Here is a 112,748-nt window from a genome sequence, read left to right on the forward strand (position 1 = left end):
TATTTATAATTATTAAGAGGGGGGAAACATGAAAAAATTTCAAAGATACCAAAATATAATTAATATGTTGACTTCTTATAAGCAAGTAGAAGTTAAATCTCTTGCTATTAAATTTGAAGTGACAGAAGAAACCATAAGAAGAGATTTAGAATATTTAGAAACCCAAGGAGTTTTAACAAGAACTCATGGAGGAGCAATTATAAAAAATAATAATGATCTTCCTTATAGATATAGATCTACCAATAATTTAGATTTCAAAAAAATTATTGCCGAAAAAACAATTCCATTAATTAAAGATTTTAATACTTTAATGGTAGATTCAAGTTCCACTGCTTTAGAAGTAATAAGATTATTATCTAGTAAAAATCTCACTCCAGATATAATTACGAATTCAATTAATTTATTGTATGAATTTTCCGATACCAACATTAATTTTATTTCTACTGGAGGTACTTTAAGTAAACATTCAGGTACATTGGTAGGAGCGCAAGCTATAGAAGTTTTAAAAAATTATTTTACTAACGCTGTTTTATTAAGTTGTAATTCTATGACATTAGAAGGATTTAGCGTTGGAGGAGAAGAAGAAGGATTGACAAAGAAAAAAATGCTTCAACAAGGAAATATAGTACTTATGTTAGTGGATTCTTCTAAATTTTGTATTGATAAGCCTTCTTTTTTTAAGTTTGCAGATTTTAGTCAAATAGATTACTTAATTACCGATAAAAAAGACATTCCTAACAAATTTCTTAAAATCTTAAAAGATAATAATGTAGAAATTATTAATTAACATAATCCACAAATTCGACTAACTAAAATATATATTTACTAATACAAATTGATAATAAAAACCATGACATATTATCAAATATATGTCATGGTTACTATTTGAAATTAAAATAATTTTAATACATCCTGAATTAAGACTTCATTTCGATTAATGATATCTTCAATATTCCATGTGTCTTTATTTGTGTCTATTGATTTATTAAGCTCTAAATCTAATTTTAGTCCTACTTCCGTATCTTTATCTTTAAAGTCTATTTTTTCTTTAAATTTTCTGTTCCCTAATTCGCTATTATATGGAGTTAAAGTTAAATTACCTAATAAATGCACATATTCCTCTTGTACTTCATTAGCTTTTTCTCTATCATCTGGACTAATCATATCTTTCCATTCATCTAATAAATTAGGTCCTTGAGGTAATATATGTTCAATTGACCAAATCAAACTTCCATTATTTGTAAACTCGTCTAATGTATCTTTTCTAGCTTTATTAAAATAGTCACCAAGTTCTCGTTCCAATGAAATAAGAATAAATCTAGTTGTTTTTTTATTTTTATCATATATTCCATCTTTTAAACTTTGTCTAATCAAATCATCGTTTGGTTTTATCTTAGTTACATGATTTTCAATATGTTCAACTACTTGTTTTCCTCGTAATTGATTATTATAAATGTAATTTTTTAGATTTAATAAGTCGTTTCTTAAGTTTGACGCTTTCGGAACCAATGCTATATTACGGCGAACAAATAATTTAATTAAAATAGAAACTATTTTTTCTAAGTGAGTATTAGATAATTCGTAGGTTTCTTTATGTGTATAAAGATTTAATAACAAGGGATATGAAGTAGTTGCATCTAATTTAGCAAGACCTGACAAATTAAAACTATAATCAGTTTCATTGTTAGAAATTTCATTATAAATTTTAGCTCTATAAATTAACTTATCTATGTATTGAGCTCCTTGATTTTTAAATATTTTTTCATATTCTTTTACTATTCTGCCCTTCGTCAAACTTTGACTAGTCGAATAATTTTCTAAACCATCATAGTTATTTAAAATAAATTGTCTTAGTTTAGTTTCATTTACTTCATCTTCTTTTTCAAAAAGTGATTTCAGTTCATTCCACTTTTCAACTTCTCCTCCTCTAGAAATATAAATATTTTTTAATAAATCAAGCGGAGTTAAAGGCAACCCTTTTGAATTCAAACTTGCAAACACTTGATAAGCGTCACTTAAATCCGGAACTGATATTTGTAATAATTCAATATTAATTAATTTATTATAAAATTCTAATGTTTCATCCAAGTCATGCAATTTTCCAGTTAATTCGTTTCTAATAAAATCGTATCTTTTAAATAGTGTATATCTTTTCCAACCACCTGGTTGACCATCTTTCAATATCTTAACTAAATTTTCCCAAACTTTTTTATCATTATCTAACAAATGTAATCTAGGCTCTTTATCATTTAACAAAAATTTTTTAATAGTTGCTTTAGCATAAACATACTTTTCTTCAACATCATCTGTTTTTTCTACTAGCTTAAAATCTTGTAACCTTTCATGTAGAGCTAATAAAAATAGAGATAATGTTGTTAATCTTTGTTGCCCATCAATAATATTATTTTCCTCTTCAGTATTATTAATTAACAAGTTACCTACATAATAACCTTTTTCTTCAACTTTAATGTCATTGAACAACATATCAATTTGTTCTTCTTTCCAAGAGTAATTTCTTTGATAAACAGGAACTGAATAATCAACGTCACTATCAGGTTGCAACAGTTGATGAAGTGTTTGCGTTTTCGGAGTTATTTTCATTTTATCACCTCAACATTTTTATAATTTAATTAGATCATATTATTTATATTAAGTAAATTATGTATATTACATGATAAAATATAAATTAAATCCACATTAATTTTAAAAATTAATGTGGACCTACTATTAATCTTCATCATAATTTTTTTCGAGTTTGCGTAGTTCGTCACGTGTCTTCTTCTGCAAGCCTTCGCCGTAATCCATCATTTGGACAATGTCTTTAAATGCAGCATGCGGAATAGCCAATTCATCTAATTCTTCAGGTTTCACATGTAAATCAATGTCGTCTTCGTGTTCTTCTGCTAATTTGTGTACGAAGTCGGGCTCTGTTACGAATGGTGATGACATGCCTACCATATCTGCATTGTTCAACGCATCTAGTGCAGTGTCTGGAGAATTAATACCACCACTCGCAATTAACGGCACACGTCCATCTAAATATTCGTACACTACTTGGTTCACACGGCGTCCGTAATGCTCGCCTGGTGTACGTGTTTTATTTTGATAAATATTGCGTCCCCAACTCGCGATTGCCAAATATTGAATATTTGCGACTTCTAACACCCAGTCCAAATGTTGATTAAATTCATCAATAGTATAGCCTAAATCACTACCTCTGGTTTCTTCCGGTGTCGCTCTATATCCGAAAATGAAATCGTCCGGCGCTTCTTGATCAATCACATTCTGTACTGCTTCCATGACTTCTAAGCCAAAACGCGCTCTATTCTCTAGCGTATCCACGCCATATTCATCATGACGTTTATTAGAGAATGTAGAGAAGAATGTTTGAATTAATAAGCGTTGTGCCACAGAGATTTCGACACCATCAAATCCAGCTTTAATTGCACGTGATGTCGCCTCTGCATATTGTTGAATAACTTCATGAATTTTCTCAACCGACATTTCTAATACATTGTGTTTAATTGGCGAATGTAATGTCATAGGACTTGGTCCGTACACCTCGCCATAATTCATAATTGCTGTATTTGAGAATCTGCCGGCATGTGCGAGTTGAATAATCGCTTTATTGCCATCTTGTTTCATAGCTTGGGCCACTTTTTTCAAACCTGGGATACAATCATCGTCAGAAATATTAAAACCATATTCGAATAATTGACCATATGGTTCAATATATGCGGCGCCTGTCACTTGTAAAGGTGCTGAGCTGGCACGTCGCTTAGCATAGCGTATATCTTCCTCTGTAATATGCCCTTCTTTCGTCGAAGAATTCGTTGTCATTGGAGACAGCACGAAACGGTTAGCTAATTCTATGCCATTAGATAAAGTAATTGGTTGTAATAAGGGTTGATATTGTGTCATTATCGACATCCTCTTTCGTCCATGTTGTAGTATTTCCAAAGTAACACGCCACATCTCAATACTCAATCGACTTGTTTGTGAACACCTTCCATTCCCTTTTCGAAAATGAAAAACATTGCCTGGGAAATCCTTCTCGATAGCCAAGCAAAATTTAACAAAAACTATGTAAACACGTTAAAATAGGGGTGGGTATATAAATCAAGGGAATGGTACTTTACAGTTGGAGATGAGTGTCCGATGGAATTCAGTATTTTAGATTATGCCATGATAGATGAAGGCAAAGACGCAACACATGCGTTGCAAGATACAACAAGACTTGCGAAGCTCGCTGACGACTTAGGTTACAAACGTTTCTGGTTAACAGAACATCATGATGTGCCAGCCTTTGCGGGTAGTAGTCCTGAGTTACTGATGATGTATCTCTTAGGACAAACTGAACGGATTAAGTTAGGTTCTGGTGGCGTTATGTTGCCTCATTATAGTCCGTTTAAAGTGGCAGAGAATTTTAAGATGTTGGAGGCGTTGTATCCTAGTCGTGTTGACTTGGGTATTGGGAACAATCCTGGTACCGCGATAGTGAAACGCGCGATGGATGAGGATAAAACTGACTATCTTGATTACAGACAAAGTATTGAGGATATTCGCAGTTATTTAACGCAACCACCTGAGGAACAACGTGTTGGGAAAGTCATCGCGCAACCGCAGATTCCTCGCCATCCTGAAATGTGGCTCTTAAGTACGAGTCAACGCTCTGCCAAGTTTGCGGCTACTCAAGGTATGGGCTACACGCTGGGTACGTTTTTACTACCTAGCCAGGATAAAATAGATGCGACGAAAAACAGCGTTGCGACGTATCGCAGTCATTTTCAAAAAACAGAATTAAACATGGCGCCTAAGGTCATGTTAACGGCGTTTGTGATTGTGACGGATACGGAAGATGAGACACAGCAACTGTTGCATGCGCTTGATGTGTGGTTGTTAGGCAAACGTCAATTTGCGGAATTCGAGCGTTTCCCATCTATTGAAACTGCGCAGGACTATCAACTGAATGATCGTGACAAACGACTCATCGCACAACATCGCGCACGCATCTTAGCTGGCACGATAGAACACGTGAAACCACGCTTAGATGCGATGATTGAGACTTTCGAAGCAGATGAAGTCTTGGTCGTGCCATTATTACCAGGTATCGAACAACGATGCCGTACAATCGAATGCTTAGCACACGCGTATTTATAAATAGAGAAAGGATGTTATGAAATGGCTAAATTAGCTAATTATTTATATGTAGAAAAAGTAGGAAACCAATATATCTATAGAATGACACCTGAACTTCAAGACGATGTAGGTACAGTAGGTTATGTTGAATTTATGGGCGCTGACGACGTGAACGTTAACGATGAAATTGTCAGCATTGAAGCATCTAAAACAGTATTAGACGTGCAATCACCACTTGCAGGTAAAATCGTGGAACGTAATACAAGAGCCGAAGATGAACCTTCAATCTTAAATTCTGAAAAACCAGAAGAAAATTGGTTAGTTAAATTAGAAAATGTAGATGAAGAAGCATACAATGCATTACCAGATCCGGATGACGAATAAATGGTAAATACACAAGAAGAACGTCTGGCTTATTTAATCCGTGCGATGTGGAAAGAAGCGTATGGAAATAAGCCGTTAGACTACCCTGACACTGCCGAGGCACAATGGGAGCTTTATCGTGGATTAGCTAACGTGCGTCCACCGAAGCCTGTGTCTTCGGCATTTTTAGAAGTACAAAATGCATATTTATCTACATTGAATAACCAACAAGACATTACACACATTGAAGATTTAACACCTGTTTTAGGTGAGCAACTTTATTTATGGCAAGGTGACATTACAACGCTTGCTGTAGATGGTATTGTTAACGCAGCCAACAGTCGTTTCTTAGGCTGTATGCAAGCAAACCATAATTGTATCGATAACATTATTCATACCAAAGCAGGCGTCCAATTGCGCTTAGCTTGTGCAGACATCATTGAGCAACAAGGTCGCAAAGAAGGCGTAGGTAAAGCTAAAATCACATCAGGCTATAATTTGCCAGCTAAACATGTGATTCACACAGTAGGACCACAAATTCGTAAACTACCCGTCTCTCAAATGAATAAAGATTTACTTGCACGTTGTTATCGCAGTTGCTTAGAATTTGCCGACAAACATGGTCTACAACACTTAGCGTTTTGTTGTATTTCAACAGGTGTGTTCGGTTTCCCACAAGATGAAGCTAGTCGCATTGCGATTGATACAACGTTAGCCTATCTACAAGAAACAGGTTCACCGCTTAAAGTCATCTTCAATGTGTTCACAGATAAAGATTTAGCATTATATGAGGAGGCTTTCGCTGATGACAACAGAGACTAATACAGATGCTAAGTGGCAGGCGCTTAAACTGTCTCGCCATGAGAACACTGAGCAATATGAAGTGTTAGCTCAATCTATTGATGAAGCCGATGCCGTTGTTGTGGGGATAGGCGCTGGGATGTCTGCGTCAGATGGCTTCACATATATCGGTGAGCGTTTCACGAAGCATTTTCCGGACTTTATAGAAAAATATAACTTCTTCGATATGTTGCAAGCGAGTCTGCATCCGTTTGACAGTTGGCAAGAATATTGGGCGTTCGAAAGTCGCTTTGTGAAGCTCAACTACTTAGATCAACCCGTGGGCCCATCGTATGTTGCGCTAAAAGAGATGTTAGCCGACAAAGATTATCACATCATTACAACCAACGCGGATAACGCCTTTGCAGTGGCTGATTATAATATGGATAAAGTCTTTCATATTCAAGGCGAATACATCCTTTGGCAATGTAGCCAACATTGTCATGCGCAAACGTATCGCGATGACGATGCGATTCGTGAAATGGTGGCCAAACAAGAGGATATGAAGATTCCATATGAACTCATTCCACATTGTCCCAAATGCGATGCACCAATGGAAATCAACAAACGTAAAGCGCAAGTTGGCATGGTAGAAGACGCAGATTTCCATGCACAATTAGATCGTTATAATGCATTCTTAGACGCGCACAAAGATGGCAAAGTGTTATATCTAGAAATTGGCATTGGCTACACAACACCGCAGTTTGTTAAGCATCCGTTTCAACGCATGACACGCCATAATCCAGATGCGGTATTTATGACTTTAAATAAAAAAGCCTATCGCATTCCAAAAAACATTCAAAACAGAACAATTCATTTAACTGAAGATATCGCCTCATTAATCATTAACGCACAAAGAAATTTAACAACTTAGGAGACGAGAACGATGTATTTAATAGAACCTATTCGAAATGGCCAATATATTGACGATGGTGCCGTAAACTTAGCAATGCAAGTTTATGTGAACAACCACATCTTCCTAGATGAAGACATCTTATTACCGTATTACTGCCAACCGAAAGTAGAAATTGGTCGCTTTCAAAATACGGCAGTAGAAATTAACCAAGACTATGTAGATGACAATGATATTAAAGTTGTACGCCGTGATACAGGCGGTGGCGCAGTTTACGTTGACGATGGCGCCGTAAATGTATGTTGTATTTTAGAACAAGATACGTCTATTTATGGCGACTTCCAACGTTTCTATCGCCCTGCCATTCAAGCGCTTCACAATTTAGGTGCAACAGAAGTGATTCAAAGTGGTCGTAACGATTTAGCATTGAACGATAAAAAGATTTCTGGCGCAGCTATGACGATTCTTAACAACCGTATTTATGGTGGTTACTCTTTATTGCTTGATGTCGATTATGAACCTATGGTGAAAGTGTTGAAGCCTAACCGTAAGAAGATTGAATCGAAAGGCATTAAATCCGTACGCGCTCGCGTCGGTCAAATTCGCGATTCCTTAGACCCGAAATATAAAGATATTACGATTGAAGAATTTAAGGATTTAATTATCATGCAAATTATGGGCATTGATGACATTAAAGATGCCAAACGCTATGAATTAACCGACGAAGATTGGGCGGGCATCGATAAATTGCTTGCTGAAAAGTATGATAATTGGGAATGGAACTATGGTCGTTCTCCACGATATGAATATAACCGTAACGACCGCTTTAGTTGTGGCACGATTGATATTACATTATCTATCGAACATAACCGCATTGCCGCTTGTCGTATTTATGGCGATTTCTTTGGCCAAGGCGACATTCACGATGTCGAAGAACACTTGCTTGGCACACGCATGGTCAAAGCAGATTTAATCGAACGTTTAAATAACATTGATTTAAATTACTATTTCGGAAAAGTCACTGCCGAAGAACTTACCGACTTTATTTTAAGTTAAATATGGTAGATTTTTAGAGGGTTGGGCGTCTAACTTCAGACAACCCTCACACTAACCTTATATAGTACAAAGCCTATGACTACGCATATTAGCTTATGTTGTAGGCTTTTTTGTTGAGAAAAGAGCGATTATCAATTCCAAATTTAAAATGTAAAAAGAATTTGACATTATCATTAAAGATGTTAACCTAAAAGTGTAAAAAACTTTTGACATTTAGAGGTGGAATGTATGCTTTATATCTTATTGTTCATCAGTGTTCTAATCTTTGGAATAATCTGGACTGTCATTACAAATAAGTTTCTCCCTAATGAAACACTTGATACTAAAGGCAAAGATGTTACTGGTTATGATGAGCGCCAACGTACTATGTTTTTAGAAATTTTTGCTAAAACATTTGTAGGATTAGTCTATACCTTTTTCATAGCTATGATTCTAAAGATATTCGCATTGTATCAAGGACGTCATACAATTTATCCATTTAATGAATTTCCTGAATTGGGCTATATATTAATTGTAGCTTTACTGTTAATCGGTAATTACCTTATAGTTAAGAAGAAATACACGCCTTAGGACTGATTAATTTGAAAAATAAAATACGAGACTATCGAAAAAAAATCGGCATGTCTCAAGATACATTAAGTAAGAATGTAAATGTATCTCGTCAAACGATTAATGCCATTGAAAATAATAAATACGATCCAACTTTGCAACTCGCATTTAAATTAGCCAAACAATTTGATACCACCGTAGATGACTTATTTACTCCTTAAAATATAAACAAAGGGTAAAACAAGCACCCGTCCCTTCACTATCGCTAATAGTGAGGGGATTTTTAAGCTCCCTTAATTTTCCCGAATCGCAAAAAACTTGAGCTTAAATATGTAAATTACATACATTAAGCCCAAGCTCGTCTTATTTATTATAAATATATGGGGAGTTATATAAATAACCGTTATTAGTGTTATTTCTTAATTAGTGTACCAATTTTACCTTCTAAGGCATCGCCTAAATCTGCTAGAGATGTAATTAACACGCTACCTTCAGGGTTCTTTTCAATAAATTGTAATGCTGCTTCAACTTTAGGAAGCATACTACCTTTCGCAAATTGACCATCAGCAATATGTTTCTCCATATCAGCGACAGTGACTTCACCTAAACCTTCTTGATTATCTTTACCGTAGTTAATATAAACATAGTCTACAGCAGTTAAGATAATTAATTGATCTGATTTCAGGTGAGCGGCTAATAAGGCACTGGTTTTATCTTTATCGATAACAGCGTCTACACCTTTATAATTACCTTGTTCCTTAACAACGGGAATACCACCGCCACCAGCTGCAATCACAAGAGTTTGATGCTTAATTAAAGTTTCAATACTATCCAATTCAACGATATTAATAGGTTGTGGAGAAGGTACAACACGGCGATAACCACGTCCTGAATCTTCTACAAATTGATAACCTTTTTCTTGCATCGTTTTATCTGCTTCTTCTTTAGAATAGAATAAGCCAATCGGTTTCGTTGGATTTTTGAAGGCTGGATCGTCACCAGCTACTTCTACTTGCGTAACTAGAGTGACTACTTGTTTATCAATGCCTAATGAATGTAATTCATTTAATAAACTTTCTTGTAATTGATAACCAATGTAAGCTTGACTCATCGCACCACATTCAGGGAACGGGAATGGTGGGCCTTGCTCATGCTCAGCTGCATAGTTTAGACCTAAGTTAATACTACCTACTTGAGGTCCGTTACCATGGCTGATAACAACTTCATATCCTTTATTAATTAAACTTACTAAAGATTTTGCTGTTCCTTTTACTAATTCTAATTGCTCTTCAGGTGATTGTCCTAAGGCGTTACCACCTAAAGCCACGACGATTTTAGACATAGGTAGGTCCCCCTTCGATTATTCTCCTAAAGTTGCAACCATTACTGCTTTGATAGTGTGTGCTCTGTTTTCTGCTTCTTGGAAGACTACAGATTGTTCACTTTCAAACACTTCATTCGCAACTTCCATTTCAGTTAAACCATATTTTTCTTGAATTTCTTTACCGATTTTAGTTTCTGTATCATGGAATGAAGGTAAGCAATGTTCAAAGATTGCACGAGGGTTACCCGTTTTTTCCATCATTTCTTTAGTTACACGGTAAGGTTCTAATAATTTGATACGTTCTTCCCAAACTTCTTCAGGTTCACCCATTGATACCCATACGTCTGTGTAGATAACGTCAGAACCTTTTACGCCTTTATCAATATTGTCAGTCACTAAGATTTCGCCACCGTTTTTAGCTGCGATATCTTTGCAACGATTTAATAATTCGTCAGTTGGGTTGAGTTCTTTAGGACATACAAGGTGGAATCGCATACCCATGATTGCTGCCCCTTGCATTAATGCGTTTGCTACGTTGTTACGTCCATCACCCACGTATGTGAAATTAATTTCGTGATAAGGTTTTTTCAAGACTTCTTTTGCTGTTAAAAAGTCTGCAAGTACTTGAGTAGGATGATCTTCGTCTGTTAAGCCGTTCCATACAGGTACGCCTGAATATTTAGCGAGTTCTTCCACTGTGCGTTGTGAGAAGCCACGGTATTCGATACCATCGTACATGCCACCTAATACGCGAGCAGTATCTTTAGCAGATTCTTTTTTGCCCATTTGGCTTCCAGTTGGTCCAAGATATGTCACGTGTGCGCCTTGATCATAAGCTGCTGTTTCGAATGCACAACGTGTACGTGTAGAGTCTTTTTCAAAGATTAAAGCGATGTTTTTACCTTTAAGTTTTTGTTGTTCTATTCCCACGTATTTCGCGCGTTTTAAATCTTCAGATAAATTCAGTAAAAATTCTACTTCTTTTTGTGAAAAGTCTAATAGTGTTAAAAAACTTCTGTTTCTTAAGTTTTGCATCTTGTACAACTCCTTTGTGATTTCTTTCACATTTATTGTAAGCGATTACAAAATATAATACAACACATTCTCAAATATCTAAAAAAATATTTATGTACAATTGACAAAATATTTACAATTACACGATATTTGAAATTTATTATGTATTTTGGCGTTACAATAAAAATGATTACCTGTATTTCTATAATTTTATTATTACACAAAATGTGCAATAAATAAAAATAATAAGTAAACGTTTCCCAACAATTTTTAATGTGTTATTAGTACTTTATAAAAAGGAAAATGTCAGTGAATTCATTTAATATATTTGAGTTCTAAGATAGATAGTCACTCACTTAAGTTGAGTCGCTTGCCTAGGGGGCTGGGTTGTAAAGAAATTCTTAGATGAACATCCACTCGTTTTTGTTGCGACGCTTTCTTGCGGGAAAGGCTCAAGCCTGTAGTCTTGAGGCTCTTTCTTTTCCGCCAAGAGTCGCGCAACAACACTCGTAGTTCATCTCTAGAATTTCTTACTTAAGTGCTTTAGCACTTAGGTTCATTAAAAGTATTACTCCCTCATTATCCCCAGCTTGCTTTGTTTGTAGGCTTTCTATGCGAAAGTCTTTGTGCTGGGCCCCCGCGCTCAACTACGTTTCGTTATCTATCTTAGAGTTGTTTAAATGGGCACTTTAACTTTTATATTCATACTTACAATACAACGCCATTCTTTATTTCTCTTACAGTCACTTACATTATTATTTTAATATTTAATAATTTACCGTCCCTTTTTGTTAATTACTTCCTTATCAACTATCACAACTTTCGTTAAAGCTATTTTCTAATTTTCAAATAATATTTATATCTAACGTAAAGTTTTTCTTAATTTTTTTGTGATTTACTAGGTACAAATTTGTATATGTTAATATAAATTATACGTGCATTTACATTTAATTTATGCAAAAAATATATTAGAAAGTAGGTTATTATTTTGGAACAAGTTGATTCATTAAATGAGCAAAATAATCAAATAAATGACAAATCGGTTAGACCTAAAGGAAATCGATTTCTTAATGTATTGATTTTCTTCTTTTTTATGATTTTTATACAATTACCAGCTATTCTAGCTTTAAGTACATTAGGATTGGCAGTAACTAATAAAAGTTTAGGATTAATCATCGGTTTGGCTATAGGTTTTATAATTCTTTCAACATTGGTTATATGGGCAGTAAGAACATATTATCGTCGTCATACATATGAAAATATTCATCAACCTTTAAAAGGTAAAGATATTGGTATCAATATTTTATGGTTTATTGGTCTTCGAATTATGATCGTAATAATGAGTATCTTAATGGTGGCTATTTACGGTCAACATCAATCTAATAATGATAAAGCATTAATGAAAAATTTAGAACGTATTGATACCTTAACACCCTCAATTGTTATTGCTTTAATAATATTTTTTGTAGCAATAACTTTTGTAGCACCTTATGTGGAGGAACATACTTTCCGAGGTATTTTCAAAGAAACTATCTTTAACAAAGGTTCATTTATTCTTCCATTTATATTATCCTCAGTTATCTTCTCTGCTAATCATGCTGCGGGAAATCTCATTGCTTTCTTAATGTACATGTTAATGGGGATGGGTTTGTATCTAGTATATAAACGTAGAGGAAGTCTAAAAGATAGTATACTTGTACATATGTTAAATAACGCTTATGCAAGCGTAGTACTCATCAGCGCTCTAATTTCTATTATCATGAAATAATTCTCTATGATAATTATTCACAAAAAATAAATATTAAAATTATACTTTTTAGTAATAAAAAGGTTTCAATTATTAATGGATGGGTAAAATTCAAATAGATACATAATAGAGTATCTACTCGGGGTTATTATAGTTTAGTTTTTTGAAGTATTGAAATGCGTATACTCCTCTCATTTCAAACAAATTACTCCCTAAATTTTGAGTAAATTCTATATTGCTAAGCATCCCAGCAAATAGAATGTTACTTTCCTGACATTTTATTAACACCCAAACATTTGTATTTTCCAAACTACCTATAATGGTGATGAATGCACTTATAGTCCTCCCAATGCTATAAGTGTATTTTTTATTTTTCAATATAAAACTACCGACACTAAGACAACTATCTTAATATCGGTAGTTCATTAAATTATATTTAAATATTTCCTCATTTGAAGTACAATATCGAGAAATGTTTATATTTTTTTGCTCATTTTCTGAGACATCTTTTAGACAAACATTCACATTGAAGGTATCTAAGTTAAAACCGTTATTGTGAATTTGAATGAGGTATTTTTATTAAAACAATTATTGCTATTAAAAACATAACTATTGAAATAACAGAAGCGCTATTACCGTAATCTCCACCTGTTATTAATATATTGTTGGTCTTGGTAATGTATTGAATAACGCCATAGTTTTCATTATGGTTTGTGACATGAAGGAGATCTGCCATGTTCCAGCATATATGTAAGAACGCACTTGCCCAAATAGACTTATATTTATACGCCGTTAACCCGTATAAAATACCTGCAATTGTTCCACTGGTTAGCAATAATATTAGACTTACTCCAGACATCCACCCGTTAAACAAATGTACTGAAGCGAATAAGATTGATGTAATTAGGATAGCCACTGTGATGTTTGTTTTCTTTTCAATGTAGCCCATTAACAAACCTCGTACTGTTAATTCTTCAGCTATTGGTGCACAAATACCTCCCAAAACAACAATTTCAAATAACATTTCTAGATATTCATTAGTGTCCTTTGTTTGAGTCACTTCAAAATGCCCTGGCACAAAGCAAATAAATATCAAAAACATTATTATTGGTATAAGCAAACCAATGATGATATAGCTTTTGTTGAACTGAAATTTATTGATACGATAATTCGCTAAATTGTCTTTAAACAATTTATTTATAACTAATTTGACGAATACAAAGGTTAAAATTACATAAGTTATTGCATGTAAAACTGTTTCAAATGAATGTAAATTTATTAAGTGCCATAGAATGGCTATATTTTGAGCCACTACTGTAAGGATGAAAGTTAGAATAATAACACCAATGATTTTTATACTTTTATTTAATAAAGACATAAGCAACCTCCTAAGTTATCTTAGGAAACCTATATTTTAACTTGTGAATATTTGAGAAATTGTGCCACAAATAATAATGACAATTATGAGTACAAACCACCATTTTTGAGATAAGAAGTCCCAAAAATTTAAATGTTGAGACGTTGGATTTACTTCCTCTTTATGAAGCGTAGTTTCTTCTCCGGTTAATAATTCATCCGTTGAAATACCAAACTTCTCAGCCAATTGAATAATCATTTGGGCATTTGGTTCAATCGTTCCTTGTTCCCATTTAGAGATAGTTTGTCGTGTCGTATGTAATTCAGTAGCTAATTGATCTTGAGTTAGATTATTCTTCTTTCGATGCTTTTTAATCTGTTCAGCAAGTTTCATTATATAGGTCACCTCACTTCAAACTTAGCAAGTTTATATGTAAATTTCCGCATACAAAATGGCGCGTTGTATTGATATACGTTAACATTCTGTATCCAAAATTTAGCATATCATGTTATTCATGTATTTAGTGTTTTATTGCAAAATTAAATAGAAAATAGCTCACTAAATGAACTTAATCATCTAATGAGCTTTAAGATTTATATATTTAATTTTTTGACGCGACTCTAAAGTAGATTATTAATTTGTAACCATTCTCTTCCATTCTTTTTCTAAATCTTCATCTAATTTTTTCAAATTAGATAAGTCACTATAAATGTTTACTGTTTCTTTGAAAGCAGCGATACCAAATCTCGTCCAAGCTACTAAATTCATTCTAGATAACATGAATACTAAATTTTGTCCGCCACCCGATCTTATAAATGCATCGATACCATCTACAGCACATAAAGCTCCATGTCCTACTAAAAGTAGTCTATCAATTTCTCTGCTAGTATTAATTTTAAGTATCTCTTTTAAAGGACGTTGATGATAGAATACTTCTTTAATACACCAAAACACCCTAATAAACAACTCGTTAAGTACTACGGGGATAGCTAAAGTAACGCCAAATCTAAAATCATAACCATTTGTGTAGGCATGTTCTGCTATTTTAGCAAATGTTACTGGGATTCCATCTTTATCTTTAACTTTTAAAGTAATTAATTGGGTTAATTCATAAAATGGCATTGGAATACCTGCACCTATTTTATTTTCATGTCCTCTAGTACCACTAGAGCCTCCTATATCAGACATTAAATGGCCTAGCCAATTTAACACTCCACACAGAATTTTAGATAAAAAGTCGCTACCTCTTAGTTCTATTTTATTTTCTTTTTGTGGATTTTTTATTATTTTTATTTTCCCTTGCTCAACCACAGAAGTAGTATCTAAAAACTGATCTAGGATAGAAAAGAATAAACCTATTATGTCTGGTTGATGTGCTAAAGATTTTAAATGATGATTCTTAGGGTTCATATTTAAATCTTCACTTGAAACTCCTAAATCTTTTGCATACCTTGCATCGTAAGGCACTTTAAATCTTTCTTCAAGATAACCAATAGCTCCCGCTACAGAGTCATATTTTTTCCTTGTATTTTTCACCAGTAGATCATGCTTTTTATCATATTCATAAACAAAATCAGTAAACTTCATAATTATATTATCCACTTTTTTATGAACATGTTTGTTCAGTTTTGAATCTTCTAACGCAGCTAATTGTTCCTTATTATAACCTTTCATACTTCTCAACCTCTGTTTTTTAGCTTTTAAAGGTTCACCAATTAAAAATACGTCAATCAATCCACTAAGAATTCCTGACAGAGAAGCAAATAAATAATCATATTTATCTAGTTTAAGAGGTGCTAAGTTATATTGATCGCGTACTTTAGCAATGATTCTACTTTTCTCTTCTTCCGTTAATAATTCTTCAAACGGATCTTCATTTAAACTAATATTGTATTTTTGAGCATAATCATAATTATTTTCAAGAAACTCATCCCAATTACTTCCAAACTCAACGGCATCTATTTTATTATATACTTTGCTATTCTTATCAATTAAAATTTGATCTTCTTTTGTGATTTTTAATGCGTTATTAACATCCGCTTTACTAATTTGACTAAGTGCTTCTTTATCCAATGACTCTGCTTGCAAAAGTAATTCATCTAACATTCTTGAATTATTATCAGTGATATTGCTAAGATTACTTGTTTCTTTTTCTAATTCAGTTACTCGTTTTCCGACATTCTCTTGTTGATGCCTATTAATTTTCAAAACATTCGCATATTTCTTTAATTCTTCATCACTAAATCCTTTATTACTCATAAAAGGTCACCTAATTTCTTAAGTTAGATAAAAAGTTTTTAGCTGTACTTTTAACAGTTGCAGTAGCATTTTCAGTTAAATTAAAGAAACCTAAACCTTCTAACGCAAGTACTAATTCATCCGCTTCTTCTCTAGTAATATTAAATTTCAATTTTAGATTTAAATCTTCATCTACTTCATAACATTCCAATACTTTTTCTTTTAACAATTCTTTATCTTCAGTATTAGCTAATTCTTCTAGCTTATCCATTTTAATTACTTGTGGTACTTTTACTAAAATATTTTCAGATTCAAAATGATCTACGCGATTAATAACTTCTTTTGAACCTTGACTTACGCTATTTAAAATTTTAGCAAGTTTTTGTATTTTAACAGTATTTTCATGTCCTTTTCTAATTTCTTCCATTAATTTATCTGTTATGTTGTTTACGTCCTCAATTAATATTTGAAGACTCTTTTGATTATTTGTAATGATTTCTTGTAACATTAATTCTCTTTGTTTATTATTTCTTTCATCATTTAATCCTGTTAGCTTTTTCATACCTTGATATGATGTGATTCCTAATAAAGCCAACACCCCGACACCCGTAAACATGCTTGAAAAACCTAGTATGCCTCCCATACCGAGAGTAGCCAAGCCACTTGTCATACCAATAGCGCTTACTCCAGCAGTACCAGACATATAGAGAGCAGCCATAGGTACCCCTACTGCCGCGGCTTTTGAAGACAAATCTTTAACTGTTTTTGTAATATCAGTATCATTTAATCTTTGATCTAAAATAGCTCTATCTTGATGATAAGTAATAACAAATAAATCTATTTCTTCTTTTGATACTTCTAATTCTTCAGCTAATGAAAAAATAAATTTATCTTGAATTCCTTCTTCATTACTATTTTCTAACATATATATTGAAATTAAATCTTTCATTAAAGATTGAATAATTAATGTTTGATCTACTTCTTTACATTGCTCAATCAATTTTTCTACTAATTCCATTGTATCTTCTTGGTTTTCATTACCAGACATATAACTACGAAGTTCTAATCTTTTCTCTTTATCTAAGTCAATTCTAACAACAAATGAAATAATTTCCGCATATTCCTTTGCATCAATGATATCGTCATTAAAGTAAGCATAATTACATAAAATTTTTACATAGTTTAACTTAGCTTCCTCATCCAATTCTTGTAAAGGTACAACTTGATTAGTTTCTACAAATTCTTCCTCTTCATTTTCATCTAGAACACTATTAATTATTTTCGCAAAAGCTTCTGCATTAACGTAATCGCTTAATATTTCTGAAAAATGATAATCAGAGCCATCCTTAAAATTTATAATATTGTAATCTTTAACTTTATCACTTTTTTCTCTCGCATCAACTTGAACATTGCTAATATTAGATAAGTATATCTCTTTAGGAGCTTCTAGCATTTCTTTAATAACCATTTTTTCTCCTGTAAAATAAATCCCTTCCTTACCTTTACCAGTTAAAGAAGTATCAAGTATAGCTATAATATATTCCTTTGATAATAAACCTTTCGAAGCTTTTTCAGCGTTTTCCAATACTTTATTAGATATATCTGGAGATATATGAGTTTTACTCATACTTCTTGTATTTACTGCTAATCTACTTGCTGATTCCTTAATAATATCTATATATTCCATAAATTTCTCCCATTCCAATTAAATTATGTATTTTATAAAAATATAATTTAGTATTACACTTTGATTTTACTATATTTTATTTATTGATAAATACTAAATTTTTATTTTTTTGTATTTGACAGTGGAAAATTATTTCGTTCTTAATCTCTTAAAATTATGTATTTTTCGCAATGTAAATGTTTCTTGTGCTATATTTAACATAAAGTACTATTTTTGGGTGATGTTATGAGTTATCAAGGTGAATTGGCATTAGAGAATGATGTACTTAAGCAATTAGAGTCTCAAGGTTATGAGAGAGTAATTTTGAGAGACCATGATCAATTGGTTGAGAACTTCCGTCAAATTTTAAATGAACGTAATATGGAGAGGCTTAATCACAAGCCACTAACAGATACAGAGTTTGCACGTCTAATGACGGATATCAGTGATAAAAGTGTGTTTGAAAGTGCAATGCAGCTACGTGATAGTTACACTTTAGAACGTGATGATGAAACGAAGGTCTACCTCTATTTCTTAAATACTGAACACTGGTGTCAAAATAAGTTCCAAGTAACCAATCAAGTAACTGTGGATGATAAATATAAAGGGCGTTATGACGTTACAATTCTTATCAACGGCTTACCGCTTGTTCAAATTGAACTTAAACGTAGTGGTATTGCGATTACGCAAGCTTTTAATCAAATTGAACGTTATCGCAAACATAACTACAGAGGCTTATTCCGCTTCATTCAACTATTCGTTGTAAGTAATAAGAAAGAAACGCGTTATTATGCCAATAGTGATAAGAAAATCTACAAGAGTTTCATGTTCTATTGGAGCGATAAAGATAATCGCCGCATTAATAATTTAAAAGAGTTTATCCAAGATTTCTTAGACCGTTGTCGTATCGCGAAGATGATTAGTCGCTACATGATTACCAACGAAACAGATCAAATTTTAATGGCGTTACGTCCTTATCAAGTCTATGCCGTTGAAGCACTGATTAATCGTGCAACTGAAACAAATAACAACGGTTATGTCTGGCATACTACCGGAAGTGGTAAGACTCTCACTTCTTTCAAAACAAGCCAAATTTTATCTGCCGATCCATCCATCAAGAAAGTCATCTTCTTAGTAGACCGTAAAGACTTGGATAGCCAAACGCTTGCAGAATTTAATAAATTCCAAATGGATTCTGTCGATTTAACTGATAATACGTATAAACTCTTGAAACAACTCGATGATCCTTTCCAAAAACTCATCGTAACGACTATTCAAAAAATGTCGAACGCGGTTAAGTCTGGCGCTAAAGTTATGGATAAATATAAAGATGATAAAGTCGTCTTCATAATTGATGAGTGCCACCGTACGCAATTTGGAGAAATGCATCGTCTTATTAGACAACATTTCAACAATGCGCAATACTTTGGTTTTACAGGTACGCCTCGTTTCGAAGAGAACGCCAGCCAAGATGGTCGTGCCACTGCTGATATTTTTGAAAAATGTTTACACACTTACCTCATCAAAGATGCCATTCGTGATGGGAACGTACTCGGCTTCTCAGTGGAATATATCAGCACATTTGCGAATGAATTACATGAGATGGAAGACACTTACGTTGAGAATATTGATGAAAGTGAACTATGGATGGCTGACGACCGTCTAAAATTAGTAGCTGAACATATTGTTCAAAATCATCATAAAAAGACGCGAAATCAAATGTACACATCAATCTTTACTGTTCAAAGCATACCGATGGCAATTAAATATTATAAAATCTTCAAGCAACTTAAAGAAGAAGGCAAACATGACCTCAATATCTCAACTATTTTCACCTATCAAGCTAATGAAGATAGCAAAAACCAAACGAATGATATTCATACCAAAGAAGAACTTGAAAAAATCATGGCAGACTACAATGGCACATTTGATAAAAACTATTCATTAGATTCATTTGATGGTTTCTTTAATGACATTTCTAAACGTGTAAAACAAGGTAACCCTGCCGAACGTTTAGACATCTTAATTGTTGTAGACATGTTCTTAACAGGATTCGATAGTAAAAAGTTAAATACACTATATGTAGACCGTAACCTTCAATACCATGGTTTAATCCAAGCCTACTCACGTACAAATCGTGTTGAAGATGAAACTAAACCATACGGCAACATCGTATGTTACCGAAATCTTAAAGAAAATACAGACAAAGCCATCGAGCTCTTCTCACAAACTAATGATACTGACACAGTTTTAAGTCCATCATTTGATACATTATTAGAAAAATTCAAAACTGAATTAGAGTCATTATTTAAACTTGCACCTACGCCGGACAATGTAGACTTACTAGAACGAGAAGATGAAAAGTATCAATTTGTCATGATTTACCGCACTTTAGCAGGTTTAATGCAAAGACTCAAAACATTCGATGAATTTTATTTCACACCGGATGTTATGGGTATTGATGAACAAACCTATGAAGATTACAAAAGTAAATACCTTAACATTTATGACGAAGTAAAAACGACACGCGAGTCCGATAAAGTATCTGTATTAGAAGATGTAGACTTTAAAATTGAGGTCTTACGAAATGACCTCATTAATGTTCAATATATTTTAGATTTATTAAATAACATCGATTTAACAGACATAGCACAAACAGAACGTGTTCGTAACCAAATCAAACAGTTATTAGATAAAGCAGATGACGATAAACTGCGTCTTAAAGCTGAACTAATTAGAGATTTCTTAGATAAAGTGATTCCCCAATTAGATGAATCTACAGTTATTGAAGATGCTTATTTTGATTTCGAAGACCGTGTTAAAGAGAGAGAAATCCAAGAATTTGCAGAATCAAAAGATTACCCTGTTGATTTATTAAAATCAGTTATTAATGAATATGAATTTAGTGGTCAATTAGACAATACTGTTGTCGAACAAGGTATTACGGGTGGCCTACTCGTACGTACTCAAAAGATTGAAAATGTTAAATCATTCGTTCAAGAAACAACAGAAAAATATGGCGCAGCGAACTAGATAAGTTAGGCGGTTTACCGTTTAACTTATTTTAATTTGTGATTTAAAATAAGAAATAAAATATAATAAACAATATAAATCAATCACTTAAGGAGGAAAACCTTGTGTCTATAACAGAAAAACAACGTCAACAACAAGCAGAATTACAGAAAAAATTATGGTCTATTGCCAATGATTTGCGTGGTAACATGGATGCAAATGAATTTAAAAACTACATTTTAGGATTAATCTTCTATCGTTTCTTAAGTGAGAAAAACGAAGAAATTGCTACAAAATTATTAAATGAAGACAATATTTCATACGAAGAAGCTATGAACAACGATACATATAAACCGATTGTTGAAAAAGAATTAATTACTCGTATTGGCTTCGTAATAGAACCTCAATATTTATTTAGCAATTTAATCAATAAAATTGAAACGCAAACATTCCAAATTGAAGATTTGAGCAACGCCATTAAAAATGTTGAAAACTCTACACGTGGTCATGAAAGTGAAGATGACTTTATCCACCTCTTCGATGATATGGACTTAACTTCAAGCCGTTTAGGTAATACAAATGCAAAACGTACACAACTCATTTCAAAAGTAATGGTTCAAATTTCAACACTACCTTTCGTACATAGCGATCTTGAAATCGATATGCTTGGCGATGCATATGAATATTTAATCGGCCAGTTCGCTGCTAGCGCGGGTAAAAAAGCAGGCGAATTCTATACACCTCAACAAGTTTCTACTATCCTTGCGAAGATTGTTACTAATGGAAAAGAAGACTTAAGAAGCGTCTATGACCCAACATGTGGTTCTGGCTCACTACTATTACGCGTGGGTGATGAAGCTAGAGTTCGTAATTATTATGGACAAGAATACAATAGTACAACATATAACCTAGCTCGAATGAACATGTTACTCCATGACGTGAACTATAAACGCTTCCAAATCGTTAACGACGATACGTTAGAACAACCAGCCTTCATGGATGAACGTTTCGATGCTGTTGTGGCTAATCCACCATACAGTGCTAAATGGAGTGCTGATCCTTCATTCTTAGACGACGAACGTTTTAGCAATTATGGTAAACTTGCGCCCAAATCCAAAGCAGATTTTGCATTTATTCAACACATGATCTACCACTTAGATGATCAAGGAACTATGGCGGTAGTCTTACCTCATGGTGTATTATTCCGTGGCGCTGCGGAAGGCACAATCCGTAAATATTTAATCGAAGAAAAGAATTATTTAGATGCAGTTATTGGTTTACCAGCCAATCTATTCTTTGGCACAAGCATCCCTACTAGTATTCTAGTATTTAAGAAATGTCGTGAAGCCAATGACAATGTAGTATTTATTGATGCTTCTCAATCTTTTGAAAAAGGCAAAAACCAAAACCACCTTACCGACAAAGACGTCAACAAAATCGTTGAAACATATCGTAATAGAGAAAACATTGATAAATATAGCTATGTAGCAACACTGGATGAAATCAAAGAGAACGACTATAACTTAAACATACCAAGATACGTCGACACTTTTGAAGAAGAAGAACCGATTGATCTAGACCAAGTCCAACAACAACTCGCAGACATCGATAAAGAAATCGCCCAAGTAGAATCAGAAATCAATGAATACCTCAAAGAACTAGGAGTGTTAAAACATGACTGAACAACAAAATACTCCAGAACTAAGATTTCCAGAATTTAAAGATAAATGGAAAGATTATCAACTTAAAGATGTAATCAAAGTTAATTCTGGAAAAGATTACAAACATTTAACTACAGGTAAATATCCAGTTTATGGAACTGGAGGTTACATGCTCAGTGTTTCTAATTATTTATATGAAAATGATGCTATAGGAATTGGAAGAAAAGGCACTATCAATAAACCCTATTTATTAAAAGGACCATTTTGGACTGTAGACACCTTGTTTTACTGCACTCCCTTAAAAGAAAATAATTTATATTTCATATTAAACCTATTTAGAAAAATAAATTGGAAAAAATATGATGAATCTACTGGTGTTCCTAGCTTGAGTAAAATAACTATAAATAAAGTTAAGTGTAAAATACCGCCCACTTCAGAACAAATAAAAATCGGTAATTTTTTTAGCAAACTCGACCGCCAGATTGAGTTAGAAGAAGAGAAACTTGAGCTTCTTGAAGCACAGAAGAAAGGCTATATGCAAAAGTTATTTTCTCAAGAAATGCGATTCAAAGATAATAAAGAGAACAACTATCCTGATTGGAAAATAGTTAAAATTGGGGACATTTTAGAAGAAAGAAATGAACGTTCAGGCGAAGGGGACATGTTATCTGTAACTATCAATCATGGGATTATAAAATTCGATGAAATTGATAGAAAAGACAATTCCAGTAAAGATAAAAGTAACTATAGAAAAGTTTACAAAGATGATATAGCTTATAATTCTATGCGTATGTGGCAAGGAGCAAGCGGCAAATCAGAATATGATGGAATAGTAAGTCCTGCTTACACTGTAACTATACCTAATGAAAGTATAAATCCAGACTTTATAGCTTATTATTTTAAAACTCATAAAATGATTCATAAATTCAAAATTAATTCTCAAGGTTTAACTTCTGATACATGGAATTTAAAATATAGACAATTAAAAGATATTAAAATTAATTTATGTTCAAAAGATGAACAAAATAAAATAGCTAATTTATTGATTACATATGATAAATTAATTAATAAACAAAAACACAAACTTGAGATACTTAAAACTAATAAAAAAGGATTTTTACAGAAGATGTTTGTGTAATTCTGATAACGTCCTATTATGTTAACTAAAAAAGAGAATCTTATCTAACGCTAGATAGGATTCTCTTTTTTGATTGCCACTTGTTTTACATTCTCTATGTAAAAATCATTAACTCATAAGATTAAATAAAAAGTTTGATACGTAGGTTTCTAAAAATGCTGCAATGATGATTAATGGTAATGCGATCATTACATAAAATTTAATTACGTTGATTAAGTTATCTTTAATCGCGTAGTTTTCTTTTTTACTTTTCCTAAAAAGATTGGTAAAACGGCGTGTGATGGCTTTGTTTAACATATACAATGCACTTGTTAAAATACACAATCCCATTACTTCAAATGTGTAGTGCGGGATAAATGCTATACTTCCAATCAATCCTTTATGTGTATCCAAACTTAGAAGGAAACCCAACATAATTCCGGGCATAATAATAGTAACCACTAGATTCATCAAATACAGATATGGTATAGGTAGTAAGGCTAAGATAAACATTTGTAGTGGAACGCGGAAACCATTATTGACGATATACTTCCAAACTTTTTCGACTCCTTTCGTGTTGCCAATCTTTTCGCTCGCATTTCCCATATCTCTCAATTCGTTAAATGAAGGATGTACAAAGTAACAAAATATCGTAGTAATGATTAAGCAAATTGTAGCAACTATAAATATTTTTAACGCTCGTTTAATAATGTTCAAATCGATTGTTTTTAGCATAAGCGACCTCTCTTTCTCTTTTATACTAACAAACATAACATGAGCCTGGGACATAAATAATATGATGATGCTATTTTGCAAATTCGCAGTAGCTGACTGAACTGAAAAGGCGCTTAAATCAAGCTTTTCCAGTTCTAGTCATCCTTGCGGGCGGGGCCCCCAACAAAGAGAATTTCACTAAGAAATTCTACAAGCAAAGCAAGTTGGGAGAGGGACGACGAATTTAAAAAGAATTCTGTCCCACTCCCCCTTCAACTATTTCTAGTAAAGGAGTCAAAATATATTTATCAGTCTTATTTGAAGAATTTTTCCACTATTGTTTTAGAAGCGATGCCTTTTTCAAAGGTACAGAAGCGATTGTAAAAGGCTTGATATTTATCACTATATGCTTCTTGTACGTTAGCAATATTTTTTATTGCTTCGATTAAACCAGCATTTGTTTTAATTAATGGGCCTGGTGCTTCTTTTTCAAAATCGAAATAAAAACCTCTTAATTTATTTTTGTAAAAATCTAAATCATAAGTGAAGAATAATAATGGTTTCTTTGTATTTGCAAAATCAAACATGACTGAAGAATAGTCTGTGATGCATATATCTGTAATTAAATACAAATCGCTGATTTCTGGATATTTAGCGCCATCAATAACAAATTCTTTTAATGATTCACTTAAATTTAACGCGTTACTAATAATAATATGCGGACGTAAAATTAAAATATAGTCATCTCCAATACTTTCTTTCAATTTATGTAAATCAAGTTTTAGATTGATGATATGTTTTTTGGCTTTATTAATTTCGTCATCCCTAAAAGTAGGCGCGTATAAAATGATTTTTTTATTGCCTTCAATACCTAATTTTTGTTTGATTAATTTTTTCTTCTCAGTGATATCTTTGTTTTCTGTATTATAAAACACATCATTTCTTGGGTAACCCACCTCAAGAATTTCTTTGTGGTAATCAAATGCTGTTTTAAAACATTTGCTTGCGTACGGACTTGGAGAGATTAAATAATCCCAGTTTTTAATGGCGTGATTAACTCTATTTTTATAATTTTCATCTCGTCCTTGGAATGTATCAACATCGTTCAACATTTTCTTCAATGGTGTCCCATGCCATGTTTGTATATAAATCGTATCTTTATGTTTATTAATATAATGCGGGAAGTTTTGATTGTTTATCCAATATTTTGCTCTAGATAAGTAATAGAAATATTCAGGTGACAATCTCTTAACTGTTTTAACATTTGGATCGTTGAATGGATAAAGGGTATTAGTAGCCCAAACAATTTGATAATTTTTATTTTGTTTCTTCAATTCATCATATATCAATTTCGGATTATCACTCACTAATTTCCCTACATTACTTTCAAACACAATTAAATCTTTTTTAACAGGTAATGAGCGTGTTAATCCAGCGTTAAATGTTTCCATTACTTTAAAATATTTTTCATTTTTTCTAAAACGATTCAGTATATGTTGCGAAAGAATATCATACTTAATTTTACTTTTAACTTTACTAGTCTTTTTAAAGTGAGTAATTGCATCAAATATTCTCTCACAATTGTTTTGATCTTTATATGCAATAAAACGATTAATACGTTCCTTTAGTGATGTATCAATAACAAATTGTTTCTTCTGTAAATTATCTAGTTCTCTTTCTAATTTATCTTGAGAATTAACAATAATTCCCGGTAATTCTTTTTCTATATCAATATGAGAGCCTTCTTTTCCTAGAAATTCATTTCTATCAAATTGATAATAGATGACTGGTTTATTTAAAAAACTAAAATCAAAAGCAACACTTGAATAATCTGTAATCATTAATTTGCTTTCTTTTATCAATTTCTAGACATTTACCTCTCCTTGCTTAATACGCGTTACATAGCTGGGGACATCAAAATAATCAATAAAAGGCTGCATATTAGGGTGTAAACAAAAAACAATGTTGGTACTTTCGTTAGCGAGTTCTTTTAATTTCTGACTATGAAGTAAATTGTTCATTCTTTTTAAATATTCCGAAGTTTGTAACTGATCAATACTTGTTAACCAATCTCTCCATGTTGGAATAATTAAGATTTGATTTTTAACTTCTGAATTAGGATTAAACAATTCATCAAATCTAGCTAGCCCTGTAACAGCCACTTGTTTACTAAAGAAATTCAAATCTTTCACAACTATTTCTTTTTCTCTATTAGAACTAGTGATAAATAAATCTATGTTAAAATCTTTTAACTGGTTACCATTGATATTGCACAAATTTTTTACACCTAAAACTCCGTGTTGTAAAAATACTTTAATGGCTTTTACTTTACGTGTATAAATTTTACTAGTTGTAGGATAAATTAATTCAGGATGATGTGTAGTACAGATGTAATCTGCTTTAAGCATAATTTTAAAATGTTCTGCTGAATTATAGAATATTACATTACCGAGAGGCAAAACATTTTTAGCTTCTTTAGAATTTTTTTCGATAATATAGTAAACAGGTTTCTCTGGGTGATGTGTTCTCATATATTTAAAGAAGTGATAACCATTATCCTGTGCTTTATAAGATTTTTCACCAATTACCCACACTTTTTGCTTTTCTTTCTTTAAAAAGTTGGGACGCTTTGGTCTTTTTAACTCATCCACATATGTTAAATAACTATTTATATCGTAGGTATTAATTCTAAAAGATAAATTACGGCCTTTCATAGTGAAATAAGGAGTAAGTGAGACTATATTCCCGTTAAACTCAGTGATAATTTCTCCTTTTAACAGCTTTTCAGCTATTATTCTAGGATTTCCGATTTTTATTCTTATATTTTCCGATGATTCTTGTACTTTAATGTTTAAGTAAATATCTATAATATCCTCATTTTCATATTCAAACTTCATAAAGTCTATCAAATCTTGGTAGATATCTACCGAAAAATTATAAGTGTATGTATTGCTCGTTTCAGTAATTTTTTTAAAGTTTATATTTACGTATTTTTCTCTCGGAGTCAGTCTAGTTTTTATTAATAGTTGCACATTCTCTAATGTCGAATTTAGTAGTGCAAACTGACCTTCTATGGATGCTTCATTATTGTTTATTTTAAGCGTATCAATATGTCTTCTTGAAAAATATGTTTTATTTAAAGCAAGCTCATCCAATGCTAAATGTAAAAAGCCATTTCTAGTTATATACGGCTGTATTTTAATGTTCTCATTAGCATTAACTACTACTTCAGATAAGCCTACAACTTCAGTTTGGTTATTGATAACTTTTAAGTTACGTTGAGTTGTTAAAATTGGCGTTGATTCTTCTACTATTATATATATTTTTTTATTTTCATATCGTATAAACTTCTTAGCAACTTTAATTAAATCTATTTTAAAATGTAAATCTTCATTAGTGTTTTCTAAAGTGAGTGAATCAAATTCATTTTTTATGTATAGTTTTTCAATCTTATTATTAGGATTCTCAAAATAGATATGTAATATTGATCCATCTTGCTTAATAGTTTGCAAATAAACCCCTTCTTTCATCTAAAAATCCAGGCAACACAATACCATCCTTTATATAGATTTTTTAACTATTATAAAAATCATCTACTTCAAAGTTGATATATGCGTTACAATACAAATATAATATTTAATAGAATTAATAATATATACAGTATTTTTATTATATCATAATTTATATAATAATTTCGTTGACGTTATTAAACTAAGTCTAGTGTTTATCACAATCAAAAAGGGATTGATAAAATGAAAAAGTTATTTTTAATTTTTAACAGTGCCTTATGTTTAATGCTTTTCTTTAAAAATAGACAACTTAAGAAAGAGCACCACTTTTATTTAACAAACATTGAATCTGAAGAAGATAAATTAGAAGAAATGGGCTTGTGTAAAGATAAAGATGGGAATATTCATCCAAAAGAAGAGGCATTTGAATGAATCAATTAACCTCACTTATATGTAACTAAATTTTATGTTCTAAAGTGGATTTTTTACATAACATAAGTGGGTTAGCTAGCGCACTTTGTAGCGTTAGCTTTTTTGTTTTTTATAACTGTAGTAACCAAGAAGTACAATGATTTACATTTTGTATGTTATAAACTTCTAAAGATATAAAAAAGCTCCTTCAACTATTTCTAGCAAAGGAGTCAAAATATATTTATTCTGGTCTTGGGTTGCGTTTCATTTTCACATATTGAGAAATACTGTAAAGTGCAATACCGATCCAAATAAAGATAAATGTGATGAATTGATGGATGTCAAATTGTTCTTTAAAAACAAAGATACCTAACAAGAATATTAAGGTTGGGCTAACGTATTGAATAAATCCTGTTAATGATAATGGAATGCGTCGTGCACCTGCTGAGAATAAAATGAGTGGCACGGCTGTAACGGCACCTGAGAACATTAGCCAGAAAGTATCCATGTTTGTACCTACAGATGTTTGGCTTGTTTGCCATAAGTAGATAATATAAATTAATCCGGCTGGTGCTGTCACAATACACTCGATTGTAATACCGCTAATTGCTTCAACTTGAACTAATTTTTTCAATAAACCATAAATTCCAAATGAGAAGGCTAACATCAATGAAATAATTGGGAATTCGCCTACTCGGATGGTCATATATAGAACGCCAATCGCTGCGAAAAGAATCGCAAGAGATTCAAATTTATTAAAGCGTTCTTTTAAGAAAATAAATGCTAATAAAATACTTACTAACGGATTAATATAATAACCAAGACTTGCTTGTAATACATGTCCATTAGATACTGCCCATATAAACGTTCCCCAGTTAATTGTAATCACATAACCGGCAATGATAATTGCGACAAGTTGTATTGGTTTTGTGAAAAGATGTGTTAAATCATGTTTAAATGTTTGAGATTTTCTTAGGATAAAGACCATTAAAATCATGAAGACCATCGAAAGTACAATACGATAGGCTAAAATCTCGAATGCACTAATTCCACCTATTAAACGCCAATATATTGGGAGTATACCCCATAATAAATGTGCCCCTAGCGCAAAGAGTATTCCTTTTTTAAATTCAGCATTAGAATCCATCTTTTAACCTCCTAGCTGTATAACCCTGGAAATATGTATTAAGTAATATATCTATCGTATCAATAGTTGGGATACTTGAGTATATTTGTTGCTCAAAATTATAAAAATACTATCAAATCAGCATTTCTTTATTATATTTTAGACATCCCGACCTCTAACATCACACAACCCGAAGTCTTACCATGCATTTTAAAACTAACAAAAAGCAGTGACTTCGAGAGCCACTGCCATAGGATATCTCAGTATTATTGATAGATTTTATTACCTGATTTTCTAAACTCTTCGGCTTTCTCTTTCATACCTTCTAATTGTTCTTTATAAGAGTCACGAATGTCATGTGATAATTTCATTGAACAGAATTTAGGACCACACATACTACAGAAATGAGCAATTTTTGCAGCTTCGGATGGTAAGGTTTCATCATGAAATTCTCTCGCACGTTCTGGGTCTAGTGAAAGGTTAAATTGATCAATCCAACGGAACTCAAAGCGCGCTTTACTAATCGCGTCATCTCGAACAGTCGCGCCTGGTAATCCTTTCGCTAAGTCGGCTGCGTGTGCTGCGATTTTATACGTTACCACGCCATCACGCACATCGTCTTTATTTGGTAAACCAAGATGTTCTTTCGGTGTTACGTAACATAACATCGCTGTGCCATGACTCGCAATTTGAGCTGCGCCAATAGCTGACGTAATATGGTCATAAGCTGGTGCGATATCAGTTACTAAAGGTCCTAATGTATAGAATGGTGCTTCTTTACAATAGACATCTTCTAAATCTTGATTCTCTTTAATTTTATGCATTGGGATGTGTCCTGGTCCTTCTATCATAACTTGTACATCATGTTTCCAAGCAATTTCAGTTAACTCACCTAACGTTTTAAGTTCTGCAATTTGACTTTCATCGTTGGCATCATAAATAGAACCTGGACGTAAACCATCTCCTAATGATACTGCCACATCATATTTGTTTAAGATTTTACAAATATCTTCAAAATGTGTATATAAGAAGCTTTCTTCATGATGTGCGAGACACCATTGCGCAATAATTGAACCCCCGCGTGATACAATGCCTGTTAAACGATCGACAGTTAATGGAATATAATGTAACAACACACCGGCGTGAATTGTGAAGTAGTCGACGCCTTGTTCAGCTTGTTCGATAAGCGTATCTCGATAGACTTCCCAAGTTAAGTCTTCAGCTACCCCATTTACCTTTTCCAAAGCCTGATAAATCGGCACTGTCCCTACTGGCACTGGGGAATTACGAATCAAATATTCGCGAGTAGAATGGATATTCTTACCTGTTGATAAATCCATCATCGTATCTGCGCCCCAATGAATCGCCCATACCAATTTCTCGATTTCCGCTTCAATAGACGAAGACACGACGGAGTTACCAATGTTCGCATTAATCTTAACTTTGAAGTTCTTACCGATAATCATTGGCTCTGATTCAGGATGATTAATGTTATTCGGAATAATCGCACGACCTCGCGCAATTTCATCTCTCACGAATTCTGGATCTACTTGTTCACGAAGCGCAACGAACTTCATTTCTTTCGTGATAATGCCACGTTTCGCGTAATGCATTTGCGTTACGACTTTATCCTTCATCGCACGTTTCGGTTGATAATGAAAAGGGTGCGCCACATAGTTCTTGTGGCCATCTTTCTTAAAGCCATTATCAATCGATTGAATCTTGCGTCCTTCGTAACTTTCAATATCCTCACGTTCCACAATCCATGAACTTCTAAGCTTTGGAAGACCACGATTAATATTTATCTCATAGTTCTCATCATGGTACGGTCCTGCAGTGTCATACACAACAACAGGTTCATTCTTAAAAGAACGGTTCTCAAGTTGCGTATCCGACAGTTCGATGGCACGAAACGGCACTTTGATATCAGCGTCTTCTCCTTGTTTAAAAATACGTGTGCTTGCTGGAAAATTCTTTTTAAACTTAATTAATTCTTGTTTCATATACATAACCTTCCTAAGATGCCAGGTGTATCTCAGATGACTGATATAAAATTGCGCACAAAAAAACATTCAGCTGAACACTGAATGCATAAGAAAATAAGCGAAAGTATATTAAACAAATATATGTATCTTAACGTATTTAAGTAGAACACGGACGAACTATGTCACTTTAATACCTCTTAGTTTAAATGTACTCACTTGCTTCCCTACGCTAGTATTAACTAGATCAGGTAAAAAGGGTTGGAGCCTTAAACTCCTTTCAGCCACTTGAAGCACCCCTAGCAGATGATATTGTATTACTAGCATAATTATACCAAACGTGTCATATTACTACAAATCGAGATTTATTATGCATAGAAAAACAGTGACTACTAAGCCACTGTCAAAACCTAACTTATCCACCAAAGAATAAGTCAATAATATCTCTTGTATTATTCGCATCTTGTTTATAAAACTCAGTATAACCACAGTTCTTACAAGTAATTGTTTTAAAGTTGTTATGTTGCACATCTAAAAATTTAGACAAACCTGAACCCGTAGCCGATAATGTGCCTTCTTCCACTTCCGTATGTCCACATTTCACACAACCATTACCTTGTCTATTTTCCATAATATAACACTCCTTATAAAACTTCCTTTTATTTATAACCTATTAATCTATGTTTAATCTATTTATTGCTATTAACTCAAGTTCTTAAAGCATTCAATATTTCCTTAAAACCTATAAGTTCAAGTTATGAATTAATAATTAAAAGGTATGATTATTTATTAAAACTCAAGGTATAGATTAGTAAGGGGAGTTCATGAATATCATTTTGGAGGGATTCTTAATGGGAAAATTAGATGAAAAGGTTGCATTTATTACTGGCGCAGGTTCAGGTATGGGGAAAGCACAAGCCGTTCTTTATGCCTCAGAAGGTGCAAAAGTCATTCTAGCTGACATTAATGAAGAAACTGTTAACCAAACAGCCACTGAAATTAAAGATAATGGTGGAGAAGCATTCCCTGTAACGATTGATGTTGCTAATAAAGAAAGTGTAGATAATGCTGTTCAACAAGGTGTAGAGGTTTTTGGTACTATCGATGTATTAAGTAATACAGCAGGCATTTTAGATGATTACAAGCCAACATTAGATACTTCCGAAGATTTATGGGATAAAATTATAAATATCAATTTAAAAGGAACGTACTTAGTAACAAATGCTGTATTACCACATATGATTGAAAAAGGTAAAGGCACGGTGATTAATATTGCTTCAATTGGTGCTTTTGTAGCTGGGGGTGGCGGTGCTGCTTATACTGCAGCTAAGCACGGTATCGCAGGTTATACTAAACAATTATCATTCGATTATGGCCTTAAAGGAATTAAAGCAAATGCTATCGCTCCAGGAGCCGTAGATACTGGTATGACGCATGATATGTTTGAAGAAGGTTCAGCCGACGTAATGGAAAAAACAAATTCAGTACCTGCTGGTCGTTATGGTCAACCAGAAGAAATAGCTAACTTATCACTATTCTTAGCAAGTGATGATTCGGATTTCATTCATGGTTCAATTATTCCAATTGACGGCGGTTGGTTAGTAGATTAATTTTCATGAAAAATTGTTTAAACTAATCAAAGCGTTAAATCACGTTATAAGTCTCACTAAAGCCTTAGAAATCGTGATTTAACGCTTTTTTATTAGAATACCAGTACTATTTCATCACACAATTCGTAGAGAATACTTTAATATTTCTTTTCTTTTCGGTTGGTGTAATAAGTATGGGCGAAGAATGCGATATTCATAAGTATAAGTAATATATTTGATGCGATGAGTGATACGACAGCGAACTGGCTGTCTGAATGACTATGTGCTTTGAATAATTGTGCAATGATGTTTGGTAGGCAAACAATGAGTGCGATGAGTGAGAATATTTTTTGTTTAACGATAAAGCATGCAATCATCACTATTGCGAGTAGTACGATACCTAAAATAATACTTTGAGTTTGCGATAAGGTTGCGATTGTATAAATAGGATGATGTTTAGTGATATAGGTACTTAATATCATAAGTCCAAATATGACTGCACCGCCTATAAACGCAAATAAATAGACTTTCTTTTGCTCGCCGTATTTAATAAAGATTTTTTTCAAAAGAAATAGTGGAGCAATAATACTTATTGCAAATATGAAAATAACATTTAAAATATAACCTACTGTTAGTGTAAACTCTTTATTGAATAAGTCTGGAATAGTATAAATCGCAAACATAAAGAGTGCAAAGTAGGTAATATACTTAGGTAATCCTTTGGTAAAACTCATTTCTTTGGAAAAGTTGTCGGCATAATCTTTCACAGGCGTGTTTAATATGCCACTAACATCGTCGCCATTCTGCTCTGCTGTTTCAAAGTGATCTTGTAATTCATCGCCAATTGCATGCACTTCTTCTTCGTCTTTACCTCTAAACAATAATTCAGCTTTCAATTTAAACAAGTAGTCTTCTTGTTCCTTACTTAACATCTTCATCACTCCCGAATAAATTATTCATTCCTGCGTTGAGGTAGCTCCATTTTTCTTTAAAACGTTGTAATTCTTCTTGGCCACTTTCAGAAATAGTGTAATACTTACGTTTTGGTCCGCCGTTGTCTGATTTACGAGTAGTTGTATTCACATAGCCTTTTTTACTTAATCTCAGAAGCACTGGATAAATACTGCCATCACTTATTTCAGGAAATTGATTTTCTTTTAATTTCTCTAAAATTTCATAACCATACGTTTCGCCTTTTGCTATAAGTCCAAGTATTGCGCCATCTAAAAGCCCCTTCATCATTTGATTGGATACTGACATGTCATCACCTTTTTATTAACTATCTTATAATATAAGATAGTCTATTATAAAAAAGAAGTCAACTATCTTACGTTAAAAGATAGTGACTCTTTAATAGTTGCTAAATTAAAGTTTATTAATTTTACTTGATGTTTACTTTCATTTCTCAAAAAGTTGAAATGAATTTTATTTTTATCTTATAAAAAATATATACAAATGCGTTAATAGGATTACAATAGAAATGTATCACATAGAATTCCATATATGTGATGAATAAATATATGGAGGTGATGCCATGCTAGCAATGCTAGCCGTGTCCATTGTAGCTAGTATAATTAGTCATTTAGTGATTAAACTTTTAGATAGTTTAATCGCTAAGCTAATTAACAGGTTACATAAGTGACACAATAAAAACCCCCAGTACTTTTAGCCAAGGCTGGGGGCTTTTTCATGCTAGTAATGCTAGTTATGTATATATTATATTTTGTATTGTGTAATTTGTAAACTAAAAGTTATTATTAACCGTCTAGATATTAACAATTATTATAATAAAAACCCCCAGAAGCTTTAGCGAGCCTGGGGATTTTCATACTTTGTAGCTAGTGTAATTAGTCATTTAGTGGGAGCGGAACAGAAATTAAAAATAATTTCATTGTCCCGCCCCGGCAAGGAGGACTAGGTTTGAAAAAAGCTTAATTTAAGCGCATTTTCAAATCAGTCAGCTACTGCCATAATGATAAAGAAAGCTGAGACATTTTATTTTGTCTCATCTTCGCTAAGCTAATTAACAGATTACATAAGTGACACAACAAAAACTCTAGTTTCTTTAGCCATGTTAGGAATACTAGTTTAATATATTATATTTCTTTTTGTGTAATTTGTAAACTAAGTGCTAAATTACCAAAAAGTATGGATTTCCGATGTATTTTGCTAGGAGCTTGCAAAATAATAATCAATTATTTGTTATTTAAATATATATTGCTTTTCTAAAAGATGCGTTTGCACTTTCACCTAGTGCTTCTGATAGAGAAGGATGTGGTTGTATAATTTGAGAGATATCGTTTAATGTACCGCCCGAAGCTTTAACCCCTAAGATTTCACTAATTAAATCTGTGGCATGCGGGCCAACGATAAATCCACCTAATATTTTGCCGTCTTGTTTATTGGCAACAATTTTGATAAATCCTTGTGTTTCTCCTTTTAATATTGCTTTAGGGTTCTTTTGAAAATTAGCAGTAGTTACTTCAACGTCATAACCCGCCTCTTGCGCTTGTATTTCTGACAAACCTACTGAAGCTGATTCTAATCTTGTATAGATACATCTTGGTATATTTTCTTGATAGATGGGTTCTGGATTTTTATCGGCAATCTTTTCAGCAACATATTTACCATGTGCACTTGCTGTGTGGGCTAATTGATAGCCTGGTACTAAATCGCCAATCGCATAAACGTGTTTATAACTCGTTTCATAATGTTCATTGACTTGCAAAAATTTGCCGTCTTGTTCCAATTGAAGTGCTTTAGCGACATGTACATTGGGTTGTCGTCCTGTGGCAAAGAGTAATGTTTCATACGGTAGTTCTCTTGGACCATCTTTTCCATCTATTTCTAAAGTGCTTGCATTAATTTTTTTCGTTTCTGAATTGGTGATGATATTGACGCCTTGTTGTTTTAAATAGGATGTGAGATGTTCACGTATTTCTTTAATTTCGCTAGATAAAATGCTGTCGCCCTTTTCCAAAATAGTAACGTCGACACCTAAATCAGCCATTGCAGAAGCTATTTCCGAGGCAATAACGCCGCCACCAATAATCACAAGTTGTTTCGGCAATTCTTTCATATTGAAAAATGTGTCCGCAGTTTCATAGTGTGCTTGATCTACGCCTTCGATGGGTGGCACGAATGGCTTCGTTCCCGTGGCTAAGATAATATCTTTCGCCGTATAGATGGTGTCATTGACTTGGACTTTCAAATCTTCGAGTACTTCTGCTTCCCCTTTAATCAAATCAACTTTATGGTGCGATAATGCGTCTCGGACATCATCCGTCACTGTCTTTACGACTTGATCTTTACGTTGCACTAAGCCTGTTAAATCAATGTCTATATTATTTGTTTTAATCCCCCAACTGTTTGCAGAATGGATATCTCTTACTTTAGCGCCATATTCTAAAAATAGCTTGGCCGGTATGCATCCTACGTTGAGACAGACTCCTCCCACATGTTGCTTCTCAATAATAGCGACATGTTTACCTAATTGGGCTGCTCTAATTGCTGCTGCATATCCTCCAGGACCTGCACCAATAATAATTAAATCATATGATTTAGACATCACTTGCTACCCCTTTCACCTTTGTAGTTGTTATTTCATCCCTAAAAATTATTTACTTTGAACATAATTCCCCTGTTTTGGTGTAAGCGTTTTTACACCCTTTCAATTATATCTTAGAGTTATATTTTTATATTTTCAAATAAACGTAAGTGAACAATTATTACACTTTTAGATAAACTTAAAATTGCGTGCATTAGCGCTTATTTTCACTATATTTTCGACCTTTTCTTCTATTCTTGAAATATAAAAAAACTGCTCACAAAGTGTTCGTCTTTGTAAGCAGTTCTGTCCCAAGTTTCTCTTTTTTAATAACCAAGTTTATTTCAATACTCTATTCTTCAGTAAATTGTTCGATAGTTTCTTTTATAGCTTTGTCCCAGTATGCATAGTCATGAATGCCTGGGCTTTCTTTAAAGTTATATTGAATGCCTTTTTCATCAAGGTATTTAATAAATTCTAAGTTTTGAGGGTATAGTTCATCTTCTGTGCCACACATAATCAGTAGTTCAGGTAAATCTTGTTTGTTATTAACTGCTTGATCTACTAAATAATATGGGTCGAAGTCTGTGCCTTTGACGTCTTTATTTTCACCGAGAACGGACTCTGGTGAGAAATCATAGTATTCATAGTCTTTAAGCATTGTAATATCGAATGGTGCAGATAATATGGCTGCTTTAGAGAAACGTTGGCTTTGCGTTAAGGCATATTTAGTAGTCCCGTAGCCTCCCATGGAATGTCCAGCGATGAAGTTGTCCTTTCTAGCTTTAGATAACGGGAAGATTTGATGCACATAATCATACACTTCCATTACATAGTCATAGTAACTATGACCGTAAGCCATATTCGTATAAAAACTATGATCTGCATCTGGCATAATAATAGCAAGTTGATGTTCATTCGCATAGCGTTCAATGCTTGTATAACGCTTATACGAATGTGTATCACTTGATAAACCGTGTAACACTAACATTGATTTTAAAGGTTTTGCCGTTTCATCTTTTTTAAAAAAGCTTTCATCTTCGGGTAAGATAACGTTTAATGTTTGATGTTTACCAATTGTTGTTGATAAATAGTTCAATTCAATTAATGCCATGTGAGGATTCCTCCTAATCATTCATTACTATGTTGCTGGGTCTAACTTTTTCTCAAGTAAGCGTAATAGAATGTCGATTAATACAACAATTACGACGATAGGAAGCGCACCAGCAAGGATAAATAGTGTGCCATCTGTTGCGTTAGTACCACGAATAACGATGTCACCTAATGTTGGCGCACCGATAAATGAACCGACTGCTACGACACCAATAGCTACAACTAGTGCGATACGAATACCGCCAATGATAACTGATAGTGATAATGGTAATTCAATCATTCTTAAGACTTGGTTACGTGTCATACCCATACCTTTACCAGCATCTTTAATATTAGCGTCTACTCCTGTAATACCCGTATAAGTGTTTTTAATGATTGGTAATAAAGCATAAAGGAAGACGGTGAAGATAACGGTATTCATACCTAAACCGATACCAAGCATTAAGATTGCCAACATCGCAATGACAGGTACTGTTTGAATGATATTGGCAAGCGTAATAATGACACCTGATAATTTACCGAAACGCGCGATTAAGATGCCTAAAGGAATACCTATTAATGCGGCAAATAACACGCCATAAACTGACATGAGAAGATGATTAACGAATAATTCCCAAAGGTAGCCAAAGTTTGTTTGATAATAATTCACTAATTGTTGTAATAAATTACCTTCCATTATTTTTGACCACCTTTCTGTTTGTTATCTTCATCATCAAAATAGTTATGTTCCTTCAAGAAGTCTTCTGCAACTGTCGCAGGTTCTTGACCTTTACCATCTGCTAAATAGTTTAATTTTTGCATTTGTTCGGTTGAAATTTTACCTTCTAATTTCTTGATAATTGGTTTTAGTTCAGGTTTGTCTTTTAATAATTCATCTGAAGCTAATGGACTGGCATCATATGGTGGGAAGAATTTACGGTCATCTTTTAAGACTTTTAAGTCATATGCTGCGATACGTCCGTCTGTTGAATAACCTACTGCTACGTCTAATTGGCCAGAATTTAAAGCGTCATAAACTAAACCAATTTGCATAGGACGAACTGTACCGAAGTCGAAGCCGTATTCTTTCTTGAAACCTGGATAACCGTCACCTTTACGATTCATCCACGCACTATCCATGCCAATTCTTAAGTCTTTCGCATGTTTTTTCAAATCTGAAACTGTTTCTAAATTATATTTTTTCGCTGTTTCTTTCGTTACCATAAGCGCATACGTATTAGCAAAACCATATGAGTTAAAGAATGTTTGGTCATATTTATCTTTAAAACCTTTTTTCGTTGCTTTCATTGCTTTGTCAGGATCTTTAATTGGATCTTCACCCAAGGCACCCGTTAAATCTGTACCTGTATAACGTGTACCCGACATATTCGCTTCGCCACTTGTGAGGGCGTTGTGTTGAATGACACTTGAGCCTAGATTGTTAATAAGGGTAGGTTCAATTTTACCGTTCGTGTCATGTTCAATCAGTAATCTCAGCATGTGTGAGATGATTTGTGATTCACTTGTGCCTAAACTTGTAATTCTAACTTCGTCATCTGAATTACTGTTTTTCAAACCAGGTAAATTACATCCAGATAACACAGTTAGAGACAATATTAAAACTACGATATACTTTTTATAATTTTTCATAATGTCCTCCTTCATTTATTATCTGGAAACTTTAAGTCCTTTAGGGACTACCCATTTTTCAATAAGTGATAAGCCGAAATCTACAATTAGTGCGAGCGCTGTAACTAAAATCGTACCTATAATTATCATGGCAGGTTCATATAAACTTAAACCATTAAAGATAAAGTCACCAAGACCGCCTGCACCTACGTAACTTGCTAGTGTTGCCCAACTGATAACGTAAACAGATGATAAGCGAACACCGCCTAAAATCATCGGTAAGGCTAACGGTAACTCTACATCTTTCATAAGTTGGAAACCTGTCATTCCCATACTACGTCCTGCTTCTCTCACATTACCATCAATATTTTGAACGCCAATAACCGTATTATTTAAAATAGGTAATAATACATATAAGAATAAAGCTATAATCGCTGGTACCTTTCCGACACCAAATAATGGAATCATTAAAGCTAATACGGCTAGTGTGGGAATCGTTTGTAGTATGCCAGCAATCGTTAATGCAATTTTAGAAAGACGCTTTGTTTTTGATAATAGAATACCTAAAGGTACAGCGATAATAATCGCAATTAAGAGTGAAACGACAGAAATATAAAGATGTTCTAACGTTTTAGAAAATAATGCACCTGCGTTCTCAGTTAAAAATTGCATCATTGTTGTTCAGCTCCTAAAGATTCAGGTTCTATAATGCCATTTTCTGAAGTCGCCGTCGTTTCATCTTCTTCTCCCCAAATACTGTCATAAACAATATCTACTAAGTTTGCTCTGACAACTAAACCAACAAGTGTACGGTTGTCACTGTCTACGACTGGTACGTTTCTTACATTACGTTTCAGAATTGTACGTACAGAATCTTGTAATTTACTATCAATTCTTACGCTATAGATATCGCGTTGCATCGTATCGATTAATTCTTGCTGACGACGTAGACCTTGATTAATATCTTCAATATCTAGATAACCTAGCAAGTGATTTTCATCGTTTACTACGAAGATTGTATCTACTCTACGTTCACGCATAATTTTAACTGCGTCATTTAATGATTGATTAACATGAACTGTGACAGGTTGTACCATTGCATCTTCAACTGTACGGATATTCGGACGATCTTGTATAAGACGGTTTTGACCGATAAAATCACGTACGAAGTCATTAGCTGGATTTCTTAAAATATTGTCTGGTGAATCATATTGAACCACTTTACCATTCGTCATAATACAAATTTTATCTGCTAACTTAATCGCTTCATCCATATCATGAGTAACGAAGATAAATGTTTTACCTAATTGTTTCTGTAACTTCTTAACTAAATCTTGAAGTGTATCGCGTGTGATTGGGTCAAGTGCGCCAAACGGTTCATCCATTAAGATAATATCTTGTTCAGCGGCTAACGCACGTACAACGCCAATACGTTGTTGTTGACCGCCAGATAATTCAGAAGGATATCGATCTAAATACTCTTCTGGTAAATCCGCTAATTTAATTAACTCTTTCGCTTTCTCGTCTTTCTTAGATTGTGACCATTTTAATAGTTTAGGTACTAATACAATATTGTCTTTGACTGTCATATGTGGCATTAAGCCAATTTGTTGGATCACGTAACCAATGCTACGACGTAATTCAACTGGATTCATTTGACGAATATTTTTACCATCAATTGTAATTTCACCTTCTGTCGCTTCAATCATACGGTTAATCATACGTAGCGCTGTCGTTTTCCCACTACCACTTGTACCGATGAATGCGACAAAGTCTCCTGACTCAATATCGATATTCATATTGTCTACGGCTTTCTTTCCACCTGCATAGACTTTCGATAAGTTTTTAATACTTAACATTTGTCCATTCCTTTCTTTGAGATTAATAGTTATTCAAAAAATAAGGACTAAATGTGGATGTTATACAAAGCTAACTAAGTAACAACAAGGCACATAAAGTCCTTTAAATCTTTGCTTTCTTTTGTCAATAAATACTATGAGTAGTTTATAAGATTGCTAGTTTATGAGCGTCGTGTAATTCCGATTTGATGACCTAACTGCTTAGGCACATCAGATAATGAATAATCCTCAAAGTAACGTGTCACATTGTCAGCGATAGAAGTTGGGAACGGTGCTGGACGCTCAGACTGAGTATCCATTCCCATTAACATAACTTCATACGTTGCAGCTAATTGTTGATTAGAGTCATACATTTCCATAAATACGTGTAATCGTTTACTGTCATAATCATAAAGATAAACATTGACTGTTATCTCATCATGTTCTTTCATTTCTTTTAAAAATGTGACATGGTTCTCCAACGTGAATATTGTGTAATTTAGCGTTTTTATCGCATCTACATCTAAACCAATATATGCGAGCCAATCATCTGTGGCATCACTGAATACACGATTATATTCGGCATCATTCATATGTCCGTTGTAATCGACCCACTCAGTTTTTACTTCTGTATTATAAAAATATAATTGATTCATCTTATAACACCTGATTAGCTTTCTTCATACCGGCAGTTTCTTCTGGCCAATATTCTTCAGCTAATTTTTTAACTTTAATTAAAAATTCATTACGTTTTTGGTCGAGTTCTGACATAGTGTAACCTTGTGATGATGCCTCACTACCGCTTACTACCTTTTCATATAAATCATCTGTAAGCTCTGGTGCGACTAATTTAGTCCATGGTTTCTTCAATGCTGGACCAAATTGTTTTAACATGTGACGCATGCCGCCTTCACCACCAGCTAAGTGGAAGGTCATGAACGGACCATATTGTGCATAACGTAAGCCGGCAGCATGTGTAAATGCTTTGTCGACTTCTTCAGTAGTTGCAATACCATCATTGACGATATGCAATGCTTCACGCCAAAGTGCTTCCATAAGACGGTCAGCAATGTGTCCTTCAACTTCATGTCTCACATGTAAAACATCCATGCCAATATCTTCGTAGATTTTTTCAGCTTTAAGTGTCGTTTCTTCAGAAGTTTGTTCGCCGCCTACAATTTCAACTAACGGTAAAATGTAGACTGGGTGGAATGGATGCGCTACAACAAGGCGTTCTGGATGTGATAAATTCTGTTGTAGCTCTGTAGGCATAATGCCAGAAGTACTTGAGCCAATTGTGGCATCCGCTTTAGCGTAGAAATCAATTTCTTTTAATACTGCGTCTTTAATTTCTTCTACTTCTGGAACATTTTCTTGGATATGATCTGCTTCTTTAACCGCTTCTTCTAAGTTTGGCGTGAAAGTCAGATTATCAAGTGACGCATTCTCTGCTAAGCCCATTTCTTCGGCATATGGCCAATTTTGTTTAACTTGCGCTAACATTCTTTCATAAGCGCCTTCACTTGGATCTGTAGCGATGACTTCATGGCCGTGCGCTAACATTCTAGTTATCCAGCCACTACCAATGACGCCTGTTCCAACAACTGCGAACTTCATTATTGGCCTCCTTTTGGATTTCTTAAATTAAATTTTTCTCTTGCTTCTGCTGGTGTTAACGGTTCAATATCTAATTCAGCTAATATTTTTTTAGCTTCTTCTACAAGTGCTTCATTTGTTGCTTTAACACCTTTAGAAATATAAATATTGTCTTCTAAACCAACGCGAATATTACCGCCACGTTTTGCGACTTCTTTTACTGTTGGTAATTGCATTTTTCCGATACCAAATGCTGACCAATGTGCGTTCTCTGGAATACGTGATTTAAGATAATCAATTGTTTCAGGGTCGTTCTCTGCGCCCCAAGGAATACCTAAACAGAATTGGAACATTGGGTCGCCATCGATTAAGCCTTCTTCCACAAGTTGTTTCGCAAAGCTGACATGACCTGTATCGAAACATTCTAATTCTGGTTTAACGCCTGCGTCTTTAACCATTTGCGCTTGTTCTCTAAGCCATGCAGCTGGACTTATATAAATTGAATCTCCCATGTTTGCGCTGCCACAATCTAATGTGCACATTTCTGGAAGTGAATCCCTAACTGGACGATGGCGTTCTTCAGGAGTTTGAATCCAAGTACCTTCACCGCCTGTTTCTGGGTGTTCTTTACTTGGCATGAAGTCTCCTCCACCGCCTGATGTGATGTTAATGATAATATCTTCATCTGCTTCTCTTATTAATCTTACTGTTTCTGCATAAAGTTCTGGATCATGACTGACAGCCCCTGTCTTAGGGTCTCTCACATGAATATGAGCTACTGTTGCTCCTGCTTTCGCACATTTTATAGCTGAGTCAGCTATTTCTTGTGGTGTAACTGGTACATTTTCATTCTTTTCAATTGTATCTCCTGCGCCTGTAATCGCTGCTGTTAATACAACTTTTTGCATCGTTATCACCTCGGTTGATTTATTTATTACGTTAGTTACTATACCAACTGGTCGGTTTAGTTTCAACACCTATATATAAAAATAGAGCCAAGTAATGCGCTATACACTACTTGGCTCTAAGGCTATAGAATTTTTAACTTTTTTCTTTAATATATTCTTTTAAGCGGTTAAGTACTTCTTCGCGCATATCTTCATCAATGGCACTAATACCAAATATTTCTGATAACCACAAGCCATCCACAGCTAAGCGAATAATTGTGGCATCCGCTTTATCTAAGCCATCTTGTTCGATATGTTGTTGCCAACCTTGATAAGACTCTCTTAAGGGTACAAGTAAATTTCTATTAGAGCCTTGGGCAGCTAACATGCCAGATGTAATTGGGGCATTTTCTGTACGGTGTTCTCGTGTTGCTTCAATAAATGCGTTTAGCCATTGACCTTTCACCGCTTGATTTCCATTTATATGTTGATTGACATTACTTTTATATAATTCATTAGCGTAATTCACTAATTCTTGTATTAAACCATCTTTGGACTTGAAGTGGTACAATAACCCACCTTTACTAACGCCGGCTTTCTTAGCTACGGCATCTAACGTTAAATAATCTGCGCCTTGCTCATTTACAATAGACGCTGCACATTCTAATAAATATTGCTTTTTTGAAGTTCTTGCCAATTTTCCACCAACTTCCTAAATACGCTAAATTGCTTTCATGTAGTTATAGTTATCCAATCATTTTTATAATAAACCTTTTTAGGAAAATGTAGAACAACTATTTTTCATAAAATTATCTTTAAAATAGACATAAAGCGTCTAACCCCATTTTTTATAATGAAGTCGTATTCATAATATATATAAAGGGGTTTTTAATGATGAAAAAAGTAGGTATTTTAGCAACTAGTGCTTTAGCAGGAACATTATTATTCGCAGGAACAGGACATGCACAAGCAGCTAGTCAAATTTCTTCACATCAAGCTGAAGATGAAGTAGCAAGCTATATCCAAAACTCTGATAATTATCATAAAATGCCAGAATCTGGAGTTGTCTCTTACTCACAACAAGAAACTTTTTCTCCTGTAGAAAATTCGTATGCTATTGGTTTTGGCCAAGTAGGTGATAATGGCCCAACTTATTTATACGTAAACAAATCTACTGGAACAATTTACGATGGCTTTGGCAATGTTTTACAACAAGGCGCGTTAGGCCAAAATGATGCTAACTCTAATAACCAACAAAATGGTGAAAACACGCAAGTTTCACTACATGATAATCAAACAACTACAAATACTTCTCAACAAACAAATGCTAATACTACTTCTAATGCTCAATCATCACAAGATAACTCAACTACAACTTCTCAGACTTCTCAAGATATTAACCATTCAACTAGCCAAGCTACCTCAACTAAAGCTTTACCAGAAACTGGTGAAACTTCAAATAGCGGATTAGTAACAACTATCGCGGCTGTATTATTAGCAACAGGTTCATTCTTAGTATTCCGTAGAAAATCTACTACAAAATAATGATTATAGTAAAACCCCCAGACTCATTTAGAGTGCTGGGGGTCTACATTTTAATTATTGTTAGTCAATTGGTTCTAAATTCATGATTGCACCAAAATTTTGTTGAGCGTTAGTAAATGTAATAAATGCTACAAGTTCTACAATTTCTTGGTCTGTTAATCCTTCTTTAAGCACCTGAATAATATTATCCGGAATTTGATCGCCCATTTTAATAAATACTTCGGTAAAACCGATGCAGATAGAAGATTTTTCATCTTTAAGATTACCGGTAGGTTGACCTTTAGCTTTACAGTATTTGCACCCATTTTTTTGTGCTAACATTCTTCTTATTTCTTCTTTCAATTCTTTACTTAACGCACCCTCATTTTCTCATAAATCACTAAGTTGTGTCCATGAAGACATTAATTCAGACTGATGACCTAATAACTGTTGAAATGGAGTTTTTCCAATTTTTGATGGTTGAATAATTGTCATAATTTCTCCTCTATTTATACTAATGCTTCTTTAATTTTTCGTAGACCTTTTTTCATAATTTCTCGTGGGATGGCGATATTAATTCTGATATGACCTTCTGCATTATGAACAAATTGTTCTTCTCCTTCAATGATGACGCCTGCATGCTTGATAAAGTATTTAGCTATTGGTTCGTCGATTTCTTTTTGGTTGATGTAATAGCTTAAATCTACCCACGCTAGGTAGGTTGCTTCTGGTATTTTAAATTCTGCATGTGGGAGTTCATTTTCTAAGAATTCTGCTAAATATTTAAAATTGTCATCTAAATAATGATTCATTGCTTCCAACCAGTCTTCGCCCTTTTCATAAGCAGCTTGGGTTGCAACGATGCTTAATGGATTCTCGGAGCTAAAGTGGCGTAACTTCCATGTCTTCAATAATCTTCTATTAGGAATGATAATGTTTGAGAACATGAGTCCTGCGATGTTGAAGGCTTTACTTTGGGACATTGTGGTAATAATCTTATCGTAATTTGGCACAGCTTTAGCAAATGGAATATGCGTTTGGCCAGTGCGTTTAATATCACAATGAATCTCATCTGAAATTACCCACACATCGTTGTCTTGCATAATTTCTCCTAATTGTTTTAACTCATCTTCTGACCACACTCGGCCTGTTGGGTTATGAGGATTAGCGAAGATACACAATTTTATATTTTCTGTTTCTACTTTTTTGCGGACATCTTCAAAGTCGATTTCGTAATAACCGTTGTTGTTAATAAGTGGTGAATAAACGGGCGAAACATTATTTTTATCGCATGCCATTTTAAATGGACCATAACTTGGTGTAAGGATTAACGCTTTGTCATCCTCATCGCAAATATAACTTACTAATTCTATGATGCCGGCCACAATACCGTGAGAGAAGACGAGTTGTTCTTGAGGAAAAGTATAACCAAAACGTCGTTCAGTCCATGAAACGAAAGCTTCGTAATATTCTGAGCCAAAGATATTTGTGTAACCTAGAATTTTTTTATCAAGTCTATCACGTATAGCATCTAAGACTACCTCTGGTGTAGCGAAGTCCATATCAGCAACCCACATGCGAATTAATTCATCATTATCTGCTATATCTGAAACGTCAGCGTCTCCAAATAAATAACCTTTGTAACCTTCCACATTCATAGCATTGGTATAGCGACGCTCTATAACTTCATCAAAATTGTAAGTCAAAGTATCTCCTCCTGAAATTTGTTTTATTTAATTATCATTTTAATACTTATTATTTTTAAATTCATTTTTAAAAAACAAGAGTATTACAGCAATCTAATTGAAATAAAAAAGCTATTTCCTCAACTTGTGAGAAAATAGCTTTCTAGACTTTACTAAGCTAAGCCGTCGATAATATATGTGACGCCTAATATAGCGAACGTGAAGGCAATCATTAATGATACAAAAATCATGCCCATCATTGGGTTAAATAATAGGATAATTCCTAAAATAAGACCTAGTATATTTACTATAATAGATAAAAATCGTAAGCGGTTTTTATGAGAGATTGTAAATAAACCAATGATTGAACTTACGATAAACCACATTGCAAACATGAAAACGAAAAAGTCAGAACTTGCGCCTACGTTAAACATTACTAATAACCCAAAAATGATATCAATAATACCAATAATGATGATTAGACCTGTATTACCTCCAGCTAACGCTTTCGTTGCACGTCGGAATAACAGTTGAATCATACCATTAATAAAAATAAACAAACCGATTAACCAAGTTAATGTATAAAAGTTTTTTACAGGATAGCTAAATATAATAATTGCTACTATGAGGAGCAACGTTCCCATAATTAAGCTCGACCATTTTAATTTGCCGTTGTTTTGTGCCATGATGTGGGCTCCCTTCTATTAAGTCGTTCAATTATTTTGTAAGTATAATTGAATTTACTCTTTCTCATACTATATACCCTTTTGAGTTAATGATGTTTCACGTAAAACTACTTCTTTATTTTAAAAAGTAATACTGCGGGTAGTCTTAAAAATTAATTTATACTTAAGCACAGTTTCTTTAATTTTTATAAAGGGTATTTAAATAGATAACACATGGTATTAGGAGGCTAATTTATGAGTACGAAAAAAGCGTTAGTTGTAGTTACGAGTGTTTCGAAATATCCAGATATGAATCGTCCAACTGGCTTATGGTTTGGCGAAGCAGTGCATTTCGCAGATGTATTATATAAAAATGGTTATAAAGTAGATTATATAAGTCCTGAAGGTGGCTATACAGCGATTGATCCACAAAGTTTACAAGAAGATGTAATGACAGATTTAGACTGGAAATATTATCAAAATAGAGATTTCATGACACGTCTTGGTCATACGTTAACACCAGATGCAGTAAAGGCTGAAAATTATGATATCATTTATTACGCTGGTGGACACGGTACAATTTGGGATTTTAAAGACAATGAAGATTTACAAAAATTAACGCAAGAAATCTACGAAAACAATGGTATTGTATCTTCTGTTTGCCATGGCGCTATCGGTTTATTAAATGTTAAAGACAACGAAGGACGCAATATTATTGATGGTAAAACCGTCACAGGTTTTTCTAATAGTGAAGAACAAGAAGTTGGCTTAGCAGATAAAGTGCCATACCTTACGGAAGATGAACTTAAAAACCGTGGTGCTAACTACAAACAAGGTGACAATTGGTCTGAATTTGCAGTAGCAGATGGTCGTATTATTACAGGCCAAAACCCACAATCTGGTAAAGCTGTAGCTGAAAAATTCTTAGAAACTCAAAAATAACATTTAACACTGCCCGCATACTCAAAATGTAAATATATGTCTACTTAAAATGAACTCTTTTCTAATTTTAAGTAGACATTTTACTAATTATTCAACTTTCCATATTCAAGTTATGATTCAACAAAAAAGGTAGCTAAAGCTTCACTATTGCGAAGCTCCGCTACCCTTTTTATTATTATACAATTTATGTTGTTTCAAACATTTTATTCTTCAACTTTTGTAATATCTTCTAAAATTAATTCTGAAGCGATTAAGCCACGATATTTTGCCCAACGTTCACGGTTAACTTCGTGAATACGATTGTGTTTAACCGCTTCTACTTGTTTCCAAGCATCAGATTCTTTTAAGTTGTCATAGTCTGTTTGATTGTCATTGTCGACCATGATAAAGATACGTTCTGGATTAAAGCTTGAAAGTTTATCTGTTTCAACTTTTAAGTAGTCAGCGCCCATATAATCTGGTAATTGATTTTCATCATTTTCAGAAATAGAGCTATTAAAGCCAACTTTATTTAAGAATTGACCTACATAAGAATCAGATGCATGTACATATAAGCCTTCTTTAGTTGGTACAGCTGCAATTGTTGATTTGTCTTTATCGATTGTTACGTCTTTGCTTAAGTCTTCCACTTTTTTGTCGTGTTGTTCTACAACTTCACGCCCTTTGTCTTCTTCTGATGCAATTTCAGCGATTTGTTTGAATACATCAACACTTTGTTCATAGTTTGCATCGAAGCTTTCTAGTAAGACAGTAGGTGCGATTTGGTTTAATTGATCAAAGATTTTTTCATGTCTATGTTTATCCGCTAAGATGATTTGAGGTTCTGCTTTTTTGATTGCTTCAGTGTCGGGTTCTAAACGTGTACCTACTGAAGTGTAGTTACCAATTGAATCTTTAATTGATGAATCTAAATTACTTTCATTATTGTCGTCTGCGATACCAGTTACATTAATATTTAATTTCGCTAATGCTTCTACAAATGAATATTCTAAAGCGACTGCTGATTCGATTATTTCTGGAACTTCTACTGTAACGCCATTTGATTGAATTTCTTTAGTCATAATTAAAAATCCCTCCGATTGAGAATTCTTATCATTTCTCTTACATTATTTATTATTTACGTTAAAGACATTTTTAAACATGATTTATGTGTAAAATTAATTTTTTACAACGAAAAACGGTTAACTCACCATTGTTAACCGTTATATATTTCATTATTATTATCATTTCTTTGATACGTTTTTATATATCCATTTACGCCATAATGTTTCAAGTGGTCCTTGGCGATAGCGTGCTAGCCACCAATATGTTAGTAGAATGAATACTACTAGAATAGGTATACCAATATAAATGGCTTGTAATGGTGTAGGATGTGGATAAGGGAATACGAAAGTTAAGAATAAATCTAAGAATATCATTTGAGCTAAGAAATTTGTAAATGCTGTTTTTCCTAATTTTTCAAAAGGTGTCATGATGCGTTGAACACTTTTTCGATCAGTAATAAAGAGTAGCAGAATAAAGTAAATGATACTTTGGAAAGGCGTCACCATATCTTCAACACTATACCAAGCAAAATGTGAGTCCAATTGTTTTAATACTAAGGCGCCTATAATGATCATGCAACTTATAGCTAACGTACTTATTAAGAATTTCTTGTACTCTTTAAATCTATAAATAATACCACTTTGTGATAAATATAAGCCAAATGCCATGACACCTAAAAACATAACATCAACATTATTATTTTGAGGCGTCCATATTGTCATCGCTATATTCGCTATAAGTAGCAACGTTGAAATCCATAATGTATAGCGTGCTTTAGGTAGTAAAAATAGGAACATCAGAATACATCCATAGATAGCGTATTGCGCGTACGGCAATATTAAGATTAATCCTGGAATACCTACTACAAACAAGAAGATGAGTCGACGGAACATTAATTTAATGGGTGATAAATCTTTTTTTCGTGCATTATTCATAAAAATGCCCATGCCGATACCAAACAATAAAGTAAATAATGTAATAAAACGCATGTCTATAAACATCGCAAAGAATTGTTTAATAAAGTGATCTATTTGTGTGAAATGAGGTTGTTTCTCTCCCTCTACAATAGGCATAATCTCTCTTACATTTGCAAAGAGAACAATAGCAATCGCAAGTCCTCGAATAATATCTAACCCGATAATACGTTTTTGATTCATAACATGACCTCCTTACCTTTTATGGTAGGAGGTTAAATATTCAGGTGCATTTATCTAATCTTACATTTGAAAGTCGCTTCTTTCATTTCTGAAAGTTGTTTAATTTAAGTATTTACAATTGCTTAGATAATCAAAAAATCGGACCATAACGTTTACGTCTTGGCCCGATTTCATTTAACTTTATTTTAAATTATTATCTTTTATTTATCTAAAAACCCATTAGGATAAACCATCACTTTCAAGGCATCACCTTTACTAGTACGTGTTAATTCCATTGCTTGTTTTGTATCATCAAGCTCGAATTGATGTGTGAATAATGAATCAAGGTCTGCATCTGTTGTACTCAAGATTTGAATACCTTGTGGGTACGTATTTGCGTATCTGAAGACACCTACAATATTGATTTCATGGTTAGCGATGAATGGTACGTTGATTTCATTCATATCTTCTTGAGGTAAACCAACAATTGCTAATGTACCGCCATCTTTTAATGAATCAAGCGCATTTCTTAAAGCGATAGGATTACCTGCAGTTTCAATCGCATAGTTCACGCCTTTACCATCTGTTAATTCATTAATACGTTCTAATACATCTTCATTTTTAATGTTAATTGCTGTCGTTGCACCTAAACGTTTTGCAGCTTCTAAACGATTGTCTTCTAAGTCTGAAACAATGATGTTTGTAGCGCCATATGCTTTTGCAGCTACAACTGCCATTAAGCCTACAGGACCCATACCCATGATAACAACTGTTGATCCTGGTTTAATATCTGCACGTTTACATGCTTGTAAACCTACTGAGAATGGCTCAACTAATGTCGCTTGCTCATAAGTCACTGAATCTGGTAAGTGATAAATGAAATCTGCTGGATGACTTACGTATTCACAGAACGCACCATCATATGGAGGTGTCGCCATAAATTCCATATGAGGACATAAGTTATATTTACCTGATTTACAGTATTCACATTCACGACAAGGTTCGCCTGGCTCAATTGCTACGCGATCGCCTACTTTAAAGTCTGTGACTTCATCCCCAACTTGTGCAACCATACCTGCACATTCATGTCCTAGAACGATTGGTTTTTCAACTACGAATTCACCTACACGGCCATGTGCATAATAGTGTACGTCTGAACCACAAACGCCGACTGCCATCATTTTGATTAAGACATCTTTAGGTCCTACTTTAGGTACGTCTCTTTCAATAATTTCAATATCATATGGTTCATGCATTAATGCTACTTTCATTTTATTTGGAATTGATTCACCCATTTTTAACATCCTCCTAAGTTTAAGCGAGGCCTGGACAAAAGCGTTTAGGATTTGAGCAGAACCGAACGATGAGCAAAATTGTTTCTCAAATTTTGTCGAGTCGTGACGGCCTCTGCCGAGAATCCTGCTTTTGGGAAGCCGTTAATCCGTTTCCCAGTACATAGGTTCTTTTAATCGCAGCCTCTGTATTTATGTATCTCTTTCTTATTTTTTCACTGAAAAGGTTTTGTGTAAACGATTTCACAAATATTTTCATAGTAATTTTAAACAAAAATAATTAATTCACAATAATTTTTTTAGATAATTAAAAAGCTCGCTTCTCGTAAGAGGAGAAGCGAGCTTCTTAGATTACATATTACCAATTGATAAATATTTCGTTTCTAAGTAAGGTTCGATACCTTCTGTGCCACCTTCACGGCCGTATCCACTTTCTTTCATACCACCAAATGGCGCATGTGCTGCTGATGGTCCACCATCATTCCAACCGATAACGCCATAATCAAGTGAATTGTATAAGTGGAAGCCTGTGCGATAATCATTTGTAAAGAAGTAAGCAGCTAAGCCAAATTGCGTATCGTTCGCCATTAGAATCGCATCTTCTAAGTCAGAGTATGTTGCGATAGGTACGATAGGCCCAAATGTTTCTTCTTGCATTGCTAACATGTCTTGGTTCGCATTTGATACGACAACAGGTTTCAAGAAATTACCACCAAGTTCTTGCGCATCCTCTAATGATCGAGATAATTTCGCACCTTTAGATTCTGCATCTTTCAATTGGTTTACTACTTTTTCTACGCCATCTTTATTGATAAGCGGGCCGATTGTAACGCCTTCGTCCATACCGTTACCCACTTTTAAATTATGGACTTTTTGAGTAAGTTTTTCGACAAAGTCTTCTTCAACCGCTTCGTGCACATAAACTCGGTTTGCGCAGATACAAGTTTGACCTGCATTACGGAATTTAGAAGCAATTGTTTGATCTACTGCATATTCAATATCAGCATCTTCGTGAACGATTAATGGTGCTAGTCCGCCTAGTTCCATTGTTACATTTTCAACAGATTCTGCAGCCTGCGCAATCAATTTCTTACCCACATCAGTTGAGCCAGTAAATGTGACTTTCTGCATGATTGGATGTTTCGTGAAAAGCTCTCCCGCATCTTTACCAGACATTACTACGTATTGCACCGCGTCTTCAGGGATACCCGCTTCGTGAGCAAGTTCGATTAAACGAATGGTAGTTAATGGTGTTTGTGTGGCTGGTTTACATACAATCGTACAACCTGCAGCTAACGCTGGCGCAATCTTACGTGTAATCATCGCTGCTGGGAAGTTCCATGGCGTAATCGCGCCTACTACACCTACTGGAAATTTCTTTACAATGATATTTTTATCAGGCGTATTGGCAGGAATCGTACGTCCGTAGATACGTTTCGCTTCTTCGGCATACCAAGATACATATGAATTGGCATAGTCTACTTCACCTAGAGCTTCTTTTAATGGTTTACCGCCTTCTTTAGTAATTAGTTCGGCTAATTCATCTTTATGTTCATTAATGAGTGAGAACCATTTATATAATTTATCAGCACGTTCATGTGCGTCTACTTCTCTCCAAGATTTAAAAGCTTCATGTGCCTTCTCAATTTGTTGTTTCGCCGTTGCTTCGTCTGTGTATTCTAACGTTTCAATTACTTCATTTGTCGCTGGGTTTAATACTTCTAATGATGCCACTATAATCCACCCCTTTTAGAATGATTGATATAAGTATATACCCGTAAATATCCAATCATTTAGCTTAATAATAATTATTCTTAAATAAATTTATGATTTCGCCATTTTGTTTCTCTTTTTCTTTTTCCATATATTTATCAAATATTCTTGAATCAATTCCAGCAATTTCATATAAAAATTCTGAGTTTACCTTCAAGTCTTCTAATAATAAATGAGGAGTAAGCATTTCTTTTTTAAATAAAAAATCAAGTAAACTATTCATTTTAACCGGTTTAGAAATAATCAGTTCTTTATCTAAAGGTTCTTCATATTTGTAGCCTTTTTTATTGAGGTTAGCCCATAAATAATTATATTGGCTTCTAGTTAGTAACCCTAATTTATAAGCTCTAATAGCTATAGTTTGAATTGAAACTAGCCATTTTTCTTTTAATGTTACTAAGTAATCTGGATTTGACTTTTTTGTTATTTTATTAAACTCTTCTATAAATTGTTTTTCAGGAAGTAAGAATTCTCCAGAAAATTCATTAGCTTCTTTTTCAATTTTTTTATAATCTTCTGGCTCTAAATTACTAAATTCAATATGACGATGTAATAAAATATGTCCTAATTCATGTCCAATATCAAAATTTCTTCTGACTGCGATTCCTTTATTGTTACCTAATATGATAAAAGGAGTATTATCTATTGACCAAAAACTAAAAGCCTCCGCATTTCTATCAATTTTTTTATCGTAAATTATTACTCCACTTTTTTCTAAATTAAATAATAAATATCTATTATCTTCACCATTCATAAGTTGTTTACGTGCCAACCTTGCTGCAGCTTTAATAAATTCGGATTTTTTTAAATCTTTTTCAAATTCATCTTCAATTTTTTTTACTAGCTTTAGAATACTAACTGGCGGGCTTTGCACAAATTTAAAGAAATAATCAGTGAGATTAGTAAGATAATTAGCTTGCCAAAATTGTTTTTCAAGAGTCTTCGTCGATGCTTTATAATTAATTGCACGAAAAGCAAGTGAAGTCTTATTAAGACTTGTTCTACCAAATTCTTTAGGCTGATTTTCAATAAAATATGCCGTTTTCACTTGAAATAAATTTGCTAGTTCATAAATTTTATTAATTTCTGGAACCATATTTTTAGTTTCATATTGCCATATGGCTTGTTCACTAATATTTAATTCCTTACTTAGTTCTTTTCTACTCATACCTTTAAGTATTCTTATACTTTCAAGGTTTCTTCCTATAAACATTTGGGACACCTTTCTTCTAAACCATTAATTAGTTTTTTCTATTTCTTCTGTTTCGAATACGAAACCAAATTCTTTTTCTGGATCAACAATTTGAACTTCAGTATCATTAATAGTTTGAAACTCTTTAAACTCTTCATTTTCAATTAAATAATCTTCTTCGTGTGCAATAATTCTCATAACTTCTTCTGATAAATCTTCCATCATTATAGCTTTATTATTCATAGGATTAGGCGTCCATATTTTTACGGAATTAATCATTTTAGTATTAGCATCAATATTGTAAGTAATAATATTGAAAATACCCTCATTTTTTTGTTTAGTAGCATTTTGATTAGGATTTGATAAGTAATCATCCCAATCCATTTGATGTGGATTTTGGTATTCAATCTGAAGTTTATCAAAATCTATATTTTGGTTCTTTGAAATAAGTTCTCTCAAATACTCTTTTTCCTTTTCCCCTTTTTTGTTAAAAGCATTTTTGCCTAGTGTTACCGCTTCAGCGTTAAAATATTTTTCATTTTTCAATATAAAAGAAAGTGGTTGATTATTTGATAACCCACTACCTGAAAATTTTAAATACTTCCAAGAAGGCCCAGCATTACTTTTTTGAAACTCCATATATTCTTTTATATGCATAGCTACTTGATGTTCAATATGATTAGATCTGACATATGCATAGGCTTCGCTAATTTCCATAGTTCGATGTGCTTTTGTTCTAACGTGAATATAATCTTTGTAACCATGTACAATACCTTCTAAAATAGAAGTTTTTAAACCTTTTACATATTCTTTCATCAAAAGGTCTCCTTCAAGAATAATATTACACTTAATATAAGGTATAAAATTCGTAAAATCAATTAATTTTTTAAAGTGAAATCTAAAATTAAATATAAAACTTAAAGTTTCTCATGAATTAAAAACTATTTTTTAAATTTAGCTATAACTCTAAAAACTCCATTTTCATTTTCTCTTCTTTCTATTCCTTGATAAAATATGATGAATGCATTTAAATTACGAATTTTTAAGGAGTTTAATATGAATAAAAAGATTTTTGTAATTGGCGCCGGGCTAAGTGGTCTTGTGGCTGCTACAGAGTTATTGAAGAAAGGGTATCACGTTACCATGTTAGACCAAGAGCCACGCCAAGCAATTGGTGGACAAGCGTATTGGTCATTTGGTGGATTATTCCTAGTGAATTCTAAGATTCAACAACGTCTAGGGGTTAAAGATTCTTATGAATTAGCATTAAACGACTGGCTAGGTTCAGCGCAATTTGACCGTCCCGATGATGAAGACTATTGGGCGAAACAATGGGCTGAAGCGTATGTCCGCTTTGCGACTTTTGAAAAGGAACAATATTTAAAAGAGATGGGCGTACGTTTAACACCTATTTTAGGTTGGGCTGAACGCGGTGGTGCATCAGCTTCAGGTCACGGTAACTCTGTACCACGTTTCCACATTACTTGGGGTACTGGTCCAGGACTTGTGGAACCATTTGTGCAATACATTTTCCAAAAAGAACAAGAAGGTCAATTTGAATTCTTACCACGCCATCAAGTAACTGAAGTTGGCATTGAGCACAATCAAGTGACGCATGTAGCGGGAAATATCTTAGAACCTAGCGACGTTGAACGTGGAGAAAAGTCATCGCGCACAGTCATCGATACATTTAACTATCCAGTAGATGAATTGTTAATCACTTCTGGCGGTATTGGCGCAAATATGCCGTTAATTCGTAAATATTGGCCAAAACGTTTAGGCACTCCGCCTCAAACAATGATTCAAGGCGTGCCAGATTCTACAGATGGTCGCCTCATTCAGATTACAGAAGATGCTGGCGCGAATGTCGTAAATAAAGACCGCATGTGGCACTATACGGAAGGTATTCAGAACCATAGTCCAATCTGGTCGAATCATGGTATTCGTATTATTCCTGGTCCATCGTCAATGTGGTTTGATGCGACAGGACGTCGTATGGACGCGCCTGATTATCCAGGCTTCGATACGTTGCATACATTAGAAACCATTATGAAGACGGGTTATGATTACTCATGGTTTATCTTAACGGAAGATATTATTAAGAAAGAATTTGTGTTATCAGGCTCTGAACAGAATCCAGATTTGACTGATAAAGATATTAAGTTGCTGATTCAAGAGCGTTTAGGTAGTAAAGCGACTTCTCCTGTAGAAGCATTTATGACTAAAGGGCCAGATTTCGTAATGGCTGATGATTTAGGTACGCTTGTTAGGAAAATGAATGACCTTACAGGTGACGATTTATTAGATTACGAAGCAATTAAACACGAAATTAAAGCCAGAGACTTACAAATTGATAATAAATTCAGTAAAGATCCTCAAATTTCATTTATTCATAACGCTCGTCAATTCTTAGGTGATAAATTGGTACGTACCGCAAAACCTCATAAAATTTTAAGTGGTAAAAATGGCAAACTAATCGCCGTTAAATTGAATATTATCAGTCGTAAAACACTTGGCGGTATTCAAACAAATCTTGATGGTCAAGCCCTTAATCATGACATGCAACCTATTTCAGGTTTATATGCTGCCGGAGAAGCGTCAGGCTTTGGTGGCGGTGGCGTTCATGGTTACCGCGCGCTTGAAGGTACTTTCCTAGGCGGTTGTATCTTTAGTGGTATCCGTGCAGCTGAAGGTATCCACAACCATATACATTAAAACTCATAAATATTCACACTTTGAGAAAGCAACTTTTATTCTGCATAAAATATCATTCTTTATATATTTTAGTGTAATATGAAAAGAAAGCGTATTGTGACATGGTTACTCATGTCTCACAATACGCTTTTCCTATACAATAATCATTTAATTTTTAATCCACGATAACGATTCAATGTGCCAATGAATTCTTGTTTGCGTGGTAAAGCTAAGTTGCCTGGGTGTCCCTCAAAGTGCGATACCGCTTCAAGGCCTTCCTTTTCAATCAATGCGTACATGCGATTGGCAGCATCAATAAGATTGGTATGCTCATCTATCAGGTGACGTCTAAAGTAATCAAACATTACCGTGAGCGCGTTTGTCTGACTATCATCAATCAGTTGCTCTAAACCAGAAATATCGATGCTCTCTTTACCATAAATAATCGTATGCAAACCTTTCGCTTTCAAACGATCATCTTTTCCCTTTTTAGAAAATGAAGCACCTAAAGGCACACGAGCTGGGATGTCACCAAAGTGAGCATTTGACTCAACGCCACGCTGATATCCATCTTCATCAGCAATTGTTTTAGCCTCGGACGTCACATCTTTCAAATGATATTCATCCATCATCAAGACATGGTCTGCCACATCAAAGTAATCGCCAGAACCACCAACAATGAGAATAGTAGAAACGTTGTAATCGTCATAAAGTGGTTTAACTTTACTTGAAAATGGCGTAATCGGCTCTTTGTCAGGCGCAATTAACTTCTGCATACGGCCATCGCGAATCATAAAGTTAGTAGCAGATGTGTCTTCATCAATTAATAATGTAGACGTTTGCGCTTCTAACGCTTCCATCACATTCGTTGCTTGAGACGTACTGCCACTTGCATTCTCTGTTGAGAAGTGAGTCGTATCTTTCTTACCGGGCAAGTTATCGATAAACGGACTGATATTCACATTTTGAATACTACGACCATCTTCAGCGCGAATCTTCATAGCATCATGGCGTGTAAGGACAAACTCTCGTCCATCGTTAGGAATATGGTTATAAACACCACGCTCTAAGGCTTCAAGTAGTGTCGATTTACCATGATATCCACCACCGACTATAAGTGTAATACCTTCAGGAATAGCCATCCCTGAGACTGCCCGACCACTAGGCAAGTTAAATGTAGTTTCAACTGATTCAGGACTTGTAAACTTAATTGCATCTTTCATAGGTGCATCAGAGACACCACTTTTTCTAGGTAAGATAGAATCATTGGCGACAAAAGCAACTAAGTTTTGTTGTTCAAGTTGTTCTCTAATATACGTTTGATCCAGTTTTAGTGTGACTTGATTCTGAAGCACTTGTTGATTAATATTTTTGAAAATAAGTGAGTGGTCAACGATTGCTGGAAGTCCTTGAATTAAAGTATGCACTGCTGCTTTTCCAAGAATCTTACGCCCTGCAGCTGGCATACCTACTTCAATACGGACTTCGATATCTTTATCGTTAATAACAACTGCAGTACGTTCCAGAATTTCTTGTCCACAATGGTCGATAAAGATTTTACCGTTTTTACCAGCGCCTTTAACCGTATGATTAAATTTCGCAGCTTGCTTAGCAAATGTTCTTGTTAGAAAATCAGCTACTGCGATGCGTTTATCCTTCGTATCTAGTAAATTGTCTGGTATTTGCGCGATATTACGATCAATAATAATACGCATTTTTGAAGGCGGTGCGAAAGGATCTACTTGCACGTGATCTATGGCTAATCGAAATTGATCAAAAGCATAAGTGCCTTTTGTTCGTTTATACGCTCCATATTTTTGGCCATCTAAAGACTTCAATGTCTTTTCAAGTTCTGTCGAGCGTTTCATAGTTATTCCTCCGTTCAGTTAGTATATATAAATTGTTTACCCAACCTATCCGGCCACCATAACTTTATTCTAGAAACTCTTAATTTTAAGCATAAAAAATAACCATCCCTAACTTTGGTAGGTGCGGGATAGTTATATTCCAAAACTAAAGCCACCGTCTTTTTAACGGGTTTGCTTGAAGGCTAAGACAAAATAAAATGTTTCAGCCTACTCTATCATTTTGGCAGTAGCTGACTGATTTGAAAAATGCGCTTAAATCAAGCTTTTTTCAAACCTAGTCATCCTTGCCGGGGCGGGACAACGAAATTATTTTAATTTCTGTCCCGCTCCCTTTTCATTTTTATAATAGCACTAGTGCCAAAAAAGTGCAAATTTTCCTTTCTCGTACGTTCAAAGAGAAACTATAATGCAGTGTAACCACCATCAATAGTGAAGACACTACCTTGTGCGAATGATGATGCATCAGAAGCAAGGTATACTACGATACCGCCTAATTCTTCTGGTTCACCTGGACGACCCATTGGTGTAGCGCCCATCCAGTAATCAATCATTTCTCCACCAGTATTGAACATTGGTTCAGTTAACGCTGTTTTCATGTATCCTGGCGCAATTGTGTTAACTTTAATACCATATTTAGACCATTCCATCGCTAAACTTTTCGTTAACATGATAACGCCTGCTTTAGAAGCGTTGTAAGATGCTTGTTCTTGTGGTTTGTTGGCGATTAAACCTGACATAGAAGATGTATTGATGATCGAACCATTACCTTGTTTAATCATTTGGCGACCTACCGCTTGTGCTACTAAGAATACGCCGTTTAAGTTTAAGTTAATGACTTTTAACCAGTTTTCGTATGACACATCTTCTGCTTTTTCATTGATTGTCATACCAGCATTGTTTACTAATACGTCAATTTTTCCATATTCTTTAACAACGTCTTCAACCATTTTATTAACGTCTTCAGGATTTGTAACGTCTACTTTTAATGCTGTCGTTTTAACACCTTCTTTTTCAGCGATAGCATTAGCAGTTTCTTTGGCTAAGTCTAATTTAATATCGGCGATAACAATGTCTGAGCCAGCTTGTGCTAAGGCTTCAGCCATAGCTTTACCTAGACCCATTGCGCCTCCTGTTACAACTGCAACTTTCCCGTTAATTTTAAATTGATCAATAATGTTTGTCATGATTCTCTCACCCTTCTAATTTGTTTGCGCATTTGCTGTATTTGCTTGTGTGTTAACTGTGGTATTTACTTGTTTACTCGGTTGTTGCACTTTCATAAAGAACGTCAGAACAAAGCCAACAACGTAAAGAATTGCATAAATCCAAATTGTGACTTCTGCTGTTGTAAACGATAGTGCGACACTAGCAAGACCGTAACCAATAAAGTTACTTAATCCAGCTGCTAAGTTATGTACAGAAACTGCAGCACCTTTATGGTCAGGCACTAACGTTGGGAAAATGGCTGACATCGGCACATACGCCGCAACTGCGAAACCTAACATTAAAGCGATTAATGTTGTTACAAATACATTTGGGCCACTCCATGATGGCAAGTAATAGAATGCCAACGTTGATATAGCCATACCAATACAACCGAACCAACGTACTTGGCGTACCCAACCAATCTTGTCACCAACGACACCCCAGAATAAGTTAGTAAAGATTGTGACAAAGTACATTAAGCCCCACACACGTAACCATTGTGATGTCGTGAAACCAAAATCAGATGTATAAACGTGTGGTAAGAATACAACTAAACCAAATAAAGATAATTGGTTGATAATACGTACCACAAAAGCAACAGCTACGTCCTTCTTACCTAAAATCGTAATACCGCGACCAAATTCTTTTAAAATTTCCCCTTTAGTCATGCGTTTAGCTTCAACATCTGCACCTCTATTATCTTTAACAAAGAACATGGCAATAAGACCGCCAATTGCGATAAAGATAATTGATGACCATAAAGTACCTTCTTCACCAATAAATGGAATTGTGAAGCTTGGTAAGTATGAACCTAATACGCCAATACCGATAGAATACATTGCCCAGAACCAACCCATTGCTGATGCAAGTTTATGACTAGGTGAAGAATATGTAATCCAAACTACGAAGCTATAAATAAACATTGGATACGCAAATCCACGAATACCGTACATAATCATCATCATCGCGTAGTTATCTTGAGCTAAGCCTAACGTTAAGAATCCAACATGGAAGATAATCCAAATAATAAATGCGATTGTCATGATACGTTTCGGACTGAAGATTTCAGCCATCACACCTGACATCCATGAAGCTACAGCAACGATTAACCCGTAAACTGTTAATACATTTCCAGCTTCTGCATTACTATAGCCAAGACTCATAATATATTTAGATAAAAATGCTTGTTCTACCCCATCACCAGTCATAAAGATTGCTACGGCGATATATCCCCAAATTAAAACCATAGGTAAACCTAAAAACTGGCGTTGCTGTTTTTGTAAATCATTAACCACCTTAATCCCACTTTCTACCTTTGTTTAATTATTAATTTGATTATTCTGAATGAAATTGTTCATGCGCAAGACGTTCGAGTGGAATGCCTTGTTTAAAGCGTTCTGTGTAAGCACTGAAACTATCAATTTCCTCTTTCGTAGGTTCAATTGTTAAAGATTCCGTGCCTTTAAATGCGAAATCATTAAGATATGTTGCTAAATTCGTTGTTTCCTCTTTAATCATGTATCTTGCTAACACCGCGATACCCCATGCGCCACCTTCGCTAGCCGTCTGCATCACTAGCACTGGACTTTGAAGGGCAGCCGCTAAGAATGTTTGTGCGACTTTTTCCGTTTTGAAAATGCCGCCATGGCCGAACATCGAATCAATTTGAATATTTTCTTTATCTTTTAATAAATCAATGCCGATTTTCAATGTACTGAAGGCACTGTAAATATGTGTCTTCATTAAGTTTGCAAGATTAAATTTACTATCAACAGAACGTACGAGCATTGGATAACCATGTTGCACGTCTGTGATAAATTCACCTGAAATATAACCGAAAGATAATAATTTACCTAAATCTTGATCACCTTTTAAAGCGCTTTCAAATAATTTTGTGAAAAGTTCCCCTTTATCGTATTGCACGCCCATGGTATCTAACACTTCGCCAAATAAATCTACCCAAGCGTTAATATCAGAAGTACAGTTATTCGCATGAATCATCGCAACTTCGTAACCATCTGGCGTAGTCACAATATCGACTTCTGGATAGACAGCCTTAATTGGTTTTTCTATGACAATCATTGAAAAAATACTTGTACCTGCAGAAACATTACCAGTTCTTGGAGCTACACTGTTCGTCGCAACCATCCCCGTTGCCGCGTCAGCTTCTGGTGCACATAAAGGACACCCTGCTTGTAATTCACCATTTGGATCGACTAATTTAGCACCTGTTTCTGTAAGACGTCCCGCACACTCACCTGCTACAACTACTTTAGGCAGAATGTCGCGAATATCTTGGGTATACCCCTTTTCAGAAAACAGAGCATTAAAACGATCTAGAATATCTTGACGATAATCTTGTGTTTCACTGTCAATTGGGAACATGCCTGAAGCATCGCCAATACCAAGCACTTTCTCGTCAGTAAGATACCAATGAATATAGCCCGCAAGCGTTGTCATGTAACGTACGTTCTCTACATGTGGTTCTTGATCTAAAGCAGATTGATAAAGTTGCGCAATACTCCAACGTTCTGGAATATTCACTTGGAAATCTTCACGTAAAATTTCTGCAGCTTTATTTGCATTGTTATTACGCCATGTTCTGAAAGGAACGAGTAAATCATCTTTCTCATCAAAAGGTAAGTAACCATGCATCATACCACTAATACCTAGTGAAGCGAGTTTAGTTACAGTAGCGTTGTACTTATCTTTCAATTCTTGTGTCATTGCGGCATAACTTTTTTGAATGCCAACCCAAGCATCATTCATTGAATACGTCCAATAGCCATCGCGATAGCTGTTCTCCCATTCAAAAGAACCAGTCGCTAGCGTTTGACATTGGTCATCAATAGCTATGGCTTTAATTCTTGTTGAGCCAAATTCGATGCCTACGGTTAATTTTCCATCTTCAATATATTGCTTAACTTCTGTAGAATTCATCATCTCATCTCGCTTATCTTTTTATGAAAACGTTATCATAAATCAATCCTAGCACATGCAATTTTCATGAAACAAGGTAAATTTTACAATACTCACAACTTTTTAAAGTAAAAAAACACCTTTATTCTAGTTTTACATCTATAAAATAAAGGTGTCTATGTTCACTCTAGAGCAATTATTTTAAAATGCCATATTTTGTCATGCTAACGCTAGAAATACTTTTTATTTAGATAATGCAATTTTAATATGTTCTAAATGATGTCTTTCATGCCAAGATAACTTTGCCAATAACTCAGCTACTGACACATCACTACCATCAGATAATGTAATTTTGCGTGATAAATCTTCTTCTGTAACATGATTTCCCATTTCAACAATACGTTTATTTAACCCTTCTAAAATATGAAGAGAAATATCAATAGGTAAAGATGAATCAGGTAACTCTACCCATTTATTTTGATTAAACATAAAGGCTGTTACACCTTGCTCAGTTAAAGCCATTTTCAAACGTTCATATAAATTAATTTGTGAATCTGCAATATGATGGACAAGTTGTCTAACCGTCCAACTACCTTCACGATATTGTTTCTTTAATTGTTCATCACTTAAATGATCGACTGTTTCTTTTAAATGATTAATATAAACCTCAATTTCACTTATCCATTGTTTCACATCTACTAAAGTTGGATCTTTAGGCGCTTCAAATTGACCAATCGGAAATCTAACATCCATACTGTAATCCCCCTTAAATTTTAATACTTACATCTACCCATTCCATCCCAATTTAAAAGCGGCTCACACCGTTAAGGGTGTAAGCCACTTCATAAATATATATTATTGTCCTATGCTAAAAGTAATGGGCTTGAAAAAATAACAAAGAAAACAATTGTTAAAATTAAAGTTGCACCATTCAATAGTCTATTGCCATTCATCATACCTACGATACTAGAGATTACTGATAACAGAATTACAAAGAAGCCTGGTAAATACCAAAACATACTCGTAAACATAATTGAGATGGCTAAAAGGAATGATAATATACATAAAATTATAGAAACTAAATTAATACTGTTTAACCTCATCCACTTTTTCCCTTTCTGTTTCATAAGTTTAAACAATATTATATACTATTTCGTTTTAAATTGTACTTAATTCTAGAAATTATTTAACGTTAAATACAAGTTAAATCTATCGCCTAATATTAGTGGAATCTCATACCACCATCAACGATAATAGTTTGTCCAGTGATGTAATCAGAATCGCTACCTGCTAAGAAGCTTACTACGTTCGCAACGTCTTCTGGTTTAGATAAACGTTTTAATGTAATTTGATCAGTAAATTGTTTCCAACCCCACTCTTCTGGTTGATTATTTTCTTTAGCTAATTTAATCGCAATACCTTCCATCATTGGAGTTTCAACGATAACTGGGGCATAGGCATTAACTGTAATACCTTTTTCTGCTAAGTCACGTGCAGCTACTTGAGTTAAACCACGCACAGCGAATTTAGTACTGCTGTATAAAGATAAACCTTTGTTACCTTCAACCCCTGCTTGAGAAGTAGCGTTAATGATTTTACCGCCATGACCTAATTTTTCAAATTGTTCTAAAGCAGCTTGGATACCCCAGAAGACACCACCAATATTAACGCCAATGACTTGGCTAAATTGTTCAGGTGTTACTGTGTCGATAGGTGTCATTGGTCCTAAACCAGCATTATTAACTAATACATTAAATTCACCGAAATGTTCTACAACGCCACGTAATACATTAAAGACATTGTCACGGTCTGAAACGTCTGCTTTAAATGCTACCGCTTCTTGTCCTTCAGCTTTTAATGAAGCTGCTGCTTTTTTAGCGCCTTCTTCATTAAAGTCGACAAGCGCTACACTAAAGCCATCATTAAATAAACGTTCTGCAATTTTAAATCCAATCCCTTGTGCAGCACCTGTAACGACTGCAACTTTTTTCGCATTACTCATAAAAAACACCTCTTAAAATATTATTCATTTATTATATTATCACTTTTATATATTAATAATTTGAACGCTTTATGAATAATCTTTGGCAGTTTTGTGAGGTGTCTTTAGAAAAATTATTTTACTAATGTTTTAAATACTTTATAAAAGTTTGAACAGACATATCATGACCTCGTTCTTTATGTGTTACAGCAACAAAGTTAATAAAATAATTAAAAGGCTGGCCAAGAGGAATCGCCTCAATTAATTCATTATTCAAGAATGGCTCGTTCTCTAGCATTAAACTTGAAACAATGCCTACACCTAATCCCTCAGCCACCGTTCTCATCAATACGACAGGATTGTTCGTTCGAAAAACAATTTTTAATTCCCCATTTGTCTGTTCAAATTGTCTTAAATGATGGTGGTAAAAACTACGATCATACAGTACAAATGGGTAGTCTTTAATATCTTCTAAGGCAACTGTATCGTTGAACGTTAACTTAGACTTAGATGGGACAATCAATTTAAAATTCGAGATTAAATTAAGTGACGTTTCAATAACATTCTTAGGTGTTTCATTGATTGTCGTTTGACCAGTTAATCCTAAGTCAATTTCATTATTCTCAACCATCGAAACAATATCTTCACGATCCGCTTCAATGACTTCAACATCTACATTAGGATAATCTCGTTTGAAATGTGATAATGCCTTAGGTATTAATTTATGGAAAATAGTGGGTATGGTCGCAATTTTTAACTTGCCGACAATATTCGTCTGCAAGCTATCTATCTCAATCATTAAACGCTCTTTAGCCTCTAATATTTCTAAAATTCTAGGAATGAGTTGTTTACCTATTTTAGTTGGGACAGTGCCTTTTCGCGAACGGTAAAACAATTGATAACCTAACTCTTTCTCAAGACTAGCAATTGACTGACTCATTGCCGATTGGCTAATATGCATCAACTGACTTGCACGTACAATCGATTCTTGTTCATAGACCGTTTTAATATAGCTTAATTGTTCAAAGTTCATTTCACACCTCTTTTATATTAGCTCTACTTATATTAACTTCATTAATTCTAATTATACATTAGTATAATTGATTACTATAATAACTTTATATAGGAAAACACACATTTCATAATGACTTATTGTAAATATTTAGGAGGGGGAACATGGCACAACGTCTGTGGACGAAAGATTTTATCTTTGTAACATTAGTTAATTTATTTATGTATTTAATTCATTATATGCTCATTGTTACAGTGACTTCGTTTGCCATTGACGAATACCATGCGTCAGAAAGCATAGGTGGTTTAGCTGCCGGTGTATTCATTATCGGTATGTTAGGTGGCAGGCTCGGTTCTGGGCGAATTATCGATAGTTTACAACCTAAAAAGGTGTTACTCGGAGGTGTAATTGCCTCAATTATCGCAATTGCATTGTATTTCACGATTAATAACATTTGGGTATTAATGTTAATTCGATTTCTTCATGGTTTAGCATTCGGATTCTCATCTACGGCGACTGGTACGATTTCTTCCCGTATTATCCCAGAAGAACGTAAAGGTGAAGGAATTGGTTATTACGGTCTTAGCGTGACATTAGCTTCTGCATTCGGACCATTTCTTGGTTTAGTGTTAGACAATAATTTAGGCTTTTCTTCAATTTTTGCGATTGGCCTAATCAGTATCCTTATTTCACTTGTCTTCACTATTTTTATTAAAAAGTTACCAATGGATGAAATGGACACAAGTGAAGATGCTACACATAAGCCGAAAGGTATTAATGCATTTTTACAAAAAGAAGCTTTACCAATTTCAATGGTAGTTATTTTAGTCGGTATTGCGTATGCAAGTGTCCTTTCATTTTTATCTATTTACGCTGATTTACTCGATTTAGTCACAGCATCAAGTTTCTTCTTTGTCGTGTTTGCCATTGCGACATTTATTACACGTCCATTTACAGGTAAAATTTACGATCGCTTTGGGGAAAATAAGGTAATGTATCCAGTTTTAGCTAGTTTTGCGATAGGGTTAGTTATCTTAAGTATGACAACTTCTTCATTCACTTTACTCGTGGCAGCAGCTTTTATTGGTATTGGTTATGGTACAGTTATTCCAACTGCTCAAGCAATTGCTGTTCAGCAATCACCATCTAGTAAAATGGGCTTAGCTACATCAACCTTTTATATTTTTGTTGATTTCGGTGCAGGAATGGGTCCATTTATTCTAGGAATATTTATACCTTTCTTAGGTTATAGAAATCTTTATTTAGCGATGGCTGGTGTCATTATTGTGGCTATCATTGCGTATTACTTCATTCACGCTCGCCATCATAAACACCCTCATAAAGCATCAACCAATCATTCACAAAGAAAATAATATAAAAAAAGAGGAATTTAAGGTGCTTCACCTCAAATTCCTCTTTTCTTATTAAAGGTTGATATAATAAGGTTTTTTAAGACGCCCTTCCCACTAACTTCAGACAAACATCAGTCTTACCCCACTTCTATCTTTACTACCATCTATTCTAATAAATAAGACGATAACACTTCTTCTAAAAGTGTTACCGCCTATAGAAATATATTTGAAATTTAAACTTTAGTCATGTTGTTTTAAATAAGTTGTAAGTAGTTCTGTATAATAGTCGATAAATTTGAAGTATTTCTCTTTTTCTACATGTTCGTTCACTTGATGAGGCACTGTGCCTGGACCAAACATTAAGAATGAGAAGTGTTCATCTTTACCTCTTAATAAGTTAGACGCATCTGTTACAGCAACAGTTGGAGATGCTACGATATCTTCATTAAAGACTTGCTTAGCGACTTGTTGACCAGTCTTGATTAAATCATTATCTCCAGTAGTTAAAACAGGATCTAAATCTAAATACATATTTTCTTCTAATTTACCGCCTTGTTTATTGATTTCTTCAAGGTATTTTTTAAATAATTCTTTTACTTTTTCATTATCGTATTCAGGCACCGTTCTAATATTAAACTCAGCAGTAGCTACATCTGGCACTGAGTTTACTTGGTTGCCTCCGTGAATAATCGTATTGCTGATGACTAATCCTGAAATGACACGTTTCACTTCATCTTCATCTAATTCACTATTTTGTTGTAATTGTGATTGAATACGTTCAATCAGATGAGTGAAATCTAGTTTTTCATATTTTAATTCTTTTGATAAACGCTCATATTCTTCATCTATATTTTGAATAAATTGAATTAATGGCTTAATCGCATTATGACCAATAACTGGCACTGAGCTATGCGCTGCACGTCCTTTAGATGTGATTCTAAAGTCTATTGATCCTTTGTGCGCATACACAAGGTTTTGCTCAGATGGCTCTGCAATTATCAATGCTTCGACATCATCCATATAACCTTTTTCATATAATTGAGCTGAACCTAATTGTTCCATTTCTTCGCCCGCAGTTGCCATAAATTTAATTGTACCTTTAGGTAAAGCGTCACTTTCTTTAATATCAATCATAGCGATAGCTAAGCCTAACAGACCTGCTTTCATATCTGATGTTCCACGTCCATATAACAAACCATCTTTTTCTGTAAGCTCAAATGGAGGATAATCCCAATCTTCAGGGTCACCTTCAGATACCACATCCATGTGACCTGAAATGCCTACTACTGGACTACCTTCCCCGATAGAAGCAATTAAATTTACACGATTTTCTTCAACTTCATCAATTTCTGCTTGAATGCCATGATCTTCAAATAATTTTTTTAAATAACGTGCGACTTCAATTTCGTTATCATTGACTGTATTCATTTCGACAATATCAGCTAACATTTGAATTTTTTCTTTTTCTGAAAATGTGCTCATGATTTCATTACCCCTTTTAAAATAAATACTATTTCAATTATAAATAAACTGTATCATGTTAAATCAGCTAAAGAAAATTATCTAGTTTAAAAGAGAATTAAAGTAATATATAAACCTAATAAAGTCATAAATAGTACAGGAATGGTAATAACGATACCTGTTTTAAAATAAATTCCCCAGGAAATTTTAACATCCTTTTGAGCTAACACGTGAAGCCATAGAAGTGTTGCTAAAGAACCAATTGGCGTAATTTTCGGACCTAAATCTGAACCAATCACATTCGCATACACCATACCTTCTTTAAGTAAACCTGTCACTTGTGATTGATGAATCGCAATCGCATCTATTAAAACAGTTGGTAGATTATTCATGATAGATGACAAGATGGCAGAAATAAAACCTACGCCCATAATACTTGTGAATAATCCATGTTCTGCTATATTTGAAAATATTTGTCCTAATACTGTCGTAATTCCTACATTTTTCAAACCGAAGACGACCAAATACATACCTAATGAAAAAATCACGATATTCCATGGCGCGCCTTTGATTACTTTTCCAATAGAAACAGCATGAGATTTACGAGCCAAGATTAAGAAAATAATCGCGATAGCTCCGGCAATGAATGACACAGGGATGTGAAGAAATTCGCTACTTAAATAACCAACAAGTAGTATTACTAAAACGACCCAAGAGATTCTAAAAAGCTTCTGGTCTTTAATTGCCTTGTGAGGGCTTTGAATAGACTGAGTGTCCACCCGCTTCGGAATAGACGTTCTAAAATAAAGCCACAACACAACGATACTTGCGACTAAAGAAAATAAGTTTGGAATAATCATGCGACTAAAATATTTAATAAATTCAATATTGAAATAATCTGCAGATACAATGTTCACTAAATTACTTACTGTAAAAGGTAACGACGTCGTATCAGCAATAAATCCACTGGCGATGATAAACGGGAAAATGACTTTCTTATTGAAGCCAAGATGACGCACCATCGCAAGGACAATTGGCGTTAAAATCAATGCCGCCCCATCATTCGCAAAGAAAGCTGCAACAACGGCACCAAGTAGCATAATGTAGACAAACATTCTAACGCCATTTCCTTTAGACGCACGCACCATATGTAAAGCAGCCCATTCAAAAAAGCCGATTTCATCGAGTATAAGAGAAATTAAGATGATTGCTACGAACGTCAATGTCGCATTCCAAACAATTCCTGTTACCTCTACAATATCCGACCAGCCTACAACGCCAGTAATAAGCGCCAACACTGCCCCTATAACAGCAGTAATAGCAATATCTAGACCTTTCGGCTGCCAAATTACAAAAATTAACGTTATGATAAAAATCGCAATAGCTAGAAAAGTCATCATAAGCATGCACCTAGCAACATGGTATTTTTATAATTCATTAAATTGAATATTGATAATAATTTTTTATCTGTCATATTAATCAAATCCTCCTATATCACAACTAAGCATATCACGATGAGAAACGATATTGCTAAGTTAGAAATAAAGTATGGCGTTATAAGTGAAAACTAAAAAATAATCACCAATTCCTTCTAATGAATTTGATGATTATCTAATCATTTTGAAATATCTAGTTTATATTGAAAAATTCGAAATCCGCTTTTATTAATTAATACGGTTTAAGCTATTATTATATACTTCACTTTTATTTCGTTTTCCAATCGCAATTATTTCAATTATTTCTATATCATTTACTGTTTCCCTAAAAACAATTCTTAATCCATCATTACGTTTTTTTAATTTTCTACATCCGCTCAATGGACCATGCAAGGGTTGACCACAATTCATACCATAAACCCTTATTTTATTAAGACCTATATCAACAATTTTTCTTTGATGACCATCCAACTTGATATATTCTTTAGCTGCTTTTTTGTGATATTTAAGTCTATACATTTATTAATCCCACTCATTAAAACTATTCAAGCTAGTGTTTACAATACTTTTACCTCTAACTTCTTCATCGGATAATCTTTCAGTATTATCATTTATACGTGTTAGGATTTTTAACTCTTCAATTTCTGTTTCATATTTTTCAATTGTTTCATTTAAAGTTTCAAATTGTTCTTGTGATAAGACGACACCTTCAACATTATTTCTATTAAAGATATAAACACCATTATCTTTTTCCTTCGCTTTATTAAATATACTTTTGGGGCTGTTCTTTAGTTCGGTGATAGATGCTGTAGGTACATTAAGAATATTCATAAGCGTCACTCCTAGATGTTAATTTTAAATAAAGATAACATAATACACTTTAAAAGTCACTTAAAAAACTCTAAAAAGTTAATTTATATTTTTGTTAATTACATCTTATTATGAAATAATTATATAAGTGAATTAAATAATTAAGGAGTTAATTATGAATATTTATCAGACTTATGCGCTTTTAGTATTAGGCATTATCATTTTAGGAATAATTGTTAACATTGTGATTTCAATTTCTGAGAAAAGAAAACTAATCTCTAAAATTCAATATTTATGGCAGAATAAACGTTCTTTAGAAACTTTTGTGCGTCCAAATTCTCGCTTTGATTATCAATTTAAACTCAGACGTGATACATATCCTGACCGCACTTTCATAGATGATAAAACGTGGTCAGACTTAAACCTTGAAGAAATATTTCATCGTAGCAACTTTAACTTCACCGCAATTGGTGAAATGAAGTGGTACGCCACTTTACGACATATGTTCCAAACAAATAATAAACAACTATTAGATCAATTTAATAATAATATCCAGTTTCGTAATAGCGTTTCATATCGATTAGCTCTAATTGGTAAAGTCGTCTATCCTATCTTTCCAGATCAACTTAAGCCAATTAAACGCAATAATTTATTTATGATATGCCCATTCCTACCTTTTTTAGGATTATTAATAATGTTATTTTCTCCATCGACTGGTGTCTTAATAACAATCTTTGCAGTTTTACTCAATATAGTGCTATCAGGCACCTTAAAACGAACTTATGACCAAGACTTAAAGTCATTATTCTATACAGCTAAGGTGCTTAAACAAGGATATTATCTTGACCAAATCGAAGGTACACCTGAAGTTAAAACCAACTTCAATCACTTTAAAGGCGCTCGTTTATTTAGTGGCCTCCTCGGCACAGTTGGCGACCAAGACATCGGTGGCGCTTTCGTCATGATGCTGAAGATGGCATTCATGGCAGATTACTTCCTCTTCCATACCATCCAACACACTTATTTTAGATATCAAGACGAAGTGCTAGCCTGCTATGACTACGTAAGCACCCTAGACAACCACTATTCGCTAGCCATGTACCGACGCACCCTAGACACCTACTGTGAGCCGACTGCCTTTTCAGAAAAAAAGAAGATAGAATTTACTAATTTAGTTCATCCTTTATTGGAAAATGCAGTTCCAAACGATCTCAACATCAACCACAATATTCTATTAACTGGTTCAAACGCATCAGGGAAATCAACATTTATGAAATCTGTAGCAATTAACCTTATACTCGCCCAATCTATCGAAACTGTGACAGCCGACAAGTTTAACTATCAACCCGGCTTAGTCTATACTTCCATGGCAAATGCCGATGACGTGCTATCAGGCGACAGCTACTTCATGGCCGAGCTTAAATCCATACGACGCTTGTTTGATGTTGAAACGAATATGCCGGTTTATTGTTTTATCGATGAAATCTTTAAAGGCACAAATACAACGGAGCGTATTGCCGCTTCCGAATCTGTACTTAGCTATTTAGATAAGGAGCTTGATTATAGAGTCATCGCAGCAACACATGACATTGAACTATCAGAGTTATTACAAGCTAAATATCATAATTATCATTTCAATGAATCTATTGAAAATAATGAAATCTACTTTGACTATAAGATTAAAGAAGGCAAAGCCAATACGCGTAATGCGATTGAGCTATTACGTATTACGCATTTCCCAAATGAAATTTATAAAAACGCGAAACAACAAGTTGCTAAATTATAGATTTACACATCAAATTTCACAATGTTTCATGTAAAACATTTTCTAGGAATTAATTAAATTACAATAAATAATGCCTACATAAGCCAATTACAAAATTAACTTATGTGGGCACTTTTAATATTTAAACTTCTTCATAGTGAGGTTTTAAATTTTTAAATTTAGGGCTTTCACCGTATTTATTTTTCTCAATTTTACTATTGAAACAAGTAATTACAAGTTGATAAATACCTAAAATAAATGTAATCAGACTAGCTCCTAGTGTGAATCCTAAACTCCATCCACTTTCAAGATTAGGATCATTAACATTAATAAATACTTGAATTATAAATACTATAATATTTAAAACTACGACGAGCACTGGTATAAACATTGTGCGATTCGTATCGTGGAAGCGTCTTGCTGTTAAAGCAAGCTGAGGGATTAGTATCACTAACGCATAAATAATTGTGTAAATTCCAGAACAGAGAATTAAAATAACTCCTGTAATCATGAAACCTTCTTCATGTGAGGCAAATGCTACCATACAGAAAATAAGACCTGTAATGTAAACAATTAAAGCAGGAATATAAAAAATTAAGTGCCATAATTGCATAAACCAATACTCACTACGTCTTGAACGCCCTTTAAAATTGAAATAATTCTTCCAAAATAGCTTAAAGGCTTGACCGAAACCTACTTTGGGGTTCATATTTAACCCTCCTTTATTCACCTTTTCTTTTATCTTATCATATGTAAAATTTATTAAAAGTGAATATAAATAAATAATCTTTTCAATATTATCCATGTATTTTTTTTTAATTTTACAGAAAGCATGTAGATAAAATAAGCTCAGAAAACTAATTAATCTTGTTTCTGAGCCTTAATACCTATTATTTTATTTTTCCTGTTTTATCACTTTACCATTAGGATCAAGTTTAGATATTTTCCCTTTTTTCATAACATATGTACCTAAGATTTCGCCATCTTTATTACGGTAATTAACTTTCCAATCACCTTTATCGCCTATTGGTTTAACATCATCCCATATGTAATTCGTTTTACTAACAGGAATATCTTCAAAATCAGAAATAAGCTGATATGCTTGAGTACGGAAATGTGTATTGACCACTCCAGATTTTTCTAAGTTTTTATCTGAAAGTGGGTTTTCTCCCTCTTCCTGATCTTTTGGCGGCGTATTTGAAATATGCATCTTACTTATTAGTTCAGGCAACGCTTTATTTCCTTTATTTTTTAGATAAACGTCTTTTAAATCTACCTCTTCGCCTTTAGATAGTAGCTCATTATAATCTTCTACATCTTTTTTCATGCGTCCTATAAAGATTTTATCTTTATTGACCCCAATTAACGCTTTAAAATTCCCTTTATCTGGATAAACCGTATAGAAATGCATACCTTCTGGAGCATTATTAATTGGATCTTTAACTTTAACCAACGTGAAATCAACTAATTTAAGAATCTTTTTACCTGTAGATAATCGATATTCATAAATTCCAGTTAAAATTTCATTTTTAGTTAATGTATATTGCTCAGCGTCTTCAACACAAAAGGCTAAGGCTAACTTTGCCTTTTCAGATAATTTAGCTGTATTAATCGTAGTTGTTTTGGCGTCACTTTTTTTAGATTGTTTATCCTTTTGTTCTGCATGTGATTTTTCTTTATCTTCCTTAGAAGAATCATTTGTACTACAAGCTGATAATAATATTAAAAGTGCACCGCTTAAAAATAAAAATTTCTTCATCCATTACTCCTTTAACGTTCACATTATTGAATAAACATATTATACTTTATTTATACAATAATTTTAACGTAAGTTAAATATAAATTTTGCTTTACCTACGCTTATTTGTATTAATAACGTCAGTATCTTTTATAAAAATAATTAGAAAGGGATGTTAAAGTGAAAAAGTTTTTCACAGCATTAGTATCTAGCGCGTTAATATTAACGGCTTGTTCTAATCATTCAAATAGCAAAGCTATGTCGGGAAATGACACTAAACAACAAAGCAATAAATCTAACGGGAATCAAAATGCACAAAAAAATCATAAAAGGGTTACAAAAAATGGATGTACATACATTGATAATATCTTAATTGTTAATAAAGAAATCAGTCTTCCTTCTAGTTTTAATCCAGGAGAAAAACCAGAATCTCAACAAGCATTACAAAAAATGTTTAACCAAGCACGTAAGGAAGGAATCAATTTATATAAAATTAGCGGTTTTAGAAATTATCAAACTCAAGTACAACTTTATAATCAATATGTTGCGCGAGATGGTAAAAAAGCAGCTGATAAATATAGCGCACGTCCTGGTCACTCAGAACACCAAACAGGTTTGACATATGATGTGGGAGCCGTGGGTTCAAATAAAAATTTATACGAAAGCTTCGGAGATACTAAAGAAGGTAAGTGGATTGCCAAGCATGCACATGAATATGGCTTTATAGTACGCTATCCGAAAGGAAAAGAAAAAGTTACTGGCTATCAATATGAACCGTGGCACTTACGTTATTTAGGTAAAGATACAGCTACTAAAGTGTATAAATCAGGTAAATCTTTAGAAGAATATTTAGGATTAAAATAGAAAATTATTTGTTGAATATAAAATAGCGCGTTACCACTATAATTAAAATAATTATAGTGGTAACGCGTATCTACATTTTATTTACGACAAATTTCATAACTTGTATATTGCTTTTATTGATTAGTATTTTTTTGAATGTATTCTCCAACTAACTTGCTTACTTTATTATATTGTTCAATTGAGACAGGTTGATCACTATATTCATAAACTGGGTCCCCTTGACGATAGACAAAATTGTTATAGTATTTAACTAATTCATTATAAGTTGCACTATCGATGTTTCCATTTTTAGGACGTAAAGGGCCATCTGGTGAGGGCGCACCACTATCTTGTTCGATGACTTCCCCCGTATATCTGTTAAGAATGATATAACTTTTTACTGAACTATTAATCCCAAATAATGGAGATTCTATAAATATTTGATTAGCATCACTTTTATCTTCTCTATACTTGAGACCACTCTTTTTAAAAAATGCACTATCTTCATTTTCCCAAGTTTCATAAGCAATTTGTTTAGCTTCTTCAATTGAAATAGGGTTTGATGTCTGATTATTATTTTGAGACGATTCATTTTGAGCGCCATTATTTTGACTATTATTTGTCTGTTGTTGAGTATTTTCACTATCATTACCATTACTTTTTTTCTTATCAAAATTAATATTAATATCACATGCTCCTAAAAATAATGATAATGATAACGGTACGACTAAAAACTTTTTAAAATGCAAAATAACCATCCTTAAAACATAAAATTCCAAATACAAATAGTTGTTTAAAACCTTTATATTTATTATTTCACTTTTTATATTAAGAATAAAGGGCATTTTAAAACATAAAAAATTCGAGAGAAAGATATTAACTCTCCCCCTCGAATTTCAAATACTTGTTTTTAAGACTACCGGCTCACTTATTTATTTAATAATTGTGCCTGCTTTTTCATGAATCATTTGAATAATTTCGTTCTTTTCATTCATAACAGCAACTTTAGGCGCATGGTCAATTAATTCACGTTCATCTAATTGAACGTATGTCATGATAATTACAACATCATCTACTTCGACTAATCGAGAAGCTGCGCCATTTAAACAAATCTTGCCACTACCTCTTTCACCTGCAATGACGTACGTTTCAAAACGTGCACCATTGTTATTGTTAACGATGGCCACCTTTTCATTGGGCAAAATATCAACCGCATCTAAGATATCTGCATCAATCGTAATACTTCCAACATAATTTAAATTAGATTCTGTGACACGCGCTCTATGAATCTTACTGTTCATCATTGTTCTAATCATAGCTTACTTTCCACTTCCTAAAATTATATTATCTATTAAACGTGCTTTTGAAAATTTAACAGCTAAAGAAATAAATATTTGTCCTTCAATTTCAGTAACAACTTCTAATTCTGGATAGCTATAAATCTCAACTTCATCAATATGACCACTTGTATTTTCAGCTAGATATGTTTTGATCGCACCGACTATATTATTACTACGACGTTCGCCTTCTTCATATAAAGACTTAGCCAATTTTAAACTTTTACTCAAATGAACAGCTTCTTGACGTTCACTTTCTGTTAAATATACATTTCGTGAACTTCGCGCCAAGCCATCTTCTTCACGTACAATATCAATGCCAATAATTTCAATTGGATGATTAAAATCTTCTACCATTTTTTCAATAATTGCGAGCTGTTGAGCATCTTTTTTTCCAAAATAAGCTTTATCCGGACGTACAATATTAAATAATTTATTTACAACCGTCACTACGCCATCAAAATGGCCAGGACGTTGTGCGCCTTCTAAGACTTCCGCTAGACGTCCCACCTTCAACGTCACACTTAATTCGTTTGGATACATTTCTTCAACTTCTGGATGGAACACGTAATCAACATTAATTGCTTTCACTAATGTTACATCTTGGTCAATTTGACGTGGATACGCATCGAAATCTTCATTAGGACCAAATTGTAAAGGATTCACAAATACACTAATGACAGTAACATCATTTTCTTCTACAGAACGACGCATCATGCTTAAATGTCCTTCATGCAACGCGCCCATCGTTGGTATAAACCCAATTGTTTTGCCAGAACGTTTCAACTCTTGCGTGATTTGTTGCATCTCTTTCACAGTCTTAATTACTTGTGTCATCACTATTTACCTCATCCAATATTTTCTTCTTATACGTATGTTCTTCTGCTGGGAAAAGGCCAGCTTTTACTTCTTCGTCATATTGCTTAATACCTTCAACACCTACTGAAAAATCAGCAAACTGTTTCACAAATTTAGCATAACGATCAACACCATAATTCAACATATCGTGATATACCAATACTTGGCCATCCGTATCTTTACCAGCACCAATACCGATCACCGGAATATCTAATTGTTGACTAATAAGGCCCGCTAAATCACTAGGAATCGCTTCAAGAACTAATGCTACGGCGCCAGCTTCTTGTACTGCATGTGCCTCTTGAATTAATTGTTCCGCAGCGTCTTTCGTTCCACCTTGTAAACGATAGCCCATTACCCCAACACTTTGAGGCATTAATCCTAAGTGTGCCACGATAGGAATACCTATTTGAGTAGCTTTTTTAATGAAACTTACTAAATGCACACCTTCTGCTTTTAACGCATTCGCATTCGTTGCTTGATATAAAGTAATCGCATTTTTCAAATCATGTTCATCACTTACACCCACCGCGCCAATAGGTAAATCTACGACGACAAACGTATCGTCTGCGCCACGTCGCACTGCTTTACCATGGTGAATCATATCATTTAATGTGACTTGAGTTGTGGTTTCATAGCCTAGCACTGTCATGCCAAGTGAGTCTCCAACTAATATCATATCTACACATGCTTCTTGTGCTTGTTTCGCACTGGGATAGTCATAGGCAGTAATCATCGAAATTTTCGTTTTATTTTGCTTCATTTCTACTAATTTCGCTAAATTTTTCATTTTTTCAAAATCTCCTATAGTATGAGTTCATTTATTATATAGCCTTATGCGTAATAATACTCTAAATTACTCTCAAAATTTAAACTTTCGTCATAAAAAGTTTCTTAAAAATAGCTAATATACTATTTCAACTAATTATTAAATAACATAGTGTTTATTATTTCAACACAAAAATTTATTTTCAATAAAAGTGTAAATTAAACATCTATATAATTACAGTACTTCGTTTATTAAAATAACCACATTTTTCTATAATAAAAATTGTATAATAATAAATATCTTTTTTAGGAAAGGAACGTCATCCATGAACATTGCGATTATCGGCGCTGGCGCAGTAGGAACAATCATTGCACACGAACTCAAGAAAACATTGCCAAACGTCACTCTTATTGGACGTACATCTAAACAAATGACCATTCAACCGGCTAATGAAATCATCCAAGTCCAAGATATTAAAGAAACAAATTCAACTTTCGACACTATCATCATTGCCGTGAAGACCCATCAACTTGACGCCTTGATTCCACAACTTCACCATCTTGCGCATAATGAAACAGTTTTTATTTTGGCTCAAAATGGCTACGGTCTACTCTCACATCTTCCTTTCAAACATACCTATCAAGCCGTGGTCTATATCAGTGGACAAAAGACAGGAGACGAAGTCACACATTTCCGCGACTATCGTCTACATCTACAACAAGATGCACACACTATAGAGCTAAAGAAAGTCCTAGATAACACAAAAATAGAGATCGTTTTAGAAGAGAATATTGAAGAAAAAATATGGTATAAATTGCTCGTCAATTTAGGTATTAATTCAATAACTGCACTAGGCAGAAAAACCGCGCAAATATTAAAAATTAACGAAGTAAATACTCTATGTAGAAAGTTATTAATAGAAGGAGCACAAGTGGCAAAAGCAGAAGGAATACAGTTTTCAGATACTATTGTCGAAGATATCATGAATATTTACGCAGGCTACCCTGATCATATGGGGACAAGTATGTATTACGACGTTATAGCAAACCAACCGCTTGAAGTAGAAGCGATTCAAGGATTCATCTATCGCCAAGCACGAAAACATCAACTCAACACGCCACATCTCGATACTATTTATGCACTTTTACTTTCACATCAATCACTTACGCAAACATAATAAAATAGTGGATAACTTGTGCATAAGCACTCATTATCCACTATTTCTATTTTTCCAAAAAATTTCATTCAATCGCCACAATTTTTTAATTTTAGAATTATACACATCACAAAAATAATATGGTACGATATAAATAATTTTTAAAGTAAGTTTACTTTCGATATAAAGGGGACAAAATTCTTGGATAAATCGAGTCGTATACTTAACCTACTCACATTACTTCTTAATGGTCGTATCGTTACACAAGATGATATACGTAACTTCACAGATGTAAGTAAAAAATCTATTCAACGTGATATTAATACGATTAATACTTTTTTCTATGAAAGTCCTTATTGGAATCATACTAATACGCGTGTGGTCTATAATCACAAACATAATGGCTATGAACTCAAACAAGACACTAGCTCTAAACATAGTTTAGGTATTTTAAGTTTATTAATTAAACTTCAAAGTTTAACGCCAATACTACATTATGATATTTATAAATATCTTTCGAGCTCTATCGCTTCACTCAAACTTTCAGATAAACACATGCTAATGACGATGTTAAATCAATTCAAAGTTCGACAAGAACTATTACCAGGTAAATTATTAATGGCACTTCAAAAAGCCATTGTTAATAAAAACTTAGTTCGTATTGAAGTGGAGAATCGAAAGTTCGTTATTAAACCACTTTCTATTTTATATATGCACTTCGATTATTGGTTTACTTATGAAGAAAAGCATAAGATTTATACTATATCGTTACGAGATATCCAATCATTTAAAGTACTCGAATCAAAATTTACCAAAGATTGTGCATCAAACCCTGTTTTATTCGAAATAGACAAACAAATTTGGAACCAATTCCAACAACAATTTTCAATCAAAGAAGTAGTCGAACACTATGACAAAAAATTACTAGTTTGGGTCAATTGCACAAGATACGATGCCTATTACATCGCTTACCAACTAGCACCATTAGCAAAAATGTTAGAACCGCAATCATATATCGATAGTTTCATCCAACGCTTAGATGAAATCAAACAAACCTATGAATGTAAGACAGAGATCTAATTATATAAAATTAGACCTCTGTCTCGTTTCTTCTCACTATTCGAAGTTATTCCGGGTCTCCATTTTCATCATATTTCATTACATCTCCATCAGCAGTAACAATATAAGAACCCGCTAAATCACCATTCTTATCAACAAATGAGAAGCCCCAGTCCCCATTAGATTTTTGTTCAGGCTCCTTATAAGTATACGTAGACGTATCCAACTTATGTCCCTCATAATCTTCAACCTTATCAATCACATACGCACGCGTTACCTTTTCACCACTAGACTCACTACTAGATTCATCAGTATCTTCAGTCTCATTAGTCTGTGGTGCCTGGCTAAATGAAATTTGGTTCGCTATCGCTTTATAATCAGAACTATTACCATATTTCTCATACAAATCGCGAATATCTAATTCATTACCAGCTTGAGAATTTACAAATGATTGATAATCACCAGAACTTTGCGTACCAGCAATTAAAATCTTATCATTTCCAATTCCAACAAGCGTCGAAAAATTACCCTTAGCTGGTCGTCCATTATAAAATTTCATATCACTAGGTGCACCTTCAATACCAGCACCCAAATGTTCCATATAATAAGTATCAATATGATGTTGACGATCACCATCAAAACTTTTTGTTGTATATGAATGATTTCTCAATTCATCCGCCGTAATCGCATAATCCGAAATTGCTCCATCCTCTAACGCCAAAGCCAATTTTTCCGCTTGAGATAAATTCTGCACCTCATTATCAGTATTATTATTCTTTGATTCTTTATTAGAATTCTCATTTGATTTTGAATTATTGTCCGTTTTTTTAGACTCCTCAGATTCAGATTTCTCGCTACCCTTACTATCCGACTGCGACGTCTTATTACTATCCTCCGTCGACTTACCAGGCCCATTAATCGTCAAACTACAACCCGCCAACAACAACGTCCCCGTCAACGCACCAACCATTAAATAATTCTTTTTCATTTTCCCATCCCTTTCTCTTTTTGAAAATGCAGAACCAAATACCCCTTATATCATCATACTTCCATTATAACTGTTAACACCGACATAAACCGTCGCTGCGCAAAATTTTCAAATAAACAAGCACACCCACCAGAGCACTCACCATTTCGTGATTACTCCAGCAAGCATGCCCTATCAGTCTATAAAACCATATTATTTAATGTGCTGACGTACAAAATTCCCAGCATAACCTTTAAATGATTCGCCACCAGACAATTCTTGCTTCGCATAAGCATCTGATGAACCACCCATTAAGTTATAACCATAAGTTCTTAACCCATACATTGTATTAAAACTACTATTTAACATCGGAGAACCTGAAGCCCCTGATCTAAAGATATCTTTTGTTTGAATTTCCGTGCCATTTGATGAAAATTGCGTCACACGTAGTTTATTAAAATATGGTTTCGTATTATCGCCATATTGCCAAGGATAACCTAACGAATAAAGTGGCGTATTGAATTTCAATTTATTAATTTCTGCATCTGTGGCAATACGAACTGGTTTCACATATTTCGCCATGTTTTCTTTAGTATGTACAATAGCAATATCATATTGAGGCACTTTAATAACTTCACTTGCTTTGAACGCATAAGGTATACGGTTTCCATCACGATTCATTTGAAACTTAATGTATTTAGGTGCCGCAGCTCTACCAAATTTATCATCAATAACATGCGCATTTGTAATAAATGTATGCGCCCCAATAACTGTACCCGTACCCATTGAATCTTGACCTTTATATTCTGGTTTTCCTGCTTTCCAACCATTTAAGTTCGAGACACGTCCAACCGCTTTTAAATTATTTTGCGCAGCATTTGGGTAATATTGAATAGAAATACTATTATTGCTAATTTTTTTAGCTTTTAAATATGCTTGATAACTGTTTGATTGTATTCCATCATAATAGTAATTTGTTTCAACTGCCTTAGCTTCATCGTGATGTCCAGTGTAGCCTAATACTGTTGCGCCAATAATAGCGCTAGCAATTAAAGATTTACCGAATTTAGATTTCCACATAATCTGTCCCCTAATTCCTTTCTTTTATAAAATGAACATTCCAACTCAATTTCATAATCATTATTTAAAAATTTTCACTATTATTATATTACATAACTGGGACACAATGCGTCTTTTCATTGAAAAAATTAAAAACAATTTGAGTTTACTTAATATTTACATTTAATTCATATTTATTTACAAAAACCATTCTATATAGTATGATACTTAAGTATTGTCATGGAGGGGTACTCAAGCCTGGCTTAAGAGGCCAACCATTTATGGTTGGTAGGAGCTTTTAGCTCGCGTTGGTTCAAATCCTTCCCCCTCCGCTATCAAAGTCCTGTAAGAATATATTTCTTACAGGACTTTTTTATTATGTATAAAATTAAAATCACCTCCTATTGAGAAGATCTTAAATCTTATCAAAGGAGGTGAAACTTTCATATATAACTATTGTGCAAGCAACCAATTGTTCACTCATAGTCATCATTAGTTGTTGCTCGCATTTTGAGATGCATCGTCTGTCTCACTGGAGTCTTCTGTAGCAGTTAAGGTTACTTTTTTAGCATGATTTTTTTGATCAACTTTATGGCGTAATTCACTATTTAATCCTAATAAATTGTTTGCTTGTGTTTCATCACTATTATAATCTTCTAAACCATTTACAATCTCAGTTGCTAAATATTCACATGCATCTTCATTTTCAACGTTTACTTTTTCATTAATAATATTTTGCATTACTTCAATTAATTCTGATTTTTCAATTTGAATATCAATCATCTTGTAAAACTCCCCTAATCTTCTATTGACATATCAGAAATTGTATGTCTTTAACTTGTTACCCAATTTCAATTATGATATTCCAATAAATAATGTGTAAATGATGCTATTCCGTTATACAAATAACATATAAGACTTTATTTAATAAAGTTCTTAATGTAGAAAGTATACCTTAAATTTAGATAAGAAAATATTAAAAATCTTAATCTAACGATATTGTAATAACTAATAATATTTATAAATTAATAAATTTAATCATCAGACGGGTCCGGAATAAACACATTTGCTTCACTATCATCTGGATAATAATATCCATTGGGAATGGTTTGAATCTCGATTAAACTGCCCCATGGGCTCTTAACATACACTGTCTTATTGCCTTTTGTGTCCTCATATTTTGTATTCTCATGTGGTTCAGAAATAGGCTGTCCGCCCGCTTCTTTCACTTGTGATAACACATTATCGAATTCTTCTGCCTCCACATAAAATGAAATATGCGTGAAACCAATATCTTGTAGTGATTGTGGTTTACCTTGTTGCGCATCTTTAAACTCAAACATTTCAATATTAGGGCCATTACCAAAGACCATCATACGTTTGTGAATGATACTAGCTCCTTTTTCTAAACCAAGAATATGTTCTACATGCCCTCCACCACGAGGTTCATCTGTCTTCTTTTGACTGTCATAAGCGATCTTGCCATTTAAACCTTTTTTGAAAAAGTCTGTAGCAACTTCCATGTCTGGTACTGTTAAACCGATATGGTTGATTCCTCGATTAGCGTTCATCGATTATCATCTCCAGTTATTGAAAATTGTCTTACATAGAATTTCATGTTTTTCTTTTAAGATACCTTTTTAATTTATCAAGTATTCTCACCATTACAAACGCGATTTATTATTTTTTGAATGCGCTCCTTTTTATCGTTTTCATTCTCAACAAAAAAGACTGAAGGTTCATCTTTAATAGCGACCCAAGGCACGATAGCATCAAAGTCTAAGTCGCGAATTATTTCTAAACTCTTAATAGAGGCTTCTCTATCGCTTGAGCTTAAAACAACTGTGCGCCATTCTCCGTTATCTACACAGATAAAGTCGCCAGTAAATAAATAACGATGTTCGCCATTATCCCATAAATACATTGTTGTGCCTGGTGTATGACCTGGCGTAGGGATAACTTCAATGTCATCCGCTAACATTTCGCGCTTCGTAAACTGACCAGCTATATCTACTGTTTCACTCATCGCTTTGGCATCTTTTTCATGAATCCAAAATGGTAAATCGATATCTGTTTTACCTCCGAGCGATTCATGTTCATGAGTAATAAGGACACGTGTCGCACCACCTAAAGCTTTGATATCATCTTGAGCTTTTTCAAGGCTTGGAGAATGATAGATGATAACATTACCTTGCGCACGTTCCAAAATAAAAGATTTAAGTAAATATCTTTCATCAAACGGAAGCACGGACGTCTCTGTTTCATACAAACCTGATGCCACACGACGCAACGACGTTAAATTGTGTTCATTAGAAGCATTTGTCATTCTTTTTTCTCCTTATAAATTAAGTACTTTGTGTAGTTCCTTTATAGCTTCATCCAATATAGTTATACCCACTTTTTATAAAATAAAAAAATTTAAGGTCATACTTATTGAAAAAAACCCATCAATAGTATGACCTCTAATCAAGAAATTATTTATAATCTACCACTCTATCTACTGGCATTCTAAATGACGTATGTGCTTCTTTAGCTTTTTTACCAATAGCGATAATTATCACAGGTACATAACGTTCTAAATCATATCCAAAGGCTTTACCAATTTCTTCATGATTAAAACCGCCTATTGGATTTGTGTCATAACCGTGTTGTTTCGCTACTAACATTAATTGCATTGCTGCAAGACTGCTGTCTACTTTGACAATATCGCTCATTGATTGACGCGTACGGCTTTTATAATTTTCAAGCACGATTGGAAGCATTTGTTCTTTCACTTCTTGAGGCATATGACCATTTTTTACTGCTTGTTCATAAATATATTCGCCTTCTTCATAACATTGTAAGTCACCAAAGATGACAATCATGGCAGAAGACGTGTCATTTTGATTTGTATTAAATTGAATTAACGGACGTAATTTCGCTTTCGCTTCATCACTTTCTACAACAACAAAGCGCCAAGGTTGCATATTTACTGAAGATGGTGCTTTCGTCGCTTTAGCTATCATTTCATTCATTTCTTCATGCGGAATTTTATATTCTGGGTCAAATCCTTTTACAGATTTTCTACCTTCTAATATTTCATTAAAATCATTCATTTATTTACCTACTCTCATTTATTTTCAAATTTTTTTCGTATCCTAGATTATTACTGAATTTGAAAGGGATGAGAAGAAATATGCTTACAAAAAATTAATACTTATTTTTACAATAAAAGTTTTAAATTTTTATTAATAAATGTATAATAAAGTCACTATTTATACTAATAATTGATTATTATTTATTAAATAGGGTATCATTAATTTTGGTAAAATAAATAATTTGAAATTCAGACAAATTATTTATGTTATAACAAAGGGTATACAAATTTCAGTCATTATATTCAGTCATATATGTACCCACGAAAGGGAAGAACATTTATGGCAGATAAACTGCAAAGAGAATTAAGCAATAGGCACATACAACTTATTGCGATTGGTGGTGCAATAGGAACAGGATTATTCCTTGGAGCCGGCGCTTCAATTCATTTAGCAGGTCCATCAATATTGTTAACCTACGTTATCGTAGGATTTATTTTATTTATGTTTATGCGAGCAATGGGGGAAATCTTACTTTCTAACCTAGGATTCAAATCATTTGGTGATATTGCTCATCATCATATCAATCCAATGGCTGGATTCATGGTAGGGTGGACCTATTGGTTAACTTGGATTATTTCAGGTATGGCTGAAGTTACAGCCGTAGCCAAATATGTAGAGTATTGGTATCCAGCCATGCCAAACTGGCTAACAGCTGCATTTACAATTTTAGTATTAATTTCTTTAAACTTATTTAGCGCTAAATTATTTGGCGAACTTGAGTTTTGGTTATCACTTATTAAGGTTATTACTATTTTTGCTTTAATCGGCGTGGGGATCGTAATGGTTATCTTCGCTATGAAGACGCAATATGGTCCTGCAAGAGTATCAAATATTTGGGAATTTGGAGGCTTTTTCCCTAACGGAGCATCAGGTTTCCTTATGTCATTCCAAATGGCTATTTTCTCATTTATTGGTATAGAATTAATAGGTATTACAGCGGGGGAATCAAAAGATCCACATAAAACAATTCCTCAAGCGATTAATAATGTGCCTTTCCGAATTTTAATATTCTATATTGGTTCATTAGCTGTAATTATGGCAGTAGTACCTTGGCATAAATTAAATCCTGATGATAGTCCTTACGTTAAATTATTCGGTTTAATCGGAATTCCATTTGCCGCTGGTATTATCAACTTCGTAGTATTAACTGCGGCCGCATCATCATGTAATAGTGGTATCTTTGCTAATAGCCGTACTTTATTTGGTTTAGCTGGTAGAAAACAAGGTCCTGCATTTTTACATAAAACAAATAAAAATGGCGTACCTTTTTATGCAATCTTACTTACATGTGGATTATTAAGTATCGCAGTTGTTTTAAATGCTATCTTTAAAGATGCGACGAAGGTATTCGTACAAATCACTACTTTCTCAACCGTACTAAATATTATGATATGGACATGTATCATGGTTGCTTATTTAGGATTTGTTAAAAGAAATCCTGAATTACATGAAGAAAGTAAATTTAAAATGCCAGGTGGTAAATACACAGCTTATGGTATTTTAGTATTCTTCGCATTTATCTTTGTCGTTTTATTAATTAATAGCAGTACACGTTACGCTGTATTATTCGCACCAGTTTGGGCGATTATCTTAGTCATTATGTATCAAAAATATAAAAAAGAATCTGAAAAAGCGACGATTGAAATGGATGAAGAAGATCGCGCACTTGAAGAACAGTCAGAATCTTAATAAATTATCAATTTACTATTAAATATAGATAAATATATAGCCTGTCTCTATAATTAAACTGGATTAATTATAGAGGCAGGCTTTTTTATGTTACGTTTTCTTTTATTTTTCTGTTAAACGACCATCTTCCATATGAAAGACTTTGTCGCAGAATTGAGTGAGACGTTCATCATGCGTAACGATAATACATGTTTTATTGCGTTGTTTAGATTGTTCTTTCAAAATTTCCATTACTGCCATAGCATTCTCTGTATCAAGTGATGCTGTAGGTTCATCGGCTAAAATAATTGAAGGTTGCGTGTAAATTGCCTTTGCAATTGCTACACGCTGTTTTTGCCCTCCAGATACTTCAGAAGGTAATTTATTTTCTAGTTTTTTCAATCCTAAATCTGATAATAATTTATTATATTCCTCAGTATTTAGCACATCTTTTTTATAGTTTTTCAATAAAAGAAAAAGGACGGAGCTGAACTCACTTTGAATTCATCATTCCGTCCTAAAAATGCCTAAGACAACCACTTCTTTGTCTTAGACATTGATTACTACATAATTAGCTATTTATAGTAAAACGATTAAGACTTACCCCATGGCGGTCAGTCTCAAATAACTGTAATTCATACATATGATTATCTTCAGGAAGATGACGTTCAAACTCATCCCAGATCCACATCGCAATATTCTCAGCTGTCGTATTCATATTAGGCAAGGTTTCATTTAAAATTTGGCCCTCTACTTTAGGTTTAATGAAATCATTATAAATGGCATCTACTTCATTAAAATCTAGACCCAAACCAAAGTTCCCAATAGGAGATAACACATCTACATATAAACGATACGAGTGGTCAAAGAGATCTTGATGTGCTGTTTCACTGAAATAAATGCGATTATCACATTTAAATTCATAACTTTGTTTAAGAATCGTCTGACCCGCTTTGTATTTGAATTGCGTCGGTGGTTGGATATGACTTAAATCTTTGTTCACACTTATCACTCCCAGAATGTTTTAATCATTTCAGCATCTTGTCGACCTTGCTCTTGCGCTACTTTGAAAATGTCCGGACGAATAGCAGGGTTAACTGTATTGCCACCAAGATCTTGTAATTTATTAAATACCTCTTTGCTTGGTGTAATTAATTTAACTTCAGAACCATTTTGTTCTAATTCTTTAATCGCATCATCAAGCGTATAAGGCGTTGCTACTGGAAGATTTGTCGCAAATATTAATACTTTTTTTGCGCCTTTTGCTAAATCAGCATTTTCCATTGAATGGCAACCACCATCGAAGTGTTTCTCTCCATCAATTGTAGTCGCTGGCCAAACGCCTGGTAACGAGCCACTTGATGCCATGGCTCTGTGAATATCTACATTTGATTCTGATGTTAATGCAACACGTTGTGCTTTATTAGCATTCACTGCAGTAATCATCATGTTAGACGGCCATTCCGTTACCTTAATTCTATTTTTTAAACGGTTAATATGGACGCTTTCATTAAATTTATGGTCTTCTAAAGCATAAACGCTATAGTTCTTAATCCACTCTTCTGGTGTTGAAGCATTCTTCTCAATTTCGTTATAACGCGCAAATATCTCAGACATATCATTAACAGGAGGTTCTTCATTAGATTTAGGCGCAATTTGTTGATCATAAATCTCTTCCCAACTATAGTCAGAAGTCACGCTAGTACCAGCTTGAGCGCCGCCTGACGTACCAATGACTAACTCTGCGTGTCTCACATCAATGCCCGCTTCAGATAACGCTGAAAGATAACCTAATTCCCAACCAATAGCGAGTGATCCACCACCGCCTAATACAATAGCATGTTCAAAATTGTCTTTTTGATTATTCATGTTTATTACTCCCTTATTTCTTCATTTTATAAATAACGATTATTATGAAACACAAATAAAAAAGAGGCTAAGACCAAAAGCGTCTCAACCTAAATTTCTTATTTATCTATATATTTATCAGCATGTTCAAGGCCAAATGATTCAGTTTCAGCTCTTTCTTTTTTATACTCTTCTTCTGATAATTTTTGGATGTCTTCTACTGAATAGCTTACTACTTTTGCAAATTTTTTTACATCCTCTTCACTATCAGCTTCGACAAATACTGTTAAAACATTACTGTCAATGTCTTTATAATGTTGATATTTAAGTCTATAAATATTCATAAAAATTCCCTCCTTTAAGATATGCCCTATCATTTTTAACTCTTTACAACTTTCATGAATATATTTAACAGTAAATTTATCCCCTGTTTCAGCCATGTTCAAACTTAAAATTAATAACTATATAGAATTTATTTATGCAAATACGTTATATCTTATACTTTTTCAGTGACAAATCTATCTCCATTAATGATGGGCCGAGTTTATTTTAATTGTTTTACCTTCAAACGAATTAAGTACATATTGATCATGTGAGATAATGATGAGTTGAGTTTCTGTTAATGTTTTGAGCATTTGAAGTATCGTTTCTTCATTAATCACATCTAAATTTGTAGTCGCTTCATCTAATATTAATATTTGTGGTTCTACAATTAGTGCTTTAGCAATCCATACGCGTTGAAATTGGCCTCCACTTAACGTGTCAACACGCTGATTTAAGATCTCAGGCGACAGTGCACAGCGTTCTAGCACTGCTTCAGTTCTCATGGCGTACGTTTCTTTTTGAAAATGATAATTCTTCAATGGCTCGGTTAAGATATAGCGCACCGTTTTACGTCCATTTAATGTATCACGTTGATATTGTGGTACATATTGAATGACTTTCATCCATTCTTTAGCAGTATAATCTTCACGAGGTCTATGATTGAGATACAATTGGCCGCTATACGTTGTGTCTAATCCCGCTAGAATCTTGGCTAATGTAGATTTACCACTTCCACTTTCTCCACTAATCAGTAAATGATGTTGTTTCATCTCAAAACTAATATTTTCGAAAATGATTCTCCCACCAAACTGTTTAGTCACATTTTTAATTTCTAGCATAATCTTTTCTCCTATGTGCTATCTCAATTAACGTTTGCGTATAGATTTCAGTTGGATTATTCAGAATTGATTCCGCAGCCCCGCTTTCAATGATATGACCATTTTTCATAATACTCATATATGTCGCATAGTTTCTAACTAAATTAATATCATGTGTGATAAAAATAATCGTCATACCATAACGCTGTTGGGCTTCAATCAAATACGACATCAACCGCTCAACGTTATCTGTATCCAATGCGCTCGTCGATTCATCTAAAAATAAGACACCCGGACGTCTTATTAATGACATTATGAAAGCAATACGTTGTGCCATACCACCGCTCATTTCAAAAGGATAACGTTTAAGCACCTTTTCTCCATCATTTAAACCAAATAAGCGCATTTGCTCTATTACCCAGTCAGTTTGTTGTGTCGAAGTCATTGTAGATTTTGTGGCTTCAAACAAATATTGAAAATGTTTGCCTATCGTGACGTTTTGAAACATATTACTGTAAACATCTTGGAAGACTGCATCCGTTTTACTTAAATCAACCTCTACCGAACCTTGATATCGCAAATTGTCTCGCTTCATGCCAAGAATGGTTCGCGTCAACAATGATTTACCGCTTCCACTTTCGCCAATAATACAATGAAAGTCTCCTTTGTTCACTTTTAAAGAAACCGAATCGATCAAGGTACAGTCGTTATCAAACACACTTAATTGTTCTACGTTTATTATCGGGTTATCTTTTTGTTGATAATTTGGAATAATAAGGCATAACCTCCTAACAATAATCCAGGGAAAAAGAATAACCATGGCGCGCCATTGAAATAACTTTTACCATCAAATAAAATTGTGCCTAATTCTGGTGTTGGCGGTTTAATACCTAAACCAAGAAATGCAAGACCTGAAATACTAAGCATAATCTTGCCGAAATCTGCAGTGATTAAAGCGAAGATATTACTACACAAATGCGGAATCACATGCGTAACTGTTGTTTTTACTTTCGAATTACCACTTAATACGGCATATTGAATAAAAGGTTGTTTCTGAATATCACGCGTCAAATTTCTAAAATAACGCAAGTAGCGTCCCATCCATCCTAATGTGAGTGCAAGAATCATACCTAGCATTGAATTGCTTATCAAACTTAAGATAACTAATGCGATAATGAAAGAAGGTATCGCTAACAACATATCTGCCATAAACATCACGATTTGATCTAGCCACTTTCTTTCTACACCTGCAATTAGACCAAGCATCAAGCCTATTCCAACACTTAATATAATGACAATCGCAGTCAAACTAAGTGTTACCAAACTTCCCACACATAACCTAGCAAAGAAATCTCTTCCTAGTTGATCTGTACCTAATAAATGTTGCCACTCAGGAGATTCTAATGGCGCAAACTGCTGAGTACTATGCACAATGCTATAAATAATTAATGCTGTTAAGACAATAATGGTTAGACTTACTGTGACATATGGTTTACTGTGTCTCTTCATGTCAAACCTCTCTTCTCATCATCAACTTTCTTATAAACATCACGACGTAATCTAGGTTCATTTTTCAAAATAATTAAGTCTCCCACATAATTTATAAGCATGATAATGACAATAATAATGACTACAATTCCTTGAATAAGTGGATAATCTCGCTGATTAATTGCATTAATGAGTAACTTTCCTACCCCCGACATACTGAAGATGACTTCTAGGATGACTGCTTTTCCAAGTAAATGAATAACGCTATTCACAGAAATAGTCATAAGAGGTGCAAAAATCTCTTTAATTTGCACGACAATACGCGCTTTTAACGGAAAACGACGTAATAACGCCAGTTGATAAGCATCATTAGCTAGCGTTCTTTCAATAAGATGCGCAGTCATTAATAAAATATGACAACCCTCAATCGAGACGATAGTTAAAATCGGTAATATAAAACGTTGCCATGAATCACTGCCAACAAATGGCAGAAGTTGCCAGCGAACGCCGAAATAATAAATAAGTAAGATTGCTAACCAATATTCAGGCATAGACGTCATCACTTGCGCAAAGCCACGAATTATAGAGCTATAACGGGTTTGTGGCCGTATGCCAACAACATAGCCGATAATATATCCGACAGGCAACATGATACATGCAGAGACAATCATCAACGTCAGCGTCGGAAGGATTGCCTCTATTATCATTGAAGTAACGTGCTCGTTGGTACTAAAGCTATAACCTAAATTTCCTGTAAAAGCATGACCAATCCAGTCGATATATCTAAGAAATAGATTTCGACCTAAACCAAGTTTATGTTGGGCTAACTCAATATTTTCTTGCGTAATTGAGGTATAACCATGACGTTGCAAATAAAGAATTGCTGGATTGCCGGATGTCTTTTCAACTAAGACAAAGATAATAAATGAACTTACTATTAAATAGAAGAATAATTTAAACGTGCGTTTCAGCATGATTACTCTTTAACTTTCAATGCTTTATAATCTATTGGCGCATCCGTTAATCCTGAGAATTTAAATTCTTTCACTTTATCACTTACTACAAATGTTTCATTCGGATAAGCGATTGGCACACCATAATATTGTTTATTGAAGTGCTTAAATATATCATTAAAGGCGTGTTGTTGGTCTTCTTTCGATACGTTTGATGGGTAATCATCTAATTGTTTTGTAAGCGTGTCATCATTGGCTAAGACACCAGATTTGCCATCATTATTTTTAAATACTGAACTCATAAAGTTATATGGCATTAATGCATCTGAATACGTTCTATAGAAAATGAGGTCATAGTCCTTTTTAGTCCACAATGTGTCGTAATAAGATTGAGCATCTAATGTTTTAACATTTACTTTAATCCCTGCTTGTTTCATATCACGTTGTACTTGTTCTGCTTTATCTTTCCAATTTGGAAACTCTGCCGTTTGAATGACTAAATTGAATGTTAGTGGTTGACCATCCTTTTCAAAAATACCGTCTTTATTCTTGTTATAACCTTCAGTCTTTAACAGTTTTTCAGCGCCGGCAATATCAAATACGTGAGGTTGCTGATTCTCTTTATTAACATACTGCACATTATTCTGAAACAAACCATCAACTGGTTTGCCAGCAATGGCTTTCGCATTGATACTCTTACTTACCGCTTCACGAATCGCTTTGTTGCTCAATATTTTATTGTTCGGATTAAAGGCCATGAAATGACTTACGGTACTTGGTCTATCCTCAACCGTTAATTTATTGTTCTTCTTATCTTGTTTAATTTGTTGATCCGTTAACATGCCTAGTGAACCACCAGAAATATCTACCGAACCACTTTGCACAGCCGAGTTTCTAGAATCGCCATCTTCAATCGTTTGGAAAGCTAGATTGTACTTAACTGGATGGCTATTATCGAAGTATTTATTAGGTTTCATTGTTGTCTTTTCTTTACCTGTGTGATCAACTACGAACGCCCCAGTACCAATCGCTTTCTTGAATTTACCAGTCACTTTCTCACCTTCTACAGAATGGGGACTCATAATGCGTAAAGGTCTCACTTGTGTTAATTCGTTCAACACTTGGTTCGACGGTGATTTCAATTTAATTTGGACGACATAGTCATTTTTCACGACAACTTCATCTAATTTCTTCAACGTTTCCACTGTCGTTTCTTTATTCATTGCTTTGGCACGCTCAATTGAGAATTTAACCGCTTTGGCATCTAACTTTGAACCATCCGAGAATTTCACATTATCTTTCAAATGAAATTCATACACCTTACCAGATTTATCCACACTCCATTTATCTGCTAAGCCTGCTTTAATACCTTTATCTTTATCGTATTTCACTAATGCATCGTAAACCGCACTATACACGGGCATTGCCGCATCATAACCTTGTGCATCAAGCTTGTCTGCCTTTGCCTCAGTCGGTAATGACACCGTGATATCTTTGCTATCTTTATGGTGGTTGCCACATCCCGCTAGTAAGAGCGTCGCACTTACAGCCACTGTCATTATTAGTCTCTTATTCATTCCCCAGTACCTTCTTTCAATCTCGCTTTTATTAAAAATGACTCTTCATATAGCGTGCGTAAATAATCATTTGGCGTTAAATAAAAATCACTATAATGCGTTAAATCTATGACATCTGGAATTGGTTCTTTCATAACTGCTACTTCAAATCCAGCATCGACAAAGCTATCAACAATATGCTTTAACGAGTGATTCTGAGAAGGCGTCGCGCCATATTTATTTATCGTGTCATCCATATATTGACGACTTGGATTATATGTTAAATCTGCAAACGTTGCATAATACACGCCACCCGGTTTCAACACTGCTTTTAAGTCTTGCGCATGTTGTGGCACATCTTCGATTAAATATAAGACTGATGTACTGACTGCTGTATCATATGTATACGCTGTATCTTGTGGTTTGTCCGTTAAAAAATAGTGTAGCGGACGTTGCCCTTTTAAGGCGTCTGCCTTTTCCAAAGATAAACGAGCTAAATCAATACCTACGCCTGCTTTAAATTGAATCTTGTCATATAACTGACGTAAAAATCCGCCTTGGTTACATCCCACATCTAAAATCGTCTTGCCTTCAATATCTGAACGATCTAGTAGTTGTATCGTTCTCTCCCATGCTTCTTGGTGATCGCGGGCCATATCATCGTCTGTTTCATTTCCCTTTTGCCACCAAACCTCATAACTCTTAGTCATCAAATTCTCCTCACTCATATTAAATCGTAATAATTACGATTTATATAGTACTATAATAATTTTATTTGTACAATAGTGACTTTTTAAAAGTATAAAAAAATAAGCCATGCTTAGCTCATACCAAATGAGTTAAACATAGCTTATAAATTGAGCAATTATTAAATTTGTTTTTGGCGTCCAAAACGCACTTTATAAACAATTAAACCGATGATAAATCCGATAATTGCAGGGACAATCCATCCCATACCAATCGTGAAGAATGGTAAATATTTTTGCGCAAAACCGATTAATGCTTGCGCAAATGCTGTCTTCGCAAAGAATTCCGGACTCGCATTTACACCGTCAAAGAACGCTGCAAACATTGTGAAGAACGTCGTAAATTTATAAACAATCGTTGAATGATTAAATAACGGACTTGCTAATGTTAATAGGATTAACGTAATCGCTAATGGATAGATGAACATCAACACTGGCGTTGAGTACATAATGATCTTTGTTAGACCCACGTTAGCGAAGATACACGCTAGCACTGCCACACCTGTCGCTAACCATAGATAGTTCATTTTCGGGAAGAGTTCAGTAAATGTTTCTGAAAATGCGGTAATCAACCCAATCGCCGTTTTTAAACATGCCACGATAATGATTAATGACAATATGATAATGCCATAGTCACCAAGGTAATGTTGCGCGATTTGTGCAAGTGCGATGCCTCCATTTTCACTGACTTTAAAATGCCCTAAACTCATCGTACCCATAACAGCTAATAATGTGTAAATGACGCCCATCGCAATAATACTAATGGCACCAGATTTGAACGTTTCTTTCGCGATACCATTTGGATTCGTAATACCTAGCTTCTTAATTGTCGTTACGATAATAATACCGAAAGCAAGTGATGCTAAAGCATCAAGTGTGTTATAACCGTCGATAAACCCTTTAAGTAATACACTATTACTATAATCCGCACTTACAGGCGCATGGCTAATGCCACCCATTGGACGAATAAACGCTAATAGTACTACAATCCCTAACAGAATTAAGAATACTGGATTTAAAAATTTACCTATGTAATCAAGTATTTTTGAAGGTTTTCTCGCAAAGAACCATGCGATAACAAAGAACAAAATACTGAAAATTGGTAATAGAATTTTACCTGTACTAGGCGATACGAATGGAGAAAATGCAATTTCATAAGATGTTGTCGCAAGTCTTGGTAAGGCAAAGAATGGCCCTATTACTAGATACAATGCGATAGTGAACAAATAAGCGTATGTTCTACTTACTCTTGAAGAAATTTTAAAAACGCCATTCGTTTTAGAGATGCCAATCGCTACAATCCCTAAGAATGGTAACCCAATTGCTGTAATTAAGAAACCAAGATTGGCGAGTAACACGTTAGACCCTGCCGTTTGTCCTAGATGAATTGGGAAGATTAAGTTCCCAGCACCAAAGAATAAACCAAACAACATTGATCCGATAAAAATATTATCTTTGATTGAAAGTTTGTGTTTCGTCATAAGTCTCTTTCTCCTATTTCTAGTTTACTTGCTATTATACAAAATTTTCGCCTTTATTTGTTCGAAATATTCAATAAATTTAAAAAATTTTCTGACTTTAATGTATTTTAACGTTTCCGTACATTGTTTATAAGAATTATAAAGGCTGGGACAATAATAAAGTGTCTCAGCCTTCGTTAACATATTGGCAGTAGCTGACTGATTTGAAAATACCTTGAAGCAAGCTTTTTCAAATCTAGTCATCCTTGCCGGGGTGGGAAAACGAAATTAGTTTTTAATTTCTGTTCCACTCCCCTTTACATTTAGATTCTTGATTGTCAATCTGACTCAAATTAATTAAATGTATCAACAACAATGGTTAAAGAGCGATTAAACCCATCTTTTCTTGAATAATTACATACACGATTCATATTTTTATTTACTATCTCAACTTGACACACCTCTTTTTAGGCATTTATTATAAAATAAATTAGGTTAACCTAAAATTTTATTTAGGAGGTAGTTGATTGATAGAAATTAGCAACATGAATTTGCATTTAAATCACAAACATGTGCTTAAAAATATTACATTAAAGATTCCAATTTCTGGAGAGATTATCGGTATTATGGGGCCCAACGGTGCCGGTAAATCATCTTTGTTGAAATGTCTAATCGGTGAATTCAATGCGAGTGGTGAGATGTATTTATATGGCAAATTCATACATAAACAATTGCACTGCGTTACATATATTCCTCAAAAAGCGCAATTAGACTTAGACTTTCCAATCAATGTTGAAAAAGTCATATTATCTGGTTGTTATCAAACTATCGGCTGGTTCAAACGTGTCGATTACGCTTCAAAAATGAAGTTTCAAAAACTATTAAGAGACTTGGACTTAGCCTCGTTACAATACAAACAAATTTCCGAGCTTAGTGGCGGTCAGTTGCAACGTGTACTTGTGGCAAGAGCATTGATGTCAGACAGTACCGTCTATTTATTAGACGAACCGTTTGTGGGCATTGATTTTAACAGTGAGCAACTTATTATGGAGAAACTTCGTCAATTAAAAAATCAAGGCAAACTCATTCTCATTGTGCATCATGATTTATCTAAAGCAACGCATTATTTCGATCGAATTCTTTTACTTAATCGCACTGTTAGGTTCTTCGGTCCTAGTCATCAAGCGATGCAGTCACAATATCTAAATCGAACATTTCTTTTTAATGTATCTTCTACTTTTGATGAAGGGAGCGACCTACCAAATGACTGATTTCATTCAACATTTATTTGACTATCAGTTCTTAAACCGAGCGTTAATTACGTCAATCGTTGTAGGTATTGTATGCGGAACTGTGGGGAGTTTGATTATCTTGCGTGGATTATCGTTAATGGGAGATGCAATGAGTCATGCTGTTTTACCTGGTGTGGCTTTATCATTCTTATTCAATATTCCGATGTTCATCGGAGCATTAGTCACTGGCATGATTGCAAGTTTATTAATTGGCTACATTTCAAACAATAGTAAAACAAAGCCCGATGCAGCAATTGGCATTAGTTTCACTGCATTTCTCGCAACAGGCGTCATCATTATTAGTCTTATCAATAGCACGACAGATTTACATCATATTTTATTCGGAAACTTACTCGCAATCATGCGACAAACATTTTGGACAACTATCATTATTGGAATCATCGTAATGTTACTGATTATCATACTTTATCGACCATTAATGATTTCAACCTTTGATGCCACATTTAGCCGTGTGAGTGGATTGAATACAACGATGATTCATTATTTTGTAATGCTATTACTCGCTTTAGTAACTGTCGCTAGTATTCAAACTGTAGGCATTATCTTAGTCGTTGCCTTACTTGTGACACCGGCATCGACCGCCTTTTTAATCACAAAGAATCTTTATTCAATGATGATTTTAGCAAGTTTGATTGGCGTAGTAAGTTCGATTGTCGGATTGTACTTTAGCTTTATTTACAATCTGCCTAGTGGTGCGACGATTGTGATTGCAACATTTAGTATCTATATCTTGACCCTTCTCTTTTCAAAAATAAAAACAAAGTATAGAGGTGTACAAACAACATGAAAAAATTTATTCCATTACTTATTATATTAATGCTCGTTTTAGCAGCTTGTAGTTCAAATTCTAATGAGCACCATAGCAAACATCACGACAAATTGAAGGTCGTGACTACTAACTCCATTATTTATGATATGGTCAAACAAGTTGGTGGAGATAAAGTTGACGTTCATAGCATCGTACCTGTAGGACAAGACCCTCATGAATATGAAGTTAAACCGAAAGATATTAAACAACTTACAGATGCAGACGTCATCTTCTACAATGGTTTCAATTTAGAATCTGGTAACGGTTGGTTTGAAAAAGCCTTAAAACAAGCAGGTAAATCTACGGATGACAAGTCAGTCTTCGCGGTGTCTAAAGGCGTTAAACCAATCTATTTAAATGGGGAAATTGGGAATAAAGATAAGATTGATCCACATGCTTGGTTGAGTTTAGACAATGGTATTCAATATGTGAAGAACATTCAAGAACAATTAATTAAAGCAGACTCATCACATAAAGCAGACTATGAGAAACAAGGTAAGACTTATCTTGCCCAGTTGGAAAAGTTAAACAAGGATAGTAAAGATAAATTTAATGATATTCCGAAACAAGAACGTGCCATGATTACAAGTGAAGGTGCCTTCAAATATTTCTCAAAAGCATTTGATATTAAACCTGGCTATATTTGGGAAATCAATACTGAAAAACAAGGCACACCTTCACAAATGAAACAAGCTATAAAATTTGTTAAAGACAATCACATTAAACATTTATTAGTTGAAACAAGTGTAGACAAAAAATCTATGAATAGCTTATCTGAAGAAACTGGCAAAAGTATTTACGGAGAAGTATTTACAGATTCAATTGGAGAAAAAGGATCTAAAGGAGATTCTTATTATAAAATGATGAAACATAACATCGAGACGATTCACGGAAGCATGGAATAATCATTTATAAAACTATGAATGAGGTTGAGAACTAAAGCGTTTATGTCTCAACCTCTAATTTTATGTTCAATATTATGGGAGTCATTCTATATATTCTGACTTATTAAAAATGGTATATAGTAATATCAACATCACAATTAAATAACCAATCATCCAAAAATTAATAAGTAAGAATGAAACACTAAATACATCTGTTAAATTTTTATTTAATGTATTAAGAAAATCACTAACCGGTGGAAAAATCCATAAAATATATTTTAAGTTCGGAAATGTTTGAACAAGAATTCCTCTTAACAATAAGATTAAACATATTAAGACAAGGAATAACCATATAAGTTTATCAGAAACATTAGTTAGAGATTTAATTAAAGTTGTCATAATTACACCTAAAGCAATTATAATAATATGGCTATATATACCTATTAAGATTTCTATCAAATTAGGCATATGTTCAAATCTAAAAGTAATAATTGGATAAGCGATAGCCCATAAACCTAATGGCAAAATTATGATAAAAGAGAATATTAATTTACTAGTTAAGTAGGTCTTTTTAGACTTCAATTGAGTAAATAATAATTGTTTCTCCTTTGTAGAATCTATATCTAAAACAATTACAGTTATCCAAACTGAAATAAAAAGAAGAAGCATTGAGGTACTAGCGAAACTAGATAGTATTGGTTGACCTGAATAAGTATATAGAATTACTACCAAGAGTAAAAAACTTATTAAAGGGCCAATCCACTTATATGTTCTTATAAAGTTCTTAAAATGATAATTAATAAGTGCCATCTTCATTATCCTCTCTTACCTCTTTAATAAAGTAGCCTTCTTCAATCAACAGTGTAATTAACTGGTTACTTTTAGCTGCATTCACTTTAATTTGAACATTATTTATTACTTGTGCTTCAAGTTTTTTTAAATTTTTACGTAGATTGGAATCTAAACTTTCTCTAGTTTTAACTATCATTGATTTAGCTTTAGTTTCATACTTATTCACTACAAAAGAGCTTTTTTCTAAATTAAATTTATGCGTAACAAATGAATAGTCTAACGCCTCTTCATGGGATGTTAGGACTACTGTTGCAAACTGTCTTAATTCCAAGAGTATTGCTTTTAATTGGGCTATCGTACGCTTATCAAGACCAGAAAATGGCTCATCCATAATATAAATGTCTGCTTTTTTCGCTAAGCATTGTATTAAATTCACTTTTTGTTGAGTACCTTTAGAACATTCTTTAATTCTTTTTTCCAAAAAAGGAGTTAAATCGAATCGGCTAACCAATTCCTCCATATTCATATTAAAATGCGTATTTGAACTCATATCTTCAATAAATTTTAGATATTCTTTAACAGTTAAATTAATCGTTGAGGGTAAGTGATCAGGTGCATAACTTACAATACCATTTACCTTTAATGCCCCACTTGATGGTTTTAATATATGAGCTAACATTTTCAAAGTAACACTTTTTCCAGAACCATTTTTTCCTTCGATTAAAACAATAGAATTATATGGAAAATTCATATTTATCTTTTTAATAATATGTTGATGATTTATTACTTTAGAAATATCATGGCCTTCTATTACAAACTCTTCCATATCAACACTCCTATGTATTAAATATCTTAAATTTTTCGTTGTTGTTTTAACTTTTTAACAATAATGTAAATACCGATAATTACTAAAGGAATTTGGAAGAAATTACCAATTAGCATTACAACAATATAGAAAGGGATAATAAATAATAATGAGCCTAAAAATATAGCTACAAATAAAATAAAAAATGACATACCTTCAGGGTCATCCTGTCGCAATCTATTACCTAATAAACTCCTAATTAAATCATTTACGAAAAAGACGCACTTCCACATACAATACATAAAAACTGCCAATAAAAATATTGAATAAGATACGACTACTAACATTTGAAGAAACGCAATGATACCATCCATGTATTAATCTCCATTTACACATAATATTTTTATTTTCGTTAATATAATTCATCAATTATTTATTCGTGTTCCATCTCTTTAAAATAGTCACACTGCCACTGTTGTGTTTTAATAGCAGTTTTATTTAATTCAGTTTCCCACGGCGCATAAACTCTTAGGGCCATTTTCCCTTTATAATTATCGCTTTTTAAAATGCCCTTATCTAATAAAACATCCTTAGGAAAAATAAACTGTCCTGATTTATGTGCATCAACGATATTCACTATCAATGCATCATGTATATCTTTTACTTCGTATGGTTCATTTTTATTATTTTCATCTTTTTTCCAAATTGCAAAAAAGAAACCATTTTTATTAGGCGTCTTTTGGGCCAACCTACTGATAAAAATTCCATTGCTAGTTTCAATTTCTATAGCTTCATATTGTTGATTCCATTGTTGTATCTCATAAGAAGCTTCAGAATTTGAGAATATTTGTTTCAATAATTTATATGATTGAAAACTTTCAATGCTTCCCATACTAAACTCCTTGTTCTAATGTTTATAATCTTTTAATCGCTTTTTCTAAAATATTCTTATTTTCATTCACTATACCATTGATAGAAACAATTAGCTTAAGTAGCACCAAGCGCCTCTCACCCTTGCCATTATACTACTCGGCTCATCTTTACAGAACTTTTGAAAATAAAAAACAATAGCTCTAAATAATTCGGTAAATATAGACAATATAATCGTTAACAAATTTAATACTTGCGATATATGTTACAATATTAAAATGTTTTAAAATATACATTATATATATTAAGGAGTTATTTTAAATGAATATCATATTAGGGGTCGGCACATTAGTGATTGTGCTTATTGTTATGACATTATTCTTAAAATTTGCGCCATATGGCCAAGAAGGATTACAAGCGTTATCAGGGGCTGCTTGTGCGACCTTCTTACCACAAGCATTCTTAAGTTATGCTATTGGAGGCATTTTCCATATAAAATTCTTACAAGAAATTGGGGATTTAGCAGGAAGCTTAGGTGGTATTGCAGTCGGAATACTAGCGTGTCTTAACTTAAAAGTATCACCTGTATTCGCTGTTATCGTAGGTCTGACGTTAAAAGATTTCAGTTTGTTACCTGCATTTATTGCTGCTTATTTAACAGCTTTCGTTATTAAGTTTCTTCAGAAAAAAGTACCAGACGGTTTAGATTTAATCGTGGTTATTCTTGTTGCGCCAGCTTTAGTATATGGCTTAGCAACATTAATTAATCCAGGCGTTACGGCAGTCTTAAATTCTATCGCGAATGCCGTTAACTCTGTAGGAGATAGCAGTCCATACGCGTTAGCGATTATTTTAGGTTTAATCATTCCAGTAACAAGTATGACACCATTAAGTTCAATGGTACTTGCAAGTATATTAGGCTTAACAGGGGTTCCAATGGCTATTGGTGCCATCACTTGTACAGGCGCATCATTTGCGAACTTCACATTATTTAATTTACTTAAAATTGGTAATAAGTCTAACCGCTTCGCCGTATTTATCGAACCACTTACACAAATTGATCTTATCGTGAAATACGCACCAGTCCTCTATGGGGCAAACGCATTAATCGGTATGGTTACCGCATGTATTATCAATTTCAGTGGCTTGAAAATTGGTGTAACTGGTATGGCGACACCAATGGCTGGTGCGATTGTATTATTCGGTTTCAATAACCCTATCACTTCAATTATTACAATTGTGGCAGTCGCAATTACAGCTGTAATTTTAGCCTTAATTATAGGTTTCATTATTAAAAAATTCGATTTACTACACTTACACATTCCAATGCCTTGGAATAAAAATAAAGATAAAAAAGAACAATATTCACAAGCATAATTTAATATACAGGGAACTTAAAAGAACTTCTCGGGAATAGTTATTTTCTTGGAAGTTCTTTTTCTTTATTGCTTAACTTACAGAGTTGTAATTTAAGGCTTTTATCCTTAAATTCAACCTTATTATGTGTTTATATAGAGTTGAGGTGAAAAGCATGGCAAATTACGAAGATAGATATGACGAACGAAGTGGTAATATACTAGGCGCTCTAAGTTATCTAAGTGTATTCTTTGCGCCAGTCCTTTTTCCATTGATTGTATGGATTTTCGCATCTCCACCTGGATCAACACATTCTAGAAATGCTTTATTTAATCACATTTGGACTTGGGTACTTATTGCCATAAGTTTCGTAGCATTAATGATTGTCCCAGCAATGATTGGTTCACAACATGGCATGGGTTGGTTTATAGGCCTTGTACTTGCTGTCATTTTCTTTATTTGGGCAGGTATATTATTCTTATTAAATATCTTTAGAGGGATTAAATTACTTCTTGTATAACGAACTAAAAAACGAGCTAGACGACAATGTCTAGCTCGTTTTTAATATTTTAATCTATTGAAAGTATTTGTAACTATTGATTCTTTGATTGTTCCAAATTGCTTCTGCATTGGTTTCTAAGAAATGTTTAAAGTCTTGGTCTTTAATCTTCTTAAACGCTTTTCCAGTAATGAATGGTCGGTTAGCATCATTATGTGCATCGCTACCAATGAGATGGAATAATCGATGTTTCACCATATATTTGGCAGCCTTTTTCGCACTTCTACCATGATTACCTAAAATCGAACCTCCATTTAATTGCAAGATACATCCTAAATCAACAAACTTTTCAAGCAAGCTAAAATCTGTCTGTACAGACTTATATCGTTCAGGATGTGCAATAATAGGAACATAACCCATGTCTACTAGCTTAACAAGAAGTTCAAATATAAATAATGGAATATCGTTGAATGAAAATTCAACTAATATGTATGTTTGATCATCTAACGATAGCGCAGTTTTTGATTCAATCTTTTCAAAAGAAGCGGGTTCTAAATAAATCTCTTCTCCTATCTTAATCGAAACAGGAAGATTTAGTCCTTCTAATCGCTGTTCTAGCAGTGCTTTCTTCTCATATAAATCATCTTTATTCGGCTCATAAGTATCAATATAGAAATGCGGCGTCGCTATAATTCTAGTAACACCTTGCGCATACGCTGTTTTAATCATACTGATTGTTTCTTCTATATCCTTTGCGCCATCATCAACGCCCCAAATTAAATGATTATGAATGTCGATCAAAATTATCACCACGCTTAATTAAATTCTTTAAAATAAGTAAAATAAATTCATGCTTCAACACTAAATTAGTTATTAGATATACGGCTACTCCCGCTACTAATAAGAGAATAGTTGATTGGACTGTTGGAGTAAGGTAAGTGTTAAGAAACAGTAATACCATGATCATTACGAAAGAGGCAAATACGGTTTTACTAAGATTTTTAATATCTAATTTAATACCTGTGCCAGAAATATCAATCACTCTCCATAACAAAATGAGAAGTTCAGAAGTAATTCTAGCTATCCCAGCACCAAAAATCCCGAAAAATGGAATAAATATAATGCAACAAATGAAATTGACAAAAGCGCCTATAATCAACGACATATTGTACACTTTCATCTTATTTTGAATAATAAGATACTGTCTGCTTATCGTCATATTAAGTGGAATAATGAATAGTAATATTGCTAATACGTTCATCAGTGAGACAGTACTTTTAAATTGCTCACCAAAGAACCACACATAAAATGTTGGCATAATTGCGATAATACCCAATACCATCGGAACTGTTAAAATTGGCTGCATATTTATATTTAATTCCAGCATTTGTGTCAAAGCGTTATCTTGCTTACGTGCTAATTTAGTAATTCTCGGAATCATCACTAAATCTATTGTATTCACAAGTAAAATCGCTACCGATAAAATATTAAACGTGTTCGTAAAGATACCCACGTCACTATAACTTCCAATTAATCCTAGAACTACACAGGCAATACTTGTAAAAAAGTTTAATTGGCCATTAGGTAATAAATAGACTAAAGACGAACGAAAAATATGCCATACATTCTGCCAATTCATCCGTTTTAAAGTAATGTATTTTTTCAAATAATAGTAAAGTGGCAATTGGTTAAGTACAGTCACGATAGATAATGTGAAAACATATAATGGTAAGTCTGAAGTATCTCTAATAAAAAATACAACGATAACTAAAACGATTAACGAAGCTACGATATTACTTAAACTTGGAATTTTAAATTTCTCAATTCCTGCATAAAACCATGAAATATCAGCTGCTGCGCCAATAATATATATCCCTTGAAGTAAAAATATTAAATAATATTCATGAATAAATACGCTAATCGTAATAACGTAAAGTAATAAAACTGTTAATGATAGAAGCAATTTACTCATAAAAATGTCGCTAAATTGTTTCGATAATTGCGTTTTTTTATGCGCGACTTCTGCAATCAAACGATTGAAGTATAATTGCACACCGACACTCGCAAACATTAAAAAATATTGAACCATACTAAAAGAAAACGAAACGACACCTACGCCAGAAGGTCCAAATGCTCGTGAGATAATTGGAATGGTGATAATAGGCGTAATAGTTCTGATGACCTGATATAAACTCTGATAAATAATGTTCGTTTTAAGTGAGTCACTCTTCATGGGTATGTCTACCTTCTGTCTTATTTGTTTGAACTAAATAAATTAGTATACCTATCACAAAAGCCACGTATCTTGAGTTATTAAAAGATACCGTCATAAAATAAACCATTAATATTAAAAGTACTGCAATCCATACAATGTTACGCCCATTTTCGTTAAATTTAATCAAATTAAACAGCAAGTAGATTAAGTAGAAAATAAACACGAGACCAAAGACTATGCCCCATTCTGCAAATATTTGTAAATATGTATTATGGGCAACCAGACTGACACCATTTAAATATGTACCAACATGAACATAGTCGAATAAACCTAACCCAAATCCTAGCGTATATTTGATTAAATTAATGGCATTAAGCCACACTAGACTTCTATCTGACCCACTCTCATTGATAGAAGCAGTCCCTTCTTTAAAGATGGACGCCATTCTATTGAAAGAGCCCCCTAAATCCACATCATAAGCGTGCCAATCACCAAAATTAACCATATAAAATGCACCTAATAATAGAATAGAAAAGACGGATAGTACGCTAACAATACTGAGAATATTTCTGTTAAATAACTTAACGACACAATAACCAATGATTAATAACAAAATGATGATTGAAGCGGTCTTTGAACCTGTCGTGAAAATAGATAATAAAATGATTAGTGACAGTACCAACTTATAAAAGAAATGATTCGTCAATTTAAATACTAAAATCAAACTGATAATTTGTGTCATCGCAAAGTAATTTGGATCGTTCATTAATCCTTTAGATCTCAACTCGTCAAAGAATAACAGACGCATCAATAATGGCGTTTTAAAAATGCTCGTAAACACGCATAACATCCCAATTATAGCGCTACTTATAACATAAGATTTTAAGAAAATAGTCTTACTATTACTTAATTTTAAAATAATAGATCCAATTAAAAGATAAATCACCACAAACGCAAATTTAATTGAGGTCGCTAAGATTTCTTTTAAATTAATCATGAGAATATCATCGAAGACGCCTAGAATAACCGTCATTAAAATTCTATAAATATATAAAACAAGAACGAATATTAAGATAAAGTTAACTTCTATAATTTTGCTATGCTTGATTAAAATATAAGCGAATAAGATTAAAATAATAAAATCGGCAATTGAAATATTAATGCCACTAATAACGAAAGATTGTTGAATAAATATTGCTAAGCCTATTAATAATATATTTAAAAATGTGCTATTTTCTTGAGTACGCATCATAAACCATTTCCACTTCTTTTAACATTTTAGTTTCTGTAAAGTGCTCAAGATATTTCTCTCTAGAACGGTCACTTTGTTTAATATAATCTTTATTCTCTAACTGTTGTTGTAAGGCTGAAGCAATAGTAAGCGGTTCGTTATCTTTAAGAATAATTCCATTATTATCCACCAATTCACTTATCCCGCCTACATCACTCGCTATCACCGGTAATCCATATGACATGGCTTCAATAATACTAATTGGTAAACCTTCATGTTTACTCACTAAAACAAATGTATCGTAACGTGGTAATTCTTTTTGTGCATTAATCACATTGCCTAAGAAACTCACTTCTTGCGTTACTTCTACAGATTGAGCCAACTGTTTACATTCATTTAAATTAATGCCATCTCCAATAAAGGTAAAATGGAATGGTTTTTCGGTCATCTTTTTCAATAAATTTAAAGCATTGATAATATTCATTTGTAATTTAGGATAGGCGAATCGAGCTATCATAACGAATTGATGAATATCGCCTGTCTCACGCGACAATGTCGTAAACTTGAATGGATCGGTAATACCGTTATGAATGGTTATCAGCTTCTTGGGGTTAAAGTTATATTTTATAGCTAATTGCTTATCAAACTCCGATACACAAATCACTCGATCTGTTACTTTGAACATCATTTTCTCAATAAATAAATATAAATATTTCTTAAGTGGTGCAATACCATCTGTAAAGGACCAACTGTGCGCCGTAAAAACAACTAAAGCCTTCTTCATCTTAGATAGTTTATATGCCAGTCTTCCAATTGTGCCGGCTTTAGAAGAATGTAAATGAATCACGTCCGGACGAATCTTATTAATGAGTCGGGTGATTTTTTTAGTTGCTAAAATGTCTTGCTTCACATTGATAGGTCCGATTAAATTCTCAACAATTGTTACTTTAATGCGAGCATCTAATTGTTCTAACATCGGCCCTTTACACCCTACTACTACGTAGACATCATTGTTTTGGCAAAAATTATTTGCGAGTTGAATTAAATGTGTTTGTGCGCCGCCATTATCAGCCTTCGTAATAAGATATAAAATCTTCAAATTGATACAAGCCCTTTCTAATAATAGCCTTTAGTATTAGTATGTTTTACTTGATTTAGCACCACGCCAAATACAGAAATCTTTAAATTATCTAATCGTGTTTTAGCTTCTATAACTAATTCTCTCGGCGTTTTTTTACTGTTTGCAACTAGGATAGTTTGATCCACTAGTCTACCAATGATTAATGCATCTGTAACAGGTAAAATTGGTGGCGTATCAATAATCACATAATCATATTCACCTTTAATATCTTCTATGAAATCTTTAAAATTAGGCGAATCTAAAAGTTCTGAAGGGTTAGGTGGTTTGGTTCCAGCAGGTATAATATCGAGATTTGAATCTTCACTATAATAAATGCCTTGTTCATAAGGAATTTGATGACTAATAATATTTGATAGACCATAATTATTAGGTACATTAAAGCGTTTATGTACTTGAGGTCTACGCATATCCGCATCAATTAGTAATACTTTATAGCGTGCGTTTGCTAGTGATTCAGAAAGCGATTTACTTACAAACGTTTTACCTTCTCCTTGTCTTGAAGAGGTAATCATATATACCGTGCTATTTTCTTCAGTAACGTTGAAGGTTACATTAGTTCTAAGCGTTTTAATTTCCTCATTGATTAAATCTTGGGCTGTACTTATATATTTACTTGATTTATTACTCATTTTTTATCACCTAAGTCACTAATCTTTCCAATCGTAGGAAGATGTAAATAATTTTCAACTTCTTTTTCAGATTTAATTTTGTTATTTAATAAATATTTAGTGAACATAATTAAAAGCGCAATCACTAATCCGAAGACAACACCAAACACCACGTTAAGTAAGATATTTGGAGATTTTGGTGACTTAACTTGACTATTTGTCGCTTTTGATAAAATTGATAAATTATCAACACCCATTACTCTTTCAATTTCTTCTTTAGACGCTTTAGCTACTTCATTCGCATAGGCTACTGCTTCTTTAGGATGTTCACTTAATACATTAATCTTGATGATTTGTGAATTCTCTACAGAATCTACAGAGAGACCTTGATAAAGGCTATTTTTATTCTTCGTATCTATTTCATCTAATGCTTTATTTTTAATTTCTTCAGAATTAATAATTTCTGAGTACGTTTTGATTAATTGAATATTTGTTTGAATTTCATTTGGGTTTTTATATAAGTTGTCATCATTTGCGCGTTTTTGATTAATAATGACGTTCGAAGTTGCTTGATATTTCGGCGTAATAATAAATTGTGAAACTACAAAGCTAATAGCTCCAAAAATAACAACGCACAAAATAATTAACACAATATTTTCTTTTAAAATTTTTCCAAATTCACTTAAATTAAGATTTTTTCGCATTTTATCCACCTATCTTGATCCTGATCCTGTGATGATAATGTTAATTGTTTTCAAACAGATATAAATCTCGGTAAAAATATTACCTTTGTAAATGTATTTCAAATCGTATTTCAATTTTTCTTTAGGAGATAAATCGTACCCTCCTTTAACTTGTGCAAGACCAGTTAAACCAGGTGTTACTAAGCATCGCTTTTCAAAACCTTGTATTTCCGAACTAAATAATTCAACAAATTCTGGTCGTTCAGGTCGCGGTCCTATAAAACTCATTTCTCCTTTTAAAACATTAAGCAGTTGTGGCAATTCATCTATTCTTGTTTTTCTAATGAACTTACCGACTTTCGTTATTCTAGGGTCATCTTTCTCTGCCCATTGCGCCCCATTACATTCTGCATTGAGCTTCATAGATCGCAATTTGTAAATTGTAATTAACTTGCCATTTTTCCCGACTCTAATTTGCTTATAGATTGGGTTGCCAAATGAATCAATAACGATTAATACTGCGAATAAGACCATTATTGGAAAAGTAAAATATAATAAGATGATACTCATCAATACATCCAATAATCGCTTCAATGGGTAATACCATTTCTCCACTGCTTTATAAGTGTTTAATTTCTTTTGGTAATCATATCTAACGACTCCAAATTCCGGCTTAATAACGCCGTCTTGTAATTTAAGATCTTCAGTCTTAAAATATTTCACGTTTATCACCTACGAAATAAAGCATAAATCGCATTGATATATCCTATTTAGTTTTTCTTTCTTTAAGCTTTTATAGGCTATCTTGATGCGTTTAAGTCTTTAAATGTCCTTTACTTGTTGTTAGAAAAGCGTCAAAGTCTGCCACCTTAACGTTTGATTACTTAGAATATATCATTAAACCTAAAAATATTGTACCCTTTCTGTTAAAAATAAAATACTTTTTTATTTCATCTTTTTAATTATTAAAAACATATAAAATTATCATATTTTATTAGAGCAATAAAAAAAGTCTAGTTAGCCGAGTACATTTACTCTTTTAACTAGACGTTTTAATTTAGTATTATTGTTTGAAAATAAATACATCTGGACTGTACAATTTTAATACTTTTCCAAATAAGAAGTGGAAAAATAGTGCAGAAACCAATGGCACCACTCCATAAGCAATAATGACTATTAACAAACTAGTCATTGTACTTGAATTTAAAAGTGCCATAGATTTAATAGGTCCTACTAAACCGATTAAACCAAAACCTGCAGAGTCAGGTGAACCTTGAATGTTTAATAAACCTCCAACAAGACCTGAAACGGCTGCAGTACACACAATCGGTAACATAATAATCGGATGTCGAATTAAATTAGGCATCATTACTTTAACGGCACCTAATAATACAGTAATCGGAATACCAATTTTGTTTACGCGCCAGCTACCAATCGTTAACATAATCGCACTAGCAGCTACACCAACTGCAGCTGATCCCGCCGCTAAACCTGAAATTCCTATTGCAATTCCAATTCCTATAGCAGAAATTGGAGATACAATTAATATTGAAAAGATGATTGCAATCAAAATTGTCATAATAATAGGTTGCATATTAGTCAAACTATTGACTAATTCACCCAATCCAACAGTAATTAACTTAGTAATTGGTAATAATAAATAGCCTATCAGTCCTGCTAAACCGGCCCCAACAAGAGGGAGCGCAATCATATTTAAACTACCAAAACGGTTTTTAATTAATAGCATAATTCCAACCGCAATCGCAGCAGTAATCATTGTGTTGATTAAATCTCCAATTCCAACAATCATCCATTTATGATCTGAAACTACAGCTGCACCAGAACCTACAAAAGCGGCTGCACCAGCTGATGCTACTTGAATTGGCGTCATTCCAAATTGCACTGCAATGAGTGCGCCAGTAAGAACTGGAATTGTATATTGAATGCCTTGAGTTACAAATGCAATCTTTAAGAAGAATTCATTGTATTGGCCTAAATATTTACAGAGCTCTCCTAGAATAGCATTGGGAATCATTCCCACCACGATAGCTAATGCTACTCCATTTAATACATTAAATAAGAATGATCTGGGTGTAATTGTTTGTGTCTCGCCCATAATTCATATACCTGTCTCTTATACACATCT

Annotated in this window: 105 protein-coding genes, 1 tRNA gene, 3 pseudogenes and 1 riboswitch; of the genes and pseudogenes, 29 read left to right on the plus strand and 80 right to left on the minus strand. The window is 33.7% G+C overall.

Annotated elements, in window-relative coordinates; all coding sequences use genetic code 11:
- Positions 1-28 precede the first annotated feature (28 nt).
- A complete protein-coding gene (locus CD128_RS01485; protein WP_103328323.1) occupies positions 29-787 on the plus strand; it encodes a DeoR/GlpR family DNA-binding transcription regulator in 759 nt (252 codons plus the stop codon).
- Positions 788-891: 104 nt separating this feature from the next.
- On the opposite strand, the gene CD128_RS01490 is transcribed toward CD128_RS01485, so the two are convergent.
- Positions 892-2,601: a DUF262 domain-containing protein gene (locus CD128_RS01490; RefSeq protein WP_103328324.1), complete on the minus strand. Its 1,710-nt coding sequence runs from the start codon at positions 2,599-2,601 to the stop codon at positions 892-894.
- Between the two features lie 126 nt (positions 2,602-2,727).
- A complete protein-coding gene (locus CD128_RS01495) occupies positions 2,728-3,921 on the minus strand; it encodes an NADH-dependent flavin oxidoreductase (protein ID WP_103328325.1) in 1,194 nt (397 codons plus the stop codon).
- 237 nt (positions 3,922-4,158) lie between these two features.
- Here CD128_RS01495 and CD128_RS01500 point away from each other — a divergent pair, with 237 nt between their 5' ends.
- From CD128_RS01500 to CD128_RS01530, 7 genes and pseudogenes are all read left to right on the plus strand, one after another.
- Positions 4,159-5,160: an LLM class flavin-dependent oxidoreductase gene (locus CD128_RS01500; protein WP_103328326.1), complete on the plus strand. Its 1,002-nt coding sequence runs from the start codon at positions 4,159-4,161 to the stop codon at positions 5,158-5,160.
- A 21-nt stretch (positions 5,161-5,181) separates the two neighbouring features.
- A complete protein-coding gene (locus tag CD128_RS01505; RefSeq protein WP_103328327.1) occupies positions 5,182-5,523 on the plus strand; it encodes a glycine cleavage system H family protein in 342 nt (113 codons plus the stop codon).
- A complete protein-coding gene (locus CD128_RS01510) occupies positions 5,524-6,324 on the plus strand; it encodes a protein-ADP-ribose hydrolase (RefSeq protein WP_103328328.1) in 801 nt (266 codons plus the stop codon).
- A pseudogene (locus CD128_RS01515) lies at positions 6,308-7,269 on the plus strand (SIR2 family NAD-dependent protein deacylase). The gene CD128_RS01510 and the pseudogene CD128_RS01515 overlap by 17 nt, the downstream one beginning before the upstream one ends.
- Positions 7,229-8,251 (plus strand): lipoate--protein ligase, encoded by a 1,023-nt coding sequence (locus CD128_RS01520; protein WP_103328330.1) that lies wholly within the window; start codon positions 7,229-7,231, stop codon positions 8,249-8,251. The pseudogene CD128_RS01515 and the gene CD128_RS01520 overlap by 41 nt, the downstream one beginning before the upstream one ends.
- Positions 8,252-8,479: 228 nt before the next feature.
- The gene (locus CD128_RS01525; protein WP_103328331.1) at positions 8,480-8,821 is read left to right on the plus strand and encodes a hypothetical protein; all 342 of its coding nucleotides are present in this window, start codon (positions 8,480-8,482) and stop codon (positions 8,819-8,821) included.
- Between the two features lie 11 nt (positions 8,822-8,832).
- Entirely contained in the window at positions 8,833-9,021 is a 189-nt protein-coding gene (locus CD128_RS01530; protein ID WP_103297346.1) for a helix-turn-helix transcriptional regulator, read from the plus strand.
- A 191-nt stretch (positions 9,022-9,212) separates the two neighbouring features.
- Here CD128_RS01530 and arcC read toward each other — a convergent pair whose 3' ends face one another.
- A complete protein-coding gene (gene arcC / locus CD128_RS01535; RefSeq protein WP_103328332.1) occupies positions 9,213-10,142 on the minus strand; it encodes a carbamate kinase in 930 nt (309 codons plus the stop codon).
- 18 nt (positions 10,143-10,160) lie between these two features.
- Positions 10,161-11,159 (minus strand): ornithine carbamoyltransferase, encoded by a 999-nt coding sequence (gene argF / locus CD128_RS01540; RefSeq protein ID WP_103328333.1) that lies wholly within the window; start codon positions 11,157-11,159, stop codon positions 10,161-10,163.
- Positions 11,160-12,126: 967 nt separating this feature from the next.
- Here argF and CD128_RS01545 point away from each other — a divergent pair.
- On the plus strand, positions 12,127-12,906 hold the full coding sequence (locus CD128_RS01545; protein ID WP_103328334.1) for a CPBP family intramembrane glutamic endopeptidase: 780 nt from the start codon (positions 12,127-12,129) through the stop codon (positions 12,904-12,906).
- Between the two features lie 529 nt (positions 12,907-13,435).
- Here CD128_RS01545 and CD128_RS01550 read toward each other — a convergent pair.
- The 4 genes from CD128_RS01550 to CD128_RS01565 all read right to left on the minus strand — a co-directional run bounded on the left by CD128_RS01550 (position 13,436) and on the right by CD128_RS01565 (position 18,167).
- On the minus strand, positions 13,436-14,263 hold the full coding sequence (locus CD128_RS01550) for a CPBP family intramembrane glutamic endopeptidase (RefSeq protein WP_103328335.1): 828 nt from the start codon (positions 14,261-14,263) through the stop codon (positions 13,436-13,438).
- A 36-nt stretch (positions 14,264-14,299) separates the two neighbouring features.
- The gene (locus tag CD128_RS01555; protein ID WP_103328336.1) at positions 14,300-14,635 is read right to left on the minus strand and encodes a helix-turn-helix domain-containing protein; all 336 of its coding nucleotides are present in this window, start codon (positions 14,633-14,635) and stop codon (positions 14,300-14,302) included.
- A gap of 240 nt (positions 14,636-14,875) precedes the next feature.
- Complete coding sequence (locus tag CD128_RS01560; protein WP_103328337.1) at positions 14,876-16,501, minus strand: hypothetical protein; 1,626 nt, start codon at positions 16,499-16,501, stop codon at positions 14,876-14,878.
- Positions 16,502-16,511: 10 nt separating this feature from the next.
- Positions 16,512-18,167: a hypothetical protein gene (locus tag CD128_RS01565; protein ID WP_103328338.1), complete on the minus strand. Its 1,656-nt coding sequence runs from the start codon at positions 18,165-18,167 to the stop codon at positions 16,512-16,514.
- Positions 18,168-18,392: 225 nt separating this feature from the next.
- On the opposite strand from CD128_RS01565, the gene CD128_RS01570 reads away from it, so the two are divergent.
- The 3 genes from CD128_RS01570 to CD128_RS01580 all read left to right on the plus strand — a co-directional run bounded on the left by CD128_RS01570 (position 18,393) and on the right by CD128_RS01580 (position 23,957).
- Positions 18,393-21,179, plus strand: coding sequence for a type I restriction endonuclease subunit R (locus tag CD128_RS01570; RefSeq protein ID WP_103328339.1), 2,787 nt, complete (start codon positions 18,393-18,395; stop codon positions 21,177-21,179).
- Between the two features lie 104 nt (positions 21,180-21,283).
- Positions 21,284-22,840, plus strand: coding sequence for a type I restriction-modification system subunit M (locus tag CD128_RS01575; RefSeq protein WP_103328340.1), 1,557 nt, complete (start codon positions 21,284-21,286; stop codon positions 22,838-22,840).
- Positions 22,833-23,957 carry a restriction endonuclease subunit S gene (locus CD128_RS01580; protein WP_103328341.1) on the plus strand — a complete coding sequence of 375 codons (1,125 nt, stop codon included), beginning with the start codon at positions 22,833-22,835 and terminating at the stop codon, positions 23,955-23,957. Before CD128_RS01575 ends, CD128_RS01580 begins: the two co-directional genes overlap by 8 nt.
- Positions 23,958-24,065: 108 nt before the next feature.
- Here CD128_RS01580 and CD128_RS01585 read toward each other — a convergent pair whose 3' ends face one another.
- Together CD128_RS01585 and CD128_RS12035 are read right to left on the minus strand one after the other, a co-directional pair.
- The gene (locus CD128_RS01585) at positions 24,066-24,671 is read right to left on the minus strand and encodes a stage II sporulation protein M (protein ID WP_103328342.1); all 606 of its coding nucleotides are present in this window, start codon (positions 24,669-24,671) and stop codon (positions 24,066-24,068) included.
- A gap of 293 nt (positions 24,672-24,964) precedes the next feature.
- A pseudogene (locus tag CD128_RS12035) lies at positions 24,965-28,162 on the minus strand (CDP-glycerol glycerophosphotransferase family protein).
- 240 nt (positions 28,163-28,402) lie between these two features.
- Here CD128_RS12035 and CD128_RS01595 point away from each other — a divergent pair.
- Entirely contained in the window at positions 28,403-28,591 is a 189-nt protein-coding gene (locus CD128_RS01595) for a hypothetical protein (protein WP_103328343.1), read from the plus strand.
- A gap of 220 nt (positions 28,592-28,811) precedes the next feature.
- Here CD128_RS01595 and rarD read toward each other — a convergent pair whose 3' ends face one another.
- The 3 genes from rarD to CD128_RS01610 form a co-directional block, all read right to left on the minus strand.
- Positions 28,812-29,717, minus strand: coding sequence for an EamA family transporter RarD (gene rarD / locus CD128_RS01600; protein WP_103328344.1), 906 nt, complete (start codon positions 29,715-29,717; stop codon positions 28,812-28,814).
- A 245-nt stretch (positions 29,718-29,962) separates the two neighbouring features.
- Complete coding sequence (gene thiC, locus CD128_RS01605; protein ID WP_103328345.1) at positions 29,963-31,699, minus strand: phosphomethylpyrimidine synthase ThiC; 1,737 nt, start codon at positions 31,697-31,699, stop codon at positions 29,963-29,965.
- A gap of 186 nt (positions 31,700-31,885) precedes the next feature.
- Positions 31,886-31,989, minus strand: a riboswitch (TPP riboswitch).
- A 104-nt stretch (positions 31,990-32,093) separates the two neighbouring features.
- Positions 32,094-32,309: a zinc ribbon domain-containing protein gene (locus tag CD128_RS01610; RefSeq protein WP_103328346.1), complete on the minus strand. Its 216-nt coding sequence runs from the start codon at positions 32,307-32,309 to the stop codon at positions 32,094-32,096.
- Between the two features lie 220 nt (positions 32,310-32,529).
- On the opposite strand from CD128_RS01610, the gene CD128_RS01615 reads away from it, so the two are divergent.
- Complete coding sequence (locus CD128_RS01615; RefSeq protein WP_103328347.1) at positions 32,530-33,288, plus strand: SDR family NAD(P)-dependent oxidoreductase; 759 nt, start codon at positions 32,530-32,532, stop codon at positions 33,286-33,288.
- 137 nt (positions 33,289-33,425) lie between these two features.
- Here the strand turns inward: CD128_RS01615 and CD128_RS01620 are convergent, their stop codons facing one another.
- The 12 genes from CD128_RS01620 to CD128_RS01675 form a co-directional block, all read right to left on the minus strand.
- Complete coding sequence (locus CD128_RS01620) at positions 33,426-34,199, minus strand: hypothetical protein (protein WP_103328348.1); 774 nt, start codon at positions 34,197-34,199, stop codon at positions 33,426-33,428.
- A complete protein-coding gene (locus tag CD128_RS01625; RefSeq protein ID WP_103328349.1) occupies positions 34,189-34,527 on the minus strand; it encodes a PadR family transcriptional regulator in 339 nt (112 codons plus the stop codon). Before CD128_RS01625 ends, CD128_RS01620 begins: the two co-directional genes overlap by 11 nt.
- 946 nt (positions 34,528-35,473) lie before the next feature.
- Positions 35,474-36,835, minus strand: coding sequence for a dihydrolipoyl dehydrogenase (gene lpdA / locus CD128_RS01630; RefSeq protein ID WP_103328350.1), 1,362 nt, complete (start codon positions 36,833-36,835; stop codon positions 35,474-35,476).
- Positions 36,836-37,166: 331 nt separating this feature from the next.
- Positions 37,167-37,928, minus strand: coding sequence for an alpha/beta hydrolase (locus tag CD128_RS01635; RefSeq protein ID WP_103328351.1), 762 nt, complete (start codon positions 37,926-37,928; stop codon positions 37,167-37,169).
- Between the two features lie 27 nt (positions 37,929-37,955).
- Positions 37,956-38,603 carry an ABC transporter permease gene (locus tag CD128_RS01640; RefSeq protein ID WP_103328352.1) on the minus strand — a complete coding sequence of 216 codons (648 nt, stop codon included), beginning with the start codon at positions 38,601-38,603 and terminating at the stop codon, positions 37,956-37,958.
- Complete coding sequence (locus tag CD128_RS01645; RefSeq protein ID WP_103328353.1) at positions 38,603-39,556, minus strand: osmoprotectant ABC transporter substrate-binding protein; 954 nt, start codon at positions 39,554-39,556, stop codon at positions 38,603-38,605. Before CD128_RS01645 ends, CD128_RS01640 begins: the two co-directional genes overlap by 1 nt.
- Before the next feature lie 18 nt (positions 39,557-39,574).
- The gene (locus CD128_RS01650; RefSeq protein ID WP_103328354.1) at positions 39,575-40,210 is read right to left on the minus strand and encodes an ABC transporter permease; all 636 of its coding nucleotides are present in this window, start codon (positions 40,208-40,210) and stop codon (positions 39,575-39,577) included.
- On the minus strand, positions 40,207-41,394 hold the full coding sequence (locus tag CD128_RS01655; protein ID WP_103328355.1) for a betaine/proline/choline family ABC transporter ATP-binding protein: 1,188 nt from the start codon (positions 41,392-41,394) through the stop codon (positions 40,207-40,209). Before CD128_RS01655 ends, CD128_RS01650 begins: the two co-directional genes overlap by 4 nt.
- 161 nt (positions 41,395-41,555) lie before the next feature.
- Positions 41,556-42,029, minus strand: coding sequence for a thioesterase family protein (locus CD128_RS01660; RefSeq protein ID WP_103328356.1), 474 nt, complete (start codon positions 42,027-42,029; stop codon positions 41,556-41,558).
- A gap of 1 nt (position 42,030) precedes the next feature.
- Complete coding sequence (locus CD128_RS01665; protein WP_103328357.1) at positions 42,031-42,990, minus strand: 3-hydroxyacyl-CoA dehydrogenase NAD-binding domain-containing protein; 960 nt, start codon at positions 42,988-42,990, stop codon at positions 42,031-42,033.
- On the minus strand, positions 42,990-43,877 hold the full coding sequence (locus CD128_RS01670; RefSeq protein ID WP_167797471.1) for a beta-keto acid cleavage family enzyme: 888 nt from the start codon (positions 43,875-43,877) through the stop codon (positions 42,990-42,992). The genes CD128_RS01665 and CD128_RS01670 overlap by 1 nt, the downstream gene beginning before the upstream one ends.
- A gap of 133 nt (positions 43,878-44,010) precedes the next feature.
- Positions 44,011-44,553 (minus strand): TetR/AcrR family transcriptional regulator, encoded by a 543-nt coding sequence (locus CD128_RS01675; protein ID WP_103328359.1) that lies wholly within the window; start codon positions 44,551-44,553, stop codon positions 44,011-44,013.
- A 194-nt stretch (positions 44,554-44,747) separates the two neighbouring features.
- Here CD128_RS01675 and CD128_RS01680 point away from each other — a divergent pair, with 194 nt between their 5' ends.
- Positions 44,748-45,401, plus strand: a complete 654-nt coding sequence (locus CD128_RS01680) for an LPXTG cell wall anchor domain-containing protein (RefSeq protein WP_103328360.1) — start codon at positions 44,748-44,750, stop codon at positions 45,399-45,401.
- Positions 45,402-45,461: 60 nt separating this feature from the next.
- Here the strand turns inward: CD128_RS01680 and CD128_RS01685 are convergent, their stop codons facing one another.
- The 3 genes from CD128_RS01685 to CD128_RS01695 all read right to left on the minus strand — a co-directional run bounded on the left by CD128_RS01685 (position 45,462) and on the right by CD128_RS01695 (position 47,751).
- Positions 45,462-45,743, minus strand: a complete 282-nt coding sequence (locus CD128_RS01685; protein WP_231917241.1) for a carboxymuconolactone decarboxylase family protein — start codon at positions 45,741-45,743, stop codon at positions 45,462-45,464.
- 146 nt (positions 45,744-45,889) lie between these two features.
- A complete protein-coding gene (locus tag CD128_RS01690) occupies positions 45,890-47,086 on the minus strand; it encodes a 3M3SH-releasing C-S lyase (RefSeq protein ID WP_103328361.1) in 1,197 nt (398 codons plus the stop codon).
- A 152-nt stretch (positions 47,087-47,238) separates the two neighbouring features.
- On the minus strand, positions 47,239-47,751 hold the full coding sequence (locus CD128_RS01695) for a DUF308 domain-containing protein (protein ID WP_103328362.1): 513 nt from the start codon (positions 47,749-47,751) through the stop codon (positions 47,239-47,241).
- Between the two features lie 234 nt (positions 47,752-47,985).
- Between CD128_RS01695 and CD128_RS01700 the strand changes: the two genes are divergently transcribed.
- Entirely contained in the window at positions 47,986-48,672 is a 687-nt protein-coding gene (locus tag CD128_RS01700) for a type 1 glutamine amidotransferase domain-containing protein (protein ID WP_103328363.1), read from the plus strand.
- A gap of 203 nt (positions 48,673-48,875) precedes the next feature.
- On the opposite strand, the gene CD128_RS01705 is transcribed toward CD128_RS01700, so the two are convergent.
- The 6 genes from CD128_RS01705 to CD128_RS01730 form a co-directional block, all read right to left on the minus strand.
- Entirely contained in the window at positions 48,876-49,733 is an 858-nt protein-coding gene (locus tag CD128_RS01705; protein WP_103328364.1) for an ABC transporter substrate-binding protein, read from the minus strand.
- 162 nt (positions 49,734-49,895) lie between these two features.
- Entirely contained in the window at positions 49,896-50,873 is a 978-nt protein-coding gene (locus CD128_RS01710; protein WP_103328365.1) for a DUF418 domain-containing protein, read from the minus strand.
- A 200-nt stretch (positions 50,874-51,073) separates the two neighbouring features.
- Positions 51,074-52,147 carry an NAD(P)-dependent alcohol dehydrogenase gene (locus tag CD128_RS01715; RefSeq protein WP_103328366.1) on the minus strand — a complete coding sequence of 358 codons (1,074 nt, stop codon included), beginning with the start codon at positions 52,145-52,147 and terminating at the stop codon, positions 51,074-51,076.
- Between the two features lie 348 nt (positions 52,148-52,495).
- Positions 52,496-53,878 (minus strand): NAD-dependent succinate-semialdehyde dehydrogenase, encoded by a 1,383-nt coding sequence (locus CD128_RS01720; RefSeq protein ID WP_103328367.1) that lies wholly within the window; start codon positions 53,876-53,878, stop codon positions 52,496-52,498.
- A 64-nt stretch (positions 53,879-53,942) separates the two neighbouring features.
- Positions 53,943-55,130 carry a spr1629 family repressor/antitoxin gene (locus CD128_RS01725; RefSeq protein ID WP_103328368.1) on the minus strand — a complete coding sequence of 396 codons (1,188 nt, stop codon included), beginning with the start codon at positions 55,128-55,130 and terminating at the stop codon, positions 53,943-53,945.
- A 24-nt stretch (positions 55,131-55,154) separates the two neighbouring features.
- A complete protein-coding gene (locus tag CD128_RS01730; RefSeq protein WP_103328369.1) occupies positions 55,155-55,925 on the minus strand; it encodes a spr1630 family ClpXP-sensitive toxin in 771 nt (256 codons plus the stop codon).
- A gap of 240 nt (positions 55,926-56,165) precedes the next feature.
- Here CD128_RS01730 and CD128_RS01735 point away from each other — a divergent pair, with 240 nt between their 5' ends.
- On the plus strand, positions 56,166-57,824 hold the full coding sequence (locus CD128_RS01735) for an FAD-binding dehydrogenase (RefSeq protein ID WP_103328370.1): 1,659 nt from the start codon (positions 56,166-56,168) through the stop codon (positions 57,822-57,824).
- A gap of 143 nt (positions 57,825-57,967) precedes the next feature.
- On the opposite strand, the gene CD128_RS01740 is transcribed toward CD128_RS01735, so the two are convergent.
- The 7 genes from CD128_RS01740 to CD128_RS01775 all read right to left on the minus strand — a co-directional run bounded on the left by CD128_RS01740 (position 57,968) and on the right by CD128_RS01775 (position 66,810).
- Positions 57,968-59,671, minus strand: a complete 1,704-nt coding sequence (locus CD128_RS01740) for an ABC-ATPase domain-containing protein (protein ID WP_103328371.1) — start codon at positions 59,669-59,671, stop codon at positions 57,968-57,970.
- 401 nt (positions 59,672-60,072) lie between these two features.
- Positions 60,073-60,855, minus strand: a complete 783-nt coding sequence (locus CD128_RS01745; protein WP_103328372.1) for a glucose 1-dehydrogenase — start codon at positions 60,853-60,855, stop codon at positions 60,073-60,075.
- Positions 60,856-60,870: 15 nt separating this feature from the next.
- The gene (locus CD128_RS01750; protein ID WP_103328373.1) at positions 60,871-62,172 is read right to left on the minus strand and encodes an MFS transporter; all 1,302 of its coding nucleotides are present in this window, start codon (positions 62,170-62,172) and stop codon (positions 60,871-60,873) included.
- A gap of 40 nt (positions 62,173-62,212) precedes the next feature.
- A complete protein-coding gene (locus CD128_RS01755; RefSeq protein WP_103328374.1) occupies positions 62,213-63,817 on the minus strand; it encodes a xylulokinase in 1,605 nt (534 codons plus the stop codon).
- Positions 63,818-64,039: 222 nt separating this feature from the next.
- The gene (locus CD128_RS01760) at positions 64,040-64,549 is read right to left on the minus strand and encodes a YfiT family bacillithiol transferase (protein ID WP_103328375.1); all 510 of its coding nucleotides are present in this window, start codon (positions 64,547-64,549) and stop codon (positions 64,040-64,042) included.
- A 469-nt stretch (positions 64,550-65,018) separates the two neighbouring features.
- Positions 65,019-65,798, minus strand: a complete 780-nt coding sequence (locus CD128_RS01770; protein WP_103328377.1) for a (S)-acetoin forming diacetyl reductase — start codon at positions 65,796-65,798, stop codon at positions 65,019-65,021.
- Between the two features lie 121 nt (positions 65,799-65,919).
- Positions 65,920-66,810, minus strand: a complete 891-nt coding sequence (locus CD128_RS01775; protein WP_103328378.1) for a LysR family transcriptional regulator — start codon at positions 66,808-66,810, stop codon at positions 65,920-65,922.
- 143 nt (positions 66,811-66,953) lie between these two features.
- On the opposite strand from CD128_RS01775, the gene CD128_RS01780 reads away from it, so the two are divergent.
- Entirely contained in the window at positions 66,954-68,162 is a 1,209-nt protein-coding gene (locus CD128_RS01780; RefSeq protein ID WP_103328379.1) for an MFS transporter, read from the plus strand.
- A gap of 219 nt (positions 68,163-68,381) precedes the next feature.
- Here the strand turns inward: CD128_RS01780 and CD128_RS01785 are convergent, their stop codons facing one another.
- The 4 genes from CD128_RS01785 to CD128_RS01800 form a co-directional block, all read right to left on the minus strand.
- Positions 68,382-69,623 carry an ArgE/DapE family deacylase gene (locus CD128_RS01785; RefSeq protein WP_103328380.1) on the minus strand — a complete coding sequence of 414 codons (1,242 nt, stop codon included), beginning with the start codon at positions 69,621-69,623 and terminating at the stop codon, positions 68,382-68,384.
- 86 nt (positions 69,624-69,709) lie between these two features.
- On the minus strand, positions 69,710-70,999 hold the full coding sequence (gene arsB, locus CD128_RS01790; protein ID WP_103328422.1) for an arsenite efflux transporter membrane subunit ArsB: 1,290 nt from the start codon (positions 70,997-70,999) through the stop codon (positions 69,710-69,712).
- Between the two features lie 267 nt (positions 71,000-71,266).
- Positions 71,267-71,557 carry a type II toxin-antitoxin system RelE family toxin gene (locus tag CD128_RS01795; protein ID WP_103328381.1) on the minus strand — a complete coding sequence of 97 codons (291 nt, stop codon included), beginning with the start codon at positions 71,555-71,557 and terminating at the stop codon, positions 71,267-71,269.
- A gap of 3 nt (positions 71,558-71,560) precedes the next feature.
- Complete coding sequence (locus CD128_RS01800) at positions 71,561-71,869, minus strand: type II toxin-antitoxin system Phd/YefM family antitoxin (RefSeq protein ID WP_103328382.1); 309 nt, start codon at positions 71,867-71,869, stop codon at positions 71,561-71,563.
- 154 nt (positions 71,870-72,023) lie between these two features.
- On the opposite strand from CD128_RS01800, the gene CD128_RS01805 reads away from it, so the two are divergent.
- Complete coding sequence (locus CD128_RS01805; protein ID WP_103328383.1) at positions 72,024-73,634, plus strand: MutS-related protein; 1,611 nt, start codon at positions 72,024-72,026, stop codon at positions 73,632-73,634.
- Between the two features lie 121 nt (positions 73,635-73,755).
- Here the strand turns inward: CD128_RS01805 and CD128_RS01810 are convergent, their stop codons facing one another.
- Positions 73,756-74,322 (minus strand): DUF805 domain-containing protein, encoded by a 567-nt coding sequence (locus CD128_RS01810; RefSeq protein WP_103328384.1) that lies wholly within the window; start codon positions 74,320-74,322, stop codon positions 73,756-73,758.
- Between the two features lie 186 nt (positions 74,323-74,508).
- Positions 74,509-75,372 (minus strand): hypothetical protein, encoded by an 864-nt coding sequence (locus CD128_RS01815; RefSeq protein WP_103328385.1) that lies wholly within the window; start codon positions 75,370-75,372, stop codon positions 74,509-74,511.
- 159 nt (positions 75,373-75,531) lie between these two features.
- Between CD128_RS01815 and CD128_RS01820 the strand changes: the two genes are divergently transcribed.
- On the plus strand, positions 75,532-76,215 hold the full coding sequence (locus tag CD128_RS01820; RefSeq protein WP_103328386.1) for a M15 family metallopeptidase: 684 nt from the start codon (positions 75,532-75,534) through the stop codon (positions 76,213-76,215).
- Between the two features lie 113 nt (positions 76,216-76,328).
- Here the strand turns inward: CD128_RS01820 and CD128_RS01825 are convergent, their stop codons facing one another.
- The 4 genes from CD128_RS01825 to panB all read right to left on the minus strand — a co-directional run bounded on the left by CD128_RS01825 (position 76,329) and on the right by panB (position 79,179).
- Positions 76,329-76,943, minus strand: a complete 615-nt coding sequence (locus CD128_RS01825; protein ID WP_103328387.1) for a hypothetical protein — start codon at positions 76,941-76,943, stop codon at positions 76,329-76,331.
- A 183-nt stretch (positions 76,944-77,126) separates the two neighbouring features.
- Entirely contained in the window at positions 77,127-77,510 is a 384-nt protein-coding gene (panD, locus tag CD128_RS01830) for an aspartate 1-decarboxylase (protein ID WP_103328388.1), read from the minus strand.
- 3 nt (positions 77,511-77,513) lie between these two features.
- Complete coding sequence (panC, locus tag CD128_RS01835; protein ID WP_103328389.1) at positions 77,514-78,368, minus strand: pantoate--beta-alanine ligase; 855 nt, start codon at positions 78,366-78,368, stop codon at positions 77,514-77,516.
- Positions 78,352-79,179, minus strand: a complete 828-nt coding sequence (gene panB, locus CD128_RS01840; protein WP_103328390.1) for a 3-methyl-2-oxobutanoate hydroxymethyltransferase — start codon at positions 79,177-79,179, stop codon at positions 78,352-78,354. Before panB ends, panC begins: the two co-directional genes overlap by 17 nt.
- Before the next feature lie 304 nt (positions 79,180-79,483).
- Here panB and CD128_RS01845 point away from each other — a divergent pair, with 304 nt between their 5' ends.
- Together CD128_RS01845 and CD128_RS01850 are read left to right on the plus strand one after the other, a co-directional pair.
- Complete coding sequence (locus CD128_RS01845) at positions 79,484-80,335, plus strand: oxidoreductase (protein ID WP_103328391.1); 852 nt, start codon at positions 79,484-79,486, stop codon at positions 80,333-80,335.
- A 180-nt stretch (positions 80,336-80,515) separates the two neighbouring features.
- Positions 80,516-81,394: a hypothetical protein gene (locus tag CD128_RS01850; RefSeq protein ID WP_103328392.1), complete on the plus strand. Its 879-nt coding sequence runs from the start codon at positions 80,516-80,518 to the stop codon at positions 81,392-81,394.
- A 46-nt stretch (positions 81,395-81,440) separates the two neighbouring features.
- Here CD128_RS01850 and CD128_RS01855 read toward each other — a convergent pair whose 3' ends face one another.
- Positions 81,441-82,361 (minus strand): hypothetical protein, encoded by a 921-nt coding sequence (locus CD128_RS01855; protein ID WP_103328393.1) that lies wholly within the window; start codon positions 82,359-82,361, stop codon positions 81,441-81,443.
- A gap of 192 nt (positions 82,362-82,553) precedes the next feature.
- The gene (locus CD128_RS01860; protein ID WP_103328394.1) at positions 82,554-83,420 is read right to left on the minus strand and encodes a trypsin-like serine peptidase; all 867 of its coding nucleotides are present in this window, start codon (positions 83,418-83,420) and stop codon (positions 82,554-82,556) included.
- A 221-nt stretch (positions 83,421-83,641) separates the two neighbouring features.
- Between CD128_RS01860 and CD128_RS01865 the strand changes: the two genes are divergently transcribed.
- A tRNA-OTHER gene (locus CD128_RS01865) sits at positions 83,642-83,731 on the plus strand.
- 160 nt (positions 83,732-83,891) lie between these two features.
- On the opposite strand, the gene CD128_RS01870 is transcribed toward CD128_RS01865, so the two are convergent.
- The 4 genes from CD128_RS01870 to CD128_RS01885 form a co-directional block, all read right to left on the minus strand.
- The gene (locus CD128_RS01870) at positions 83,892-84,182 is read right to left on the minus strand and encodes a hypothetical protein (protein WP_103328395.1); all 291 of its coding nucleotides are present in this window, start codon (positions 84,180-84,182) and stop codon (positions 83,892-83,894) included.
- A 251-nt stretch (positions 84,183-84,433) separates the two neighbouring features.
- A complete protein-coding gene (locus CD128_RS01875; protein WP_103328396.1) occupies positions 84,434-84,970 on the minus strand; it encodes a VOC family protein in 537 nt (178 codons plus the stop codon).
- Between the two features lie 77 nt (positions 84,971-85,047).
- Positions 85,048-85,725, minus strand: a complete 678-nt coding sequence (locus tag CD128_RS01880; RefSeq protein WP_197730759.1) for an MBL fold metallo-hydrolase — start codon at positions 85,723-85,725, stop codon at positions 85,048-85,050.
- A 148-nt stretch (positions 85,726-85,873) separates the two neighbouring features.
- The gene (locus CD128_RS01885; RefSeq protein ID WP_103328397.1) at positions 85,874-86,494 is read right to left on the minus strand and encodes a nitroreductase family protein; all 621 of its coding nucleotides are present in this window, start codon (positions 86,492-86,494) and stop codon (positions 85,874-85,876) included.
- 321 nt (positions 86,495-86,815) lie between these two features.
- On the opposite strand from CD128_RS01885, the gene CD128_RS01890 reads away from it, so the two are divergent.
- Positions 86,816-88,225, plus strand: coding sequence for an amino acid permease (locus CD128_RS01890; RefSeq protein WP_103328398.1), 1,410 nt, complete (start codon positions 86,816-86,818; stop codon positions 88,223-88,225).
- A gap of 102 nt (positions 88,226-88,327) precedes the next feature.
- Here CD128_RS01890 and CD128_RS01895 read toward each other — a convergent pair.
- The 11 genes and pseudogenes from CD128_RS01895 to brnQ all read right to left on the minus strand — a co-directional run.
- A pseudogene (locus tag CD128_RS01895) lies at positions 88,328-88,681 on the minus strand (ATP-binding cassette domain-containing protein); the annotation flags it as partial.
- A 94-nt stretch (positions 88,682-88,775) separates the two neighbouring features.
- On the minus strand, positions 88,776-89,207 hold the full coding sequence (locus CD128_RS01900; protein WP_103328399.1) for a 6-pyruvoyl trahydropterin synthase family protein: 432 nt from the start codon (positions 89,205-89,207) through the stop codon (positions 88,776-88,778).
- A gap of 5 nt (positions 89,208-89,212) precedes the next feature.
- The gene (locus CD128_RS01905; RefSeq protein ID WP_103328400.1) at positions 89,213-90,073 is read right to left on the minus strand and encodes a patatin-like phospholipase family protein; all 861 of its coding nucleotides are present in this window, start codon (positions 90,071-90,073) and stop codon (positions 89,213-89,215) included.
- A 98-nt stretch (positions 90,074-90,171) separates the two neighbouring features.
- Complete coding sequence (locus CD128_RS01910) at positions 90,172-90,492, minus strand: hypothetical protein (protein ID WP_231917242.1); 321 nt, start codon at positions 90,490-90,492, stop codon at positions 90,172-90,174.
- 87 nt (positions 90,493-90,579) lie between these two features.
- On the minus strand, positions 90,580-91,215 hold the full coding sequence (locus CD128_RS01915; protein WP_103328402.1) for an ABC transporter ATP-binding protein: 636 nt from the start codon (positions 91,213-91,215) through the stop codon (positions 90,580-90,582).
- On the minus strand, positions 91,202-91,966 hold the full coding sequence (locus CD128_RS01920; RefSeq protein WP_103328424.1) for an ATP-binding cassette domain-containing protein: 765 nt from the start codon (positions 91,964-91,966) through the stop codon (positions 91,202-91,204). Before CD128_RS01920 ends, CD128_RS01915 begins: the two co-directional genes overlap by 14 nt.
- Positions 91,933-92,703 (minus strand): ABC transporter permease, encoded by a 771-nt coding sequence (locus tag CD128_RS01925; RefSeq protein ID WP_103328403.1) that lies wholly within the window; start codon positions 92,701-92,703, stop codon positions 91,933-91,935. Before CD128_RS01925 ends, CD128_RS01920 begins: the two co-directional genes overlap by 34 nt.
- Complete coding sequence (locus CD128_RS01930; RefSeq protein ID WP_103328404.1) at positions 92,700-93,656, minus strand: ABC transporter permease; 957 nt, start codon at positions 93,654-93,656, stop codon at positions 92,700-92,702. The genes CD128_RS01925 and CD128_RS01930 overlap by 4 nt, the downstream gene beginning before the upstream one ends.
- A 2-nt stretch (positions 93,657-93,658) precedes the next feature.
- The gene (locus tag CD128_RS01935; RefSeq protein ID WP_103328405.1) at positions 93,659-95,212 is read right to left on the minus strand and encodes an ABC transporter substrate-binding protein; all 1,554 of its coding nucleotides are present in this window, start codon (positions 95,210-95,212) and stop codon (positions 93,659-93,661) included.
- The gene (locus tag CD128_RS01940; protein ID WP_103328406.1) at positions 95,209-95,901 is read right to left on the minus strand and encodes a class I SAM-dependent methyltransferase; all 693 of its coding nucleotides are present in this window, start codon (positions 95,899-95,901) and stop codon (positions 95,209-95,211) included. The genes CD128_RS01935 and CD128_RS01940 overlap by 4 nt, the downstream gene beginning before the upstream one ends.
- A gap of 158 nt (positions 95,902-96,059) precedes the next feature.
- Positions 96,060-97,418, minus strand: coding sequence for a branched-chain amino acid transport system II carrier protein (brnQ, locus tag CD128_RS01945; protein ID WP_103328407.1), 1,359 nt, complete (start codon positions 97,416-97,418; stop codon positions 96,060-96,062).
- A gap of 506 nt (positions 97,419-97,924) precedes the next feature.
- Here brnQ and CD128_RS01950 point away from each other — a divergent pair.
- Genes CD128_RS01950 through mntC form a run of 3 tightly spaced genes read left to right on the plus strand, consistent with a single transcriptional unit; the run spans position 97,925 to position 100,423 of the window.
- Positions 97,925-98,668, plus strand: coding sequence for a metal ABC transporter ATP-binding protein (locus CD128_RS01950; RefSeq protein WP_103328408.1), 744 nt, complete (start codon positions 97,925-97,927; stop codon positions 98,666-98,668).
- Positions 98,661-99,497, plus strand: coding sequence for a metal ABC transporter permease (locus CD128_RS01955; RefSeq protein ID WP_103328409.1), 837 nt, complete (start codon positions 98,661-98,663; stop codon positions 99,495-99,497). The genes CD128_RS01950 and CD128_RS01955 overlap by 8 nt, the downstream gene beginning before the upstream one ends.
- Complete coding sequence (mntC, locus tag CD128_RS01960) at positions 99,494-100,423, plus strand: manganese ABC transporter substrate-binding lipoprotein MntC (protein WP_103328410.1); 930 nt, start codon at positions 99,494-99,496, stop codon at positions 100,421-100,423. The genes CD128_RS01955 and mntC overlap by 4 nt, the downstream gene beginning before the upstream one ends.
- A gap of 81 nt (positions 100,424-100,504) precedes the next feature.
- On the opposite strand, the gene CD128_RS01965 is transcribed toward mntC, so the two are convergent.
- From CD128_RS01965 to CD128_RS01980, 4 genes are read right to left on the minus strand one after another with little or no spacing between them, the layout of a single operon-like run.
- Positions 100,505-101,212, minus strand: a complete 708-nt coding sequence (locus tag CD128_RS01965; protein WP_103328425.1) for a hypothetical protein — start codon at positions 101,210-101,212, stop codon at positions 100,505-100,507.
- The gene (locus CD128_RS01970; RefSeq protein ID WP_103328411.1) at positions 101,199-102,020 is read right to left on the minus strand and encodes an ATP-binding cassette domain-containing protein; all 822 of its coding nucleotides are present in this window, start codon (positions 102,018-102,020) and stop codon (positions 101,199-101,201) included. Before CD128_RS01970 ends, CD128_RS01965 begins: the two co-directional genes overlap by 14 nt.
- 26 nt (positions 102,021-102,046) lie before the next feature.
- Entirely contained in the window at positions 102,047-102,373 is a 327-nt protein-coding gene (locus tag CD128_RS01975; RefSeq protein WP_103328412.1) for a hypothetical protein, read from the minus strand.
- Positions 102,374-102,432: 59 nt separating this feature from the next.
- Positions 102,433-102,891: a MepB family protein gene (locus CD128_RS01980; protein ID WP_103328413.1), complete on the minus strand. Its 459-nt coding sequence runs from the start codon at positions 102,889-102,891 to the stop codon at positions 102,433-102,435.
- A 299-nt stretch (positions 102,892-103,190) separates the two neighbouring features.
- Here CD128_RS01980 and CD128_RS01985 point away from each other — a divergent pair, with 299 nt between their 5' ends.
- A complete protein-coding gene (locus tag CD128_RS01985; protein ID WP_103328414.1) occupies positions 103,191-104,246 on the plus strand; it encodes a PTS sugar transporter subunit IIC in 1,056 nt (351 codons plus the stop codon).
- Positions 104,247-104,400: 154 nt separating this feature from the next.
- Entirely contained in the window at positions 104,401-104,745 is a 345-nt protein-coding gene (locus tag CD128_RS01990; protein ID WP_103328415.1) for a hypothetical protein, read from the plus strand.
- A 54-nt stretch (positions 104,746-104,799) separates the two neighbouring features.
- Here CD128_RS01990 and CD128_RS01995 read toward each other — a convergent pair whose 3' ends face one another.
- From CD128_RS01995 to CD128_RS02030, 8 genes are all read right to left on the minus strand, one after another.
- Positions 104,800-105,525 carry a tyrosine-protein phosphatase gene (locus CD128_RS01995; RefSeq protein ID WP_103328416.1) on the minus strand — a complete coding sequence of 242 codons (726 nt, stop codon included), beginning with the start codon at positions 105,523-105,525 and terminating at the stop codon, positions 104,800-104,802.
- On the minus strand, positions 105,509-106,957 hold the full coding sequence (locus tag CD128_RS02000) for an oligosaccharide flippase family protein (RefSeq protein ID WP_103328417.1): 1,449 nt from the start codon (positions 106,955-106,957) through the stop codon (positions 105,509-105,511). Before CD128_RS02000 ends, CD128_RS01995 begins: the two co-directional genes overlap by 17 nt.
- A complete protein-coding gene (locus CD128_RS02005) occupies positions 106,947-108,191 on the minus strand; it encodes an O-antigen ligase family protein (RefSeq protein ID WP_231917243.1) in 1,245 nt (414 codons plus the stop codon). Before CD128_RS02005 ends, CD128_RS02000 begins: the two co-directional genes overlap by 11 nt.
- A complete protein-coding gene (locus tag CD128_RS02010) occupies positions 108,169-109,269 on the minus strand; it encodes a glycosyltransferase family 4 protein (protein ID WP_103328418.1) in 1,101 nt (366 codons plus the stop codon). The genes CD128_RS02005 and CD128_RS02010 overlap by 23 nt, the downstream gene beginning before the upstream one ends.
- A 17-nt stretch (positions 109,270-109,286) precedes the next feature.
- Complete coding sequence (locus CD128_RS02015; protein ID WP_103328419.1) at positions 109,287-109,940, minus strand: CpsD/CapB family tyrosine-protein kinase; 654 nt, start codon at positions 109,938-109,940, stop codon at positions 109,287-109,289.
- Positions 109,937-110,623, minus strand: a complete 687-nt coding sequence (locus CD128_RS02020; RefSeq protein ID WP_103328420.1) for a YveK family protein — start codon at positions 110,621-110,623, stop codon at positions 109,937-109,939. Before CD128_RS02020 ends, CD128_RS02015 begins: the two co-directional genes overlap by 4 nt.
- Before the next feature lie 9 nt (positions 110,624-110,632).
- Positions 110,633-111,325: a sugar transferase gene (locus CD128_RS02025; protein ID WP_415239151.1), complete on the minus strand. Its 693-nt coding sequence runs from the start codon at positions 111,323-111,325 to the stop codon at positions 110,633-110,635.
- Between the two features lie 340 nt (positions 111,326-111,665).
- Positions 111,666-112,718, minus strand: a complete 1,053-nt coding sequence (locus tag CD128_RS02030) for a PTS sugar transporter subunit IIC (protein ID WP_103328421.1) — start codon at positions 112,716-112,718, stop codon at positions 111,666-111,668.
- Positions 112,719-112,748 lie beyond the last annotated feature (30 nt).

This window comes from Staphylococcus croceilyticus, from assembly GCF_002902575.1.
In the GTDB taxonomy this organism is placed as follows: Bacteria; Bacillota; Bacilli; order Staphylococcales; family Staphylococcaceae; genus Staphylococcus; species Staphylococcus croceilyticus.

Coding starts and splice junctions, on each gene's coding strand:
- CD128_RS01485 (WP_103328323.1), top strand. CDS start 29: ATGAAAAAATTTCAAAGATACCAAAATATAATTAATATGTTGACTTCT.
- CD128_RS01490 (WP_103328324.1), bottom strand. CDS start 2,601: ATGAAAATAACTCCGAAAACGCAAACACTTCATCAACTGTTGCAACCT.
- CD128_RS01495 (WP_103328325.1), bottom strand. CDS start 3,921: ATGACACAATATCAACCCTTATTACAACCAATTACTTTATCTAATGGC.
- CD128_RS01500 (WP_103328326.1), top strand. CDS start 4,159: ATGGAATTCAGTATTTTAGATTATGCCATGATAGATGAAGGCAAAGAC.
- CD128_RS01505 (WP_103328327.1), top strand. CDS start 5,182: ATGGCTAAATTAGCTAATTATTTATATGTAGAAAAAGTAGGAAACCAA.
- CD128_RS01510 (WP_103328328.1), top strand. CDS start 5,524: ATGGTAAATACACAAGAAGAACGTCTGGCTTATTTAATCCGTGCGATG.
- CD128_RS01520 (WP_103328330.1), top strand. CDS start 7,229: ATGTATTTAATAGAACCTATTCGAAATGGCCAATATATTGACGATGGT.
- CD128_RS01525 (WP_103328331.1), top strand. CDS start 8,480: ATGCTTTATATCTTATTGTTCATCAGTGTTCTAATCTTTGGAATAATC.
- arcC (WP_103328332.1), bottom strand. CDS start 10,142: ATGTCTAAAATCGTCGTGGCTTTAGGTGGTAACGCCTTAGGACAATCA.
- argF (WP_103328333.1), bottom strand. CDS start 11,159: ATGCAAAACTTAAGAAACAGAAGTTTTTTAACACTATTAGACTTTTCA.
- CD128_RS01550 (WP_103328335.1), bottom strand. CDS start 14,263: ATGTCTTTATTAAATAAAAGTATAAAAATCATTGGTGTTATTATTCTA.
- CD128_RS01555 (WP_103328336.1), bottom strand. CDS start 14,635: ATGAAACTTGCTGAACAGATTAAAAAGCATCGAAAGAAGAATAATCTA.
- CD128_RS01560 (WP_103328337.1), bottom strand. CDS start 16,501: ATGAGTAATAAAGGATTTAGTGATGAAGAATTAAAGAAATATGCGAAT.
- CD128_RS01565 (WP_103328338.1), bottom strand. CDS start 18,167: ATGGAATATATAGATATTATTAAGGAATCAGCAAGTAGATTAGCAGTA.
- CD128_RS01570 (WP_103328339.1), top strand. CDS start 18,393: ATGAGTTATCAAGGTGAATTGGCATTAGAGAATGATGTACTTAAGCAA.
- CD128_RS01580 (WP_103328341.1), top strand. CDS start 22,833: ATGACTGAACAACAAAATACTCCAGAACTAAGATTTCCAGAATTTAAA.
- CD128_RS01585 (WP_103328342.1), bottom strand. CDS start 24,671: ATGCTAAAAACAATCGATTTGAACATTATTAAACGAGCGTTAAAAATA.
- CD128_RS01595 (WP_103328343.1), top strand. CDS start 28,403: ATGAAAAAGTTATTTTTAATTTTTAACAGTGCCTTATGTTTAATGCTT.
- rarD (WP_103328344.1), bottom strand. CDS start 29,717: ATGGATTCTAATGCTGAATTTAAAAAAGGAATACTCTTTGCGCTAGGG.
- thiC (WP_103328345.1), bottom strand. CDS start 31,699: ATGAAACAAGAATTAATTAAGTTTAAAAAGAATTTTCCAGCAAGCACA.
- CD128_RS01610 (WP_103328346.1), bottom strand. CDS start 32,309: ATGGAAAATAGACAAGGTAATGGTTGTGTGAAATGTGGACATACGGAA.
- CD128_RS01615 (WP_103328347.1), top strand. CDS start 32,530: ATGGGAAAATTAGATGAAAAGGTTGCATTTATTACTGGCGCAGGTTCA.
- CD128_RS01620 (WP_103328348.1), bottom strand. CDS start 34,199: ATGTTAAGTAAGGAACAAGAAGACTACTTGTTTAAATTGAAAGCTGAA.
- CD128_RS01625 (WP_103328349.1), bottom strand. CDS start 34,527: ATGTCAGTATCCAATCAAATGATGAAGGGGCTTTTAGATGGCGCAATA.
- lpdA (WP_103328350.1), bottom strand. CDS start 36,835: ATGTCTAAATCATATGATTTAATTATTATTGGTGCAGGTCCTGGAGGA.
- CD128_RS01635 (WP_103328351.1), bottom strand. CDS start 37,928: ATGGCATTAATTGAATTGAACTATTTATCAACAACAATTGGTAAACAT.
- CD128_RS01640 (WP_103328352.1), bottom strand. CDS start 38,603: ATGGAAGGTAATTTATTACAACAATTAGTGAATTATTATCAAACAAAC.
- CD128_RS01645 (WP_103328353.1), bottom strand. CDS start 39,556: ATGAAAAATTATAAAAAGTATATCGTAGTTTTAATATTGTCTCTAACT.
- CD128_RS01650 (WP_103328354.1), bottom strand. CDS start 40,210: ATGATGCAATTTTTAACTGAGAACGCAGGTGCATTATTTTCTAAAACG.
- CD128_RS01655 (WP_103328355.1), bottom strand. CDS start 41,394: ATGTTAAGTATTAAAAACTTATCGAAAGTCTATGCAGGTGGAAAGAAA.
- CD128_RS01660 (WP_103328356.1), bottom strand. CDS start 42,029: ATGAATCAATTATATTTTTATAATACAGAAGTAAAAACTGAGTGGGTC.
- CD128_RS01665 (WP_103328357.1), bottom strand. CDS start 42,990: ATGAAGTTCGCAGTTGTTGGAACAGGCGTCATTGGTAGTGGCTGGATA.
- CD128_RS01670 (WP_167797471.1), bottom strand. CDS start 43,877: ATGCAAAAAGTTGTATTAACAGCAGCGATTACAGGCGCAGGAGATACA.
- CD128_RS01680 (WP_103328360.1), top strand. CDS start 44,748: ATGATGAAAAAAGTAGGTATTTTAGCAACTAGTGCTTTAGCAGGAACA.
- CD128_RS01695 (WP_103328362.1), bottom strand. CDS start 47,751: ATGGCACAAAACAACGGCAAATTAAAATGGTCGAGCTTAATTATGGGA.
- CD128_RS01700 (WP_103328363.1), top strand. CDS start 47,986: ATGAGTACGAAAAAAGCGTTAGTTGTAGTTACGAGTGTTTCGAAATAT.
- CD128_RS01705 (WP_103328364.1), bottom strand. CDS start 49,733: ATGACTAAAGAAATTCAATCAAATGGCGTTACAGTAGAAGTTCCAGAA.
- CD128_RS01710 (WP_103328365.1), bottom strand. CDS start 50,873: ATGAATCAAAAACGTATTATCGGGTTAGATATTATTCGAGGACTTGCG.
- CD128_RS01715 (WP_103328366.1), bottom strand. CDS start 52,147: ATGGGTGAATCAATTCCAAATAAAATGAAAGTAGCATTAATGCATGAA.
- CD128_RS01725 (WP_103328368.1), bottom strand. CDS start 55,130: ATGTTTATAGGAAGAAACCTTGAAAGTATAAGAATACTTAAAGGTATG.
- CD128_RS01730 (WP_103328369.1), bottom strand. CDS start 55,925: ATGAAAGAATATGTAAAAGGTTTAAAAACTTCTATTTTAGAAGGTATT.
- CD128_RS01735 (WP_103328370.1), top strand. CDS start 56,166: ATGAATAAAAAGATTTTTGTAATTGGCGCCGGGCTAAGTGGTCTTGTG.
- CD128_RS01740 (WP_103328371.1), bottom strand. CDS start 59,671: ATGAAACGCTCGACAGAACTTGAAAAGACATTGAAGTCTTTAGATGGC.
- CD128_RS01745 (WP_103328372.1), bottom strand. CDS start 60,855: ATGACAAACATTATTGATCAATTTAAAATTAACGGGAAAGTTGCAGTT.
- CD128_RS01755 (WP_103328374.1), bottom strand. CDS start 63,817: ATGAATTCTACAGAAGTTAAGCAATATATTGAAGATGGAAAATTAACC.
- CD128_RS01760 (WP_103328375.1), bottom strand. CDS start 64,549: ATGGATGTTAGATTTCCGATTGGTCAATTTGAAGCGCCTAAAGATCCA.
- CD128_RS01770 (WP_103328377.1), bottom strand. CDS start 65,798: ATGAGTAATGCGAAAAAAGTTGCAGTCGTTACAGGTGCTGCACAAGGG.
- CD128_RS01775 (WP_103328378.1), bottom strand. CDS start 66,810: ATGAACTTTGAACAATTAAGCTATATTAAAACGGTCTATGAACAAGAA.
- CD128_RS01780 (WP_103328379.1), top strand. CDS start 66,954: ATGGCACAACGTCTGTGGACGAAAGATTTTATCTTTGTAACATTAGTT.
- CD128_RS01785 (WP_103328380.1), bottom strand. CDS start 69,623: ATGAGCACATTTTCAGAAAAAGAAAAAATTCAAATGTTAGCTGATATT.
- arsB (WP_103328422.1), bottom strand. CDS start 70,999: ATGACTTTTCTAGCTATTGCGATTTTTATCATAACGTTAATTTTTGTA.
- CD128_RS01795 (WP_103328381.1), bottom strand. CDS start 71,557: ATGTATAGACTTAAATATCACAAAAAAGCAGCTAAAGAATATATCAAG.
- CD128_RS01800 (WP_103328382.1), bottom strand. CDS start 71,869: ATGAATATTCTTAATGTACCTACAGCATCTATCACCGAACTAAAGAAC.
- CD128_RS01805 (WP_103328383.1), top strand. CDS start 72,024: ATGAATATTTATCAGACTTATGCGCTTTTAGTATTAGGCATTATCATT.
- CD128_RS01810 (WP_103328384.1), bottom strand. CDS start 74,322: ATGAACCCCAAAGTAGGTTTCGGTCAAGCCTTTAAGCTATTTTGGAAG.
- CD128_RS01815 (WP_103328385.1), bottom strand. CDS start 75,372: ATGAAGAAATTTTTATTTTTAAGCGGTGCACTTTTAATATTATTATCA.
- panD (WP_103328388.1), bottom strand. CDS start 77,510: ATGATTAGAACAATGATGAACAGTAAGATTCATAGAGCGCGTGTCACA.
- panC (WP_103328389.1), bottom strand. CDS start 78,368: ATGACACAAGTAATTAAGACTGTGAAAGAGATGCAACAAATCACGCAA.
- panB (WP_103328390.1), bottom strand. CDS start 79,179: ATGAAAAATTTAGCGAAATTAGTAGAAATGAAGCAAAATAAAACGAAA.
- CD128_RS01845 (WP_103328391.1), top strand. CDS start 79,484: ATGAACATTGCGATTATCGGCGCTGGCGCAGTAGGAACAATCATTGCA.
- CD128_RS01855 (WP_103328393.1), bottom strand. CDS start 82,361: ATGAAAAAGAATTATTTAATGGTTGGTGCGTTGACGGGGACGTTGTTG.
- CD128_RS01860 (WP_103328394.1), bottom strand. CDS start 83,420: ATGTGGAAATCTAAATTCGGTAAATCTTTAATTGCTAGCGCTATTATT.
- CD128_RS01870 (WP_103328395.1), bottom strand. CDS start 84,182: ATGATTGATATTCAAATTGAAAAATCAGAATTAATTGAAGTAATGCAA.
- CD128_RS01875 (WP_103328396.1), bottom strand. CDS start 84,970: ATGAACGCTAATCGAGGAATCAACCATATCGGTTTAACAGTACCAGAC.
- CD128_RS01880 (WP_197730759.1), bottom strand. CDS start 85,725: ATGACAAATGCTTCTAATGAACACAATTTAACGTCGTTGCGTCGTGTG.
- CD128_RS01885 (WP_103328397.1), bottom strand. CDS start 86,494: ATGAATGATTTTAATGAAATATTAGAAGGTAGAAAATCTGTAAAAGGA.
- CD128_RS01890 (WP_103328398.1), top strand. CDS start 86,816: ATGGCAGATAAACTGCAAAGAGAATTAAGCAATAGGCACATACAACTT.
- CD128_RS01905 (WP_103328400.1), bottom strand. CDS start 90,073: ATGAATAATCAAAAAGACAATTTTGAACATGCTATTGTATTAGGCGGT.
- CD128_RS01910 (WP_231917242.1), bottom strand. CDS start 90,492: ATGGCTGAAACAGGGGATAAATTTACTGTTAAATATATTCATGAAAGT.
- CD128_RS01915 (WP_103328402.1), bottom strand. CDS start 91,215: ATGCTAGAAATTAAAAATGTGACTAAACAGTTTGGTGGGAGAATCATT.
- CD128_RS01925 (WP_103328403.1), bottom strand. CDS start 92,703: ATGAAGAGACACAGTAAACCATATGTCACAGTAAGTCTAACCATTATT.
- CD128_RS01930 (WP_103328404.1), bottom strand. CDS start 93,656: ATGCTGAAACGCACGTTTAAATTATTCTTCTATTTAATAGTAAGTTCA.
- CD128_RS01935 (WP_103328405.1), bottom strand. CDS start 95,212: ATGAATAAGAGACTAATAATGACAGTGGCTGTAAGTGCGACGCTCTTA.
- CD128_RS01940 (WP_103328406.1), bottom strand. CDS start 95,901: ATGACTAAGAGTTATGAGGTTTGGTGGCAAAAGGGAAATGAAACAGAC.
- brnQ (WP_103328407.1), bottom strand. CDS start 97,418: ATGACGAAACACAAACTTTCAATCAAAGATAATATTTTTATCGGATCA.
- CD128_RS01955 (WP_103328409.1), top strand. CDS start 98,661: ATGACTGATTTCATTCAACATTTATTTGACTATCAGTTCTTAAACCGA.
- mntC (WP_103328410.1), top strand. CDS start 99,494: ATGAAAAAATTTATTCCATTACTTATTATATTAATGCTCGTTTTAGCA.
- CD128_RS01965 (WP_103328425.1), bottom strand. CDS start 101,212: ATGGCACTTATTAATTATCATTTTAAGAACTTTATAAGAACATATAAG.
- CD128_RS01970 (WP_103328411.1), bottom strand. CDS start 102,020: ATGGAAGAGTTTGTAATAGAAGGCCATGATATTTCTAAAGTAATAAAT.
- CD128_RS01975 (WP_103328412.1), bottom strand. CDS start 102,373: ATGGATGGTATCATTGCGTTTCTTCAAATGTTAGTAGTCGTATCTTAT.
- CD128_RS01980 (WP_103328413.1), bottom strand. CDS start 102,891: ATGGGAAGCATTGAAAGTTTTCAATCATATAAATTATTGAAACAAATA.
- CD128_RS01985 (WP_103328414.1), top strand. CDS start 103,191: ATGAATATCATATTAGGGGTCGGCACATTAGTGATTGTGCTTATTGTT.
- CD128_RS01990 (WP_103328415.1), top strand. CDS start 104,401: ATGGCAAATTACGAAGATAGATATGACGAACGAAGTGGTAATATACTA.
- CD128_RS02000 (WP_103328417.1), bottom strand. CDS start 106,957: ATGAAGAGTGACTCACTTAAAACGAACATTATTTATCAGAGTTTATAT.
- CD128_RS02005 (WP_231917243.1), bottom strand. CDS start 108,191: ATGATGCGTACTCAAGAAAATAGCACATTTTTAAATATATTATTAATA.
- CD128_RS02015 (WP_103328419.1), bottom strand. CDS start 109,940: ATGAGTAATAAATCAAGTAAATATATAAGTACAGCCCAAGATTTAATC.
- CD128_RS02020 (WP_103328420.1), bottom strand. CDS start 110,623: ATGCGAAAAAATCTTAATTTAAGTGAATTTGGAAAAATTTTAAAAGAA.
- CD128_RS02030 (WP_103328421.1), bottom strand. CDS start 112,718: ATGGGCGAGACACAAACAATTACACCCAGATCATTCTTATTTAATGTA.